This window comes from Streptomyces sp. AC555_RSS877, from assembly GCF_019049245.1.
Taxonomy (GTDB): Bacteria; Actinomycetota; Actinomycetes; order Streptomycetales; family Streptomycetaceae; genus Streptomyces.
The window spans coordinates 1-114,575 of the sequence record NZ_JAGMUK010000015.1 but is presented as its reverse complement, the minus strand read 5'-3'; the positions used below and the strand labels follow the sequence as shown (position 1 = coordinate 114,575).

The window sequence follows — 114,575 nt, the reverse complement described above, 5'->3', positions numbered from 1 at the left end:
TGGGGCGACGAGCGGTTCCTGCCCGAGGGCGACCCGGAGCGCAACGTCACGCAGGCCCGCGAGGCCCTGCTGGACTCCGTGCCCCTGGACCCGAAGCGCGTGCATGCCATGCCCGCGTCGGACGGTCCGCACGGTGCCGACGCGGACGCGGCCGCCGCCGCCTACGCGGAGGAGCTGGCCCGGGCGGCCGGCCCCGAGAACCACGGTGCCGCCCCGACCTTCGACGTCCTGATGCTGGGCGTCGGCCCGGACACCCATGTGGCGTCGCTGTTCCCGGAGCTGCCCGCGGTACGGGAGACCGAGCGCACGGTCGTCGGCGTCCACGGGGCCCCGAAGCCCCCGCCGACGCGCATCACCCTCACCCTGCCCGCGATCCGCGCCGCCCGCGAGGTCTGGCTCCTCGCTGCCGGTGAGGACAAGGCCCAGGCCGCGGCGATCGCCCTGTCGGGTGCGGGCGAGATCCAGGCCCCGGCGGCGGGCGCGTACGGCAGGCAGCGCACCCTGTGGCTGCTGGACTCGGCGGCGGCCTCGCAGCTGCCGAGGTCGCTGTATCCGCCGGCGTCGGCCTGACCTGTGCCGGTGGGAAAGCCCCGGGCGATCGGCCTGGGGCTTTCCGCTGTCCGGGATGGCTCACGGGCCCGGGCTCACTGCCTGTGGCGCAGCTCCCGGTACGTCGCCACCAGGGCCTTCGTGGACGCGTCCAGGTCCGGCACCTCGGCGCCCTCGGTGAGTGCCGGCTCGACGCGCTTGGCGAGGACCTTGCCGAGCTCGACGCCCCACTGGTCGAAGGAGTCGATGTTCCAGACGGCCCCCTGGACGAACACCTTGTGTTCGTAGAGCGCGATGAGCTGGCCGAGGACCGACGGGGTGAGTTCGCGGGCGAGGATCGTGGTGGTGGGGTGGTTGCCCTGGAAGGTCTTGTGCGGGACCAGTTCCTCGGGAACGCCCTCCGCACGGACCTCGTCGGGCGTCTTGCCGAACGCCAACGCCTGCGTCTGCGCGAAGAAGTTGGCCATCAGCAGGTCGTGCTGCGCCTCCAGCCCGGGCTGGAGGTCGGCGACCGGCCGGGCGAAGCCGATGAAGTCCGCCGGGATCAGCTTCGTGCCCTGGTGGATCAACTGGTAGTACGCGTGCTGCCCGTTGGTGCCCGGCGTGCCCCACACGACCGGCCCGGTCTGCCAGTCGACGGGCGTTCCGCCCCGGTCCACCGACTTGCCGTTGGACTCCATGTCCAACTGCTGCAAGTAGGCGGTGAACTTGGACAGGTAGTGGCTGTAGGGCAGCACCGCGTGCGACTGGGCGTCGTGGAAGTTGCCGTACCAGATGCCCAACAGGCCGAGCAGCAGCGGCACGTTGGACTCGGCGGGCGCGGTGCGGAAGTGCTCGTCGACGAGGTGGAAACCGTCGAGCATCTCCCGGAAGCGGTCCGGACCGACGGCGATCATCAGCGCGAGGCCGATCGCCGAGTCGAAGGAGTACCGGCCGCCCACCCAGTCCCAGAACTCGAACATGTTCGCCGTGTCGATGCCGAACTCCGACACCTTCCCGGCGTTCGTCGACAGCGCCACGAAGTGCCGGGCGACGGCCTCCTGGCCGGCCTTGAGCTCGGTGAGCAGCCAGTTGCGCGCGGAGGTCGCGTTCGTGATCGTCTCGATCGTGGTGAACGTCTTGGAGGCGATGACGAACAGCGTCTCGGCCGCGTCCAGGTCGCGGACGGCCTCGTGCAGGTCGGCCCCGTCCACGTTGGACACGAACCGGACCGTGAGGTCGCGGTCGGTGTACGCGCGCAGCGCCTCGTAGGCCATCGCGGGGCCCAGGTCGGAGCCGCCGATGCCGACGTTGACCACGTTCCTGATGCGCTTGCCGGTGTGGCCGCTCCAGGCGCCGGAGCGGACGCGCTCGGCGAAGGAGGCCATCCGGTCGAGGACGGCGTGCACGCCCGGCACGACGTTCTCCCCGTCGACCTCGGTCACCGCGTCACGCGGGGCCCGCAGCGCGGTGTGCAGGACCGCCCGGTCCTCGGTGGTGTTGATCCTCTCCCCGCGGAACATGGCGTCCCTGAGGCCGAAGACGTCGGTCGCGGCGGCCAGCTCGCGCAGCAGCCGCAGGGTCTCGTCGGTGACGAGGTGCTTGGAGTAGTCGACGTACAGGTCCCCGACCTGCACCGTGTACCCGCTGCCGCGCCCGGGGTCGGCGGCGAACAGCTCGCGCAACTGCACCTCGCCGAGCTCCTCGCGGTGCTCGGCCAGAGCGGTCCACTCGGGCGTCTGGTTGAGTCTGGTACGGCCGTCTGCGTTCATGTCGGACTTCAGCCCTCTTTCCTACGGTCCCTGCCGGTCCCAACCTAGTTGATCAGCGCGTGACCGGTCCTGTCCTGACGCCGTCGTCCGGCGCGACAACAGGTACGTCCCGCTTGCCCACGGGTATCAGCGAGCTCACGGCGAGGCCGAAGAGGACCGCACCCAGCAGGGCGGGCGCGTTCAGCCCGAAGGCCCCCGCCACCGCTCCGCCGAGCAGGGCGCCGAGCGGCGCTCCGGACGTCGAGGCCGTGCGGAAGGCGGCGGCGATACGGCCCACCATGGCTTCGGGACTGCGCTGCTGAATCAGCGTGACCTGGTTGACGTTCCACACCATGTTCATCGCGCCGAGCAGCAGCATGCCCGCCATCAGCGCGGCCAGGTGGCGGACGGTTCCCATCAGGAGCAAGGAGGCAGTCTGGACGCATCCGGCCAGGAGCAGGGCGCGCGCCCTGCCGGTCCGGCGCGCCACCCTCTGGGCGACGAAGCCGCCGGCGATGCTGCCGACCGAGAACGCCGTCAGCACGGCCGCGTACTCCGCTTCGCTCCCGTGCAGCCAGTGCGTCACGTGCAGGACCAGGGTGGCGATCAGGGCGCCCACGCCGATGTTGCAGAGCAAGGTGGCCACGCAGGTCGCCCGCAGCACGCGATCGTGCCACAGCGCGCGCAGGCCCTGGCCTGTCTCCGCCCGAAGGGTGCTGCCTGCCGGGCGCGGCTCCCGCTCCGGCGGCGCCACCCGCAGCGATGCCACCAGGGCGGCGGCCAGCAGATAGGTGCTCGCGTCGGCCGCGAACGGCATGGCCACCCCGGCCGTCAGCAGCAGCGGCACCAGCGGGGCCGCCAGCAGGCCGCCCGCGAGCTGTTGCCCGGTCATCAGCCGGGCGTTGGCGCCGCCGAGGAGCGTGCGGTCCACCAGGGAGGGCAGCAGCGCGGTGGCGGCGTTGTCGAAGAGGGTCTGCAGCGTGGTCAGCGAGAAGGCGAGCACGAGCAGCAGGGCGATCGAGGCGTGCCCGAGGCCGACAGCGAGCGCGAAGCAGGCGACGAGCAGCCCTCGTACGGTGTCGACCGCCCACATCGCCCGCCGCTGGTCCACCCGGTCGGCGACGGCCCCGCCGAGCAGCCCGAACAGCAGCCAGGGCACATAGCCGCAGGCGGTGACGGACGCGATGACGAGGGGATCGTGGGTGAGCTGCACGGCGAGCAGAGGCAGCGCCGCGTTGCGCAGAGCGTCGCCGAACCGCGACACCACAGCCGCGGTCCACAGCCGCCCGAATCCCCCGCGCCATGCGGGCGCCCCCACGCCCGTCGCGTCGACCGTCGCCACAGCCTCCCCCTCACGATTCGCCTGTGCGCAAACCGTAGAGGGCACCACTGACAACCGGCCTCGGCGCGGCAACCGGCCCAGGGCGTCGTCGAACAGGTCCGGCCGGACATCCGCGAATGTCCGGCCGACTCTCAATTCCTAGATTTCGCCCCGCAGTTTGGCGAGCGCCTCGGCGAGGATCGCCTCGCCGTCCGCGTCGCTGCGCCGCTCTCTCACATAGGCGAGGTGCGTCTTGTAGGGCTCGGTGCGTGGTGGGGCCGGTGGGTTGTCCCGGTCCTGACCTGCTGGAAAGCCGCAGCGCGGGCAGTCCCAGGTTTCGGGGACCTGCGCGTCGCTGGCGAAGCTGGGCTGCGTCTCGTGCCCGTTGGAGCACCAGAAGGAGATGCGCAGACGCGGCGCGGACTCGCCCCGCTCGGCCTCGCCCATCGGCCCCGCCCCGACCCGGCTTCCTCGGATCGCGTTGCCACTTGCCACGGTCGTAACTCCCTGCGTGATGGTGCCGCAAAGCGAGTCGGCGTTTCGCTTCACTGCGAGCGCCTTAGTCTACGTAAGGCCCAACGCGCGTCCAGTGGTTGGAGTTACAGCTCCCACACAAGACGCAAGCCCCATGATAGGCCGCGCTCAGGTGCGCGTACCGAACATGGGGCCTTACGTGCGGAACAGGCGTGCTGCGTGTGCGACGCTGATCAGTTGTTGGCCTTCATCAGCAGGCCCAGCACGACAATGCACGCGAACCAGAGCAGACCGACCACCACGGTGATGCGGTCGAGGTTGCGCTCGGCGACCGAGGAACCACCGACGGACGACTGCATGCCGCCACCGAACATGTCGGAGAGGCCGCCACCCTTGCCCTTGTGCATCAGCACCAGAAGCATCATCAGCAGGCTGAAGACGAGCAGGGCGATCGAGAACCCCATAACCACGGCTGGACCAACTTCCTCGGATTCTGATGGACGACGGGGTCCAGCAACGAGCGCTGGACCCCGCAAGGGTACGACGGAACGCCGCTACCGCATACTCACTGGTCGCGGAAGCGCGCGATCTTGACGAACTCGTCCGTGTCCAGCGAGGCACCGCCGACCAGGGCGCCGTCGATGTCGGCCTGGGCCATGATCTCGGCGACGTTGCCGGACTTCACGGAGCCGCCGTACTGGATGCGGACCTTGTCGGCCAGCTCCTGCGAGTACAGCTCGGCGATCTTGCCACGGATGGCCGCGCAGACCTCCTGGGCGTCCTCGGCGCCGCAGACCTTGCCGGTGCCGATGGCCCACACGGGCTCGTAGGCGACCACGACGGACTCGGCCTGCTCGGCCGGGATGTCCTTGAGGCCGCCCTCGACCTGGGTGAGGGTGTGGGTGACGTGGTTGCCCGCCTCGCGGATCTCCAGTTCCTCGCCGACGCACAGGATCGGGGTCAGGCCGTGCTTGTAGGCGGCCTTGACCTTGGCGTTCACCAGCTCGTCGGTCTCGTTGTGGTACTGGCGGCGCTCGGAGTGGCCGATGGCCACGTACGTGCACTTCAGCTTGGCCAGCATCGCACCGGAGATCTCGCCGGTGTAGGCGCCGGAGTCCTGCGCCGAGATGTCCTGGGCGCCGTACTTGATCTTGAGCTTGTCGCCGTCGACCAGGGTCTGGACGGAGCGCAGGTCGGTGAAGGGCGGCAGGACGGCGACCTCGACGGCGTCGTAGTCCTTGTCGGCCAGGGCGAAGGCGAGCTTCTGGACGTGGGCGATGGCCTCGAGGTGGTTGAGGTTCATCTTCCAGTTGCCCGCCATCAGCGGCGTGCGCCCCGAAGAAATAGATGCAGCCATTAAGGGTCAGTCCTCCAGTGCGGCGAGCCCGGGGAGCGTCTTGCCCTCGAGATATTCGAGGGAGGCGCCGCCACCGGTCGAGATGTGGCCGAATGCGTTCTCGTCGAAGCCCAGGATGCGGACGGCCGCGGCGGAGTCGCCACCGCCGACCACCGTGAAGCCCGGGGAGTCGAGGAGGGCCTGGGCGACCGCCTTGGTGCCCTCGGCGTAGTCGGGGTGCTCGAAGACGCCCATGGGGCCGTTCCAGAAGACGGTGGCGGCGTCGGCGAGCTTCGAGGCGTACAGCTTGCGGGTCTCCGGGCCGATGTCCAGGCCCAGCTGGTCGGCGGGGATGGCGTCCGCGGCGACGGTGTCGGGGTTCGCCGGCGCCTTGGTCTTCAGGTCCGGGAACGCGGTGGAGGTCAGCACGTCGACGGGGAGGACCAGCTCGACGCCGTTCTTCTCCGCGCGCTCGATGTACTCCTGGACGACCGGGATCTGGTCGTCCTGGAGGAGGGAGGCACCGACCTCGTAGCCCTTGGCCTTGAGGAAGGTGAACACCATGCCGCCGCCGATGAGGAGGCGGTCCGCCTTGCCGAGCAGCTGGTCGATGACGGCGAGCTTGTCGGAGACCTTGGAACCGCCGAGGGCCACGACGTAGGGCCGCTTGACGTCCTCGGTGAGCTTCTTCAGAACGCCGACCTCGGTGGCGATGAGGTAGCCGGCCGCGTGCGGCAGACGGGCCGGGAGGTCGAAGACCGAGGCGTGCTTGCGGTGCACGGCGCCGAAGCCGTCGCCCACGTACACGTCCGCGAGGGCGGCGAGCTGGTCGGCGAAGGCGCCGCGTTCGGCGTCGTCCTTGCTCGTCTCGCCGGCGTTGAAGCGCAGGTTCTCGATGACGGCGACCTGGCCGTCGGCGAGGCCGGCGACGGTCGACGTGGCGGACTCGCCGACCGTGTCGGTCGCGAAGGCCACCTCGGCGCCGAGGAGTTCGCCCAGACGCGCGGCGGCCGGCCCGAGCGAGAACGCCGGGTCCGGGGCGCCCTTGGGGCGGCCCAGGTGCGAGGCGACGACCACCCGGGCGCCCGCCTCGGCGAGGGCCTTGACGGTGGGCAGGACGGCGCGGATGCGGCCGTCGTCGGTGATCGTGGTGCCGTCGAGCGGCACGTTCAGGTCGGCGCGGACGAAGACCCGTCGGCCCGCGACGCCTTCGGCGAGAAGTTCGTCGATCGTCTTCATTGAGGGAACTCCTGAGGAGGGCTCGTGATGCTCATGATCGTAAGAGGGCTGGTCTGCACGTGAGTCAGGGCTCGGGCAGCGCGTCCCTGCGCTGCCCGAGCCCTGCTCTCACATCAAGGTGCCTGCTCTGTTGATCAGAGCTGGTTGCCGACGAAGACCGTCAGGTCGACGAGGCGGTTGGAGTAACCCCACTCGTTGTCGTACCAGCCGAGGATCTTCACCGAGTTGCCCTCCTGGACCATGGTCAGGGAGGAGTCGAAGGTGCAGGAGGCCGGGTCACCGACGATGTCCGAGGAGACGATCGGGTCCTCGGTGTAGGTCAGGAAGCCCTTGAGGTCGCCGTCGTCGGAGGCCTTCTTGAACGCGGCGTTGACCTCGTCCTTGGTGACCTCGCGCTGCAGCGTCACGACCAGGTCGGTGGCCGAGCCGGTCGGGACCGGGACGCGCATCGCGATGCCGTCCAGCTTGCCCTTGAGCTGCGGGAGCACCAGGGCGGTGGCCTTGGCGGCACCCGTCGTGGTCGGGATGATGTTCTCGGCGGCGGCGCGGGCGCGGCGCAGGTCCGAGTGCGGGAAGTCCAGGATGCGCTGGTCGTTCGTGTACGCGTGGACCGTCGTCATCAGGCCCTTGACGATGCCGAAGTTCTCGTCGAGGACCTTCGCCATCGGCGCCACACAGTTGGTGGTGCAGGAGGCGTTGGAGATGATGTGGTGGTTCGCCGCGTCGTACTTGTCCTGGTTGACGCCCATCACGATGGTGATGTCCTCGTCCTTGGCCGGAGCCGAGATGAGGACCTTCTTGGCGCCGCCGGTGATGTGCTTCTCGGCGTCGGCCTTCTTGGTGAAGATGCCGGTCGACTCGATGACGATGTCGACGCCGAGGTCGCCCCAGGGGATGTCGGCGGGGTTGCGCTCGGAGAGAACCTTGATCGTTTTGCCGTCGACGGTGATCGTGTCGGCGGTGTGCGACACCTCGGCCTTCAGGCGGCCCAGGATGGAGTCGTACTTGAGCAGGTGAGCGGTGGTCGCGGTGTCACCCAGGTCGTTGACAGCCACGATCTCGATGTCAGCACCCTGCTCCAGCAGCGCGCGGAAGTAGTTACGACCGATGCGGCCAAAGCCGTTGATGCCTACGCGGATCGTCACGAAACCGATCTCCTCGTTGGTACGCCGGGTTCGAATCCGGCGAGCTGTATGGGATGTCCCCGACCGCCTACGACCCTACCCCCCTGAGCCCTGCGGGGTGACATCGAGATGGCCCATACACGGCAGTGCGGTCCGTACCCGCCAGTAGGGGTACGGACCGCCCCGCCCGAAGTCCGGATCACCCGATCTGATCACGAAGGATCACATGCGGTTGACCGGGCGGGTTCACCCCTCGAGGGCCGCGAGTGCCTTCCTCAGAAGAGTCGTCCGCTCGGCCGCCGAGGTGACGTGCTCCAGGCCGAAGCCCAGCAGCACGGTGTCGTCCGTGGTGACTGCTCCGTATGTCTGGAAGAGCGCCCCGGTGCGCGCCCAGTCCTTGAGGACGGCCGGGCTGCCCGCGGGCGGTCCGGACACGCTCCAGACGCCCAGCGACGTCTCGAAGCCCTCGGTCTGGGTGGCGGTGCCGCCGACGACCAGCGAGGCCTCGTCGGCGAGGACGCCGCGGCCGCCGCTGCCCGGGTCGGTGACGTAGCTGATCGAGACCTCGACCGACTTGCCGGCGTAGGCGCTCAGGTCGAAGTTCACCAGCCGCCAGCCGCCGGAGGAGCCGGTGAGGGCGTTCCACGCGCCGGTGGTGCCGGTCGCGGTGCAGGCGTCGGACGCCACGGTCAGGTAGTGCTTGAGCTGGGGGTGCTCGGCCACGTAGTACCCGGCCTCGCACTCCGCCGGCACGGTGGTGCTGGTGGCACCGCCCGCCTCCGGGAGCGTGGTCCAGTCGTCGGCCCCGGTGGTGTGGGCCTCGACCAGCACGTTGTCGTAGCCGGGCTCGGTGTCCCACAGCAGCCGGGTGCGCAGGGTGGGCGCGTCGGCCGCGCTCACCCCGGTGAGGTCGACGGTCCGGGTGAGCCGCTTGTAGGCGTCGTCGGTGTGGACGGCGGCGGCCATGGAGGAGCCCGCGTACGGCCCGTACGGGTTGGCCGTCCCGGCGAACTGACCCGCGCCCGCACTCGCGAACTGCGGATAGGTGTCCGCAGGCAGCTCGTCGGACGTCACGCTGTACGTCCCGGCCCGGTCCAGCGGGTTGCCGGCCGCGGGGCCGAGCGCGCCGGTGAAGCCGCCGAGCCTGCCGGAGCCGGTGAAGCCGGTGGCCCCGGGGGTCGACGTACGCGTGTAGGCGCCCAGGTAGTACTGGCTGAAGTCGTTCGACAGGGTGCCACCGCCGAGGTCGACGCTGCCGCCGGCCAGCTCGCCCGCCTCGACCAGCTTGCCGCCCTCGTTCAGGAAGGCACGCAGCTGCAGCTGGGTGGCGACGCCCGGGGTGCTGGCGCCGGTGTAGTGGACGACGGTGTCGAAGTGGCTCAGCACGCCGAGTGCGTCGGGCGCGCCCTGGGTGGCGACGTCCCACACGAGCGCCTTGTGGCCGTTGGCCTTCAGCGCGTCGACGTAGGTCTGCGCCTGCGTGGCGGCCGCGCCCTCCTCGGCGACCACGAGCGTGTCCGCCCTGGAGCGTTCGGCGACGGTGTAGGTGAAGCGCTCGCTGGAGACGGCCTTCCCGCTCTTCGTCTCGCCGGTGAACCACACCTCGACCTTGTCGCCGGGCTCGCCGTCCTTGACCTTGGCCCGGTATTCGTCGAAGTAGATGTTGTCCTCACCGCCGTACGTCTCGCCGCCCTTCCAGGCCTTGAGCGCCATGTCCCACGTACGGCCGCCGTTGACGCGGTACTTGAGCTCCTTGTCGCGCACGGACTTCCGTACGACGACCGAGATCTCCTGGTCCGCTCCGCGCGAGTACGACGTCGGGAAGGTGGCCGGAGTGAAGTCGGCGGCGCTCAGGCCGGCCGCGGACTTCGGCTGGTCGGGCTTGGCGGCGGTCTCGGCCAGGGAGAGCGCGAACGGGATGTTCTTGGCGAACTCCTGCTGGATCAGCTTTTCGTCGTCGGGGAAGTTGAAGACCGACTGGCAGTCTTTCGCGTTCCAGGCGTCGTTCGGATCGAGGTCCGAGACGGTCTGACAGGTCGACATCTCGGGGGTGAACATCGCCATGCCGTTGACGTTGGCCGCGTGGCCGTCGGCCTCGCCGTTGGTGGTGTACAGCTCCGAGGAGACCTGCGGGTGGTAGCCGGGGATCGCGGGGTTCTCCGGGGTGCCGGCGAGCGCCTCGTAGAGCACGTCGTCCGGGGTGGAGGTGGCGACCTGCCAGCCGACTCCGTAGAGGAGGAGCTGTGCGGCGGAGTGGTAGTTGATGCCGTACGTGAAGCCGATCCGCTTCTGGAAGGCGTCCAGGGCCTGGGTCTCGGGCTCGGAGCCCGGGGCGGCGCCGCGGTAGGTCTGGCTGGTGGGGTTGGGGGACGAACCCTCGTCGTCGTAGCCCCACTTGTAGGCGAAGTTGCGATTCAGGTCGACGCCGTCGCCGGTGGTGATGGCCCCGTCGCCGTTGTTGTCGCGCAGGTTCTTGCGCCACAGACGGTTGTCGGAGTTCTGGAAGGTGTAGTCGTAGCCGTCGGGGTTGGCCGACAGGACGAACCACAGCTCGGTCGAGTCGACGAGCTTCTTGATCTTCTTGTCCGTCTTGTAGCCGTCCAGGTAGTGGTGCATCAGCCGGCGGGTCATCTCCGGCGTGATCCACTCGCGCGCGTGCTGGTTGGACAGGTACAGGACGGACGGCTTGGAGCCGTCCTTCGCCTTCTTGGCGCCCTTGGTCATCTTCAGGGCCAGGATGTCCTGGCCGTTGACCGTCCTGCCGATGGAGACGACCTTGGTGAGGTCGGGGTTCTCCTGGCCGGCCCTGACGATCTCCTCCTTCAGGCCGCCCTTTCCGCTGTACGGGCGGAACACGCCCTCGGCGGCGGCCTCGACATGGTTCTCCGCCTTGGCGGACAGCTTGTGCTCGGTGAGGCCGACACCCTGGTCCTCGAGCTTCTCGGCCTGCTGGTCGGTGAGGTAGACCTCGACCGTGGCCTCGCCCTTCTCGGGTACCACTTCACTCAGTTCGTGGCCGTCCTGGCCGGCCGCCAGCAGCAGGGGTACCTGCTTCTGCGTGACGTCGGCGCGGAAGACCTTGACCTCGTTCGGATCGGGAGAGCCTTCGCTCCCTGCGGCCTGGGCGATGGGTGCGATTCCCGCACCGCCCAGCAGGAGCGCGCCAACAGCGAGGATCGGTCTCGCTTTTCGTCTCATGAACCCCCCTAGCAGTGGTTCGCCACGTCGGCGAACAGATGCCAGGCTCATGTCAGTCCATGATCCAGTCAAGGGTGCCTCAACGACACGCAAACGCCGGTGCCGATCACCCAAGTGGGCGTCGGCACCGGCGTGTTGAACATACCGCGCACGTCACCCCACGAGGTTGTCCGCCATCTCCTCGGTGATGCTGGACTCCGTGCCGGGGATGCCGAGGTCCTGGGCCCGCTTGTCGGCCATCGCCAGCAGGCGGCGGATCCGGCCGGCCACTGCGTCCTTGGTCAGCGGCGGGTCGGCGAGCGCCCCCAGCTCCTCCAACGAGGCCTGCTTGTGGTCCATGCGCAGCCGGCCGGCGGCGGCGAGGTGCTCGGGCACGTCGTCGGCGAGGATTTCCAGGGCACGCTGGACACGGGCGCCGGCGGCGACGGCCGCGCGCGCGGAGCGGCGCAGGTTGGCGTCGTCGAAGTTGGCGAGACGGTTCGCCGTGGCACGCACCTCGCGGCGCATCCGGCGCTCCTCCCAGGCCAGCACCGACTCGTGGGCGCCGAGCCGGGTCAGCAGGGCGCCGATCGCGTCACCGTCACGGACGACGACCCGGTCCACTCCTCGCACCTCGCGGGCCTTCGCGGCGATCGACAGGCGGCGGGCGGCTCCGACCAGGGCGAGCGCGGCCTCCGGGCCGGGGCACGTCACCTCCAGCGAGGAGGAGCGGCCCGGCTCGGTGAGCGAGCCGTGCGCAAGGAAGGCTCCGCGCCAGGCCGCCTCCGCGTCACAGGTGGCGCCGGAGACGACCTGCGGGGGCAGGCCGCGGATCGGGCGGCCCCGGCCGTCGACCAGGCCGGTCTGCCGGGCCAGCTGATCACCGCCGGCGACCACCCGCACGACGTAGCGCGAGCCGCGCCGCAGTCCGCCGGGCGCCATCACGATCAGTTCGGAGCTGTGGCCGAAGATCTCCAGGATGTCCCGCTTGAGACGGCGGGCCGCCATGGCGGTGTCCAGCTCCGCCTCGATCACGATGCGCCCGCTCACCAGGTGGAGGCCGCCGGCGAACCGCAGCACGGCGGAGACCTCCGCCTTCCTGCAGCAGGTACGGGTGACGGGGAGCCGGGAAATCTCGTCCTTCACCGCTGCCGTCATCGCCATGGGCCGATCCTTCCATGCATCCGAAAAATACGGTCGTACGCGGCGGCCAACAGCTCCGGGTCGTGCCGAGGAGTTCCGTCACTCCGGGCGACCGGGGCCAGCTCGACCGCGGCACCGAGCCGCTTGGCGGCCTCGGTGAGCATTTCGCGGTCGGGCACGGCGGCCTCGTCGGCCAGCACCACGTCCAGGGCGAGTTTAGGGGCGTGTCGTCCCAAAACCTCCAAATGACGCTGCGGGGAGAAGCCATCGGTTTCTCCCGGCTGCGGGGCGAGGTTCAAGGAGAGCACCCGGCGGGCCTTCGTCTGGGTGACCGCGTCCAGGAGATCGGGCACGAGCAGGTGCGGGATCACCGAGGAGAACCAGGAGCCGGGGCCGAGGACCACCCAGTCCGCGTCGAGGACGGCCGCCACCGCCTCCGGCACCGCGGGCGGGTCGTGCGGCACCACGTGCACGGACTGCACCTCGCCGGGCGTGAGCGCGACGGTCGCCTGTCCCCGCACGGTGTCGATGTCGTCGGGCCGGTCCGGGTCGTGGCCCTTGACCAGGGCCTGGAGCTCCAGCGGTACGGCGGACATGGGCAGCACGCGCCCGTGCGCGCCCAGGAGTCTGCCGACCAGGTCGAGGGCCTGGACGTGGTCGCCGAGCTGCTCCCACAGGGCGACGATCAGCAGATTGCCGACCGCGTGTTCGTGCAGGTCGCCCTTGGACTGGAAGCGGTGCTGGATGACCCGGGCCCAGGTCTGGCCCCACTCGTCGTCGCCGCACAGCGCGGCCAGGGCCTTGCGCAGGTCGCCGGGCGGCAGCACGCCCAGTTCGTCGCGCAGGCGTCCGCTGGAGCCGCCGTCGTCGGCCACGGTGACGACGGCGGTGAGGTCACCGGTGATCCGGCGCAGGGCGGCCAGCGAGGCGGACAGGCCCATGCCGCCGCCGAGGGCGACCACCTTGGGCTGGGCGCCACGGCGGCGCGGTTTGGCGCCACGGGCCTCGACGGGCCGGCTCGCGCGGCCCTCGGGCACGGCCCGGCGCAGTTTGCTCAGCCGGGGAGTACGTCCCGTCATTCCCGTCCCATGTCCCGGTGCACGACCACCGTCTCCACGCCCTCGGCCGCGAGGCGCGCGGCCAGCTTCTCCGAGGTCGCGACCGATCGGTGCTTGCCACCGGTGCAGCCGATGGCGATGGTCACGTACCGCTTGCCCTCACGGCGGTAGCCGGCCGCGATGAGCCTGAGCAGTTCGGCGTACCGGTCGAGGAACTCCTTGGCACCGGGCTGGTTGAAGATGTACGCGGCGACCTCCTCGTTGAGGCCGGTGAAGGGGCGCAGCTCCGGGACCCAGTGCGGGTTGGGCAGGAAGCGCATGTCCGCGACCAGGTCGGCGTCGACCGGGAGGCCGTACTTGAAGCCGAAGGACATGACGGTGGCCCGCAGCTCGGGCTCCTCCTCGCCCGCGAACTGGGCGTCCATCTTGGCGCGCAGCTCGTGCACGTTCAGGCTGGAGGTGTCGATCACCAGGTCGGCGTCGCCGCGCAGCTCGCGCAGCAGCTCCCGCTCGGCGGCGATGCCGTCGACGATGCGGCCGTCGCCCTGGAGGGGGTGCGGGCGGCGCACCGACTCGAAACGGCGCACCAGGGCGTCGTCGGAGGACTCCAGGAAGACGATCCGCCGGGTGACCTGCCTGCTGTCGAGGTCGGCCAGGGACTCTCGGAGGTTGTCGAAGAAACGGCGGCCGCGTACGTCGACGACGACCGCGATCCGCGCCACGTTGCCCTGGGAGCGGGCGCCGAGCTCCACCATGGTGGGGATCAGCGCGGGCGGCAGGTTGTCGACGACGAACCAGCCGAGGTCCTCCAGACACTTGGCGGCCGTGGAGCGACCGGCCCCGGACATACCGGAGATGATCACCAGCTCGGGGATGGCCGCGTCCGGGACCGCGGCCGTCTCGTTGGGCGTGCCCGTACTCACTTGTGCTCCGTCTCCGGCTTGGCCTTGTTGCACGTCGTGCTCGTTCACATTCATGTCTCCTGCCCCCGTCGTTCGTCCGGGGCGCCCGTCGCCACGGGCTCCCCACCGGAACCCGTGGTGTCGGGTTCCTCTTCCATGATCTCTCCAGTCGCCGTGTTCACCGCCGGCGTGGCCGGAGCCGTCCGGGCGAGGGCCACGGCGATCGTCTCGGCCGTCTTGCGGCCTATGCCGGGAACCTCACAGATCTGGTCGATGGTGGCGGATCGCAGTTTCTTCAACGAACCGAAATGCTTCAGCACCGCCTGCTTGCGCGCATCCCCGAGCCCGGGGACCTCGTCCAGAGGGCTCGCACGGAAGCGCTTGGCGCGCTTGGCCCGCTGGTAGGTGATCGCGAAGCGGTGGGCCTCGTCGCGGACGCGCTGGAGGAGGTAGAGGCCCTCGCTGCTGCGGGGCAGGACCACCGGGTCGTCGTCGTCCGGCAGCCAGACCTCCTCCAGGCGCTTGGCCAGGCCGCAGACGGCGATGTCGTCGATGCCGAGCTCGTCGAGGGCCTTCTTGGCGGCGGCCACCTGGGGCTGCCCGCCGTCGACGACGACGAGCTGGGGCGGGTAGGCGAACCGCTTGGGCCGGCCGTCGTCGTCCTTGAGGCCGTTGCCGTCCTGGAGGACGGTGCCGTCCAGGCCGTCGTCGAGGCCGTCCTCGCCGTCCGTCCACTCCCCCGTCCGCTCCTTCTCGGCGAGGTAACGCCGGAAGCGGCGGGTGAGCACCTCGTGCATGGAGCGGACGTCGTCCTGCCCTTCGAAGCCCTTGATCTGGAAGCGGCGGTACTCGCTCTTGCGCTGGAGCCCGTCCTCGAAGACGACCATGGAGGCCACGACGTCGTCGCCCTGGAGGTGCGAGATGTCGTAGCACTCGATCCTGAGCGGGGCGCTGTCCAGGCCCAGGGCGTCGGCGATCTCCTCCAGCGCGCGCGAGCGCGTGGTCAGGTCGGAGGCGCGCTTGGTCTTGTGCAGGGCGAGCGTCTGGAGCGCGTTGCGCTGCACCGTCTCCATGAGGGCCTTCTTGTCGCCGCGTTGCGGGATGCGCAGCGACATGTTGGAACCCCGGCGCCCGGTCAGCCACTCCTGGACCGGCTCCACCGGGTCGGGCAGGGCCGGGACCAGGACCTCCTTGGGGACCGAGTCGCCGGTCTCCTCGCCGTAGAGCTGCTGGAGGGCGTGCTCGACCAGGGCTCCGGTGGTGATCTCCTCGACCTTGTCGGTGACCCAGCCGCGCTGGCCGCGCACGCGGCCGCCGCGGACGTGGAAGATCTGCACGGCTGCTTCCAGCTCGTCCTCGGCCACCGCGATGAGGTCGGCGTCGGTCGCGTCGGCGAGCACGACCGCGCTCTTCTCCATGGCTTTCTTCAGGGCCCCGATGTCGTCGCGCAGGCGGGCCGCCCGCTCGTACTCCATCTCCTCGGCCGCCGCCGTCATCTGCCTCTCCAGGCGGCGCAGATACGTGCCCGTGCGGCCGGCCATGAAGTCGCAGAACTCGTCGGCGAGTTCGCGGTGCTCCTCGGCCGAGACGCGGTCGACGCAGGGTGCGGAGCACTTGCCGATGTAGCCGAGCAGGCAGGGGCGGCCGGTGCGGGCGGCGTTCTTGAAGACGCCGGCCGAGCAGGTGCGGACCGGGAAGACGCGCAGCAGGAGGTCGACGGTGTCGCGGATCGCCCACGCGTGGCCGTACGGCCCGAAGTAGCGCACGCCCTTCTTCTTGTGACCGCGCATCACCTGGACGCGCGGGAACTCCTCGTTCATCGTCACCGCGAGGTACGGGTAGCTCTTGTCGTCGCGGTACTTGACGTTGAACCGGGGGTCGTACTCCTTGATCCAGGAGTACTCCAGCTGGAGGGCCTCGACCTCGGTGGACACCACCGTCCACTCCACGGACGCGGCCGTGGTGACCATGGTGCGGGTGCGGGGGTGCAGGCCCGCCAGATCCTGGAAGTAGTTCGCCAGGCGCTGGCGCAGGCTCTTCGCCTTTCCGACGTAGATCACCCTGCGGTGCTCGTCACGGAACCTGTACACCCCGGGAGAGTCCGGGATCTGTCCCGGCTTGGGGCGGTAGCTGGAGGGGTCGGCCATGTCTCACACCCTACTGGCGGGGGCTGACAGCGCGGCGAGCCTGTGGACGACGGACCGACGCCCTCATGGGGACTCCGGGAGGGGAGGACCGAGAAGCGCCAGTACGCGGCGGTCGCCGTCATAGGCCGCGGTGGCGGACGGTGCCTCCCGGCAGGCGGTGGCCTCCCGGCAGGCGCGCCCGGTGGGCCGGGACGGTGCGGGTGGGCTTCCTTCCGGGCTCCGGGCTCCGGGCTCCGGGCTCCCAGGAACTCGTCCACATGCGTGACCGGGCTCATGGAGACGGCCGGCCCCGGGAACCCAGCCGCATGAGCGGAATCCCGCCCAGGTCCGTCGCCGCGCGAAGTCGGCCAGGTGTGCACCGCGGTTGGGCATCAGGTGTTGTCGGGGCTTGGTCAACACGCTTCAATGCGGGGGAACTCGGGCCCTGAACGTCGGCGTACGGATGTGAAGACCCCTGCGCCGGATCGGCGGCCCCGACTCCCGCGAACGGTCTGACCAGCCGTTGTGAACATTCACAGAAAGGCCCCTGCATGCCGCACGCCACACAGCACGCGGACGTCGCCACCGTCGCCACCGCGGAACTGGACGCGGCCCTGCGTGTCGGCCCCTTCCATGTCGCGCTGCGCGCCGCGATCGCCGCCCGCGGGCTGCCGCTGCAGCGCGTGCAGCACCATCTGTCGCGCCACGGGGTGAAGGTCGGCGTGACGAGTCTGAGTTACTGGCAACAGGGCGCCCGGCGCCCGCAGCGCCCGGAGTCGCTGCGGGCCGTACGGGCGCTGGAGGAGATCCTCCAGCTGCCGGAGGAGTCGCTGATCCGGCTGCTCGCCCACACCGACGAGGACCCGGCCGCAGAGCGGCCCGCGGCACGCTCCTACCGTTCCCTCGTCGAGGCCTCCGGCGTCCTGGAACACCTGCTGGCCGAGCTGGGATCGCCGCTCGACGGCGGGCTGCACACCGTCGGGCACCACGAGCGGGTACGGATCGGCGGGCGCCGCGAGCTGGCGGGGCGCGAGTCGCACCACATCGTGCGCGCCCACCGGGACGGCGTCGACCGATTCGTGGCCGTCCACCACGGCGACCCGGGGTGCGCTCCAGAGCGCATGACCGTCCACGCCGTGGAGAACTGCCGGACGGGACGCGTGCGTTGCGATCACGACACCGGGGTGCTCGTGGCCGAACTGCTTTTCGACACCCGGCTGCGGGCCGGCGACACGTTCCTCTTCCGCTACGGCGTCGAGGACGGCACGGCCGGTGTGTCACGGGAGTGCGTCCGCGGGTTCGGGCCGGCGGGCGGTCAGTACGCGCTCCAGGTCCGCTTCGACGAGCACGCGCTGCCGGTGCGCTGCCACCGGTTCGCCCAGCACTCGGCGGCGGCGCCGCGCAGCGGGCGCCAGGAGCTGGCCCTGACCGGCCGGCATCACTCCGTGCACCTCGTCGAACCCCGGGTGCGGACGGGGATCGTGGGAATCGGGTGGGACTGGGAGTGACCCCCTGGGCCGGGGACGGTGACCGCACGTAAACGTTTGCGCAAGCGTTTACGTGCGGGCTGGTATGCGATACGTTCCCGATGCCGCCACCGCCGCCGTTTTCTCTGCTTCTGATTCTGCTTCTGCTTCTGCCTCTCCGGGAGGAGGACCCCATGCCGACCATGGCCGACGTCGCACGCAGCGCCGGCGTGTCCGTCGCGACCGTTTCGCACGTGCTGAACGACACCCGGCCGGTCCTGCCGCACACCCGCCAGGCCGTGCTGGACGCCGTCGAGGAGCTCGGCTACACGCCCAACACCCTCGCCCGCTCCCTGGTGACCTCCCGCACCCGGTCCGTCGGCCTCGCGGTGTCGGCGATCAGCAACCCGTACTTCACGGACATCCTCCAGGGAGTCGAGGCCGCCGCCCTGGAGCACGGTTACGGCCTGCTCATCGCCGACCCGCACGACGATCCGGAGCACGAGCTCAAGGTCGTCCAGCTCCTGCACGAACGGCGGGTGGACGGCATGATCGTCGCCCCCTCCGCCGACCCGCGGAAGCTCGTCGCCTACCTCACGCGTCACGACGTACCGGCCGTGTTCCTCGACCGGGTGATCGACTCCCCCGAGGACCGCGCACCGCGCTTCGACCAGGTCTGCGCCGACAGCGCCGAACCGACGGCCCAGCTGGTCACCCATCTCGCCGGGCTCGGCCATCGGCGGATCGCCCTGGTCGCGGGCCGGGCCGGGCTGAGCACCACCGGCGAACGGATCACCGGGTACCGGCACGGCCTGGCCGCCGCCGGGTTTCCCTACGACGAACGCCTCGTCGTGCACGGCGACTCCGAGTCGGACGGCGGCGAACGGGCCACCGCGGCCCTGCTGTCCCTTCCTGCACCGCCCACCGCGCTCGTCACCGCGAACAACGCGATGACCATCGGCGCCCTGCGCGCTCTGCGCGAGCGCGGCCTGTCCGTGCCGGACGACATCGCCCTGTGCTGCTTCGACGACTTCGCCTGGGCCGACCTGTTCACACCGCGGCTCACCGCGATCGCCCAGCCCAGCAGGGAGATCGGCGCCCGGGCGTTCCATGTGCTCCTGGAGCGTCTCGCCACGCCGGACCGGCCGGCCCGGACCGTGCGGCTCGCCTGCGCCTTCGTCCACCGCGCCTCGTGCGGCTGCGACGGCGAGCCGGGGCCGTCGGCGGCGCAGGGCTCGCAGCTCCGTCAGCCGTCGCAGTCCCCTCAGCAGCCCTTGCGGACCCCTCGGTCCGCGCACCCCCAGCAGCCCTCGCAGCCCTCGCCGTCCAAGAGAGGAACCGTCGCGTGATCGTCGTCGCCGGAGAGGCCTTGATCGACCTGGTGCCGCAGGGCACGGGCGCCCTGGCGGGCCTGAAGCCGGCGCTCGGCGGCGGCCCGTACAACACGGCCCTGGCCCTCGGCCGCCTCGGCTCCCCCACGGCCTTCTGCTCCCGCGTCTCGTACGACGCCTTCGGCGAGGCGCTGCTCGACGGGCTGCGGGCGGCGGGGGTGGACGTGACGGCCGTACAGCGTGGCACGGAGCCGACCACCCTCGCGGTCGCCACGATCGACACGCACGGCTCGGCCGCCTACTCCTTCTACGTCGACGGCACCGCGGACCGGCAGTTCACAGCGCCCGCAGAGCTTCCCGGGGGGACCCGGGCGGTCTCGTTCGGGACGTGCTCACTCGTCCTGGAACCGGGCGCGAGCGCCTACGAGGAGCTGATGCGGAGCGCGTCCGCGCGGGGCGTGTTCACCGCGCTCGACCCGAACATCCGGGCGGGGCTGATCCCCGACGCGGACGCCTACCGGGCGCGCTTCAAGAGCTGGCTGCCGTCGGTCTCCCTGCTCAAGCTCTCCGAGGAGGACGCGCTGTGGCTGGGCGGTACCCCGCGCGAGTGGCTGGCCGCGGGGCCCTCGGCCGTCGTGATCACCCAGGGCGGCGACGGGATGACGGCCTTCACCAGGGACGGCGCGGTGCACGCGGTGCCGGGCGAGAAGGTCGACGTCGTCGACACGATCGGCGCCGGCGACACCGTGAACGCCGCCCTGCTGCACGGCCTGGCCGCCCGTGACGCCCTGTCCCCGCAGGCGCTCGCCGGCCTGGGCGCGGACGGCTGGGCACGGTTGCTGAGGTTCGCCGCGCGGGCAGCGGCGATAACCTGCTCGCGCGCTGGGGCGGAGCCGCCGTACGCGGCGGAGCTGGCCTGAGACGCGGGCCGTTCTGTGGGACGGAGCACCCCGGGTGATGCCCCGGCGGTTTGCTACTCGTCGAGCAGCAGCTGGAAGGCTTCGGCGAAGGAGCACCCGCGCCGGCGCCGGACCGCTGGATCAGTTCGAGCGCCCGGACGAGTGAGGCCTTGCCGCCCTCCGCCCAGTTGTCGAGGTTGAGGACCCGGGCCGCCTCGGGGCTGTTCCGGTCCGCCGGGATGCTCCGCGGGACTCACCATCACGTACGGCTCGGTGGTCCCGTATGTCACAGGGCGTTCCCTTCGGCCGGTGTGGGGATGGCCGCGAGCAGTGGGGCAAGGACCTCGGGCGGGTCTCCCACGGCCATGAGGAACTCGAGTTGGCGGCGTATGGAGGCAAGTTCGGCGCCGTCGGCGGAATGGGCCGCGAAGGTGTAGTGGCGCAGCGCCTCGACGGGTGGTACTGGAGCCATGCCCTTGTCCAACAGGTGCTGATGCAGGGCGAGTTCGGCCAGCGTCGCGTGCTCCCAGGTGTCGTTCGGGCCGACCGGGCGGCGCTCGACGGCGAACCGGACCACCGGGAGCAGGGACTCCGCCAGCGCCACGTCGTCCTGGCCGCCGTCGAAGTGCTGCCCCCTCACCCGTACGAGGGCCAGAGCGTTGATCCCCGGGTAGTAGTCGCCGGGATCGGCCTCCATGCCCCTGCGATAGGCCTCGATGGCGCGGTTCAGGTGAGAAGAGGCGTTCTTCTCCTCAAGCCGGAAGGCGAGCTCGAAGGCTCGTTTGGCCGCGCTGCCGAGCAGTCCCCAGGTTTCGGAGGAGCCGGGATGGTGGCCGTCGAGCAGCAGTAACCTGCGTTCGGCGTCTTTCAGGTACTTCAGCCGCTCCTCGGGCGTTCCGTCACGGTGGATCAGGGTGAGGGCGTATCCCTGCTGCATGCGGATCCGGCCGAAGGAGACGTCGGCCGCGGTCAGCGGCTCGAGCAGCCTGCGCCCGTCGTCGAAGCTGCCCAGTTTCACGAGGGCCAGTCCGATCTGCTCCAGCTGGTCGCGGCAGTTGCTGTCGGGGAGTCCGTCGGCCCGTACCTGGTCGGCGAGGTCGAGCAGTCTCCCGGAGTCACGCAGGGCCGCCGCGAGGTTGATCTCCTCGCTGTAGCGCGTGAGCCGCGAGAAGAGCTCCACATCGGCGTCGGGAGGCAGTTGTACGGGCTCCAGCGCGGGGAACACGGCCCACACCGGGCTGTCGTCCCCCCGCTGCGTCGCGCTCAGCGCGGCCTTGAGCTTGCGAATGGCGGTGACCGCCTGCCGATCGCTGACCTTCTTCATTCCCCGCTCGTAGCGCTGGATGGTGGAATGTCCCAGGTCGAAGGGCGGTGTGACCCAGTTCGGCGCCATCAGGAGCGTGGCGTGGGGTCGCCAGGCGTGTCGCACGCCCAGTTCCCACAGGACGTTGGGGTTGAGCGTGGCGAGGTCGGCCACGAAGAGGTCGGCGGTGTTGATGCTGTGCAGCATGCGCGCGTCGATGCTTTTCAGGCCGGCTTCCAGGTCCGTGCGGATCGGTCGGTATCCGCTGTCGAGGAGAGCGGGTACGACCACCCGGTGCCAGGACTGGTCCGCCTCGAACCGCTTGAGGTCCCGTGTGGAGTCGGCCTTGACGCCGTACGGCATGGCGACGAACGCCGTCGGCGCCTCGGGCTGGACCTGGGAGGGGTCGAGGCGCAGCACCAGATGGCCGAGGGCTTCGGCGGACCGGGCGAGGGACTCTGTGTGGTCCTCTCCCGCGCGTGGTCCCTCGGTCACCGCGACCACCACGAGTTCCTCGGGTGCGACCGCTTTCTGGACCGGGTCGCGCATGCTGTCGCGGGCGTGGCTCAGGATCGCCCGGTTGACGACGCGGAATCCGTCGTCGTCGGCCCTCGCTCCCGGTACGGGGATCACGGCGGCCTTCGTCTGCGCGGTCAGCGTGCGAAAGCGCTCCTCCCATCGCGGCCCTTTGTCGGCGACGGAGGCGCTCACGAACTCCTCGGGGTCCTCGGTGACCAGGAGTTCGACCGGGATACCGGCGCGCAGTGCCGCCCCGGCGGCGAGCAGGTCGGTGCCCGCGGCGGCTGAACCCACGGCGAGCCGCGGCCGGAGTCCGGCGATGAGGAGCTTCAGCCGCTCCTCCAGCCAGTCCACGGCGGTATCGGGGAACACTCCGTCCCGCCCTGAGGGACGCCGACCGGTAAAGACGATGATCACGTGGCCTCCCGTTCCACCCAGTGGGTGGTTTCCTGTCCGATGATCCGCTCCACCATCTCGGCCAGCAGGGTGTCGACGTCGGCCGTTTCGCCGTAGTGCCCCGCCCGCGCCAGGTACAGGTAGTGCTCGCGGCGCAGCCCCTCGCACACGGACCGGTAGTTGATCCAGTTCTCCTGGAACTTGAACAGTTGCTGTGCGCCCTCGATGACCGCGACAAGGGCGCCCATCAACGCCGGGATCCAGTTGGGCGCGGAGGCGGCGACGGTCACCGGAAGACCGGCCGCCAGCATGAGTGTGGCCAACTTCAGCTGTTTGAAGCGGCGTTGGGCGAGACCGCTCTTCCGGTCGAACCAGTTCAGCTGGTCCTGGAGCCGGTGCCAGGTGACGTCGGCCGGCCGTGCCGCCCGCGGTTCCACCGGCCCGCCCCGGGCTGCCGGAATATCAGGTTCCACCACCGGCTCCCCCTCCGTGGTCGTCAGCGGGGCGTGCCCACGTCGTCACGGGCCGATCCGCCAAGGTCACGATGGCGTAAGCGCAGAGGCGGGGCAAGAACGCATGAGGGCGGTCCGCGCTGGAGGAGGGCAGGCGCGGACCGCTGCGGGTGCTTGTCCTCGCCCCGCAGCGGTCCCCTCCAGGTGGTCCCTCGTCCGACTCCCCTGTCGGTGTCAGACTCTCCCCGTCTGTTCGGCTCTCCTCGTCAGGCCTTGCGGGTCCGGGTCGTCTTCTTCGCCGGCGCGGCCTTCTTCGTGGCCGCGGTCGCCTTCGTGGCCGCCGTTGCCTTCGTGGCCGCGGTCGCCTTCGTGACCGCCGTCGCCTTCTTGGCCGCGGTCGCCTTCTTGGCCGCCGTGGTGTCGACGTCCTCGGCCGTCGTCGTGGTGGTCGTCCTGGCCGTCGCCGTCTTCCTCACCGCCGTCGTGGCCGCCACCGCCTTCTTGGCCGCCGTCTTCCTGACGGCCGTCTTGCGCGGGGCCTTCACCGGGTCCGCGTCGCTGATCCGGTCGGAGTCGAGGATCTCCCGGAGGAACTTGCCGGTGTGGCTGGCCGGGACGCCGGCGACCTGCTCGGGCGTGCCCTCGGCGACGACCAGGCCGCCGCCGGCGCCACCCTCGGGACCCATGTCGACGACCCAGTCGGCGGTCTTGATCACGTCGAGGTTGTGCTCGATGACGATGACCGTGTTGCCCTTGTCGACGAGACCGGCCAGGACGGTGAGCAGCTTGCTGATGTCCTCGAAGTGCAGACCGGTGGTCGGCTCGTCCAGGACGTAGACCGTGCGGCCGGTGGAGCGCTTCTGGAGCTCGCTGGCGAGCTTCACCCGCTGGGCCTCGCCACCGGAGAGCGTGGTCGCGGACTGGCCGAGACGGACGTAGCCGAGACCGACGTCGTTGAGCGTCTTCAGGTGGCGGGAGATCGCGGGCACGGCCTCGAAGAAGTGCATGGCCTCCTCGATCGGCATGTTCAGGATGTCGGCGATGGACTTGCCCTTGTAGTGGACGTCCAGGGTCTCCCGGTTGTACCGGGCACCGTGGCAGACCTCGCACGGGACGTACACGTCCGGGAGGAAGTTCATCTCGATCTTGATCGTGCCGTCGCCCGCGCAGTTCTCGCAGCGGCCGCCCTTGACGTTGAAGGAGAAGCGGCCGGGCAGGTAGCCGCGGATCTTCGCCTCGGTGGTCTCGGCGAACAGCTTGCGGACGTGGTCGAAGACGCCGGTGTACGTCGCCGGGTTCGACCGGGGCGTACGGCCGATGGGCGACTGGTCGACGTGGACGACCTTGTCGACGAGGTCGTCGCCGTCCACGCGCGTGTGCCGCCCCGGAACGCTCCGGGCGCCGTTGAGCTCGCGGGCCAGGTGCGTGTACAGGATGTCGTTGACCAGCGTCGACTTGCCGGAGCCGGACACGCCCGTGACCGCCGTGAACACGCCCAGCGGGAAGGACACGTCGATGTCCTGGAGGTTGTTCTCGCGGGCGCCGTGCACCGTGAGCCGGCGGGACGGGTCCTGCGGGCGCCGGACGTCGGGCAGCGGAATGGCCTTCTTGCCGGACAGGTACTGGCCGGTCATGGACTCCGGGTTGGCCAGCAGTTCCTTCAGGGATCCGCTGTGCACGACCTTGCCGCCGTGCTCGCCCGCGCCGGGGCCGATGTCGACGATCCAGTCGGCGACCTTGATGGTGTCCTCGTCGTGCTCGACGACGATCAGCGTGTTGCCCATGTCGCGCAGCCGGACCAGGGTCTCGATGAGCCGGTGGTTGTCGCGCTGGTGCAGGCCGATGGACGGCTCGTCGAGGACGTACAGGACGCCGACCAGGCCGGAGCCGATCTGGGTGGCGAGACGGATGCGCTGGGCCTCGCCGCCGGAGAGGGTGCCGGCCGCACGGTTCAGCGAGAGGTAGTCCAGGCCGACGTCGACCAGGAACCTCAGCCGCTCGTTGACCTCCTTCAGCACACGCTCGGCGATCTTCTTGTCGCGGGCGCTCAGCTTCAGCCGGCCCAGGAAGTCCGCGCAGTCACTGATGGACATGCCGGAGACCTCGGCGATCGACTTCTCCATGATCGTGACCGCGAGGACCACCGGCTTGAGGCGCGTGCCCTCACAGGTCGGGCAGGGGACCTCGCGCATGTAGCCCTCGAAGCGCTCCCGGCTGGCGTCGCTCTCGGACTCGCTGTGCCGGCGCTTGATGAACGGGACGGCGCCTTCGAAGGGCGTGGTGTACACACGCTCGCGTCCGTAGCGGTTGCGGTACCGGACCTCGATCTGCGTCTTGTGGCCGTGGAGCAGTGCCTTCTTGGCGCGCTGCGGCAGACCGGCGAAGGGGATGTCCGTACGGAATCCCAGGGCGTCCGCGAGGGCGCCGATCAGTCGGCCGAAGTAGTCCTTGGTGTGGCCGTGCGACCAGGGGTGGATGGCGCCCTCGTCGAGGGACTTGTCCTCGTCCGGGACGATCAGCTCCGGGTCGACCTCCATGCGCGTGCCGATACCCGTGCAGTCCGGGCAGGCACCGAAGGGCGAGTTGAAGGAGAAGGAACGGGGCTCCATCTCCTCGAAGGACAGGTCGTCGTACGCGCAGTACAGGTGCTCCGAGTACATGCGCTCGCGCTCCGGGTCGTCCTCGGCGAGGTCGACGAAGTCGAGCACGACCATGCCGCCGGACAGGCCGAGCGCGGTCTCCACGGAGTCGGTGAGGCGACGCTTGGCGGAGTCCTTCACCGTGAGGCGGTCGATGACCACCTCGATGGTGTGCTTCTCCTGCTTCTTCAGCATGGGCGGGTTGGAGAGCTGAATCGTCTCGCCGTCGACGCGCGCGCGGGAGTAGCCCTTGGTCTGGAGATCGGCGAAGAGGTCGACGAACTCGCCCTTGCGCTCACGGACGAGCGGCGACAGCACCTGGAAGCGGCTCCCCTCCGGCAGCTCCAGGACCCTGTCGACGATGGCCTGCGGCGACTGGCGCGAGATCGGACGGCCGCACTCGGGGCAGTGCGGCTTGCCGATGCGCGCGAAGAGCAGTCGCAGATAGTCGTAGACCTCGGTGATGGTGCCGACCGTCGAGCGCGGGTTGCGCGAGGTCGACTTCTGGTCGATGGAGACCGCGGGCGAGAGGCCCTCGATGAAGTCGACGTCGGGCTTGTCCATCTGACCGAGGAACTGGCGGGCGTACGAGGAGAGCGACTCCACGTAGCGCCGCTGGCCCTCGGCGAAGATGGTGTCGAAGGCCAGGGAGGACTTGCCCGACCCGGACAGGCCCGTGAAGACGATGAGCGAGTCGCGAGGCAGGTCGAGCGAGACGTTCTTCAGGTTGTGCTCGCGCGCGCCACGGACGATGAGACGGTCGGCCACGCCGGTCCGCACCTTTCTTGAGAGAAGTGACAGGGGCGAGGCCCCCGTGCTTTCTCAGACTAGGGGGAGCCACTGACAACGCCGGTCGGATTCCCGGATGCGTAAACAATCCCCGGCTCTCCAGCATGCCCGACGCCACGCCCGACCATATAGCACGTGCATTCGATTTACGGTTCCGCTACACGAGCTTCACCCGAAGGTGTGGCCGGAGCTAGGGTCAGCACCATGATTGATCACGCGCATGACCTGGCGTCTGTACGTGACGCTACCGAACGCTTGCTCATCGCAGTCACCAAACTGGACAACTCGGCTGTGACCGAGCCGTCACGGCTGCCCGGCTGGACCCGCGGCCACGTCCTCGCCCACCTGGCCCGCAACGCGGACGCCCTCGTGAACGTCCTCGAAGGCCGTCCCATGTACGCCTCCGCGGACGCCCGGGACACCGACATCGAGCGGGACGCGCCGCGCCCCCTCTCCGTCCAGCTCACCGACCTCCGCGACAGCGCGGCGCGCTTCCAGGAGGCGGGGGCCGGGCCGGCGGACTGGTCGCGCACGGTGGAGCTGCGCAACGGGGTCACCGACTCCGCGTCCCGGGTGCCGTTCCGGCGCTGGATCGAGGTGGAGCTGCACCATGTGGACCTCGGCATCGGGTACAACCTGGAAGACCTCCCCGGGGACTTCACCCAGCGGGAGATCGACTTCCTCGCCGACCGCTTCCGGGGCCATCCCGACGTACCCGCCGTGCTGATCGAGCAGGACGGCCGGCAAATCCCGACCGGCCGTGACGGGACGGCTCGGATCACCGTCACCGGCCACCGGGCCGACCTGCTGGGCTGGCTCGCGGGGCGCCGCGACGGATCCGCTCTGACCGTGGCCGGCGGCCCGCTGCCGGCCCTTCCCCCGCTGTAGTCCGCTCCGCCTCGGCCGGGCCCCTCCCCCGCTATAGGCTGAACGTCATGACGTACAGCGGAGTGGTGACGGTCGGCGGCCCGGCCGACGTGCACGAACTGCGAGACGTGATGATCACGAAGATCGCGGTCGGACCCATGAACAACAACGCCTATGTACTGCGCTGCCGGGCCACGGACGAGCAACTGCTGATCGACGCCGCCAACGACGCCGGCACCCTGCTCGGCAGCATCGGCGAGGACGGCATCGCGTCGGTCGTCACCACGCACCAGCACGGTGACCACTGGCAGGCGCTCGCCGAGGTCGTCGCGGCCACGGGCGCGCGCACGTACGCGGGTCGGGACGACGCGGACGGCATCCCCGTGCCGACCGACGTCCTGGTCGACGACGGCGACACCATCCGCGTGGGGCACGTGGAACTCACCGCGCGCCATCTGGTCGGCCACACGCCGGGCTCGATCGCCCTCGTCTACGACGACCCGCACGGGCATCCCCATGTCTTCACCGGCGACTGCCTGTTCCCGGGCGGGGTGGGCAACACCCGCAAGGACCCGAAGGCGTTCGCCAGCCTGATCCACGACGTCGAGACGAAGATCTTCGACGCCCTCCCCGACGAGGCATGGGTGTACCCCGGGCACGGCAACGACACGACGCTGGGCGCGGAGCGGCCGCATCTGCCGGAGTGGCACGCGCGGGGCTGGTGACCACCGCCCGTTGCGGGGACCGTGAGCATCCGGCGCGCAGGGCGAGGAGGGCTCGCCCCGTGTGAATCCCTCGCGCTCGCCGGCGTCCTGCGCGGGCTCCCCTCGCACGGGGCTGGTGAGCGACCGGTGCACGCGGCCGACGAGTGCCCCCCCCTCCCCCCCCCGGCCCGCGAGGGTGGGCGACCAGCACGGGCGCGCGGCGATGAGTGTGAGCCCCGCGCCCACTCCGCACACGCGCCCCGTGTGAACTCTTCGCTCACGCCGGTGCCGTACGCGCGCTCCCGGCGTACGTGGTTGCGCAGTCAACTGGTGGCAGCCCCGCCCAGGACGACGGCTCCTGCGCGGTACGGGCCGCCGGTCTTCCGATCCCCGCCCTCGACCGGCGGCCCCCGGCGAGCATCGCCTCACGGGACGCGTTCACAAGAATGAAACACCCGTTCCCACCATGCGGACGAATCTTGCCGTGACCTCGACAAACGGGGCGGCGGACTGCCACTCTCCCGCCATGCCTCCTGCCTCGCGCCCGCTGCGCCGCGCCCTCGCCGCCGCGACCACAGCCCTGCTCGCCACCGCTGTCGGCTGCGCTCCGCAGCCGGAGGAGAAGGCGGCCGACACGCCTTCGGGGTCGGCCGGGACCACCTGCGCCAAGGGCAAGCTGGCCACCGAGACCTCCGGCAAACTGACGATCGCCACCGACGAGCCCGCGTACGAGCCGTGGTTCAAGGACGGCAAGCCCGCGAACGGCGAGGGCTTCGAGTCCGCGGTCGCGTACGCCGTGGCGAAGGAGCTCGGCTACGACAAGAGCGCCGTCGTCTGGCAGAGCGTTCCCTTCAACAAGGCCTTCGCGCCCGGCGAAAAGACGTTCGACTTCGACATCAACCAGGTGTCGATCAGCGACGAGCGCAAGAAGGCCGTGGACTTCTCGTCCGGCTACTACGACGTGCGTCAGGCCGTCATCGCCCTCAAGGACAGCAAGGCCGCGAAGGCGACGAGCCTCGCCGACCTGAAGGACCTCAAGCTGGGCGCCCAGGTCGGCACCACCAGCCTCAACTACATCGACGACGTGGTGAAGCCGACTCGGGAGCCCGCCGCCTACGCCAAGAACGACCAGGCCAAGTCCGCCCTGCAGAACGGCCAGGTCGACGCCATCGTCGTCGACCTGCCGACCGCCTTCTACATCACCGCGGCCGAGGTCACGGACGCGACGATCGTGGGGCAGTTCGAGAACCAGGGCGGTACGCCGGAGCAGTTCGGGCTCGTGCTCGACAAGGGCAGCGCGCTCACCTCGTGCGTGACGGACGCCGTCGACGCCCTGCGCGAGAGGGGCACGCTGGCGAAGGTCGAGCAGCAGTGGCTGTCCGAGGCCGTCGACGCACCCGTACTCAAGTGACGCTCACCAAGGACGAGTCCGGCCAGGAGAGTGAGGGATACGTCCCCTCGCAGCGGCGCATCGACCGCGAGGCCTACAAGCGCGCCCGCTCCCGCCGCGCCACCGCGATCGGCGCACTCTCGACGCTGGTCACAGGCGTCGTGCTCTACCTGGTCGTCGTCAACGCCCCCGGCTGGGCGCGCACCAAAGAAACGTTCTTCAGCGCCGAGTACGCGCGCGAGGCGTTGCCCAAGGTCCTCGAAGGACTGTGGCTCAACGTCCGGCTGCTGCTGATCTGCGGCGCTGCCGTACTCGTCCTCGGGATGCTCATAGCCGTCGCACGCACCCTGCGCGGCCCGGTGTTCTTCCCGCTGCGCGTGCTCGCCGCCGCGTACACCGACTTCTTCCGGGGCCTGCCGCTCATCATCAACCTGATGATCGTGGTCCTCGGCGTGCCCGCACTGCGGCTGCAGGGTGTCACCGTCGACCCGGTGCTGCTGGGCGGTACGGCGCTGACGCTGACGTACTCGGCGTACGTCGCCGAGGTGTTCCGCGCCGGCATCGAGTCCGTGCACCCCTCGCAGCGCGCCGCGGCCCGCTCGCTCGGCCTCAACAACCGACAGGCGCTGCGGTACGTCGTCCTCCCGCAAGCGGTACGCCGCCAGGTGCCGCCGCTGCTCAACGACCTGGTGTCGCTCCAGAAGGACACCGGGCTCGTGTCGATCGGCGGCGCGGTGGACGCCGTGCGGGCCGCCGACATCATCGTCGGCCGCAGCCTCAACTACACGCCGTACATCGTCGCGGGCCTGGTCTTCGTGGCGCTGACCATCCCCATGACACGGTTCACTGACTGGGTGACGGCCCGGATGGACCGTAAGCGGGCCCAGGGAGGATCCCTATGAGTGACGCCCCCGTGCTGCGCATGGAGTCGGTCCGCAAGACGTTCGGTGGCACGGTCGTGCTGCGGGACGTCGACCTGGAGGTCGCCCCGCACACGGTGACCGCGCTGATCGGCGCGTCCGGGTCCGGCAAGTCGACGCTGCTGCGGTGCGCCAACCTTTTGGAGGACATCGACGACGGCGCGATCTGGCTGGACGACGAGGAGATCACCGATCCGCGCGTCGACCAGGACGCGGTGCGCCGCCGTATAGGCGTGGTCTTCCAGGCGTACAACCTGTTCCCGCACATGACCGTCCTCGAGAACATCACCCTGGCCCCGCGCCGTGTGCACGGCGTGTTCCGCGCCGAGGCCGAGGCACGCGCGCGTGAGCTGCTGGAGCGGCTCGGCCTCGCGGGCAGGGCGGGCGAGTACCCGGACCGGCTGAGCGGCGGACAGCAGCAGCGGGTCGCGATCGCACGCGCTCTGGCCGTACGTCCCCGGCTGCTGCTGCTCGACGAGGTCACCGCCGCGCTGGATCCCGAGCTGGTGGGCGAGGTCCTCGCCGTCGTGCGCGATCTGAAGGACGACGGCATGACCATGGTGCTGGCCACGCACGAGATGAGCTTCGCCCGCGAGGTGGCCGACCAGGTGTGTTTCCTGGACGGCGGTGTGGTCCTGGAGCACGGCAGCGCCGAGCGGATCTTCGGCGATCCGCAGCAGGAGCGCACGCAGCGCTTTCTGCGGCGGATCGTGGAGGCCGGCCGTCTCCCCTAGGCCGCCGGGGCCAAGGGCCACGCGGGGTGGCGTAAGCGTTTACGCGTCCGCCTGCCCCGCCCCCACCAGCGCCGCGACCCGCTCCACCCCGAAAACGTAGCCCTGCACTCCGCATCCGGCGATGACGCCGTTCGCGCGCAGCGAGACGTACGAGTGGTGCCGGAACGACTCGCGCTGATGGATGTTGGAGATGTGGACCTCCAACACCGGAAGTCCGTCACAGGTGTTGAGGGCATCCAGGATCGCGACCGAGGTGTGCGAGTAGGCACCCGGGTTGATCACGATCCCGCAGTGGTTCAGCCGCGCCTCATGGATCCAGTCGACCAGCTCACCCTCATGGTTGGACTGGCGGAAGTCCACCGTTCCGCCGTGCGCGGCCGCCGCCTTGGCACACAGGGCCTCGACGTCGGCGAGGGTGTCGGAGCCGTAGATCTCCGGCTGGCGCTGGCCGAGCAGATTCAGGTTGGGGCCGTTGAGGATCATGATCGGGGCGTTGGCCAGGGTGCGGGGCACGGTTCCTCCGGTCCGTTCAGGATGGGGCGGTCCGCTGAGGACCGCTGCTCGGCCCCGGTTTATCACGGTGCGGGGCCGGGTCGGCCGCCCGTACCCTCCCCGTATGACGACGCCCTCCTACCCGCCCAAGCCGTTACCCGGCGACCGCATCGCCGTGATCTCGCCCTCGTCCGGCCTGCCCGGGCTCTTCCCGCGCCCCCACGAGCTGGGGCTGGAGAGGCTGCGCAAGGAGTACGGGCTCGAACCGGTCGAGTACCCGGCGACCCGCAAGATGGGCTCCACGCCGCAGGAGCGGGCCGACGACATCCACGCCGCCTTCGCCGACCCGGACATCAAGGCGGTCGTCGCGTCGATCGGCGGCGACGACCAGATCACGGTACTGCCGCTGCTGGACCGGGAGTTGATCGCCGCGAACCCGAAGCCGTTCTTCGGGATGAGCGACAACACGAACCTGCTCGCGTTCCTGCGCAACGCCGGAATCGTCGGCTACCACGGGGTGTCCGTGATGTGCGAGCTGGGCCGCCCCGGCGCCATGCACCCCCAGACCGCCGAGTCGCTGCGCGCGGCGCTGTTCACCTCGGGCGAGTACGAGTTGAAGCCCGCCGAGCGCTGGAACGACGTCAACCGCGACTGGGCCGACCCCGCGACGTTCGACGCGGAACCGGAGACCCGGCCCGGTACCGGCTGGACCTGGGTGAACGCCGACCGGGTCGTCGAGGGCCGTAGTTGGGGCGGATGCCTGGAGATCCTCGGCTGGCTGCTGATGGCCGACCGTGAGGTCTCGCACGATCTGACCGAGTACGACGGCGGCGTACTCCTCCTGGAGACCTCGGAGGACATGCCGAGTGCCACGGAGGTCTTCACGACGATGCGCAGCATGGGCGAGCGCGGCCTGCTCCAGCGCTTCTCCGCGCTGCTGATGGGCCGAGCGAAGACCTGGTCCTTCGAGCGCCCCAACAGCCCGCAGGAGGCCGCCCGTTACGCCGCCGAGCAGCGCGAGGCCGTGCTGCGCGCCATGCGCGCGTACGCCCCCGACACCCTGATCGTCCTCGACGTCGACTTCGGGCACACCGACCCCCAACTCGTCATCCCGTACGGCGGTGTCGTCCGCGTCGACGGTCTCGCCCGGCGCATCACCGTCACCTACTGACGCGGACCGCGACCCCGCGCGCCCCCGTAACCCGTGATCACGGTGGGTAGTTGACGCGGCATGCACGACGTACGCACCGTAAGGGCACCCTCCATGCTGCGGCTCGCGGCCGCCTCGCTCGCCGGGACGGCCATCGAGTTCTACGACTTCTTCGTCTACGGGACCGCCGCGGCGCTGGTCCTGGGGCCACTGTTCTTCCCCACGTTCTCGCCGGTGGCGGGGACGCTGGCCGCCTTCGGGACGTTCGGCGTCGGGTTCGTCGCCCGGCCGCTGGGATCGGTGCTGTTCGGACACATCGGCGACCGGCACGGGCGCAGGCCGGTCCTGGTCGCCTCACTGTTGCTGACGGGTGCGTCCACGGTCGCGGTCGGCTGCGTACCGACCTACGACACCATCGGCGTCGCCGCTCCCGTGCTCCTGCTCGTGCTGCGCTTTCTGCAGGGGCTCGGGCTCGGCGGGGAGTGGGGCGGGGCCGTGCTGCTGACCGTGGAACACGCGCCCGCCGAACGGCGTGGCCTGTGGTCGAGCTTCCCGCAGATCGGGCCCGCGCTGGGCTTCCTGCTCGCGAACGGCGTGGTGCTGGCGCTGTCGGCGACGCTGTCCGAGCCGCAGTTCGCGCAGTGGGGCTGGCGGGTGCCGTTCTGGGCGGCCGGGGTGCTGGCCGTGGTGGGGCTGTGGCTGCGCTCCTCGCTCGTCGAGAGCCCCAGCTTCCTCGGGATCGACGACCACGCGCGCGTGCCGCTCGCCGAGGTGGCGCGTGACCACTGGCGGCTCGTCCTGCTGACCGCGGGGGCACTCGCGATCGGGTACGCGATCTTCTACGCCGTGACGACGTGGTCCCTCGCGTACGCCACCGAGCGGCTCGGCGTGAGCCGGACCGTCATGCTGACCTGCATCATGGCCGCGGTGCTGGTGAAGGGCTCACTGACGCCGGTGGCGGCGGTGCTCGGCGACCGGTACGGACGTCGGCCGTTGTGCCTGGCCGGGTGTGCGGGCGCCGCCGTGTGGATGTTCCCGATGGTCGCGCTCCTCGCCACGGGAGAACCGTTGCTGATGTTCCTCGGCTTCCTGGGCGCGATGCTCGCGTTCATCACCATGTTCGCCGTGATCGCCGCGTATCTGCCGGAGCTGTACGAACCCCGGGTGCGCTGCACGGGCGCCGCGGTCGGCTACAACCTCGGCGGGGTCGTCGGGGGCGCGCTCACGCCCCTCGTGGCGACCGCGCTCGTCGAGCAGGGCGGCCGGGTGCCGTGGGGTGTCGGGGCGTATCTGACAGGGATCGCCCTGCTCAGCCTGGGGTGCTTCGCGCTGCTTCCCGAGACGCGGCCGGTGCCGGTGGTGGCGGCGGAGCCGGCCACCGGATGAACGCCGGCGCTGCGTAAACGCTTGCGCGAGCGTCTAGGGATTGATCGCCAGTTCCAGATACGCCTGCGAACACGACCAGGTGGACCCCTCCCTGGAGTGGCGTGGCCCGGCCCGGCACCACCGTCAGGGAACTCACCACCACGGTCAGGCCGAGCAGCACCATGTGCGTGGAGCCGAGGCCGAGCACGAGCGGCCCGGAGAGCCAGATCGAGGCCAGGGCCACAGCGGGGATGGTCAGGCCGATGCTGGCCATGGCCGAGCCGAGCGCGAGGTTGAGGCTGGTCTGCACCCGGTCGCGGCGGGCGGAGCGCAGCGCGGCGATGGTCTCCGGCAGCAGCACCAGCAGGGCGATGATCACGCCGACGACGGCTGCGGCATGCCGGCTGCCTCCACCCCGGACTCGATGGTCGGCGACACGCCCTTGGCCAGGCCGACCACACCGATCAGGGCCAGGCTCAGCAGCCCGAGACTGATCCGGGTGGTCCGGGCGGACGGTACGCCGGCGTGTTCTTCGGCGGCGATGACCTCGCCCTGGCGGCTGATCGGGAGGAAGTAGTCGCGGTGCCGTACGGTCTGGGTCGCCACGAACAGGCCGTACAGGACCAGCGAGGAGAGTGCCGCGAAGGTCAGCTGGACGCCGGAGAACTCCGGGCCCGGCTTGCTGGTGGTGAACGTCGGCAGCACCAGGCTGAGCGTGGCCAGGGTGGCGACGGTCGCAAGGGCGGCGCCGGTGCCCTCGGGGTTGAAGACCGCCGTGCCGTGGCGCAGGGCGGCGACCAGGAGGCTGAGACCGACAATGCCGTTGCAGGTGATCATCACGGCTGCGAAGACCGTGTCCCTGGCCAGCGTCGAGCTCTTGTCACCACCGTCCACCATCAGGGTGACGATCAGGGCGACCTCGATGACCGTGACGGCAACGGCCAGAACCAGGGAGCCGAAGGGCTCGCCGACCCGGTGGGCGACCACTTCGGCGTGGTGCACGGCGGCCAGCACAGCTCCGGCGAGGACCACGGTCATCAGCGCGACGACCGTGCCGGGCAAGTCTCGGCCCCAGGTGAACAGCAGCATGACGACCGCGAGTACCGGCACGGCGGACGTCCACCCGTGTCGTGGACGACCTGAGCCGAGCGATCATGCAGTGATCGTCGCAGAGGCGAACTGGCCCCGCACTCCAGGAGTGCGGGGCCAGTCGGCGTCACGTGAACTCGGGCACTGCGTCCGATGGGGTCAGGCCTCGATGCTGTCCTTCGAAGCGCCTTCGCCCTGCGCCTGCGGCTGCGCAGCCTCGACCGCCGCCTGCTTCTTGGACGCCCGCAGGCTGGTGATCGTGGTGACGATCAGGACCAGGCAGATCACGCCGAGGGAGACCGGGATACTGATCTCCGGGACGTGGACCCCGGACTCGTGCAACGCGTGCAGGACCAGCTTGACGCCGATGAAGCCGAGGATGATCGACAGGCCGTAGCTGAGGTGGACCAGCCTCCTGAGCAGACCGCCGATCAGGAAGTACAGCTGCCTCAGGCCCATCAGCGCGAAGGCGTTGGCCGTGAAGACGATGTACGGGTCCTGGGTCAGGCCGAAGATCGCCGGGATCGAGTCGAGCGCGAACAGGACGTCCGTCGAACCGATCGCGAGCATCACGACCAGCATCGGGGTCATGACCCGCTTGCCGTTCTCCTGGATCCACAGCTTGGTGCCGTGGTACCGGTCGGCCACGCCGAAACGACGCTCGACGGCCTTGAGCAGCTTGTTCTCCTCGAACTCCTCTTCCTCCTCGTCGGCCCGGGCCTCCTGGATGAGCTTCCAGGCGGTCCAGATCAGGAAGGCACCGAAGAGGTAGAAGACCCACGCGAAGCTGGCGAGGATGGCGGCACCGGCGGCGATGAAGATCGCTCGCAGCACCAGGGCTATGAGGACACCGACCAGCAGCACCCGCTGCTGGTACTGCGACGGAACCGCGAACTTCGCCATGATCAGGACGAAGACGAAGAGGTTGTCGACGCTCAGGGACTTCTCGGTGATGAAGCCCGCGAAGAACTCGCCGGACGGCTGGCCGCCGGCGAAGACGAACAGACCGAGACCGAAGAGTGCGGCCAGAACGATCCAGACGATCGTCCAGATTCCGGCTTCCTTGATGGACACGTCGTGCGGCTTGCGGCCGATGAAGAAGTCGACCGCGATGAGGGCGGCGAGGCCCACGATCGTCAGGACCCACAGGGTTGGGGAAACATCCACTACTGCCTCCGGCATTACGTAACGGCAAGTAACCAGCGTCGTCGCGCTGCCGGAGGTCTCTTCCACCCAGGATGGGCCGGCGCCCCGGGATCAGGCCTGATCCGTATTGACGGGTACGCCGCAGTCGACAGGGAGTACTCCCCTCCGTGGGAACAACCGTACCGAATCACCAAGGAAAGGTAAAGCGATTGGCAAAAGAAGGGTCAAATCCGCTGGTCAGGAGACTTTACGTGTACTTGGTGCGCGCCATCGCGACACGGGTGAGCACCTGCTGGAGCACCTGACTGCCGGGCGGCACGAGCGAGGGTTCGTATGTCCAGGCGTGCCCGACCCACGGGTCGGCGAGGTGGTCGTCGGGCACCGGGGTCAGTCGCAGCAGCGAACGCCACAGCGGGTCGAGCAACGGACCGTAGCCGGCGGCCTCCTCACGGTCCGCGACCATCATCAGGTGAACGCCGACGGCCGGGCCCTCGTCCGCGAGGTAGCGGAGCCGGGTCACCGCTCGGTCGTCGAAGGCGTGCGGGAAGTCGTTCACGATCAGCAGCTGCTCGGCGGTGTCGAGGCCGGGCGGGAGCGAGTCGGCCGCGCCCGCGCGCACCGCCATCTGAACCAGGTCGACGCGCTCGGTGAGCCGGGCCAGAACGTCCGTCACCCCTGCCGCACCGACGGAGGGCGGGGCGGCGAGCACGCCTGTCCGCACCAGCGGCGCGAGCGCCTGCGCGGCCGAGCCGGCGGGGTCGATGACGTGCACGGTGAACTCGCCCGCCGGATACACGGCCAACAGCCGGGCCGCGTGCGCCACCGCCGTCTCCATCGCGAGGCGTCGCAGGTCGTGGGAGTCGGTGAAGGAGCCGTCGAGCGACCCGGCGCGTCCGCTGTCGATCCACAGGCCGCGCTCCAGCGGCAGGCGGACCAGCAGCGGTATCCGCAGCTCGGCGGCCTCGGGCAGGTGCACGTCACCCAGGCGCACCGCCATGGGTACCTCCATCGGCACGCGGTAGCCGTGCCACACGGGGTTGTCCCAGCGTGCGTACGCCGGCGGCAGCGCGGGCTCGACGACGTCGACCTCGGCGGTGAGCTGGGCGAGGTCCCGGTCGAGGACCGCTCTGGCCTGGTCGACGAGCTGGGCGTGCTTGGCCTGGGCCGCCTCGCGCGCGGCGTCACCCCGCCCGCCGAGCCGGCTGCGCGGGTCGGACAGCACCTGGTCGAGTTCCTTCTCCATCCGCGAGTCGGCGAAGTCGACGGCGCTGCGGTACGCGGCCATGGTGCGGGCCAGGTCCTCGAACATGCCCCACACCTGGTTGTAGAGCCGCTCGTCCATGGACCACCCGGTGGCGTCCCCCGCGACCGGCTGCGCGGGCTGCCCCGGCTGGGCCTGGGGCGGTGCCGGCGGAGGCGTCGGCGTCGCGTTCTTCCGCCGCGGGTGGCTGTAGTCGATCGGACCGCCGGGGGCCGCGCCGGGCGGCTGGGCGACGGCGGAGGAATCCGCGGGCGTGTTGCCCTGGGGGTTCGTGGGCTGCGGCGCGGCGGCCGCCGAAGTGCTCTGCGGCCCGTAGGGCGAGGTGGGTTGCTGCGGTGTACCGGCCACGGGAGTGCTTGGTGTGCCGTAGGGCGAGCCGGGCTGCTGGGGTGCACCGGGCGCCGGGCTGACCGGCGGGCGGTGCCCGGACGTGGGCTGCGGCGGGACGCCGGGGGCCTGCGCGCCGGACGGAGACGTGGGCTGTGATGCGCCGCCGGGGACCTGCGCGCCGGACTGAGACGTGGGCTGTTGTGCGACGCCGGAGGCCTGCGCGCCGGACTGAGACGTGGGCTGTTGTGCGACGCCGGAGGCCTGCGCGCCGGACTGAGACGTGGGCTGTTGTGCGACGCCGGAGGCCTGGGTTCCGTAGGGAGTCACCGGCAGTGGCGGTACGGCGCCGGAGGCGCCCTGGGCAGCGGGGTCGCCCTGGTCGCCGCTGAGGGCCGGTGCGGTCGCCTGGCGGGAGCGGTCGGCGTCGGCGGGGCGCGGCGGTGCGGGGAGTGAGCGGGCCAGGCCCTGGGCCACCGCTTCGTTGATACCGCTCGCCAGCCCGTGGGCCTCGGCCAGCCCCTGGTCGGTCAGGAGGTCGCCGAGTCCGCCCGCGTACCCCTGGCCGACGGCCCGTACCTTCCAGGCGCCCTGCCGGCGGTACAGCTCCAGGGCGACGACGGCCGACTCGGCGTCCAGACCGGTGATCGTGTAGCTGGCGATCTCGGTGCCGTCGAGGTCGGTGACCGCGACGAACGGGGCGGCGACGGCGCCGAAGCACACCGGCCCCGCTCCGCCCGCCGCGGGCAGGGCGAGCAGCACGTCGACCCGGTGCACGGCCTCCGGCACGGCGCCGAGGTCGACCGCGAGGCGGTGCTCGGCGGCCGCCTGACGTGAGACCTCGAGCCCCGGCAAGGTGGGGGCGCCCGGGTGGGCGACCCACTCGACGCCGTGCACCACACCCTGCTCGTCGCCGAGCGTGGCGCCCACCACGACCGGCGTGCCGGCCGCCACCCGGATCTCGAGACGGGCCTGGGAGAGCGGGTGGTTCTGTCCCCGCACCAGCTCGGCCGCCATCGCCTTCTCCCCCTGTGTCGTGTGTCGTGTGCCGCCGCCGCGCTGCCTTTTACAGGTGCGGCAGGATCGCCGGCATCAGGTCCTGGAAGGTGCGGCCGTTCGTCGGAGTGCCGAGGGCCGTCATCGTCCAGCCCGGCCCCGTGCGGTGCACCTTGGCCATGATCTGGGCCGTGTACGCGCCGCCGCCCGCGAGCGTGTAGCGGGCAAGCTCCTGGCCGTTCGTCTCGTCGACCAGACGGCAGAACGCGTTCTGCACCTCCTGGAAGGTCTGGCCCGTGAAGGAGTTCACGGTGAAGATGATCTGGTCGATGTGGACCGGCACCCGTGACAGGTCGACGAGGATCGCCTCGTCGTCGCCGCCCTGGCCCACGCCGCCGACCAGGTTGTCGCCGGTGTGGCGCACCGAGCCGTCGTCGCTCACCAGGTGGCGGAAGAAGACGACGTCGACCGGCTGCTTGTCCGCGAACAGGACGGCCGAGGCGTCCAGGTCGACCTCACGGGTACGCGAGCCGAACAGGCCGCGCCGGGGAGCCGCCTGCCAGCCGAGCCCCATGCGTACCGCCGTCAGGCTGCCGCCGTCGGACTTCTGCAGGCTGATGGCCTGACCCTTGGTCAGATTGACGCCGCCACCGGACGCGCCGCCCTTGGATACGTCCACCACGCGCTGATCCCCTCTCGTATGTCCCCTGTTGCCGCGGGATCCGCGGATGACCAGCACCTTACGCAGGGCCACTGACACTGCCGTACCCCGATCCACACTTTGTGTCGGTCTTGCAACACAGCGCGTACGCCCGGGGTGGTGGGCAGGTCCGGGAACGCCGGTTCCCTCCGAGGACCGGCGCCCCGTCAGGCCGTCAGGCCATCGGACGATCGGGCCGTCAGGCCAGGCCGGCTTCCTTCATCTGGCGGAGTTCCTTCTTCATCTCGGAGACCTCGTCGCGCAGTCGGGCCGCGATCTCGAACTGGAGGTCTGCCGCTGCGGCACGCATGCGTTCGGTCATCTCCTCGATCTGCTCGGCGAGCTCGGCCGCGGGGCGGTCGGTCGGCACCGTCTCCTTGGACTTGCCCTTGGCGGCCTTGGTGCCCTTGGCCGCCTTGCCACCGAGGGCGGGCACGGGTGCTTTGGCGCCCTTGCCCTCCTTCAGCTTGCGGTAGCCAGAGCCGAGCAGCTGCTCGGTGTCGATGTCCTCGCGGGCGATCTGCGCGACGATGTCGTTGATCTTCTTGCGGAGCGGCTGGGGGTCGATGCCCCGCTCCGCGTTGTACGCGACCTGCTTCTCCCGGCGGCGGTTGGTCTCCTCGATGGCCTTCTCCATCGCCGGGGTGATCTTGTCGGCGTACATGTGGACCTGGCCGGAGACGTTGCGTGCCGCGCGGCCGATGGTCTGGATGAGGGAGGTGCCGGAACGCAGGAAGCCTTCCTTGTCGGCGTCGAGGATCGCCACCAGGGAGACCTCGGGCAGGTCGAGGCCCTCGCGGAGGAGGTTGATGCCGACCAGCACGTCGAACTCGCCGGACCGCAGCTCGCGCAGCAATTCGACGCGGCGCAGCGTGTCGACGTCGCTGTGCAGATAGCGCACCTGGATGCCGAGCTCCAGGAAGTAGTCGGTGAGGTCCTCGGACATCTTCTTGGTGAGGGTCGTGACCAGGACGCGCTCGTCCTTCTCGACACGCTCCCGGATCTCGTGCACCAGGTCGTCGATCTGACCCTCGGTGGGCTTGACGACGACCTCCGGGTCGATCAGGCCGGTGGGACGGATGATCTGTTCGACGGCGCCGTCGCCGCGTGAGAGCTCGTACTTGCCGGGGGTCGCCGAAAGGTAGACGGTCTGCCCGGTGCGCTCCTGGAACTCCTCCCACTTCAGGGGACGGTTGTCCAGGGCGGAGGGCAGCCGGAAACCGTGGTCGACGAGGGTGCGCTTGCGCGAGGCGTCGCCCTCGTACATTGCGCCGATCTGCGGGACGGTGACGTGGGACTCGTCGATGACGAGCAGGAAGTCGTCCGGGAAGTAGTCCAGCAGCGTGTTGGGCGGGGAGCCGGGCTGGCGGCCGTCGAAGTGCATCGAGTAGTTCTCGACGCCGGAGCAGGAGCCGATCTGGCGGAGCATCTCGAGGTCGTACGTCGTGCGCATCCTCAGGCGCTGGGCCTCCAGGAGCTTGCCCTGCTTCTCCAACTCGGACAGGCGCTCCCCCAGCTCCTTCTCGATGTCGTTGGCGGCCCGCTCCAGGCGCTCGGGGCCCGCGACGTAGTGGGAGGCCGGGAAGACGTACAGCTGCTGGTCGTCGCTGATGATCTCGCCGGTGAGCGGGTGCAGGGTGGACAGGGCCTCGATCTCGTCGCCGAACATCTCGATGCGGACGGCGAGCTCCTCGTAGACCGGGAAGATCTCGATGGTGTCGCCGCGGACGCGGAAGGTGCCGCGGGAGAAAGCCACGTCGTTACGCGTGTACTGGATCTCCACGAAGCGGCGCAGCAGCTGGTCCCGGTCGACCTCGTCGCCGACTCGGAGGGGGACCATGCGGTCCACGTACTCCTGCGGCGTACCGAGGCCGTAGATGCAGGAGACCGAGGCGACCACGACGACGTCTCGGCGGGTGAGCAGCGAGTTCGTCGCGGAGTGGCGCAGCCGCTCGACCTCCTCGTTGATCGAGGAGTCCTTCTCGATGTAGGTGTCCGACTGGGGGACGTAGGCCTCGGGCTGGTAGTAGTCGTAGTACGAGACGAAGTACTCGACGGCGTTGTTCGGGAGGAGTTCCCGGAACTCGTTCGCCAGCTGGGCGGCCAGGGTCTTGTTCGGCGCCATCACGAGCGTGGGGCGCTGGAGCTTCTCGATCATCCACGCGGTGGTGGCGGACTTGCCGGTGCCGGTCGCGCCGAGCAGGACGACGTCCTTCTCACCGGCCTCGATGCGCCGGGCGAGCTCGGCGATGGCCGCGGGCTGGTCACCGCTGGGCTGGTACGGACTGACGACCTCGAAGGGCGCCACCGTGCGTTCGATGTGGGAAACGGGCCGCATGCCATCAACCGTACGACCCCCCACTGACAACGCGGCCGGATCAGCGGTTCTGCGGGGTGCGGGAGTCCTCGTGGTCCAGGTTCCGGCGGGTGCGCAGGGAGGGGCGGCGGGCCGGCGGGTGGGAGACGAGCTCGCGTGCTGGCACACCTGGCTTGTTCTCGACGGGGGGCTGGGCGGGCTTTCCCATGATGATCAGCGGATCGAACATCACGACGACGCCTGCCAGGAGCAGGAAGGCGAGCGGGCCGATCATCATGGGCGCGATCAGGGAGGCCGTGGAGTCGCCCCCGGTGGGGGCCGTGGAGCTGTGCAGATGGACCCTGAGGGCGGCCATGCCCGTGTAGTGCATGCCGGTCACGGCGAGCCCCATGACGAGGCTCGCGCCGACGCTCCACAGGAACCCCCGCACCTGTCCGGCGGCCCACAGGGCCGTGGTGGCGGCGACGACAGCGATGACGACCGAGGCGCCCACGGTGAAGGTGTTGTACTCCAGCTTGCCGTTGAGCCGCATGCCGGCCATGCCCAGGTAGTGCATCGACGCGACGCCCAGGCCGGTGATGGCACCCCCGGTCATCAGGGCCGTTCCGGACGCCCCGCGATAGCCGACGATGAAGATCCCCAGGCCGACCATGACGATGGCGACACCCAGACTCGCGTAGGTCATCGCCCTGTCGTAGTGGATCGGCGCCTGCTCGACCTTGAAGCCCATCATCGCGATGAAGTGCATGGTCCATATGCCTGAGCCGATCGCGACCGAGCCGAGGGCCAGCCAGCCGGGGCGCCAGGAGTTGCTGACCATGGCTCTGGTGGTGCAGCGCAGGCCGAGGGCACCGCCCAGGCACGCCATGAGGTAGGCCACCACCGGTGTGACGAGTCCGTAGCTGAATCCGTCGACCGTGCCTTGCATGCGCGGCTGTCCTTCCGCCCTCTTGCGTCCCGGAATTCCCTGATGTTCGCCCCTTCCCAGGACCGCCCGAGCGGTCAGGGTTGACGCAGAGAGTATGACTCCCACCGGAATGGTCGAACGATTTTCCGGCAAAGAAACACGCCCTTGCCTCAGTTGTGCGGTACCCGTGCGCGGACTTGGGACAACTCCATTCAAGTTGTGTCCATTCTGTGCCCCCCTCCCGTTGACTCTCTGCTGTCACAGTTGAGCTGTCTGTGATCGCTCGACGCGAGGAGTACGCATGCACGCGCGCGCAGTTGCCGCCACGACCACCGCGCTCCTGGGAGCCGCCGCCTTCCTGCCCCCCTCCGACGTCCGGGCCGACGGCAAGCGGCCGACGGTCGTCGCCCACAGAGGCGCCTCCGCCTATGCGCCCGAGAACACCCTGGCCGCCGTCGACAAGGCAGCCGCGCTGGGCATCGACTGGGTGGAGAACGACGTCCAGCGCACCAAGGACGGCCGGCTCGTCGTCCTCCACGACGACAATCTGCGGCGCACCACCGACGTCGAGGAGGTCTTCCCCGACCGGGCGCCCTGGAAGGTGCGGGACTTCACCGCCGCCGAGATCGCGCGCCTCGACGCGGGGAGCTGGTTCGGCCCCGCCTACGCGGGCGCGCGCGTGCCCACGCTCGAACGGTATGTGCGCCGCGTCGAGCTTCACCAGCAGAAGCTGCTCCTGGAGATCAAGAACCCCAACCTGTACCCGGGCATCGAGGGCCAGACCCTCAAGGTCCTCGGCAACGAGGGGTGGCTGGACCGGCAGCACGTCGCGAGCCGGCTGATCGTGCAGAGCTTCAGCCCGGCCAGCGTGCACGCCGTCCACAAGCTGAAGCCGGGCGTCAAGACCGGGCTCCTCGGTACGCCACCCGTGGCGAACCTGGACGCGTACGCGACCTTCGCCGACCAGATCAATCCCTCGCACGGCTCCCTCTCCAAGGGGTACGTCTCGGCCGTCCACGCCTTCACGGGTCCGCACGGCAGGCCGCTGGAGGTCTTCGCCTGGACCGTCGACTCCGCGGCCGCCGCCCGACGGGTCGCCGGGTACGGGGTCGACGGCGTCATCAGCAACAAGCCGGACCTGGTGGGCGCCGCGCTGCGCTGGGGCTGACCGCCGCTGCCCGAGCAGCGCCGCGGGGCCTCGCCGGAGGCTCCCCGCGCTTCCCCGGGCGTTGTCAGTGACGGGTCGTACGGTGGGTCGCATGAACAGCCATGGGCAGTACGAGCAGCAGGTCGTGTGGACGGTCGTCGCCACCGGCGTCGGTCCGCTGCTGCTGGCCGCGACCCGCGAGGGTCTGGTCAACGTGGTGTTCCACGCCACGGACACGGTCCGCGACAAGGCGTTGGACCGGCTCGCGTCCCGGATGGGCGGCGAGCCCGTCGAAGCGCCCGACTCCCCGCTGCTGGCCGAGGCGATACGCCAGGTGGAGGCGTACTTCGCCGGGGAGCGACACGACTTCGAGCTGCCGCTGGACTGGTCGCTGATCTCGGGCTTCAACCGGCAGGTGCTGCGCGAACTGGCATCCGGCGTCCCGTTCGGCACGGTGGTCGGGTACGGCGATCTGGCGGGGCGAGTGGGTCAGCCGGGCGCGGCCCAGGCGGTGGGCGTGGCGATGGGCTCCAATCCGCTGCCGGTCGTCGTGCCGTGTCACCGGGTCGTGGAGCGCGACGGCGGCATCGGCGGGTTCGGGGGCGGCCTGGAGACCAAGCGGAAGTTGCTCGCCCTGGAGGGCGTGCTGCCCGAGCCGCTGTTCTAGCCGAGGCCCGAGGAGCGGGAGCGCCGGAACGCCGGGACATCGAAGAGTCGGGCTCGGACTCGGGCTCGGACGCGTGCCCGGGTGGGCGAAGAGACATCGCTCAGGGGGCCACACCACACGGGCGTGACTCCCCTCGCACGCTAGTTGTAGTGCCGCGCCTCGAAGACGTTCCCGTCCGGGTCACGGAAGTAGAAGCTCCGCCGGGCCGACCCGCGGGCGCCGAAGGAGTCGTAGGAGAAGTCCGAGACCGGGACCGACCGTTCTTCCAGGCGGGCGCGCAGCGCCTCGAAGTCGTCGCCGGGCAGCGCCAGGCAGACGTGGTTGACCGGGTGGCCCGCGCTGTCGGCGGCGCCGGGGAGCATCTTCATACGCTCCGCCATGGAGTGCGGCATGAGGTCGAAGATGGTCTCGTCGTTGAGCCGTACGGAGGGAAAGGGTTCCGTCCCCGCGGTGAATTCGGTGAGCCTCAGGGGTTCAAGGCCGACCGCCTTCTCGTAGAAGTCGGCCGCCGCCACCGGGTCGTGGACCCAGAGGACGACATGGTCGAGACGTGTGGTGTTGTCCGTCATGGACCCCAGGCTGGTGTCGTCCCCCACAGACCGCAAGTGTTTGACCGGGTGCGCCGCCCGCCAGAGATGAGGGAAGACCGACCGACAGGAGGCAGGCACGTGGTGCTGGTGGTGTCCGAAGAAGTGCGTGACGCGATCGACGCGCGTCGACCCGTGGTGGCGCTCGAGTCCACGATCATCGCGCACGGGCTGCCGCGCCCACGCAACCTACAGGTGGCGCTGGAGCTGGAGGACGTCGTACGGCACGAGGGTGCCGTGCCCGCGACGATCGCCGTGCTGGACGGGCGGCCTCATGTCGGCCTGGACAAGCAGCAGTTGGAGCGGGTCGCGAACGAGGACGGCATCCGTAAGCTGGGCCACCGCGACCTGCCGCTCGCGGTGGCCTCCGGGGCGAGCGGGGCGACCACGGTGTCGGCGACCGCGCTGCTGGCGGCCCTGGCGGGCGTACGGGTGTTCGCCACGGGTGGGCTCGGCGGGGTGCACCGGGAGTGGACGGTGACCCAGGACGAGTCGGCCGACCTCGGCCTGCTGGCCCGGACGCGGATCACCGTCGTGTGCGCGGGCGTGAAGTCGATCCTGGACGTTCCGGCAACCCTGCAGCGGCTGGAGACGCTGGGCGTGGCGGTGGCCGGGTACGGCACGGACCGGTTCCCCGGCTTCTACCTGTCGGACTCGGGTCATCCCGTGGAGTGGACGCTGGACAGCCCCGGGCAGGTGGCGGACGTCATGCGGGCGCAGGACGCGGTCGCCGGACCCGAGTCGGCGCTGATCGTCGCCAACCCGGTACCCGAGGCGGAGCAGCTGGATCCCGAGCTGCACGCGCGCGTGCTCGCGGACGCGCTGCACGCGTGCGAGGAGGAGGGGGTCACGGGGCAGGGAGTCACGCCGTTCCTGCTGAACTACCTGGTGCGGCACACCGACGGTGCCTCGCTGACCGCGAATCTCGCGGCGGTGCGCGGCAACGTACGGCTGGCCGCGCGGATCGCGGCGGCCTGGGCCGGAGCGTGACGGCGCGGCGACCTGGGCGCGGTGGGGCCGCCGCGCCGGATCACCAGCTCGGCGGAGGATCCCCGGACGGCGCCCTCCTGGTCGTGGGGGACGTCATCACAGACGTCGTGGCCCGGCACCGAGGCCCCCTCGCGGCGGGCACCGACACGGCCGCGACGATCCGGACGGTGCCGGGCGGCGCGGGCGCCAACGTGGCCTGCTGGGCCGCTCACCGCGGCGGTGCCGAGGTGCGGCTGCTCGGGCGCGTGGGCGCGGACTCGGCCGCCTGGCACGAGCGGGAGCTGGTCGCGTGCGGTGTACGGCCCCGGCTGGTCGTCGACCCCGAGGCGGCGACCGGGACGGTGATCTGTCTCGTCGACGCGGAGAACGCCGCTGAGCGGACGTTCCTCACGGACAGCGGGGCGTCGCTGCGGCTCGCGCCCGAGGACTGGTCGGACGCGCTGCTCGACGGGGTCGCGCGGCTGCATCTGTCGGGCTACCTGCTGTTCTCCGAGCAGAGCCGCGCGCTGGTGGCGGTCGCGCTGGCGGCGGCACGCACGCGTGGGGTGCCGGTGAGCCTGGATCCGGCGTCGGCCGGTTTCCTCGTGGAGCTGGGGGTCGACCGCTTTGTGACGCTCGTCGAGGGCGTCGACGTTCTGCTGCCCAGCCGCGACGAGGCATGCCTGCTCACGGGACTGCCCGAGGCGGCGGACGCGGCGGCCAAGCTGAGCCGTCACGTCCCGCTGGTCGTCGCCAAGCAGGGCGCGGAGGGTGCGCTGGTGGCCCGCTCCGGCACGGTGGTCGCCCACGTCCCCGCGGTCCCGGCGACGGTCCGGGACACCACCGGAGCCGGCGACGCCTTCACGGGTGCCTTCCTCGCCGCCCTCCTCATGGGCGCCGGGCCGGAAGCCGCGGCGGCGGAGGGGTGCCGGGCGGGTGCCGTGGCCGTCGAGCGGGTGGGGGGCCGGCCGCCGGTGGACGCCTGACGGAAGCGGGCGGCTCGGACACGTACGGCCGCCACGCCGCTCCGGTTTGGGCCGCCGCCGTGGGCTGCCGGCGTCGATTCCGGCCGTGTCTCTACGCTTTGCGTCCCCACGCCGAGATCATCGGTGCCGTGGCGAGGTCCATGCTGCCGGAGGCCACGTTGGTGAGGTGCCGGTCGATGTCCTGGTCCGTGGCGATGTCCGCGGCGACGAGCTGGTCGCGGATCTGGCGGATCGTGGCGGATTCCAGCGCGGCGCAGGCGGGCGAGGTCACCGGGAAGTACGCGTCGGCCTCCACCCGGCGCAGGCCGGCATCGCGGAGCAGGCGCGGCAGCCTGCGGCCGTAGGCGAGGTCGGCGCCCCGGTCGGCGAGCAGTTGACGGAAGCCCTGCCGCAGCCGGTTCGCCAATTGCTGCTCGGGGCCCTGCTCGTCGAGGCAGAGCAGGGGCTGCAGGGCGGGGTCGGCGTCCTCGACCAGGATCCGTCCGCCGGACCGCAGGGCCTTGACCATGGACCGCAACGCCCTTTCGCGGTCCGGTACGTGGACGAGGACGAGGCGGGCGTGGACCAGGTCGAATCCCTCCCCCGGCGGCTCCTGCGCACCCACGTCGTGGACGCGTACTTCGACCGGCGGCCGGGCGGCCGCGGCGAGGCGGGAGGTCTCGATGTCGGTCGCGACGACCCGTCCGGTCGGGCCGACCTTCTTGGCCAGCCAGGACACCACGGAGGTGCCGCCGGCGCCGACCTCCCAGCACCGCCAGCCCGATCCGATGCCGAGCGCTTCGAGGTGCCGGAAGGTCGTGGGGTCGAAGAGAGTGGCGAAGGCGTCGAAACGCTCCGCCGCCTCGCTCTGCCGGTTGTCGAGGAGATACCCGTCGGTTCGCGTCATGCCGCGATCATCCCAGTTGTCCGGCTTGTTCGGAGTCGTCGACGCGGCTCCCACGGCGAGATGGCGGACGCCAGGCCGGCCGGGTCCGCCGTGACCACGGCCGGAGAAGTCGCCCACAGCCGGATCCGTCGTCCACAGCCGGGAACCAAGCGGAACCTCGTGTTCCCACAGGCTTACCCGGTCCACACCCCGAGCTGGCAAACTGGCACGCCAGGGCGCGGAAACACGGCGCGAGGGAGATCCACGCAAGGAGATCCAGATGTCCATGGCAGGGAATCTGCGGAAGGTCACGAGCCTCGGCAGGGTCGGCGGCCTCCGCAAGGTGGCACGGCTGGCTCGGCGGCGCCCGCGCGTCGACCTGAGCCACCCGGCCCGGTCCCCGCTGGGCTCCTCGGTGGTGAACTGCGTGACGTACCGGGACGGCGTCCGGATGCCGGACTGCGTCGACCTGGTGGACGCCGTGGAACGGGTGCGCAAGAACCGCGACGGCTTCGTCTGGCTCGGTCTGCACGAACCGACGGACGACGAGTTCGCGGGGATCGCGGAGCTCTTCGACCTGCATCCGCTGGCGGTCGAGGACGCGGTCGAGGCCCACCAGCGCCCGAAGCTGGAGCGCTACGACGAGACACTGTTCGCGGTGTTCAAGACGGTCTGCTACGTGGAACACGAGGAACTCACGGCGACCAGCGAGGTGGTCAACACCGGCGAGATCATGGTGTTCGTCGGCCGCGACTTCGTGATCACGGTACGACACGGACGGCACGGATCACTGGGCCCGCTGCGCGAGGAGCTGGAGGCCGCGCCCCAGCAACTCGCCAAGGGGCCGGCCGCGGTGCTGCACGCGCTCGCGGACCACGTGGTCGACGACTATCTGCACGTCACCGATGCCGTGCAGGCGGACATCGACCTGGTCGAGATGGCCGTCTTCGCGGAGAACGGCGCGCGTGTCGACGCGGGACGCATCTACCAGCTCAAGCGTGAACTCCTGGAGCTGAAGCGGGCCGTGGTCCCTCTCGGCCGCCCGCTCGAGGAGCTCGCCACCCGGCCGATCCGGTTGGTCGATCCGGAGATACAGGCCTACTTCCGCGACGTCTCCGACCATCTGCTGCGAGCCAAGGAGCAGATCGCCGCGTTCGACGAACTGCTCAACTCGATTCTGCAGGCGCACCTCGCGCAGGTGACGGTCGCGCAGAACGAGGACATGCGGAAGATCACGGCGTGGGCCGCGATCGTCGCCGTACCGACGATGGTCTGCGGGGTGTACGGCATGAACTTCGAGCACATGCCGGAGCTGCACTGGCGGTACGGCTACGGCATGGTGCTCGGCGTGATATCCGTCGCATGTCTGACGCTGTACCGCGGCTTCCGGCGCAACGGCTGGCTCTGACGACCGGGGCCGCCGCCCGGCACGGGGTCAGTGACGGCCGGAGGTCCTGGCGTACACGCTCTCGGCCCAGGTCGCGATCTGGTCCTCCGCCAGGTTCCGGGCCAGGTCGGCCTCGCTGATCATGCCGACCAGGCGCTTGTTCTCGATGACGGGGAGCCGGCGGATCTGGTGCTCCTGCATCTCGTGGAGCACCTCGCTGACATCGGCGTCCGCGTCGATCCAGCGTGGGGTTCCGTGGGCCATCTCGCCCGCGGTGACCCTGGCCGGGTCGTGGCCCAGGGCGACACAGCCAACGACGATGTCACGGTCCGTGAGGATGCCGCAGAGCCGTTCGTTCTCGTCGCTGATGGGCAGTGCTCCGACGTTCAGCTCGCGCATCAGCTGGGCGGCGCGGTCCAGGGTTTCGTGGGCGGGGATCCACTGGGCCCCACGGTGCATGATGTCTCCGGCGGTGGTCATGAAGTACCTCCCGGTGCCGGGCGGCCGGCGCGGCGCGAGGGAGAGCACCGCAAGTCCCGGCGCCCTACATTCTCGCGGCGTGGCCAGGCGCCCGCACCCCGGACCTCGTGCTCAGGCCGAGAAGCTGACGATCTTCCGCGGGACGACGCGGAGGATCACCCGGACCTCGTCGTCCTCCTCGGCGGGCGGGTCGATGCCGAGGTACTTGTGCGAGAGGTCGTACGGGAGCCGCTTGCCCTCGTCCGGGAGGATCTCGGCGGTGCCGCGGATCTCGACCGAGGTGTAGGGGTTGGCGAGGTCGAACACCGAGATGCTGATGCGGGGGTCGCGGCGGAGGTTGCGCACCTTCTGGCGTCCGTCGGTGGAGGAGAAGAGCACGGTGTCTCCCTCGCGTTTTATCCAGACCACCGAGTTCTGCGGGGCGCCGTCGGGGCCCAGGGTGGCGACGGCGGCGAAGTTCTTGCCGTCGAGGAGGGCGCGGACGGAGTCGTCGAAGTAGGCGGGACCGTTCGAGGAGGTCGTCATGGGGTCAGCGTAGTTGCATGCACGCGCATGTAAAAGCGGTGTGCCGGATCAGGTCGACATCACGTGGACGCCGGCTCGGATCAGCCCCTCCACGCCGGGTGCCGTGGGTCGTCGGCGCGCACCAGGACGTCGGCCGTGCCGGCCGGGTCGCTCTCCTCCTCGTAGCGCTCGAAGGCGGGGAGGGTCCAGTGCTCGGCCTCGGGAGTGCGGCGGCGCAGGGCGCCGGACGAGAGGAGGACGTGGACGGTCAGGTCGAAGGGGAACCAGTGGCGCAGCAGGAGGGGGCCGTGCAGCAAGAGGAAGCCGCCTGGCGGGAGTTGGACATAGGAGCTGCGGGTGGCGCGGTCGGTGGCGGGGTCCCACAGATCGGGCAGGACACGGCCGTCGCCGCCGGGTTCGACGGGGCCGAAGACCTCGCGCCAGAGGGCACCGGTGTCGAACCAGCCGTCGTAGTAGGCCTCCACGTCCTGGTGGCCGTACTCCAGGCGGAGCGAGGCGGGGCGCAGAAAACCGTGGGTGCCGACGACCAGCGAGGGGCGGCCGCGTACGCGCAGGGCCTCGCAGACGCGGTCGGCGAGGTCGCCCGGGCGGGCGCCCGGGGCGCCGTCGAACGCGACGCGCGGCCAGGGGCTGCCGTCGGCCGGCTTCAGGTCGAGCAGTCGCTCGGCCAGGAGGTCGCCGAGCCGGTCCCAGGTGATCGCTTCGAGTCGCACACGGCCCATGATGCGTCAGGCCCGCGGCGGCTGGTCGCCGTCGGGGTGATCGCGAACCTGCTCGGGCCGGACGGGCGGACGGGCGGTCATCGGACGCCGGTGTCGGTGGTTTGTCCTGAGGATGCGGGCGCGGGCGAGGCGGAGTCGGGCACGGAGGGCGTAGTTCCGGACGTCGGCGGCGGGCATGAAGACCGTATGGCAGCTCTCACAACTCCCCCGCCTGGGAACGGGCTCCTCGTCATCCAGCCGTTGCGGAGACGGCACTGCTCGGAGTGCCGCGGCGGGCCGTTGTCACTGCTCGTGCTGGAGGACGGTGCGCCGCGGTGCCTCGACTGTGCGGATCTCGGGCACCTGGTGTTCCTGCCGCGCGGCGACACGGCCCTCACCCGCCGGTCGCGGGAGGAGAGTGCGTTGTCGGCGGTGGTCGTACGGTTCAACCGGCGCAAGGGCCGTTACGAGCGGCAAGGCGTCCTCGTCGAGGAGGCGGGGCTCGCCCGGGCCGAGAGACGTTGTCTGGCGGACGCGGAGGCACGTCGGAGACGCCGGGTGCGGGACGCCGCGTGGCGGACGGCTCAGGACATGCGGTTCACCGACGCCTTCGCGGCGGAGATACGGCGGCTCTTCCCGGGGTGCCCGGCAGCCCGGGCGCGGGCGATCGCCGAGCATGCCTCGGCACGGGGCAGCGGACGGGTCGGGCGGAGCGCGGCGGGTCGCGCGTTGTCCGACAGCGCGGTGATCTCGGCCGTCGTGGCGTCCGTACGGCATGTGGACACGCCGTACGACCAGTTGCTGATGAGCGGGGTGGCACGGCACGAGGCGCGACGGCGGATCGCGGCGGGGGTGGAGACGGTGCTGCGGGGGTGGCGGGCGGAGGCGATGACGGGAACGGAGGCAGGAGCGGAGGCGGAGGCGGAGGTCGGCTGAGGGGCGGGCACCGCCGGTGGAGCGCTGGACGCTCGCGCATGCCCCCGCGCGGTTCGGGCATGGTTCGTGGGTCTGGGCGGGGATTCACTTGTGGTGACTGTTGGTGCCGGGCGGTGCCGAGCTGAAGCCCGGCCGGATGTGGGAGCGGGAGTGGGTGTCGGGATGATCGAGGGTCCGTATTTCGCACTGACCGTGCTGGGTGTCCTGGGGACCGGGCTGGTGGCCGGGGTCTTCTGCGGGTTCTCGACGTTCGTGATGCGGGGGCTCGCCGCGTTGCCGCCCGCACAGGGGGTCGCCGCGATGAACGCGATCAACGTGAGTGCGGTGCGGCCGGCCTTCATGGTCGTGTTCGCCGGGTCGGCGGTGCTGTGCGCGGTGATCGCGGTGGTGACCTTCGTGCTGTGGCCGGACGAGGGGACGGTGGACTTGCTGGTGGGCAGCGGGCTGTACCTGTTCGGCGTGTTCGGGCTGACCATGGTGGCGAACGTGCCGCGCAACGACGCGCTGGCCAAGATGGATCCGGACACACGGGAGGCGGCCGCGTACTGGCCGACGTACGTCCGTGAGTGGACGCTGTGGAACCACGTCCGCACGGTCGCCTCGGCCGCCGCGGCCCTCGCGTACGTACTGGCTCTCACCTGATGGCAGGCGCCCCATCGACGGGCGACAAGGCGCTGTACGACGCTCTGCGCGAGTGAGCGAGGGGACGTATCGTGGCCGAGAGAACCTCCGAAGGAGGATCGAGCGAGCCTCCGACGGCGTTTCGCACGAGGGTTCGAAGGCTTCCGCAGGAGATTCCGCAGGCGTTCCGAAAGAGTGCCGCTCGATGACGCACGGCCACGTCGGACGCGCAAGCGTCGCACGCGTACGCAAGGAAGACGCTCATGGCCGATCCCAAGGGATTCATGACCACGCCTCGCCAGGACTGGCCGCGCAGGCCGGTCGAGGAGCGGGTCCGGGACTGGGACGAGGTGTACGTCCCCGGGGCGCTGCTGCCCATCATCAGTAAGCAGGCCGACCGCTGCATGGACTGCGGCATCCCCTTCTGCCACGACGCCTGTCCGCTCGGCAACCTGATACCCGAGTGGAACGACCTGGTGTCGCGTGAGGACTGGCGTGCGGCCGCCGACCGGCTGCACGCGACCAACAACTTCCCCGAGTTCACCGGCCGGTTGTGCCCGGCGCCCTGCGAGACGGGGTGTGTGCTGGCCATCAACCAGCCGGCGGTCACCATCAAGAACGTCGAGGTCGCCGTCGCCGACCGGGCGTGGGAGTCCGGGTTCGCGCCGCCGCGCCCGCCGGAGCGGCTGTCCGGGCGGACGGTCGCGGTGATCGGGTCGGGGCCCACCGGGCTCGCCGCGGCGCAGCAGCTGACCCGGGCGGGGCACACGGTCGCCGTGTACGAGAAGGACGACCGGCTCGGCGGGCTGATGCGGTACGGCATCCCTGGGTTCAAGATGGAGAAGCACCATCTGGAGCGGCGGATCGAGCAGATGCGGGCCGAGGGCACGATTTTCCGTACGTCGACCGCGGTCGGACGGGACGTCGGCGCCGCCGAGCTGCGGGCACGCTACGACGCCGTGGTGATCGCCACCGGAGCGACGGCCTGGCGCGAACTGGACGTGCCTGGACGGGAGTTGGCCGGTATCCACCAGGCGATGGAGTATCTGCCGCTGGCCAACCGGGTGTGCGAGGGGGACCTTGAGGTCTCGCCGATGTCCGCCGCCGGGAAGCATGTCGTCATCGTCGGCGGTGGTGACACGGGGGCCGACTGTCTGGGCACAGCGGTACGCGACGAGGCCGCGTCCGTGACGCAGGTGGACATCTACGCGCAGCCGGGCGCCGAGCGGGACGAGGACAGCGATCCCTGGCCGACGTACCCGAAGGTCTACCGGCTGTCGGCCGCGCACGAGGAGGCCGGCGTGCTGCGGACGGCCCCGGCGGCGGACGCGGACGCGCGGCTGTTCGCGGCGTCCACGCTCCGCTTCACCGGGGACGCCGACGGACACGTACGGTCGCTGCATCTCGTCGAGGTCGACGCGCAGCGCCGGCCCGTGCCGGGCACCGGGCGGACCCTGCCCGCCGACCACGTGCTCCTCGCCCTCGGCTTCTCCGGGCCCGACCGGGCCGACGGTCTCGTCGACCAGTTGGGGCTGGGCCTGGAGCCGCGCGGGACGCTCACGCGGGACGCGGGCTTCGCGACCAACGTCCCCGGCGTGTTCGCCGCCGGTGACGCCGCGCGCGGTCAGTCGCTGATCGTGTGGGCCATCGCCGAGGGGCGGGCGGTGGCGGCGGCCGTCGACCGTCACCTGACAGGGAGTTCACGGCTGCCGGCACCCATCGGTCCATACGACCGGCCCATGGTCGTGTAGAGCCCGAACTGATCGTGTAGAGCTCGTACTGGTCGTGTAGAGCTCGTACTGGTCGTGTAGAGCCCGAACGCCTAGCGGCGCTCGTCCGTGCCCGCCACCTTGCCCGTGGACAGTGCCACCCGGTTCCAGGTGTTGATCGTGAGGATGAGGGCGAGGACGTGGGCCAGTTCGTCCTCGTCGAAGTGGGCTGCGGCCCGGGCGTAGACGTCGTCGGGGACTCCGCCGTCGGCGACCAGGGTCACCGCTTCCGTGAGGGCGAGGGCTGCCTGTTCCTTCTCGGTGTAGAAGTGACGGGCCTCGCGCCACACGGCGACCATGTGCAGCCGGTCCTCGCTCTCCCCGGCCTTGCGCGCGTCGTTCGTGTGCATGTGCAGGCAGTACGCGCAGTGGTTGAGGTGCGAGGCGCGGATCTGGATCAGCTCGACGAGGGCGGGGTCAAGGCCCTCGCGGGCGGCGGCGTCGAAGCCGACGAGGGCGCGGAAGGCCTTCGGGGCGGACTTCGCGAAGTCCAGGCGGGACCGCCGGGCCTTCGCCTGGGCCACCGCGGCGGCGGAGCCGACGGTCGTGGCGTCAGCTGTCGCGTTGCCGGTGTCCGTGACGTCAGCCGTCGTGCTGTCAGCGGTCGGGGTGTCGATCGTGTTCGTCGTCATGTGCATCAACCTACGAGCTGATAGACCCGCTGTAGGGTGCACTTCCATGGATGAATCGTGGGTCAATTCCGCCGAGCGTATCGGCGCCGACCTGCATCTGGAGCTGTCCGGCCCCGGCGGGCGGCGGGCGGCGCTGATCCGGGCGTTGCGGGAGGCCGTGCGCAGCGGACGGCTCGCTCCCGGGACTCGGCTGCCGCCGTACCGCTCACTCGCCGCCGACCTCAACGTCGCCCGGAACACGGTGGCGGACGCGTACGCGGAGCTCGTCGCGGAGGGATGGCTCACCGCGCGGCAGGGCTCGGGCACCCGGGTCGCCGAGCGTGCCGAACCGCTGCGACACGCCGCGCGGGTGCCCTGGAAGGCACCTCCACGCGCGCGTGGACCACGGCACGACCTGCGCCAGGGCACCCCGGACGCGTCGTCGTTCCCGCGCACGGCCTGGCTCGCCTCCTACCGGCGGGCCCTCCAGCAGGCGCCCAACGAGGTGTTCGGGCCGGGCGACCCCGCCGGCCGCGTCGAACTGCGAGAGGCGCTCACCGAATACCTGGCACGCGCGCGTGGCGTACGCACCGAGCCGGGCCGCATCGTGATCTGCTCCGGCTTCGCACACGCGCTGCGGCTGTTGTTCGGCCAGGACAGGGGCGGGGGCGGCGGGGTGCTGCGAGGACCGCTGGCGGTGGAGGCGTACGGGCTCGGATTCCACCGGGAGCTTCTCGACACCGCCGGGGTGCGGACCGTACCGCTGCCCCTGGACGAGCGCGGCGCGCAGGTCGAGCGGCTGGGACGGGAGCGGGCCGTGCTGCTCACGCCCGCGCACCAGTTCCCGACCGGCGGGCCACTGGATCCCGCGCGCCGGGCCGCCGTCGTCGACTGGGCACGCGCGCGTGGAGGCGTGATCGTCGAGGACGACTACGACGGGGAGTTCCGTTACGACCGCAAGCCGGTCGGCGCCGTCCAGGGGCTCGACCCAGAGCGCGTGATCTTCGTCGGCTCGGTCAGCAAGAGCCTGTCCCCGGCGCTGCGGCTCGGGTGGATGGTCCTTCCGGAGCGGTACGTCGACGGCGTCCTCGCGGCCAAGGGCGAGCGGGAGGCCTGGGTGAGCGTCCTGGACCAGCTGAGCCTTGCCGACTTCGTCTCCGGTGGATCGTACGACCGCCATGTGCGGCGGATGCGGCAGCGGTACCGGAGCCGCCGGGACCGGCTCGCCGCGGCGCTCGCCGTTCACGCGCCGCACGTCGAGGTCACCGGTGTCGCGGCCGGATTGCACGCCGTGCTGCGGCTGCCGCCCGGCACCGAGCGCTCCACCGTCAAGGCCGCCGCCTGGCAGGGCGTCGCCCTGGACGGCCTCGCCGGGTTCCGGCACCCGGACACCGCCATGGCGGCCCGCGACGGCCTGGTCGTGGGGTACGCGACGCCCTCGGAACACGCGTACGAGGCGGCGCTGGAGGCGCTGTGCGGCGTGCTGCCGCCGGGCGAGTAGGCCTGGGATTCCCGCCCTCGGACGAGCGGCACCGTGCGGTGTCCTGTCCGCGGAGGAGCCGTCCGCTGCTGCCCACGGAGGAGCCGCGCTGGGGCCGTCGTACCACTGCACCGATCTCCTCTCCACCTTCCTCTCCATTGCCCGAAGAGTGTGCTTACGGGCTGCACGGACCACAGCTGCGGTGGGATCATCGGGACAGGTGGCGTGCTGTCGAGGTATCCGGATTCCCGGTCGGCGGCGGCCCGTCCCATCCTTCGTTCCGCCGTCAGGCGCAGGGCCACCCAGCGCGTCCCTCCTGTTGGCGGTCGGTCCTGGAGGGTGCTCATGACGACACTCGACGAGGGGTCCGGGGGTAGGGGCGTGCCGACCTGTTCGAGGCCGACCTCCCGGCCGCCGTCGCGCTGGACCGGCCCGGCGCCGCACTCCCTTTGCTTGCGGGATCCAAGGCCGCGAACCTCGCCCGCGCGGCCCGCGCCGGACTGCCGGTGCTCCCCGGCTTCGTGATCCCGATCGGAGGGGGCGGTGACATGCGCGGCGGCCCAGCCCGGTCCGGTCGCGGAGACGCTGCCGGAGCAGCTTCAGCCGCTGGAGGAGGACCTGTGGGTGGCGCCGATGGCCCGAGGGCTCGCCACCGCGCTCGACATCGCGGGCAGCGCGCCGCGCAGGCTGCTGCGGACGGTGCCGGTGGTCACGACGGTCGGCGGACGGGCCGCCGCCGACCTGCGCCTGGTCGGCGCCGCCAGACCACCCCATCCTTGGCTCGCGCTGCTCAACCCGGCCCCGGGGATATCTCGTGCAGACCGGGAACAGTCGTCCGCGACGGCGGTCCGGCGCAACCTCGCGGTCGGACCGCCGTCGATCGAGCAGATCTACTACGGGCTGAACCTCAGTGCCAGCAAGGCGGATCAGCCGCCGCTTCCGGTGGTCATGGTGAGCCGTCTCGTGGACGCGCCCCGCCGGATCCGGGCCTCGCTGTAAGGGCTGGGGTCGCGAGAGACCCGCGGTCAGGGTTTGCGCCCCACCGCCCCGTACCCGGGAATGACCCCGTCGTCCTGCCCAGGGACCGGCTCCCCCAGCTCGGGATGCCACAGCTGTGGCACCTCGACGCCCGGCTCGACGAGTTCGAGGCCGTCGAAGAAGCGGCTGAACTCCGCACGGGAGCGCAGCGCCAGCGTGACGCCGGCGGTCTTGAGCTTTTCCGTGGCCGCCTTCGACTCCTCGGGCGTGAAGTCGGCGGTCGCGTGGCTGACCACCAGATAGCTGCCGGAGGGCAGTTCGGACAGCAGCCGGCCGACCAGCTCGTGCGCGCCGTCCTCGTCGGAGACGAAGTGCAGCAGCGCGATGAGCGAGAGGGCGACGGGCCGGCTGAAGTCCAGGATCTTCCCGGCGCCTTCGAGGATGGCGTCGGGATCCCGCACGTCGGCCTGGAGGTACCTGGTCACCCCCTCGTCCGTGCCGCGCAGCAGGGCCGCCGCTTGGGTGAGGACGATCGGGTCGTTGTCGCAGTAGACGACGCGTGCGTCGGGCACCACGCGCTGGGCGATCCGGTGGAGGTTCGGCTCGGTGGGAATGCCGGTGCCGATGTCCAGGAACTGGCGTACGCCGTGTTCGGCGAGCCAGCGCGTGGACCGGTGCATGAACGCCCGGTTGACTCGTGCCATCACCGGAACACGCGGGTCGAGGGTGAACATCTGCCGGCCCGTGGCCTCGTCGACGGGATAGTTGTCCTTGCCGCCGAGGTACCAGTCGTACATGCGCGCCGGGTGGGGCTTGGTGGTGTCGATCTCGACCATTGATTCAGCACCCGTCAACATTCATCAACATCATCGATATCCATCAATTGAGCATCAAGACAAGAAAGTTGAGCGGCAGTCGGCCCATCACGTCACGACAGCAGAAAGTCGGCCTCCCCCGCTTTCGCACCCTCGATGAACGCGGTCATCTCGTCCGTGGTGTAGATCAGCGCCGGACCGTCCGGGTCGGTGGACTGGCGCACGGCGATCCGGCCGTCGGCGAGCTTCATCGCCTCCAGGCAGTTCCCGCCGTTGCCTCCGCTCCACGGCTTGTGCCAGCCTTCGCTCCCCAAGTCCCGCGCGGGCATGCCGTTGTAGACGCGTAGGCGCGGCTTGATGCGATCCATTCACAACTCCTTGCGGAGATCCCGGAGAATCTCCTTCGTGCGATGTGCCGTAGCGGCCTGCGCCGCCATGCGGTCCATGACCTCGAGGTGGGTCGCCACCTCCGAGCGCGCGTCCAGGTAGACGGCGCCGGTCAGGTACTCGCTGTAAACCATGTCCGGGAGTTCCGGCACGGCGAATCGGAACAGCACGAAGGGCCCGTACGTGCCGGGGTGCGGCCCGTTGGCGAACGGGGCGACCTGCAGCGTGACGTTGGGCAGCTTCGTGGCGTCGAGCAGTTTGTCGATCTGGGCACGCATCACCTCCGGGCCCCCGACGGGGCGGCGCAGCACGGTCTCGTCCATCACGACCCACAGCCGGGGGGCATCCTGACGGGTGAGCAGATCCTGGCGTTGCATGCGCAGGGCGACATGGCGTTCGATGTCGTCGGGGCTGGTCTGTCCGATGGCCCCGGACCGCAGGACACCGCGCGCGTAGTCCTCGGTCTGCAGCAGGCCGGGAACGAAGTGCGGCTCATACTGGCGGATGAGGGCGGCCGCGCCTTCCAGGCTGACGTGCATGGAGAACCAGCCCGGCAGGACGTCGTGGAAACGCTGCCACCATCCGGGTCGGTTGGCCTCCTCGGCCAGTTGGACGAAGCCCTCGGCTTCCAGGTCGGTGACGCCGTAGGCCTTCAGGAGCAGCTGGAGATACGGGATCTTGAGCCCGACCTCGGCCATCTCCATACGGCGGACCGTGGCGGGGGCGACGCGGAGGATACGGGCGGCCTCCTCACGCTTGAGGCCCGCGCGCTCGCGCAGGTCCAGCAAGCGCCGACCGAGGACGACCTGGCCGACTGTCGGCGCGGACCGCGGTTCGCTCACCCTCCACCTCCACAAAGTCCCTGACCGGAAAGCCCCGACAGTACGGCCACTAAGGGGATCGGGCCGGTCACAAAAGCATGCTGACAGCCCTACGGCGCCATTCGAAGACCTATTCGAAGATCTGTACGGATCTTCGCTGATCCCAACTGGCGCCGCTCGACGTGCTGTTGCGAGCAGTGTGCCACGGCACTTCACCGCATCACCCAGCACTCTGCATTTTTCAGAGTGACACTTGCCAAGTGTTCACGGCGGGGCGATAGTGGCAAGCGTGATTCCGTCCCCGCCCTTAGGAACAGACGCCGCTGCGGACCGCCCCACCGGTCTGGGCGCCGCCGCGGGAGTGACCCCCGACAGGGCCGCTGCCGCGCGCCGGTTCCGTTTCGAGCTGGCCGCACACCCGGGTTCTCCCGCGCAGGCCAGACGGCTGACGAGGGCCCGGCTGACCCGCTGGTCGGTCTGCGAGGACACTTGCGACTCGGCGGCCCTGGTCGTCTCCGAGCTGGTCACCAACGCCATCGTGCACACCGCGAGCCGCAGCGTGGTCTGCGAGCTGCACGACGGTGACGACCTCGTGCGCATAGCCGTACGTGACGAGGGCTGCGCGCCGGGTGAGCCGCACTCGTCCCCGCAGCGGCCCGAGGAGGAGCAGGGGAGGGGGCTGCTCCTCGTCGACGCCCTCTGTCACAGCTGGGGGGCCCACGAGCACGGTCCCGGACCCGGACTGCTGGTCTGGGCGGAGCTGCCGCGCAAGGGCGACACCCCTCGCGACGACGCCGACGTCCCGCGCAACGACCTGGGCTGGGGAGCCCGCCCGAAGCCGGGGCCGTCCGGCGGTTCGGGCGAGGAGGACGCGGCGGAGGCGCACCACAGGACGACCGCCGAGGCGGCTCCCGCACCCTCGACACGTCCGGAGCCGGAAAAAGAAGAAACGACACACCACCGAGCGCTGCCCGACGCCGAGGCACGCCCGCACGGGTCGTGGGCCATGGGGACATCCCTGACGGAGCGGAGCCGGGATCGGGGGAGGCTGTGACGGCCGGGGCCCGCGGCGGCCAGGTGCTGAGCCTGGACACGCTGGTCCGCCTCCGTCGCGCGCTGCCCACGCCCGGAACCCCGCGCGGCCTGCCCCTGCCGAAGGGCATGACGGCCCCGCTGGGCTGTGACGCGGTGGCGGTGCCCGCCCGCCTCGGCCCGCTGCTGAGGTCCCGGCTGCCGCAGATGGGATGCGTCTATGCCGACGAGACGCACTGGTGGTGGATCGTTCCGGCGGACTCGGACTACGCCCTGGAGTGGCCCGCCCCCGCGCGGTACGCCACCGGAGCCACGGTCCCCGACGCGCCCGCCGTCCCCGAGCTGATCCACAAGCCGGACGGCACGCTTCCGTACACCCCGCCGATACCGCTCTTCCTGGCCCTGTGCCGACTCACCGGCACGACTCCCACCTGGTCCCGGCCGGTCAGCGCGTAACCCTCCGGGTGTGCGCCCGCGCGCTCCCGTCTCTTCGGCACACGCCCTGCCCCTCGGGTGTCCGCCCCCGCGATAGTGGCCGTTCGTCCACGATCGCGGGAGGCCTACGGTGGGAAACAGGCGCGGTGAGGGCGTCCCGGACAAGCTCGAGGTCTCCGAGTCGGAGCAGCTGCTCTTCGGCGGCCCGCTGCGCTACGACATGGGCTGGAACTCGCACGCGGACGCGTTCCTGGAGCTGAACTTCCGGGCCATGATCACCCGCCTGCCGTCCCTGCTGACGGCCAGCTTCCGGCTCGCCTGGCAGGCCGACCGGCGCGCCGCCCGGACCGTCCTGGCCGCCGAGGTCGGCCGGGGCCTGACCCAGGCGGTGAGCCTGCTCGCGGTGAACAGCGTGCTGGGCCGGCTGATCGGCGGCGGCGCTCTGGAGGACCGGCTGCGGGGTGCCGTACCCGCCCTGGTCGTGATGGCCTCGGTGATGCTGGTCGGGGCGCTGCTGCGGGCCGCGTCGACGTACGCCACCGGGCGCCTGGAGCCCAAGGTCGAGCGGGTGGCGACCGAACGGTATCTGGAGCGGGCGGCGACCGTGGAACTGTCCGCGATCGAGGACCACGCCTTCCACAAGCTGCTGGACACCGCGCAGTACGGTGCCACGTCCGCCCGGCGGATGATCTCGTACGCCACGCGCGTGGTGAACGCGATGATCTCGCTGATCGCGGCGGCGGGCGTACTGACCGTGCTGCATCCGGCGCTGCTGCCGCTGCTGGTGACGATGACCCTGCCGAGCGCCTGGAGCGCGCTGACGAACGCGCGCCGCCGCTACGAGTCGTTCCACACCTGGGTGCAGCACGCGCGCGCGGGACGGCTGCTCGGGGCCCTGCTGATCGAGCCGGAGGCGGCTCCCGAGATCCGCGTGCACGGGGTGGGCCCGTTCCTGCTCCGCCACTTCCGCGAGATGTCCGAGACGGCGGAGGCGGAGCAGGCCCGCCTGGCCCGGCTGGCGGCCCGTACGGGTCTGATCGCGGCGGCCTGGACGGGTCTGGCGACGGCGGCGACGTACGCGACGCTGGGCGGGCTCCTGCTGGCCGGCGCGATGGCCCTGTCGGTGGCGGGCACGGCCGTGATCGCCATCCGCACCGGCTCCCAGAGCCTCGCCACGCTGGTCGTGGAGATGAACTCCCTGCACGAGGAGGCGCTGTTCGTCGGCGACCTCCAGCGGCTCTACGTCGAGGCGGCCGAGCGGGCGATTCCGGTGGGCGGCGCCGCCCTGCCGGACGATCCGCGCGAGATCCGGTTCGAGAACGTCACCTTCACCTATCCGGGTGGCGCGGCCCGCCCCGCCCTCGACGACGTGACGCTCACCGTCCCGCTCGGCAAGATCGTCGCACTGGTCGGCGAGAACGGATCCGGCAAGACCACGCTGGTGAAGTTGCTGGCCGGGCTGTACGCCCCCGACCGGGGCCGGATCCTGTGGGACGACGTGGACGCGGCGGGCGCGGACCGGCATCTGCTCGCGGAGCGCGTCGCGATGGTGGCCCAGGACTTCAAGCGGTGGCCGTTCACGGCCCGCGTCAACGTGGCGGTCGGCCGTTCCTCGGTCCCGCTCACCGACGAACGCGTGGCGGGCGCGGTCGGGGAGGCCGGGGCCGAGGAGGTGCTGGCGGACCTGCCGCGCGGCCTGGACACCCTCCTTGCCCGCAACTTCAGCGGCGGGCACGAGCTGTCGGGCGGCCAGTGGCAGCGGCTGGGGATCGCCCGGGCCGCCTACCGGCGCGGCAGCATCCTGATCGTGGACGAACCGACCGCGGCCCTGGACGCCCGGGCCGAGCTGGAGGTCTTCGAGAAGATCCGCGCCCTGGCCGGGACCGGCCAGACGGTCATCCTCATCACCCACCGGCTGGCGTCCGTACGCCACGCTGACCTGGTGCACGTGCTGGACCAGGGGCGGCTCGTGGAGTCCGGGACGCCAGACGAACTGCTGGCGACCGGCGGGATCTACGCGGAGTTGTACTCGCTCCAGGCGGAGCAGTTCACGGCGAAGGTGCCCGCCCCGAAGGCGGGCTGACCTCACGCGACGGCGTCGGCCGCCGTCTCCCCACTTCGCACGATCACCAGGAAGGTGTCCGTCGCCAGGTCCATCACGACCTCGGCGGGCATGCCTTCAAGTCGTCGCGCTTGCGCGAACTCCTCCGCCGGCCACGAGCCTCGCGGCCCACCTGCGGGAAAGCGTTCGAGCACTGTTCGCCCGTTCACCACCCTGCACCTCCAGAAAGCGTCGTACTTGTGAGGAGTTAACGCTCTCCGGAGGCCGAAAGCCTCGGTCGGTTGCCGGACTGAGACGTAGTTGACACGGATTCAGCGCGCAGCGTGAGGACCTGGTTACCAAACGGTCACTTCCGCTACGGTTCGTGTCACTCATCGTACTCATCGTGATATCGGATGCGCTCACTGCCGACGGGCGTCCCGAGAGCCGACGCGCACTCCTGGGGCTCCTCCCACTCCTCCTGTCGTCCCAGCGCGGTGAGATCCAGCAGGCTCGTGGTGGAGCCCAGCCCGTCGAGGCCGCGTTCGTACGCCGAGTAGGCGTGGAAGACCCGGTCCCGGTCCCGCAGGAAGCAGCTGACGCCCGGCCGCTCGACGAGTTTCCCCTCGTACAGAAGGGTCACCTCGAAGTCGAGGTTGAAGTCGCTCGCGTCCGACGAGTACCAGGGCACGGTCCAGCCCATCCGCGCCTTGAACGGCAGGATCTTCGGGTACGGCGCTCTCGACACGGCGGCGAACGTCGTGCCGCGTGCCTTCAGGTGGGCGAGATGCCCTGTCTGGTCCAAAAAGCCCGAGCAGCTGAGGCAGCCGATGTCCCACTCGGGCGCGAACATGAGTGGTGGACGACGAGTTGGTCGCGCCCCTCGAAGAGGTCGAGCAGCGTGGCCTTGCCGTCGCCACCTTCGAAGACGTACTCCGTGTGCGTCTCGGCCATCGGCAGCCTGCGCCGCTCGGCATTGAGCGCGTCCCGCGCGCGCGTGACGGCCTTCTCCCTCTGCAGCAGCTCCGCACGCGCCGCGCGCCACTCGGCACGCGAGACGATCTCCGGAAGCGACATGGCTCCTCCTGTGCGACGGTCCGTTCCGAGCGGAGGCTCCGAGTGGTGACCGCGGGGCGGTACGGAACTCATCACCGCCTCGGATTTCTCTTCCGGGCCGCTCAGGTGTCGTAGTCCTGGATCCGCTTGCCGTGACTCCGGTCGACGAGTGCGGGCAGCCTTTCCCCCAACTCCGCCATCACCGCAAAGACGTCGATCGTCAGCAGCTCGCGGTCGCGCATGAGGATCCGCCCCTCGACGATCGTCGTCCGGACGTCGGAGGCGCGGGCGCTGTGCACGAGGGTCGCGGCGAGGTCGTGCACGGGCTGGGTGTGCGGGCCGGTGAGGTCGACCAGGACGATGTCGGCCCGTCGCCCGGGCGCGATGCTGCCGACGGCCTCGCCGAGACCCACCGCCCGGGCGCTCTGCAGCGTGGCGTGGTGCAGTGCCTGCCGGGAGGTCAGCCAGCGCGGGTCGCCCGTCGTGGACTTCTGGATCAGGGCCGTGAGGGCCATCGACTCCCACACGTCGAGGGAGTTGTTGGAGGCGGCGCCGTCGGTGGCGAGTCCGACCGGGATGCCGATCTCGCGCAGGGCGCGCACCGGTGTGGTGCCGAGCCAGGCGAACTTGAGGTATCCGCGGGGTGCGGTGGCCACGGCCGTACGGCCCGCGGCGCCTTCCAGGACGGGCAGGTCGCGCTCGACGATGCCGCTGCCGTGCGCGAGCAGGACGTCCGTGTCGAGGATCCCGGTGCGCTTGAGGACCTCGATCGGGGTGACGCCGTGCCGGGCCAGGCTGGCGTCGGTCTGGTCGCGGTTCTCGGCGGCGTGGATGTGGACGGGGAGGCCGTGCTCGCGGGCGAGGTCGGCGGTGGCGGCGAGGTCGGCGTCGTCCACGGTGTAGGGGGCGTGCGGGGCGAGGGCGGTGGTGATGCGGCCGCCGGCGCCCCCACGGTGCCGTAGGGCGAACTCCAGGGAGCCCTCGCGCCCTTGAGCACCCTGCGAGGAGAAGTACGCCTCGCCGAGCAGGGCCCGCATCCCGCAGTCGGCGACGACCGAGGCGACCGCGTCCATGCTGAAGTAGTGGTCCGCGAAGCAGGTGACGCCGCCGCGGATCATCTCGGCGCAGGCGAGCAGCGCCCCCAGCTCCACGTCCCGCCGGGTGAGGTTCGCCTCCACGGGCCACACGACGTCGTTGAACCACTCCTCCGTGGGCAGGTCCTCGGCGAGCCCGCGCAGCGCGACCATCGGGGCGTGGGTGTGACAGTTGACCAGACCGGGGAGGGCGACCTGACCACGTGCGTCGAGGCGTTCGGCGGCGAGCAGACCCTCGACGGCGGCGGCGCTCGTCACGGACTCCACGACTTTGTCCCGTACGACGATCGCGGCGTCCTCCTCGAACCCGATCCGCTCCTGCTCGTCGTGCACGAGGACGGTGCAGCCGGTGACGATGAGATCGGCGGGTTCGCCACGGGCGGTGTACTCGGCCGGAGAGTCACTCATCACGCCAACGTACGACGCCGTGGTCGCCCGGCGTGAGCCGAACCGCGCATCCCGTCGCCGCTCTGTCCGGGGTGGCGTGCGGGCACCCGGATCCCCCGGCGGCCTACACGGCGAGGGGGATGTCCGGCGGCCGCAGGCCCACCCGTTCCCGATGACCGGCGAGTTCGTCGAGCAGGGCGACCAGGCGTTCGGCGTGCTCCGGTGTGAGGCGCCCCGTGTCGTCGAGGTGCACGGCGCAGGCGGTGGTCGTGTCGACGAGCTGTTCGAGGGTGTCGGCGACCTCGTCCGCGCCCTCGGCGTGCCGGGCGAGCGCGGGAAGTTCGGCGCCGGCGAGGGAGACGGCCGCGCGGGCGGCGGCGAGCGTCCGGTAGGCCTCGCGGCGGAGGGTCCAGCGGAGGGCACGGGCGTCGGAGTCGGTGCGGGGGGTGCCGGCGCGGGCGGTGCCGGCGCGGGCGGTGCCGGCACGGGTGCGGGTGTCGCCCACCAGGTGTGTGTCCGACTCGCGCAGGACGTGCGCGAGGTACGCGTGCGCCGCGTTCACCGCCACGCCAAGCCGCGCACGCACTCCACCCGCCCGCTGCCCCGGCATCGGCAGGTGCCCCACGATCAGTACGATCGCGCAGGCCAGCAGGGTCTCGCCGATGCGCCCGGCGGACGCCTGCGGCTCGCCGCCCACCATCACGAGCGACAGGACGAGCACGGTGACGACGGCGGTCTGCGCGGCGAAGTGCCGCGTGGCGACGGGTATCAGGGCACCACTGACGGCTACCAGCGCGATGAGTCCTTCCGGCCGGAGCAGCACCGCGGCGAATCCGGCGAAGACGAGGGCCCCCAGGACGGTCCCGGCAGCACGGCACAGCACGCGGGAGACGAGCGGCCCGAGGTCGGGCTTGACGAGGAACACGGCGGTGGCGGGCAGCCAGTACCAGTGCGTGTGATCCCCGTACCAGCGGGCGTGGTGCAGCGCCTGTGCCACGCCCACGCCGGCCCCGAAGCAGAGGGCGACCCGCAGCCCGTACTCCCGTCCCCCGGCACCGAAGGCGGTGCGCAGCACGTCCCCGGCCCCGCGCCGACGCGTGTGCAGGTCGCTCCCCTTGCCCCGGTCGAAGGCCTCGGCGGCGTGCAGGAGGGCGTCGTCGAGGGCACGCAGCCCCGGCGCGGAACGGGAGGGCGCGGGCAGCGGCCCAGTGTGCGTGTTGTCCCGAATGGCGGCGGCGAGGCGCCGGGGTCCCTCGGAAGCCCGCCCGGACACCGCGTCCCCGGCCCAGGCCAGTGCGGTCGCGGCCTCGGCGAGAGGCAGCGCGGCGGCGTACTGCGCGTGCAGCCGCCGCTCGGCCGAGGAGCTTGCGTACCGCCGCAGCCGGGGCCCGGCGAGGGCGTCCTGTGCGTGATCGAGCGCGGCGGTCAGGGCGGCCCGCCGCGTATTGGCATCGGCGGTGCCCGCGGCGTCGAGCAGCTCCCCCACGGCGTCGTACACGGCGGCGACGGCCTCGCGCTCGCCGTCGAACCTGAAGTCACCGGCGATCGCACCGGGCGTGGGGAGAACGAGCCGCAGTCCGATCAGCCACCCGGCGCCCGCGAGGTAGGCGAGCGCCCGCAGCCAGCCCTCCTCGGGCACCGGCATCCCGGCCCCGATGGCGGAGGCGACGAGCAACTGTGTCCCGGCCCCGGAGGCGACGGGTCCTATGGCGCTGATACTCCCGGCGACAAGCCCGACCAGGGTGAGGAGCACAGTCAGCGTGACGGCCCCGACGTGCTCCCCGGCCTGCGTGCCGACGAGCAGTCCCGCGGCCCCCGCGAGCGCGGGCGCACCCAGCCGCTTCACCGAGGCCCGCCTGCTGCCGGGCCGGTCGTTGATCCCGGCCAGCATCGCGGCGATGGCCGCGACCACTCCGAGGGAGGCCCGTCCGGCGAGCACCGCCGCCAGCAGCAAGGGCCCGGAGGCCAGCGCCCCTCGCACGACCGCGCTCCAGGGCACGGGCCCCCGCTGAGCGCGAAGAGCGTGGGCGAGCCAGGGCGGAAGGGTCAGAGCGGCGGGGCGTGACACGGGGCTCCTGTCGTCTGTGCGAGGCAGGGGTGTGCCTTCGGGCGACGGTGGCCGGGCTGTGGACTGTGGTGTCCACGGTAGACCGCGTCCTTGGAGGGGAAGGAACGGTCGCATTTCGGGGATGTGACGGTTGTCCGGAGAGACGTGTTCTTTATGAACGCAATGCCTGTCGTCGCGTCGCGGTCGGCCCGTGACCGCGCGGCCGGGTTCCGGCTACGCCCGTGCGGTCAAGAGCCGCTCCGCGTCGGCAACAGCCCCGCCCAGCACGTCGGGCTCCGGACGCAACCGTACGAAGATCTCGTCGACGCCCCGCAACCCGGCCCGCTCCAGCAACCGCTTCTCGTTCGTCACCCACTCGCCTCGCCCCGCGAGAACGCCGTGTCCGGCCTGCACGGCGGCCGTGGCGATGGCGCCGGCCACCTCCGTGAGCCGGCCCGCCGGGACGTGGTTGGCCTCGGCGTACCCGAGGGTGGCGAGGGCGGTGCCGCGCCAGCGTTCGGCGGCGGAGGCCCGCAGCTTCGCCGAATAGGCGGCAGGGCGCGGGAGCTCGCCGCGCAGTACGCGGTTGATCGCCAGTTCCGCCACGACCAGATAGCTCGGAATCCCCGCCAGATGGAACAGCAGCGGCTCCACCCGGAAGCGCCCCTCCTCCGCCTCCGCCAACTCGTGCTCCACCACGTCGAGATCGCGATAGTGCACGTCCACGCGCCGCTCGTCGATCGACAGCCACGCACCCCCGTTGAACACGCCACCGCCCCAGCCTCCGACCTCGGAGACCTCGCCCTCCCAGCCGAGGGCGCGCAGGTCGGCGGGGTCGAACGGGCCCCGGTAGTAGACGGCCAAGTCCCAGTCGCTGTCGGGCTTGTGGGTGCCCTGGGCCCGGGAGCCGCCGAGGGCGACCGCCTGGACGGTGGGGAGAGCAGCGAGGAGGTCGGCGACGACGTCCAGGAAGGCGGGGTCAGGGTGGGAAGGCATGGCCGCAGCGTAGGGAGCTGTGCTCCGTATCTCCACGGGATTGATGGTGTGCGCGCCTCCCCCAGGCTCTCGCCGCCACCTCGGACGGCGATTGTCAGTGGGGTCCGCTTCAATGGAAGTTGTCATCACAGAGCGTCACGAGGAGCCACGGGCGAGGGGCTGTCGGGCGGCGGCACGGGGGGTAGCGATGGTGGATCGCTGGACGCACGAGGAGGACGGGCGGCGGTACGTCTCGTTGGCCGGGCTGCGCGTGCGGGGGTGGACCGGCGGGTTGGTGCACCGGCTGCTCGGGGCGCCGGACCGGCTCAGTGTCGACCCGCGGGTCAGGGGCGCGCCGCAGGTCCGGCTGTACCGCCTGGAACGGGTCGACGCGGCCGAGCGGATCGAGGAGCGTCAGCAGTCCGGTGGGCAGCCGTGGGACGTCGCGCGGCCGTGGGTGGGGAGTCGCCGGGGCCTGCCGCCGGGAAATTCGGATGCGGGCGCGTCCGGAGGCCCGGATGATCGGCAAGTTGCCGGCGACCGACCCAGGAGCGTCATGATCCAGCGCGTCACCTCTCCCGCCCTGTTCCCACCGCCCACCTACTCCCACGCCTCCGTCGTCGAGGCCGGGACGAAGCTCGCCTTTCTGGCCGGGTCGGTGCCCCTCGATGCCGAGGGGGAGTTGGTCGGCGCGGGAGATCCGGTGCGGCAGGCCGAGCAGGTGATCGTGAATCTCGGTGAACAACTCCGGGCTGTCGGGAGCGGCTTGCAACACGTACTGGCGACCGACGTGTATGTCGTGAGCAGCGAACCCGCGGTGCTCTCAGCCGTCTGGGAGGTCGTCGAGGCGTCCGGGCTGAGTGCCGGTCCGCATGCGTCGACCCTCCTCGGAGTGGCCTGCCTCGGATACACCGGGCAGCTGGTGGAGATCACAGCGACTGCTGCGGTTCCGGACACGATTGCGGTTTCGGACAAGAAGGAGGACGTACGCCTGTGAGGAGCTCAGAAGCCGCCGTCGGCCTGCGTCGTGCCGCCGCCCCGGACGCGGCCTCCGCGGCCGACGTCTGGCTGCGTTCCTTCGCCGCCGCTCTGCCGACGGTCGTCAGGCCTCACTCCGACGACGAGGTCCGCGCCTATTTCCGGGAGGTCGTGGTGCCGCTGCGCGAGACCTGGGTCGCCGAGGCGGCGGACAGGGTCGGGACCGTGGGGGTGTTGGTGCTCGACGGCAACGTGCTGTCCCAGCTCTACCTCGACCCCGACTGGCGTGGACGCGGCATCGGTGACCGTTTCCTGGCTCTCGCCAAGGAGCGCAGCCCGGCGGGGCTGAGCCTGTGGACCTTCCAGGTCAACAAACCCGCCCACCGGTTCTACGAGCGACACGGCTTCGTCGCCGTCGAGTTCACGGACGGCGCAGGGAACGAGGAGCGCGAGCCGGATGTGCGGTACGAGTGGCGTCCGTGAACGGCACCTTCTGTCGCGCTCGTCAGGGTCACCTTGTCGGCCGCCCCCACGTCCGCCTCTTCGGCACCGGTTTCGCGTAGCTTCCCGCCCGGCTCGTCGTCAGCCCCAGCGTGACCAGCGACTCCGCCAGTTTCACCGCCGCCGCGACCCCGTCGACCACCGGGAGCCCGAGCTTGTCCCGCACCGTGCGCTGCAATCCCGTCATTCCGGCACAGCCCAGCACCAGGACCTCCGCGCCGGCCCGGTGCACCTGCTCGGCGGCCACGAGGAAGGCCGCTTCGGTGCGCTCCGGATCCCCGTCCCCGAGGTCGAGGACGCTGAGCCCCGTACCGACGACGGCCGCGCAGTTGCGGCCCACGCCCGCGAGCTCCAGGCTGTCCTCGATCTGGCCGCACGACCGTTCCAGCGTGGTGAGGACCCCGTACCTGCGTCCCAGCAGGCAGGCCAGATGGGCGGCGGCCTCGGTGATGTCGACGACCGGCACGTCCACCAGCTCGCGCACGCCTTCCCGCCCGTGCTCCCCGAAGCCGGCCATCACCACGGCGTCGTACGGCGGACCGTCGTATGTGCGCAGCAGGTCGATGACCGCCGCGGCCGAGAGGTAGCTGTCGAGCCAGCCCTCCGCGGACTCGGGGCCCCAGGCGGGGGTCAGCCCGGTCACGGTGGTGCCCGGGCCTGCCGCGGCCCGGGCACCTCGTACGATCTCCTCGGTCATCTCCTGCGTGGTGTTGCAGTTGGTGACGACGACTCGCACGTTTCTCAGACCTCCAGGGGCTTGTGGGCCATGGCCCTGGCGTCGGCGGCGCGCTCGGTGCGGCACAGTGCCACGTACAGTCCGGCGGCCAGCGCCGTGCCGATGAACCAGGAGTACGGGGCGACGTCGCTGAACGTCTTCACCAGTGCGAGCACCGCCGCGACCGCCGCCGAGGGCAGGAACGCCCACAGTGCCTTGGGGTTGACGCCCTTGCGGTAGTGGTAGCGGGAGCCGGGCTGTGCGTTGAACAGCTCGTCGATGTCGACCCGGCCGCGCTTGACCCAGTAGTAGTCGACCATGATCACGCCGAACAGCGGGCCGAGGAAGGCGCCGAGACCGCCGAGGAAGTAGTTGACGACCGTGGGGTTGGAGAAGAGGTTCCAGGGGGTCACCAGCAGCGCCACCACCGTGCTGATCATGCCGCCGACCTTGAAGGTGATCTTCTGCGGCCAGACGTTGGCCAGGTCGTACGCCGGTGAGACGAAGTTGGCGACGATGTTGACGCCCATCGTGGCGATGGCGAACGTCAACGCGCCCAGCACCAGTACCCAGGTGTTCCCGATCTCGGCGACGAGGTAGGCGGGGTCGGTGATCTCCTTGCCGAACACCTCGTACGCGCCGGCCGTGACGATGACCGACACGATCACGAAGGCCGTCGAGTTGACCGGCAGGCCCCAGAAGTTGCCGCGCCGGACCGTCTTGTAGTCGGGTGCGAAGCGGGAGAAGTCGCAGAAGTTGAGCATCAGGGTGCCGTAGGTGGCGAGGACCAGGCCGACCGCGCCGAACCACTGGCGCCACTGCTCGCCGACGGAGACCGGGTGCGGGGTACTGGTGAGCGAGATGGTCCAGCCTGCCTTCGCCAGGATCCAGACCGCCAGCGCGATCATCACGACCCAGATGGCCGGGCCGCAGAAGTCCTGGAACTTCCGGATGGATTCCATGCCCTGGCTCATGATCGCCGCCTGGACCAGCCACAGCGCCACGAACGACACCCAGCCGAGCGCGTCGAGTCCGAGGAACGAGTTGTGCGTCCAGGACTCCAGGCCGGGCCACGCCGCCAGCAGCATCACGTTGACGGCGACGGAGGCGAGGTAGGTCTGGATGCCGTACCACATGATGGCGATGACCGCCCTGATCAGGGCGGGGATGTTGGCGCCCCAGACGCCGAAGGCGATCCGGCTGACGACCGGGAAGGGGACGCCGGTGCGCTGCCCGATGCGGCCCATCATGTTCATCCCGACGTAGATGATCACGAAGCCGACGAGCAGGGACGTGAAGACCTGCCAGACGTTCATGCCGAGGAAGAGCAGACCGGCGGCGAACGTGTAGTTGCCGAGGTTGTGGACGTCGGACATCCACAGGGCGAAGAGGTCGAAGACCTTCCAGTTGCGCTTGCCGGCGGGCGCGAGGTCTTCGTTGGTGAGCCGGGGGTCGGGGACGAACGCTGTGGTGCCGGTGACTTCGGCACGGTCGGCGAGGGACACGGGGCCTCCATGAGGAGCCGGGGGACGGAGGAGGACTGCTTTCCGGTCGCTTGTTCCGGTCGCTTGCGGGTTTGGTATACCAAACTGCGGTCATGGTCCTCCCGTCAACCGTTCCGACCGATGTCACCCTCGTTAACGCTCCGTAAAAGACCCCCGGAGTCGGCGAGGATGGACCCATGAGCTCCACGACGAAGATCGAACCCCTCGGCGCGGTGCGCGAGCGCGTCCTCGCCACGCTGCGGCAGGAGATCATCGCGGGCGGCCTCCGCCCGGGCGACCGGCTCGTGGAGCGCGAGCTGGCCGAGCGCTTCGGCGTCTCCCGGGTGCCGGTCCGCGAGGCGATCCGAGCCCTGGTCACCGAGGGGTTCGTCCACTTCGAGACCCCGCGCCGCGCGGTCGTACGCCGCCTCACCCCGAACGACGTCAAGGAGCTCTTCGAACTGCGCGAGGCGCTGGAGGTCTACGCCGCCGGGCTCGCCGCGGCCCGTGCGACTCCCGACGACCTCGCCGAGGTCCAGGCGCTCCTCGACCTCGCGGCCGCCGCGACCGAGGCGGGCGACGCCGAGGCCATCACCGACGTCAACAGCCGCCTCCACGACCGCCTCGTGGCGATGGCGGACAACAGTCTGCTGATCAACGCCCTGGAACCGGTCGCCGGCCGCCTGCGCTGGATGACCCGACGGAACGAGGAGTGGCCCCAACTCCTCGTGGAGCACCGCGAGTTGTACGAGGCCATCGCCTCCGGCGACCCGGAGCGGGCACGAGCGCACGCGCTCGCCCACGTGCGGACCAACTACCACTCGACGATGCGGCAGTTGTTCGAGGACACGTCGGAACTCCACTAGCGGGCCGTGTACTGGTCGTCAGGGCGGCACGGGGACCGGTTCCCGGCGGCCGGGTCCAACAGCCGCCGGCCGTATGCCGTGCGACAGAAACCGCCCCCGCCCCACGGCGTTCACGCGCCCCTGATCCTCCTAAGACCCTGCCCGCAGCCCCGCCGCCTCCGCCGCTGTGCGCAGCACGTCCCGCAGCATCACGGGCGTGAGCCGGCCGGTGAAGGTGTTGCGCTGGCTGACGTGGAAGCAGCCGAAGAGTTCGAGGCCGTCGAGTGACACGTGGGTGCCGTGGGCGAAGGGCGGGCGTGGCCGGGGCACCCGCCAGCCCGCCTCCGTGAACGCGGGCAGCGCGGCCTGCCAGCCGAAGGCGCCGAGTACGACCACGGCCCGCAGCGTCGGCCGCAGCAGGTTCAGCTCCTGGAGCAGCCAGGGCCGGCAGGTGTCCCGCTCCTCGGGGGTGGGTTTGTTGGCGGGCGGGGCGCAGTGCACCGGCGCGGTGACGCGCACGCCGTGCAGTTCCAGGCCGTCGTCGGCCGAGACCGAGGTGGGCTGCGAGGCGAGCCCCACGTCGTACAGCGCCTCGTACAGGACGTCCCCGGAGCGGTCGCCGGTGAACATCCGGCCCGTGCGGTTGCCGCCGTGCGCGGCCGGGGCGAGGCCGACGATCAGCAGACGGGCGTCCGGCGGACCGAAGCCGGGTACCGGCCGGCCCCAGTACGTCCAGTCGGCGAACGCGGCGCGCTTGGTGCGGGCCACCTCCTCGCGCCACTCGACCAGCCGCGGACAGGCCCGACAGCCCGCGATCCGCTCGTCAAGGCCGGCGAGGCCGTCAAGCCCGACGCGACCCGCGTGACCGGAGAGCCCGCTGATGTCCATCCCTCCACCGTACGGAACGGTACTGAACCGTGGGCAAGCCCCGCCCTCGGCAGCCGACCGGACCCCGAACCCCGGTGTCGGCCGGCCGGGAAAACCCATCCGACCCGCCCGGCGCAGGGCACTAAAGTCGGGGGCATGGCTGCTGAGCACAGGGACCACGACAGGACGGACCGGACGAACAAGGCCGACGGTTCCGCCGGGTCCGGCCGGTCCGGCGCGGGCGGGCCCCACACCGAAGACGTGGCGGGCCAGAAGCCCGGCCCGACGGACGCGGAACCCAAGGGCGCGGCCCCCGACGACACGGACCCCAAGATCGCCGCCGCGGTGGCCGCCGCCGAGGCGGCCGGTCCGCAGAGCGGCGAGACCGTGCGCCTCGACAGCTGGGTCTGGTCGGTCCGGCTGGTCAAGACGCGTTCGATGGCAGCCACCGCCTGCCGGGGCGGGCACATCCGGGTGAACGGCGAGCGCGTGAAGCCCGCGTACTCCGTGAAGGTCGGCGACGAAGTGCGCGTACGCCAGGAGGGCTGGGAGCGGGTCGTCTTCGTCAAGCGTCTGATCCGCAAGCGCGTCGGAGCCCCCGTGGCCGCCCAGTGCTACATCGACAACAGCCCTCCGCCCCCGCCCCGCGAGGCCATCGCCCCCGCCGGCATCCGCGACCGCGGCACGGGCCGCCCGACCAAGCGTGACCGCCGTGAGCTGGAACGCCTGCGCGGACTGCTGGGAGACCCCCCGGAGGACCACTGACCTTCAGGGGGACCACTGCCCCCACCGACAGGCCGGTGACGGCAGTGGCGCCCGGGGCGGAGAACCGACCCGGACACCACCACCGTCACCGGCGCGGCACACACCCTCACGCCTGTCGCCGCACCCGCACCAGCCGCAGCAGCTGCTCGTTGTGACCACGCCGGGCCCAGGCGATGAGGGCGAGCGGCACGATCAGGATGAGTGGTGTCGCCGCGTTCTCCCCGTCGAAGTACGTGAGCGTGACGACGAACGCCCCCGCCATCAGCCCGCTCAGCGCCACGGCCGCCACCGACTGCAGCACCGGGATCAACAGCGCGACCCCGCCGGCCAGTTCGAGGACGCCGATGGCGTACATCCCCGCGCTGCCCCACCCCATCTCGTCGAAGGCCTCGGCGGCCGAGGGGTGCGCGATCAGCTTGGGGAGCGCGCTCGCGATCACGTAGAAGAGGGCGAGGAACACCTGCAGGCCACGCAGAGCGATCCGGGCACGGCGGCCGCGAGGGGTCGCGGACTCGGCGAGGACGGGACGCGACGCACTGCCGGAAGCAGCGGCGGAGGCAGAAGTGGCGGCGGTGGCGGGGGCGGTGGTCTCGGACATCGGGGTCTCCTGTGTGAAGCGGTCCGTGGTGTTTTCACAGAGGTAGACCGGCCCTCGCCCCAAAACTCATCGCTCGCAGGCGACTTGTGCCTCCCTATGCCTGGGCCACCGGTACCGCCCGTACCCAGATCCCGTCGTCCGTCAGATAGCTGTCCACCTCCAGACCGGCCTGCGCCAGCGCCTCCTCGAACTGCTCCTTCGTCAGGGGCCGGGCCAGGAACGCCTGGGTCCATGTCGCGTCCGGGAACTCGTACTCCGCACGCACCGAGTTCACGCCGTCCCCGACCGGTTCCGAGGACGCGATGCGCAGCGTGAAGCCGCTGGGGTCGACCCGCTCGCGCGGCACGTTGGTGTGGTAGTCCTCGCCCTCACGCTGGAGCAGCACGCAGCCGTCCTTCGCGACGTGCCGCGCGCAGGTGCGCAGCAGCGCCTGCCGCACCTCGGGGTCGCCGGTGTGCACGAGGAACGACGCGAGCATCACCACGTCGAATCGCTCGTCCAGGTCGAGGTCCTCGATCGTGCTGCGTATCGTGCGGGCTCCGCGGACGCGCTCCAGCATCTCCGCGGACTCGTCGACCGCCGTGACCGTGAATCCCCGCTCCAGCAGCGGGTGGGTCATGCGCCCCACGCCGCAGCCCAGTTCCAGGATGCGCGCTCCCGCCGGCACGGCAGCACTGACGACGTCCGGCGCGTCCCCCACCGGCAGCCGCGAGTAGAGCTCGACCGCACAGCCGTCCGGGGTGATGGCCCCCGGTCCCGTCCCCTGATGTCCCGCTCGCATGTTCAGCTCCATGCCCGTCCAACGGGCCGCGTCCGTACGCCCGTTCCCATCCGACATGGGTTCACCCGTTCGAGCTACAGCGGGATCCAGCCGTGGCCGATGTACCAGTGGCGCCCGGCCCGCAGATGATCCCCCACCGCTCGTTCCACCGCGGTACGCCGCGGCAGCGCGTCCGCTGCTAGCTCCGGATCCCCGAACACGAACCGCACCGGCTCGGTGTCCGCAGGTTCCGTGTCCTCGCGGGCGACCCGGAAGCGTTCCTGGAACCGGACGATGTTGGAGTCGGCCGCCAGGTACCGCTTCAACTGCGGGTCCAGCAGCCAGGAGTGACAGAGCGCGGCCCGGTACTTCTCCTCGGGGAAGTACCGGGCGAAGAACTCACCGGCCAGCGCCAGCGAGCGATCACAGGCTGCCGGTGACAGCGGGCCGAGGAAGTCGGGGATGTGGAGGTTCAGACAGGGCGTTCCGGGGGCCACGTCCAGCCCGGCCGACGCGAGCGCCCGCCCGGTCCGCTCGCCGTGCCTGGCCCGCTCGAACTGCAGCCGGCCCAGCTGGTACAGCTCGCCGCGGAAGTGACGGGTGAGCCACCGCGGGTCCTGCACACCCGTGATGCCGTAGCGCCTGCGGTGCACGGTCATGCATCGCCCGAGGTCGGCGAGGGTGCGGCGGGAGACATCGGCCGGGATACCGCGCTCGCGGTGGTACGCACGGGTGTGCGGCAGCGCCGCCACGAACACGTACACGGGGAAACACCGCTGCAGGGGGCCCGACGCCCAGTCGAGGTCGAACAGGTCGACCGCCCCGCGGGCCTCCCCCGGCCCCCGGACCAGCTCCTCGACCGACGCCTCCAGCAGTCGCAGCAGCTCCGGGTCGTCCGTGACCCGTCGGCCCATGCGTACGAGTTCGTTGATGTCATGGTGCGGTACGGCGAGGTCCAGCAGCACCTCGGCCAGCTCATCGGCATCCGGAAGCACGTTGCCCCCTCGGTTCGGGCCCCTTTGTGGACGTCCGCCACGAAGGGTACGTTGCAAAGAGGAGTAGTGATCCGGATGCGTACTGGCAGTGAACCGAGGACAGCGCGCAGTGCGCTGCGGTTCCGTTTCTGGCTGACCGTGTGGGGACTGGTGTGGGCCGTCTTCGGCACCGTCGCCTTCGCGCTCGCCGGGCGAACCGGGTGGGCGATCGCCTGCGGTGTGCTGTGGCTGGTGATCACCGTCGACCTGGCGGTGATCCTCCGGCACATGCGACAGGGCCCGCACTACCAGCCGGGCCCCGACATCCCGCCCTACCGGCCGCCGGACGACCGCCCGTCCTAGAACGCCGGCACCGGGCCACGCCGCGGACCACCCTCGACCGACCGAACCGACCGCCGGCCTGGGCCGGTGGCCTTCACGACTCGAAGCGGGCCGCTTGCAGGTACTGCGGGTTCGGGTCCAGCGCGGCCGCGAGGCGGAAGTGGCGCCTGGCCTGGTCGGGCCGCGCCAGGCGCTCATAGGTCCGGGCGAGCGCGAAGTGCGCGAACGCGTTGTCCGGCTCACGCTCCAGGACGATGGTGAACTCCAGCTCGGCGGGACGCAGTTGGGCGGCCGCGAAGAAGGCACGGGCGCGCAGCAGCCGGGCGGCGGTGTTCTCCGGGTGTACGGCGATGACCGAGTCGAGCAGTTTCACCGCGCCCCGGGGGTCCCGTGCGGCGAGCAGTTGCTCGGCGGCACGGAAGTCGATGACGTGCGTCTCCGGAGTACGTCCGGTGGAACCGCTGGTCTCGGGCACGGCACAGTCCTTCCCTCACTCGAAGGGTTCAACGCCCGCACGGGGGCCGCTATTCCTGAGGCGGCTGGGGCTCGGCGCCGCGCGCGGCCGTTCTGCGCACGAGATCCGCCCATACGTCCCGCACGCGACGCTCCAGCTCCGGCAGCGGTACGTCGTTGTCGATGACGACGTCCGCGATCTCCAAGCGCTGCTCGCGCGTCGCCTGGGCGGCCATGCGCGCGCGTGCGTCCGCCTCGGTCATTCCACGCAGCCTGACGAGCCGGTCGAGCTGGGTCTCGGGGTCGACGTCGACGACGACCACGACGTCGTACAGCGGGGCGAGGCCGTTCTCCGTGAGGAGCGGGACGTCATGGACGACGACGGCGTCATCGGCGGCGGCGGCGGACTCGAGCTCGTGGGAGCGGGCGCCGACCAGGGGGTGCACGATCGCGTTGAGGACGGCGAGCTTCTCGGGGTCGGCGAAGACGATCGACCCCAGCTTGGGCCGGTCCAGGGCGCCGTCGGGAGTGAGCACCTCCTCGCCGAAGGCCTTGACGACCGCGGCGAGCCCGGAGGTCCCCGGCGCGACGACCTCGCGCGCGATCCGGTCGGCGTCGACCAGCACGGCACCGCACGCGACGAGGAGCCGCGACACCTCACTCTTACCGGCACCGATGCCGCCGGTCAGGCCCACCTTCAGCATGAGCCGAAGCTTAGGGCCTGCCACCGACAACGCTCCCGGCGGGAGCCACGACGGGCCTCAGCCCTCGCCCTCCCGCTCCGCCAGGAACCGTTCGAACTCGAGGCCGATCTCGTCCGCCGACGGGATGTCGACCGGCTCGGCGAGCATGTTGCCGCGGCTCTCGGCGCCCGCGGCGGCGTCGTACTGGTGCTCCAGGCCCTGGACGAGGGCGACGAGGTCCTCGTCCCCCTCCTGGATCTGGCGGTCGATCTCGGTCTGCGTGCGGTGGGCGTCCGTGCGCAGGGCGTGCGCGATGCCGGGCAGGACCAGCCCGGTCGCGGCCGTGATGGCCTCCAGGACGGTCAGCGCCGCGTCCGGATACGGGGAGCGGGCGATGTAGTGCGGCACGTGCGCCGCGACGCCCAGGACGTCGTGTCCGGCCTCCATGAGGCGGTACTCGACCAGGGCCTCGGCGCTGCCGGGCACCTGGGCCTCGTCGAAGGGGCTGCGGTGGCCCGGGACGAGGTCGTTGCGGTTGCCGTGCGGGGTGAGGCCCACGGGGCGGGTGTGCGGGACGCCCATGGGGATGCCGTGGAAGTTCACGGACAGGCGCACGCCGAGGCGCTCCACGATCTGCTGGACGGCCGCGGCGAAGCGTTCCCACTCCACGTCCGGCTCGGGGCCGGACAGCAGCAGGAAGGGCGCTCCGGTGGCGTCCTGGACGAGGCGCACCTCGATGGTGGGCTCCTCGTACTCGACCCAGCGGTCGCGCTTGAACGTCAGCAACGGGCGGCGGGCACGGTAGTCCACCAGCCGGTCGTGGTCGAAGCGGGCGACGACCTGGTGCGGCAGCGAGTCGAGGAGCCGGTCGGCGATCTGGTCGCCGGTCTCACCCGCGTCGATGTATCCGTCGAAGTGGTAGAGCATGACAAGACCGGCCGACTCCTGGGCGAGCGCCATGTCGACCACGGCGAGGCCCTTCGGCTCCCATGCGTACAAACCCTGCGGATCAAGCACTGTGACCGCTCCTCCTCGTGTTCGTACTGCACAACACGGTGCAGAGCGTGGGCATTCCCGCTCACGCCCCTGATCAGGCACCTCTGACGGCCTTTTCCTGCACCGCGGCACGGTGTCACCGGATGTGCGGTCAGCGGAGCCACGACGACAAGCACGCGCGCGTGGAGGGCGGTTGCGGCCTTGCGCGCGAAGGTGAACACGCCCGTCAGGCGTCGGTGGACACACCAAGGGCCCGTACCCCACGGGGGGTACGGGCCCTTGGTTTCAAGAGCTACTGCTCAGTGATGCGTGATCAGCTCTGGCCGCCGGCCAGCTTCTCGCGCAGAGCGGCAAGCGCCTCGTCCGAGGCCAGCGCGCCGGAGTTGTCCGGGCCCTCGGAGGAGTACGAACCGCCACCGCCACCGCCGCCGCCACCGGACGCGGCCGGAGCGGCAGCTTCGCCACCCTCGGCAGCAGCTGCAGCGTCGGCCTCGCGGGACTTGATGACCTGAGCCTGGTGCTGCTCGAAGCGCGTCTGCGCCTCGGCGTACTGGTGCTCCCAGGCCTCGCGCTGGGTCTCGTACCCCTCGAGCCAGTCGTTGGTCTCGGGGTCGAAGCCCTCGGGGTAGATGTAGTTGCCCTGGTCGTCGTACGACGCGGCCATGCCGTACAGCGTCGGGTCGAACTCGACCGAGGCCGGGTCGGAACCGAAGGACTCGTTGGCCTGCTTGAGGGACAGCGAGATCCGGCGACGCTCGAGGTCGATGTCGATGACCTTGACGAAGATCTCGTCGTTGACCTGGACGACCTGCTCCGGGATCTCCACGTGGCGCTCGGCCAGCTCGGAGATGTGGACCAGACCCTCGATGCCCTCGTCCACGCGGACGAACGCACCGAACGGAACCAGCTTCGTGACCTTGCCGGGCACGACCTGGCCGATCTGGTGGGTCCGGGCGAACTGCTGCCACGGGTCTTCCTGCGTCGCCTTCAGCGACAGGGAGACACGCTCGCGGTCCATGTCGACGTCGAGGACCTCGACGGTGACTTCCTGGCCGACCTCGACAACCTCGGAGGGGTGGTCGATGTGCTTCCAGGAGAGCTCCGAGACGTGCACCAGGCCGTCGACGCCACCCAGGTCCACGAAGGCACCGAAGTTGACGATCGAGGAGACGACGCCGGAACGGACCTGACCCTTCTGCAGGGTGGTGAGGAACGTCTGGCGGACCTCGGACTGGGTCTGCTCCAGCCAGGCACGGCGGGACAGGACCACGTTGTTGCGGTTCTTGTCCAGCTCGATGATCTTGGCCTCGAGCTCCTTGCCCACGTAGGGCTGGAGGTCGCGGACACGGCGCATCTCGACGAGGGAAGCCGGCAGGAAGCCACGGAGGCCGATGTCGAGGATGAGACCACCCTTGACGACCTCGATGACGGTACCGGTGACGATGCCGTCCTCTTCCTTGATCTTCTCGATGGTGCCCCAGGCGCGCTCGTACTGGGCGCGCTTCTTCGAGAGGATCAGGCGGCCTTCCTTGTCCTCCTTCTGGAGAACAAGGGCTTCGATCTCGTCACCGACGGCGACGACCTCGTTGGGGTCGACGTCGTGCTTGATCGAGAGCTCGCGGCTCGGGATGACACCTTCGGTCTTGTAACCGATGTCGAGCAGGACCTCGTCCCGGTCGACCTTCACGATGACGCCGTCGACGATGTCGCCGTCGTTGAAGTACTTGATCGTCTCGTCGATCGCGGCGAGGAAAGCTTCCTCGTTACCGATGTCGTTGACCGCTACCTGCGGAGTGGTAGAGGTGGTCTCGGTGCTGCTCGTCATGTGGGAAAGGGCTCCGGTACGGACAGTGAGTCGTAGGTACTGCTTACGCCGGGAGCCCGTTTCGCTCTGAAGAAGCCGGACAGCCAAGGAAGCGCCACACAAAACCACTGGTGGCGCCTCGACAACCGAGGGGACATACAACAGATGCGAGCGCGACCTGCTACGTCTGAGGTGCGCAGGCCCGCAGCGCAACTTGTAGCATACGGGGGCAGCCGGACAGGGTCAATGCGCGAAGCCGCACACCCGGGGCGGATCGCCGCATACCCGGCACAAAACCTGTCTCACGAGGCCACGCGGGCCCGATGAGGTCCCCTGCGTGCCGTCCGCCGCGACAGGTCGGACGGAAGAGGCCGCACACTAATACGAGGGAGCCGATCATCCAAGAGCCCGAAGCGTCCGAGCCCGAGGCCACCCGCCGCACCGCCGGTGTCACGGAGAGTTCCCGCGCCAACCGGGGCTGGTGGGACCGCAACGCGGACGAGTACCAGATCGAGCACGGCACCTTCCTCGGTGACGACCGCTTCGTGTGGAGTCCCGAGGGCCTGGACGAGGTGGAGGCCGAGCTGCTGGGCCCGCCCGAGGAGCTGAAGGGCAAGGACGTCCTGGAGATCGGCGCCGGCGCGGCCCAGTGCGCGCGGTGGCTGACCGCGCAGGGCGCCCGCCCGGTCGCCCTGGACCTCTCCCACCGCCAGCTCCAGCACGCGCTGCGCATCGGCGCGCCGTTCCCCCTGGTCTGCGCCGACGCGGGCGCGCTCCCCTTCGCGGACCGCTCCTTCGACCTGGCCTGCTCGGCGTACGGCGCGCTGCCCTTCGTCGCCGACCCGGTGCTGGTCCTGAAGGAGGTCCGCCGGGTGCTGCGGCCCGGCGGCCGCTTCGTGTTCTCGGTGACGCACCCGATCCGCTGGGCGTTCCCGGACGAGCCGGGCCCGGAGGGGTTGGCGGTCTCCGCCTCCTACTTCGACCGCACGCCGTACGTCGAGCAGGACGACGACGGCAGCGCGGTGTACGTCGAGCACCACCGGACGATCGGCGACCGGGTGCGCGACGTGGTGGCCGGGGGCTTTCGCCTGGTGGACCTGGTCGAGCCGGAGTGGCCGTCCTGGAACACCGCCGAGTGGGGCGGCTGGTCCCCGCTGCGCGGGAACCTGATCCCGGGTACGGCGATCTTCGTGTGCGAGCGGGACTGAACAACTGCGAACAGGTCTGGAAAGAGGAACGCACGCGCGCGGGGGGGGGCGTCTCGCGGGCGTACGACACTGGGGGCGTGATCCGTTACGACGCTCTGGACGCCCTCCCCGTACGCGGTGCCCTGCCCGGCCTGAACGACGCCCTGGCCGGCCACGGCACCGCCGTGCTCGTCGCGCCGCCCGGCACCGGCAAGACGACCCTGGTGCCGCTTGTCCTGGCCGGTCTGCTGGGTGAGGGGCCGGCGCGGCGGGTGGTCGTGGCCGAACCACGGCGGATCGCGGCGCGGGCGGCGGCCCGGCGGATGGCATGGCTGCTGGGCGAGAAGGTCGGCGAGAGCGTCGGCTTCACCGTGCGCGGCGAGCGGCTCGTGGGGCGGCGCGCACGCGTGGAGGTCGTCACGACCGGTGTGCTGTTGCAGCGGTTGCAGCGCGACCCGGAGCTGGCCGGGGTCGACGTGGTGGTGCTCGACGAGTGCCACGAGCGGCATCTGGACGCGGACACGGTGGCGGCGTTCCTGTGGGACGTACGCGAGACGCTGCGGCCTGAGCTGCGGCTGGTGGCCGCGTCCGCGACGACCGACGCGCAGGGCTGGGCGCGGCTGCTGGGCGGGGCGCCGGTCATCGAGGCGGCGGGGACGTCGTATCCGGTGGAGGTGGTGTGGGTGCCGCCGGTGCGTCCCGTACGGCCGTCGCACGGCATGCGTGTCGACCCCGCGCTGCTGACGCACGTGGCGTCGGTGGTGCGGCGGGCGCTGGCCGAGCGGGCAGGGGACGTGCTGTGTTTCCTGCCGGGCGTCGGCGAGATCGCCCGGGTCGCCGGGCAGCTGGGCGATCTCGGTGGGGTGGACGTGCTCCAGGTCCACGGGCGGGCGCCCGCGGCCGTGCAGGACGCGGTGCTGGTCCCCGCCGGGCGGCGCCGGGTGGTGCTCGCGACCTCCGTGGCCGAGTCCTCGCTGACGGTTCCCGGGGTGCGGGTCGTCGTCGACTCCGGGCTGGCGCGGGAGCCGCGGGTCGACCACGCGCGCGGGCTGAGCGCGCTGACGACGGCACGGGCCTCGCAGGCCGCCGGGCGGCAGCGGGCCGGGCGGGCCGGGCGTGAGGCGCCGGGTGCGGTGTACCGGTGCTGGGCGGAGGCCGAGGACGCCCGTCTGCCGCGTTTCCCCTCGCCGGAGATCAAGGTGGCCGACCTGACGGCGTTCGCCTTGCAGGCGGCCTGCTGGGGCGATCCGGAGGCCGCCGGGCTGGCGCTGCTGGACCCACCGCCGGGTGGGGCGATGGCGGCGGCGCGGTCGGTGTTGACGGCCGTGGGAGCGGTCGACACGGCCGGCCGGGCCACGGAGCGGGGGGTGCGGCTGGCTCGGCTGGGCCTGCATCCCCGGCTGGGGCGGGCGCTGCTGGACTCGGCCGCGGTGGTGGGGGCGGAGCGGGCCGCCGAGGTGGTCGCGCTGCTGAGCGAGGAGCCGCCCCGGGAGTACGGGGACGACCTGGCGGCCGCTCTGCGGGCCGCCCGGCGCGGCGGTGACCCCTATGCCGGGCGGTGGCGTGCGGAGGTCCGGCGACTGCGGGCCCTCGCCACGGAGACTTCCCGGCCGCCCACCCGTGACGCGGGTGCGTCGGCGTACGCCGGTGAGGACGGTCTCGTCGGCCTCGTCGCCGCGCTCGCCTTCCCCGAGCGGGTCGCCAAGGCCGACGGCGGTTCCTACCTCATGGTGTCCGGAACCCGTGCCGAGGTCGGCGACGGCACCGGCCTGCGCGGTGCCCCCTGGATCGCCGTCGCCGTCGCCGACCGGCCCGTCGGCAAGGGGCACGCACGCGTGCGGCTCGGGGCGGTGGTGGACGAGAACGTCGCCCGGCGGGCTGCGGGGACGCTGGCGCAGACGCGGGACGAGGTCCACTGGGCCGACGGTGACGTCGTCGCCCGCCGGGTGGAGCGGCTGGGGGCCGTCGAGGTGGCGGTGCGCCCCCTCAAGAACGCCGACGCCGCTCTCGTACGGGAGGCGCTCCTTGAAGGGCTGCGCCAAGAGGGGTTCGGGTTGCTGCGGTGGTCGGCCGAGGCCGTCGCACTGCGGCAGCGGCTCGCCTTCGTGCGCCTGCACCTCGGGGAGCCGTGGCCCGACGTCCGCGACGACGCGCTCCACGCGCGCGTGGACGAGTGGCTGGAGCCCGAGCTCGGGCGGGCCCGCCGACGTGCCGATCTCGCGCGGATCGATGCCGGGCAGGGGCTCAACCGGCTGCTTCCCTGGGCCACGGGTCAGGCCGGGCGGCTGGACGAGCTTGCGCCCGAGCGGATCGCCGTACCCAGCGGGTCCCGGATCAGGATCGACTACACCCATCCCGAACAGCCCGTACTGGCCGTGAAGTTGCAGGAGATGTTCGGCCTGCAGGAGTCGCCGTCGGTGGCGGGCGTCCCCCTCCTCGTCCATCTCCTGTCCCCCGCCGGGCGGCCCGCCGCCGTCACCGCCGACCTCGCGTCCTTCTGGAAGGACGGCTACAAGGGCGTACGGGCGGAGCTGCGCGGCCGGTATCCGAAGCATCCGTGGCCGGAGGATCCGGCCGGCGCGCAGCCGACGCGGTACACCAACGCGCGGCTCAGGCGGTGACCGGTTCCGGTTCCGTGGCGTCCGTCGCGGCCGGGTCGTCCGGGCGGCGGCCGCGGGCCTCCAGGTAGAGGGACAGGGACAGCAGCGCGATACCCAGCGCCAGGAAGCCCCAGGGCAGGTACGACGTCAGGAGCAGGATCAGCGTGCGGTTGGACTTGACCAGGTCGACGGTGTGCTCGATGTAGTCCTCGCGCATCTTCACGTGGCCGGCGAACGCCGTCACCTTCTCGCGGCCGCCGAGGAGGCTGCCGCCGCGCAGTTCCTCCCGGTGGATCTCCTCGCCGTAGACGGGGGCGCCGGTGAGGGGCTCGACCCAGAACTTGCGGACCGTGGTGTACCAGCGGGTGGTGCCGGTCTCGGCGACCGACTCGGGGGTGATGCCCTCGACGGGCAGGGTCTTGGGGAAGGGCACCTTGGTCCAGGGGATGGTCTGCTCGAAGTAGTAGACCTCGACGCCCCGGAAGTCCTGGGTGCCCTTGTAGTGGATGGGGGCCGTGATGCGCGCCTGCGCGTCGAAGTACTCGTAGTCCCGTTTCTCCGTCAGGAAGGGCCACTTGAACTCGAGGCCCTTGCGGGTGACCGGGTCGCCGTCGACCGACTCGCCCCTGGCGTGGACGGGCTCCTGGGTGTGGGCGTCGAAGATGTAGCGCTCGGGCATCTTGGAGACCATCTTGCCGTCGGGGCCCTGGACGTAGGACAGGCCGTCCCAGACCACGACGTCCCCGCCCGTCGTCTTCTCGATCTCCTCGGAGGCCTCCACGTTGCCCTTGAGGGTCTGGACGACGGTGACCTTGGGGACCTTCTTCGCCTTCATCGAGCCGTAGTCGAGGAGGGTGGCGTCCTTCGCCTCCAGCACCATGTCCTGGTACTGGTGGGCGGGGACCTTGGCCAGGCGCGGGAAGGCGTACCAGCGCAGCAGTGGGGACAGGGCCGTGAGGAACACGGCGAGGGCGAGCAGGACGAGACTGGATTTGCGGCGCATCTCGGTCTCCCTCGCGAGTCGTTACGGGTGTGCGGGCACCGTCGTCAACAGCGGCTTCGGGGACGTCTCGCCCGTCGGCGCGCCCATGGCCGTCACGGTGAGGACCAGGGCGAGTGCGACGGCGAGACCGGTCGCGGCGGCGATCAGGGCGCGCATGCCTGCCTCCGGAACTGGAACTGATACATCGTCAGGTCCGGCACCGTAGCAACGGGCGGCCGAGATGAGAACACGTTGCACACACAACGACGGCGCCCCTCCGCCGGGAGGGACGCCGTCGTGGTCGTACGAAGGTCTCCTACGCGGAGGGGCTCGCCGACGGGCTCGGCGAGGACGTCTGGGCCGCCGCGACGGTCAGCTGGACGTTGATCGCCGCACCACCGGCCGTGGTGATGCGGAGCATGTACGTGCCGGCGTTGTCGTCGGCGTACAGCTTCGGCAGCTTCAACACGCCGTTGGCGTCCGTCTCCAGGCCGGTCAGGGTGCGTACGGTCTTGCCGTCCGCGTCCTTGAAGTAGGGGCCCTTGTCGTTCTCGGTCGGGTCGAGCGCCGACGTGATCAGGGTGGCGGTGGCGGCCACCTTGTCCGCGACCTCGCCGTTGTACGTCGCCTTCACCTCGACCTGCTCGGCGAACTCGCCGCCCGGTACGCAGGTCAGCGCGGTGTCGCTGGTGCGGGTGAGGGCGTCGGCGGCGCGCTCGGCGACGGTGGCCTTGTAGTCGAGGCCGGTGATCGAGCGGCCCACCACGGTCGCCCGGACGGTGAAGTCGCCCGTCTTCTCGCCGGCCTGCAACGCGGGCGCGACGGCCACACCGGTGCTGTTCGTGACGACCGTGGCGACGCTCTCGCCGCCGGTGAAGGTCGCGTCGGTGGCACCGACGATCGTGAACCGTACGCGGACCTTGGCGACGGCCGCGCCGGCCTTCGTCTCGGCCCGGGTGCTGACCTTCTCGGTGAACGCGTCGCCCGCCTGCGCGGTGAGCTTGGCGGTGCCCGCGTCCTCCAGGTGGTCCACCGTGTCGGTGGGAGTGGGGGGCGTGGACGGAGGCGTGGTGTTCGGCGGGGTCGTCGGGGGCGGCGTCGGGTTCGGAGTGCCGGTGCCGGGCTTCTCCGGCCTGGGGCTGGGCTTGCCCGAGGCCGGCGGCGACGGCGGCGGCGTGGGACTCACCGTGTCGTTGTCGTCGCTGCGGTTGCCGGGCAGGCTGCCGGTGCCGTCCGGGATCTCGTGGGTGCCCTTGCGGTAGTACTCCAGCCACGACAGGACCGTGTTCAGGTACTCCTGCGAGTGGTTGTAGCTGAGGATCGCGCTGTTGAGGTCGGCCTGGGTGGACAGGTCCCAGCCGAAGCGGCACAGGTAGTGGCCGGCCGCGAGCGCGGCGTCGTAGATGTTGTTGGGGTCCTTCTTGCCGTCGCTGTTGCCGTCGCGGCCCGCCCACTCCCAGGTGGACGGGATGAACTGCATGGGGCCGACGGCCTGGTCGTACGCGCTGTTGCCGTCGTACGCGCCGTTGTCGGTGTCCTTGATGAGCGCGAAGCCGTTGCCGTCGAGCTGCGGGCCGAGGATCGCGGACGTCGTGGTGCCGTTCGCGTCGACCTTGCCGCCGCGGGCCTGGCCCGACTCGACCTTGCCGATGGCGGCGAGGAGCTCCCAGGGCAGGTTGCAGCCGGGCTTGGCCGACTGCAGTGCGGACGCGGCCTTCTTGTAGGCGTCGAGGACGGTCGCGGGGATGCCCGCCTCGGTCGGCCCCCGGGAGGCGGGCGTGCCGATGGTCGGCGAAGGGCTCGGGCTGTTGAGCGGGGGGAGGTCCGTGTAGTACGGCGAGTTGCCGGTCGCGCCGCCCTTGTCGGCGGTCACGTCGGGCGCGGTGTCGGCGCCGGTGGTGGCCGGTCTGCCGCTCTGGTCGTCGGCCGTCGCACCCGGTCCCTGCGATGCGGACAGGGCCGCGACCGCGAGCGCGGCCACGGCGGTGGTTGCCGCACTCTTGCGCAGCCTCCTGCCGAATTGCGCCGCCATAAAGTGAACCCCTCCCGCGGACGCCCGAGCGCCCGTCTGTGTCTGTCGTGCTCGACTGCGTTCGACCTGTTGTGACGATCGACTCGCCCCGAGGGTTGCCCCCTGCGGCGAGGTTCATGTCCCGTTCGGCTGTCCGACCACGCTCCCCAGCCCGGCGACCCAAGCGACCCTACGACAACTTCCTTTCCTCGGGCACCCGTTCGTGCCCGATTTTCACCGGTTGGCCATGTGGGATCGTGTCGTGATCGGTCAATCGCCTTGAAGGAGCCCCGTTGCCGTTCACCCTGAGCCATGCGGCAGCCGTGCTGCCCGCCGTGCGCACCGACGGAAGCGGCCGGGGCCGACTGGTGCCCGCCGCACTCGTGGCGGGCTCCTTCGCGCCCGACATGACCTACTACGCGGCGAGTGTCGTGCCAGGGGCCATGGAGTTCGGCGAGTTCACGCACTCCTTCGCCGGAGTCCTCACGCTCGACGTGCTGGTGGCCTGGGCGCTCGTCGGGCTGTGGCTGCTGGTGCGCGAACCGCTGGTGGCGCTGCTGCCGCCGGCCCGGCAGGGGCGGGTCGCGACGCTGTCGCGCTGCGGGACACCACGCGCGCGAGTACGGCCCGCTTCGGCGGCGTGGTGGTACGTGTCCGCCGCGCTCGGTGCGCTGACCCACGTCGTGTGGGACGCGTTCACCCACCTCGACCGGTGGGGGATGCGGATGTTCCCCGTCCTCGGCGAGAAGGTGGCGGGCTCCCCTTTGTACTGGTACCTGCAGTACGGCGGCTCCGCGGTGGCCGCGGTCGTGATCGCCGTGTTCGTCGGGTACGCGCTGCGGCGGGCGCCCGCGGCCGACCCGGTGGGCGTTCCGGCGCTGTCGGTGCGGGACCGGTGGTGGGCCGGCGCCGTGATCGGCGGGTGCGCGGCGGTCGGGGCGGTGCAGCGGGCGACGCGATGGTGGGACTACTGGGGGTCCACCGCGAAACCGTGGGAGCTGATTCCGACGCTCTGCTTCGGGGCGGGCGCGGGCCTGGTCCTGGGGGTTGTGCTGTACGCCGCCGGGGTCAGGGTGTGGCGTCCGACCCGCCGGTCCGACGCTGTGGGAGTGGGCGAGGGAGAGCGGAGCGGTCAGGCCGCTCGCTGACGGCGGTGAACACCGTGAACGTGGGCATCTGGCGGGACCGTGGCAGCAGGGTGAGGGCCAGCGCCAGGTAGCCGCGGCCCGGATCCGCCCACAGCCGCCAGACGGGCGCCTCGCGTTCCTGCCGTACGGCGTTCCGCTCGCGGCGGACCGGACGGCGCCGGGTGCCTGCGGCGGCGTGACGCACCGCTGTCGCGAGGCCGGCGGCGATGCGGGCACTGCCGGCGGCCATGGCCCGGCGAAGAGGTGCCGCCAGGCCGTCGGGGACGGCGGCGGTCACCCGGCCCAGGACGGTCGGCGGGGCGCCGGGGATCCGGGCGGTGCTTGCGGCGACCGCGAAGGCCGGGACCGGCCGCGGGGGCGGTGCAGGCGGGGCCGTCTCGGGGTGCGCCCGTGCGTGGGCCGTCCGGCGGCGAAGCGTGCGTATACCCATGGCCGCATCCTTACGGGCACGGGCACCGGGGAGCGTCTTCGCGGGGGCCACGCGAGTGACGGGGCCCTCCGGGGGTGGGGCGGGGTTGTGCGGGCCGAGCGGCTCCCTGAACCGGCCTGGCCCGGCGCTGAGCATCCCCGCCCGGCCTGACCCGCGCTGGGCACTCCCCGAACCGGCCGCCAATGGCGCCGAGCGCTCCGCGGCGGGCCTGGCCCTGACGGAGTCCTCCCAGACCCAGCGCACGCCGGAGCCGAGCCCCGTACGGCGGAGGGCCTGCCGTCCGGGGCGAGGCCCCGTACGGCACAAGACCCGTCGTCCGGAACCAGGCCCCGAACAGCACAAGACCCGTCGTCCGGAACCAGGCCCCGAACAGCAACAAGACCCGTCGTCCGGAACCAGGCCCCGAACAGCACAAGACCCGTCGTCCGGAACCAGGCCCCGAACAGCACAAGACCCGTCGTCCGGAACCAGGCCCCGAACAGCACAAGACCCGTTGCCCGGAACCAGGCCCCGAACAGCAACAAGACCCGTTGCCCGGAACCAGGCCCCGTACGGCGGAGGGCCCGTCGTCGCGTCTCGTGCGACGAGCGACCCCTCCGCCCGGCCACCGGGGGCTAGTGCGCTGCCGATTCCCAGTCCGGGCCGACGCCCACCGAGACGTCCAGGGGGGCCCGGAGATGGACGGCGTTGGCCATTTCGTGGCGGAGGAGTTCTTCGGTGGCCGCTCGCTCGCCGGGGGCGATCTCCAGGACGATTTCGTCGTGGACCTGGAGGAGCATGCGGGACTTGAGGTCCGCCTTCTCCAGCGCCTGGCCCACCTTGAGCATGGCGATCTTGACGATGTCCGCGGCGGTGCCCTGGATGGGGGCGTTGAGCGCCATGCGTTCGGCCGCCTCGCGGCGCTGGCGGTTGTCGCTGTTGAGGTCGGGGAGGTAGCGGCGGCGGCCGAAGAGGGTCGCCGTGTAGCCCGTCGCCCTCGCCTCGTCCACGGCCCGGCGCAGATAGTCCCGCACGCCGCCGAACCGCTCGAAGTACGCGTCCATGAGGGTGCGGGCCTCGGCCGCCTCGATGTTCAGCTGCTGGGAGAGGCCGAACGCCGACAGCCCGTACGCCAGGCCGTACGACATCGCCTTGATCTTGCGCCGCATCTCGGCGTCCACCGCGGTGGGCTCCACGGCGAACACCTGCGCGGCGGCCGTCGTGTGCAGGTCCTCGCCGGAGGTGAACGCCTCGATCAGGCCCGCGTCCTCCGAGAGGTGGGCCATCACCCGCAGTTCGATCTGGCTGTAGTCGGCCGTCATGAGCGATTCGAAGCCCTCGCCGACCACGAAGCCGCGGCGGATGGCCCTGCCCTCGTCGGTGCGGACCGGGATGTTCTGCAGGTTCGGGTCCGTCGAGGAGAGACGGCCGGTCGCCGCCACCGTCTGGTTGAACGTCGTGTGGATACGCCCGTCCGTCGCGATCGACTTGATGAGGCCCTCGACGGTGACGCGCAGCTTGGCCTGCTCGCGGTGCCGGAGCATGATCACCGGCAGCTCGTTGTCCGTCTGGGTCGCCAGCCACGCGAGGGCGTCGGCGTCGGTGGTGTAGCCGGTCTTCGTCTTCTTCGTCTTCGGCAGGGCGAGCTCGCCGAAGAGGACCTCCTGGAGCTGCTTGGGCGAGCCCAGGTTGAACTCGTGCCCCGCCGCCGCGTGCGCCTCCTTCACGGCCTGCTGCACGGCGCCCGCGAACATCTGCTCCATGGCCTCCAGATGGGCCCGGTCGGCCGCGATGCCGTGCCGCTCCATCCGGGCCAGCAGGGCCGAGGTGGGCAGTTCCACGTCACCCAGCAGCTCCACGGCGCCGACCTCCTGGAGGCGGCCCTCGAAGGCCTCGCCCAGGTCGAGGACGGCTCGGGCCTGGATCATCAGGGACTCCGCCTCGGCGCCGTCGTCCGCGCCGAAGGCCAGCTGGCCGTCGGCCGCCGCGGCGGGGGCCAGCTCCCGGTGCAGGTACTCCATGGACAGCGCGTCCAGATCGAAGGAGCGGCGGCCCGGCTTGACCAGGTAGGCGGCGAGCGCGGTGTCCATGCGCACGCCTTCGACCGTCCAGCCGTGCTCGGCGAAGACGCGCATGACGCCCTTGGCGTTGTGGAGGATCTTCGGCTGGTCCGCGGCGGCGAGCCAGGCCGCGAACGCCCTCTCGTCGGCCTCGTCCAGCTGGGACGGGTCGAACCAGGCGGCCGCCCCGCCGGCCGCGGCGAGCGCGATCTCGGCGACCGAGCCGGTGCCGAGCGCCCAGGTGTCGACCGTGGCCACGCCGAGGATGCCGGTGCCGTGCCCGGCGAGCCAGCCGGCCAGCTCGCCCGTGCCCAGCACCGTGCCGTCCAGCTCGACGCCGCCCGTGATCACCGGCGTCGTCTCGGCCTCCTCGGCGCCCGGGTCGACGGCCAGCAGCCGCTCACGCAGTGACGGGTTCCTGATCTCCAGGGTGTCGAGGATCATCGCGAGCGCCTTGCGGTCGTACGGCGCGCGCTCCAGGTCGGCGACCGTCTTCGGCAGTTCCACGGTCCGCACCATCTCGGTCAGCCGCCGGTTGAGCTTGACGGCCTCCAGGTGCTCGCGGAGATTCTGCCCGGCCTTGCCCTTGACCTCCTCGACGCGCTCGACGAGGTCCGCGAACGACCCGAACTGGTTGATCCACTTCGCGGCCGTCTTCTCACCGACGCCCGGGATGCCCGGCAGGTTGTCGGACGGGTCGCCGCGCAGGGCCGCGAAGTCGGGGTACTGCGCGGGCGTCAGGCCGTACTTCTCGACGACCTTCTCCGGGGTGAACCGGGTCAGCTCGGAGACGCCCTTCGTCGGGTACAGCACCGTGGTGTGCTCGCTGACCAGCTGGAAGGAGTCACGGTCGCCGGTGACGATCAGCACGTCGAAGCCCTCGGCCTCGGCCTGCGTGGCGAGGGTGGCGATGACGTCGTCCGCCTCGAAGCCGTCGACGGCGAAGCGCTGCGCGTGCATCGCGTCGAGCATCTCGCCGATCAGCTCGACCTGGCCCTTGAACTCGTCCGGGGTCTTGGAGCGGTTCGCCTTGTACTCGGTGAACTCCTCGGAGCGCCAGGTCTTGCGGGACACGTCGAAGGCCACCGCGAAGTGCGTGGGCGCCTCGTCGCGCAGGGTGTTGGCCAGCATCGACGCGAAGCCGTAGATCGCGTTCGTCGGCTGGCCCGTCGCGGTCGTGAAGTTCTCCGCGGGCAGCGCGAAGAACGCGCGGTAAGCCAGCGAGTGCCCGTCCATGAGCATCAGGCGGGGCCGGTCGCCGCCGGAGGTGTGTGCGGTCGTCTTCGATGCTGTTTCTGCCACGCCCCCGATCCTGCCACGAGCCACTGACACTCAGACCCGCCCGCCGCCGACGGCCCCTCCCGAGCGGCACCCGCCGCAACCGTCGCCCTGGCCCCGCACCCGCCTGGACCCGATCGTTGTCACCTGCGCGTGCGAGGATCGGAGAGGTACTTCACATGCGAAGGAGAGCGCGCCATGGCAACGAAGCCGCCCAAGGCAGATCCGGTTCAGGACGCGCCACAGGTCGCCGAGCCGAAGCACGCGGCCGCGGGGATCCCGGCCATCGGGCACTCCCTGCGCATGGCGCAGCAGCAGATGGGCGTGAAGCGCACCGCCCTGACCCTCCTGCGCGTCAACCAGAAGGACGGCTTCGACTGCCCGGGCTGCGCCTGGCCGGAGCCGGAGCACCGGCACGCGGCGGAGTTCTGCGAGAACGGCGCGAAAGCGGTCGCCGAGGAGGCCACCCTGCGCCGGGTCACCCCGGAGTTCTTCGCCGCGCACCCCGTCGCCGACCTCGCGACCAGGAGCGGCTACTGGCTCGGCCAGCAGGGCCGGCTGACCCACCCCATGTATCTGCCCGAAGGCGGCACCCACTACGAGCCGGTGACCTGGGAGCGCGCCTTCGACATCGTCGCCGAGGAGATCACCGCCCTCGCCTCCCCCGACGAGGCCCTCTTCTACACCTCCGGGCGCACCAGCAACGAGGCCGCCTTCCTCTACCAGCTCTTCGCCCGCGAGCTCGGCACGAACAACCTGCCGGACTGCTCCAACATGTGTCACGAATCGTCCGGTTCGGCCCTGACGGAGACCATCGGCGTCGGCAAGGGCAGCGTCCTGCTCGAAGACCTCTACAAAGCCGACCTGATCGTCGTCGCCGGCCAGAACCCCGGCACCAACCACCCGCGCATGCTCTCCGCCCTGGAGAAGGCCAAGGCCAACGGCGCGAAGATCATCAGCGTCAACCCGCTGCCCGAGGCCGGCCTGGAACGCTTCAAGAACCCGCAGACCCCCCAGGGCATGCTCAAGGGCGCAGCACTCACCGACCTGTTCCTGCAGATCCGCATCGGCGGCGACCAGGCCCTCTTCCGCCTCCTGAACAAGCTCATCCTCGAGACGGAGGGCGCGGTCGACGAGGAGTTCGTCCGCGAACACACCCACGGATACGAGGAGTTCGCAGCCGAGGCCCGGGCCGCCGACTGGGACGAGACGCTCACCGCCACCGGCCTGTCCCAGCAGGACATCGAACGCGCCCTCGGCATGGTCCTCGCCTCGAAGCGCACGATCGTGTGCTGGGCGATGGGCCTCACCCAGCACAAGCACTCCGTGCCGACCATCCGCGAGGTGGTCAACTTCCTCCTCCTGCGCGGAAACATCGGCCGCCCCGGCGCGGGCGTGTGCCCGGTGCGCGGCCACTCGAACGTGCAGGGCGACCGCACCATGGGCATCTTCGAACGCCCCTCGCCCGCCTTCCTGGACGCCCTGGAAAAGGAGTTCGGCTTCGCGCCGCCCCGGCACCACGGCTACGACGTCGTACGCGCCATCCGCGCGATGCGCGACGACAAGGCGAAGGTCTTCTTCGCCATGGGCGGCAACTTCGTCTCGGCCTCCCCCGACACCGACGTCACGGAGGCGGCCATGCGACGCGCACGCCTCACCGTGCACGTGTCGACGAAACTCAACCGCTCACACGCCGTCACGGGCGCGCGTGCCCTCGTCCTCCCCACCCTCGGCCGCACCGAACGCGACCTCCAGGGCAGCGGCGAGCAGTTCGTCACCGTCGAGGACTCCATGGGCATGGTGCACGCCTCCCGCGGCCGCCTGGAGCCCGCGAGCACCCACCTGCTGTCCGAGCCGGCGATCGTGTGCCGCCTCGCCCGCCGCGTGCTCGGCGAGGACAGCAAGGTGCCGTGGGAGGAGTTCGAGAAGGACTACGCCACCATCCGCGACCGCATCGCCCGCGTCATCCCCGGCTTCGAGAACTTCAACACGCGCGTGGCGGACCCCAGCGGCTTCGCCCTCCCCCACGCCCCGCGCGACGAACGCCGCTTCCCCACAGCCACCGGCAAGGCCAACTTCACCGCCGCGCCCGTCGAGTACCCGAAGCTGCCCGAGGGCCGTCTCCTCCTGCAGACCCTGCGCTCGCACGACCAGTACAACACCACGATCTACGGCCTCGACGACCGCTACCGAGGCATCAAGAACGGCCGCCGGGTCGTCCTGGTGAACCCCGAGGACGCTCGCACACTGGGCGTCTCCGACGGGGCGTACGTCGACCTCGTCAGCGAGTGGAAGGACGGGACCGAGCGGCGGGCACCCGGATTCCGGGTCGTGCACTACCCGACGGCACGGGGCTGTGCGGCCGCCTACTACCCCGAGACCAACGTCCTCGTCCCCCTCGACGCCACCGCCGACACCAGCAACACCCCGGCCAGCAAGTCCGTCGTCGTACGTCTGGAACAATCGGCAACCGACTGAGCGCTTGCTCAGCCGAGACAGCCGTACCGATCACCACGAACGGAGCCGGGCGCCATGGGCGAGCAGCAGCACGTGAAGTTCCCGCAAGAGGTCATCGACGAATACGCCGCGCTCGGGGTGGACCTCCTCTCCCTGTTCTCCGCGGGCCACCTCGGCACGCGGATGGGCGTACAGATCGTGGAGGCGTCGGCGGAGCAGGTCGTCGGAACGATGCCGGTCGAGGGGAACACCCAGCCGTACGGGCTGCTGCACGGGGGCGCGTCCGCCGTCCTCGCCGAGACGCTCGGCTCCGTGGGAGCGATGCTGCACGGCGGCAGCTCGAAGATCGCGGTCGGCGTCGACCTCAACTGCACGCACCACCGGGGAGCACGGTCGGGACTGGTCACCGGAGTCGCGACACCCGTACATCAAGGGCGGTCCACGGCGACGTACGAGATCGTCATCAGCGACGAGGCGGGGCGACGGGTGTGCACCGCCCGCCTGACCTGCCTCCTGCGGGACGCGTCACCCGCCGACGAGGCCAACATCCGCGCCGCGCGATGACCATGCCGCTCGCCTGACCCGCGCCCGGCGCCGACTCGGTCGGCCGAGAGGCGGGCCTCGCCCGGCCGCCACCGGCGTCACAAGGCGCGCGCTCCCGCACCCGCGTACGGCGGCAAGGGGCCGTGTCGGGGGGTGTCCACCCGCAGCGGTTGGCGCGTCAACACCGGCACCTCGACAGCCAACCGATTCCGCGCCGTTCCGAGGACGGGCACCCCCCGACACGGCCCCGACCACCCCCACAACGCAAGGCGCAAACCCTTTCCCGGCGTAACGCTGCGTAACATGCGCGCAATACAGCGCCACACTTCCCTGTTCGGCGCCACGCTCCCCCGCCACCTTCCCCAGCTCCACCACACCGCCCGCGGCCCCTCCCCCACGCCACCAGCACCCACGGCCAAGCGGAAGTGCACGTTCTCAGAATGCGGACCGAAGAGAAAACCGGCCAAACCGGCCGAGACCTCCCTTCCGCGAACTTCGTCCTCCATCACGTCATAACAAGAAAGTCACAAGCCAGCCCACGACGATGCCCCTGCCCACAGACCGGGCTTAGAGTCACGGCCAGTCACCGCTCCATCGGGAGTTCGGTACCAGCGCGGCACCCGCCGCCCCCACAGGGATGGCAGTGACTGCGGAAAGGACTGATTGTGCGACGTTCCATGGTGATACTTACCTCCGTCCTCGCGACTGGAGCTCTGACGCTCACCGCCTGCGGCTCCCGAGACGACAACGGCGGCGACACCGGCGACAACGGGGACTCGACCACCCTGACGATCGGCGTGGACGCCCCGCTCTCCGGTGAGAACTCCACCACCGGCCTCGGCATCCAGTACGGCTCCCAGATCGCCGTCGACGACGCCAACAAGAACAACCTCGTCCCCGGCGTCAAGTTCAAGATCAAGGCCCTGGACGACAAGGCCCAGCCCGCCACCGGCCAGTCCAACGCCACGGCCCTCGTCGGCGACAAGACCGTCGTCGGCGCCGTCGGCCCCCTGAACTCCGGCGTCGCCCAGACCATGCAGCAGGTGTTCGCCTCGGCCGACATGGTCCAGATCTCCCCCTCGAACACCAACCCCGAGCTGACCCAGGGCAAGAACTGGCAGACGGACAAGAAGCGGCCGTACAAGACGTACTTCCGCACCGCCACCACCGACGAGCTGCAGGGCGGCTTCGCCGCCGGCTACGCCTTCAACAAGCTCAAGAAGAAGAAGGCGTTTGTCGTCGACGACAAGCAGACCTACGGCGCCGGCCTGGCGAAGATCTTCAACGAGCAGTTCAAGAAGCTCGGCGGCACGGTCGTCCAGACCGACCACGTCAACACCGGCGACAAGGACTTCGGTTCCCTCGTCACCAAGATCAAGAACTCCGGCGCCGACCTGCTCTACTACGGCGGCCAGTACGACGAGTCCTCGCTGATCACCAAGCAGATGAAGGACGGCGGCGTCGACATCCCGCTGTTCGGCGGCGACGGCATGTTCGCCTCCACCTACATCGAGACCGCCGGAGCCTCCTCCGAGGGCGACCTCGTCACCTCCGTCGGCGTCCCCGCCGACACCCTCCCCGCCGCCAAGACGTTCATCGAGACGTACAAGGCCAAGGGCTACAAGGGTGACTACGGCGCCTACGGCGCCTACTCCTACGACGCCACCACCGCCATCATCAAGGCCGTGAAGGCCGCCGTGGACGCCAACAACGGCGAAGTCCCCTCCGACATCAACAAGCTGCGCTCCAGCGTCGTCGCCGAAGTCCAGAAGTCCGACTTCGAAGGCATCAGCGGCAAGGTCGCCTTCGACGAGTACGGCGACACCACGAACAAGCAGCTCACCGTCTACCAGGTCGAAAAGGGTGCCTGGAAGGCTGTCGAGACCGGCACCGCCGACCTCGGCTGATCAAGGCCCCAGCACACCTCACCACCGGGCCGCGCGGAAGGGGACCCCGACCGCGCGGCCCGTTTCCACACCCAGACCACCCCCCGGCACGCATCCAGTGCACACGACCACCAGCGACATGGAGGCCATGCGGTGAACACCCTGCCGCAGCAGCTGGCCAACGGGCTGCTCCTAGGCTCGATGTACGGGCTCATCGCCATCGGCTACACGATGGTGTACGGCATCGTCCAGCTCATCAACTTCGCGCACGGCGAGATCTTCATGACCGGCGCCTTCGGCGCACTCACGGTCTACTTCTACATCCTCCCCGACGGCACAGCGATGGCCCTCGCCATCCCCCTGATGCTCCTGGGCGGCGCCATCGTCGCCATCCTCATCGCCGTCGGAGCGGAACGATTCGCCTATCGGCCACTGCGCGGAGCACCACGGCTAGCACCGCTCATCACCGCCATCGGCCTCTCCCTGGCGCTCCAGGAGGTCGTCCGCAACTTCTACCCCGACGCCGACCGCGCCCGCGCCTTCCCCGGCCTCGACGCCACCCACGACATCGGCTCCATCACCATCAAGGACGCCGACATCTTCCTGATCGCCGCCGCGATCATCTGCATGTCCGGCCTCGCCTTCTTCGTCCGCAAGAGCCGCACCGGCCGCGCCATGCAGGCCACCGCGCAGGACCCGGACACCGCCCAGCTCATGGGCATCGACACCAACCGCATCATCGTCATCGCCTTCGCGATCGGCGGCTTCTTCGCCGCCGTGGCAGCCGTCGCCTACGGCCTCAAGTACGGCAACGTCGACTACCGCATGGGCTTCCTCATGGGCCTCAAGGCGTTCACCGCCGCCGTCCTCGGCGGCATCGGCAACATCTACGGCGCCATGCTCGGCGGCATCGTCCTCGGCATCGCCGAAACCCTCGCCTCCGCCTACATCGACGGCATCCCCGGCATGCAGCAACTCGGCGGCCAGGGCTGGGCCAACGTCTGGGCCTTCGCCCTCCTCATCATCGTCCTCCTCGTGAGGCCACAAGGCCTACTCGGCGAACGCGTCGCGGACAGGGCGTGATCACGATGACCGACATCACCAAAACCACCCCCGCCACCCGCGGCCTCATCCCCCTCCCGGAAGCAGCCGCCCGCGGCCTCCTCCTCGGCGGCGGCATAGCCACCGCCGCCTCCGCCTTCCTCGCCTGGACCTGGACCTCAGAATTCCCCGGCGACCTCACCATCAACGGCTACCCCGGCGGCCTGCAATGGCTCACCTTCACCGCCGGCCTCCTCACCACCCTCTTCGCCCTCGCCCTCTACGGCGTCCGCGGCCTCGGCTGGCTCCTGCCCGCCCGCAACAACGCCCCCCTCGCCCTCGCCGCCCTCGGCGGCCTCGGCACCACCTGGTTCACCGTCATCGCCATCGCCAACAACCTCGGCGGCGTCGTCAACCTCGAACCCGGCGGCTGGATCGCAGCCATCGCCTCCCTGCTGCCCGTCCTCGGCGCCTTCGCCCTCCCCCAACAAGGAGTCGGCGAAAACAGCACCAAGGAAAGCCTCAAGGCGTACATCACCAAGCCCGACGCGATCCCCGCACCCCAGCCCCTCACCCCCTGGCTGGAACGCGCCGTCATCACCCTCGCCACCATCCTCGGCCTCGCCGTCTTCACCTACGGCATCGACACCGAGTACGGCGAACTCTTCATCGGCTACCTCTTCGTCGTCGTCTTCTTCACCTGGGCCCTGCACACCGCAGGCGTCATGGACCGCTTCTCCCGCATCGTCGCCCACAACCGCAGCTTCACGCTCGCCATGGGCTTCCTCGCGGCCATCGCGTTCCCCTTCACCCAGACCGACGACCACTACGCCAACATCGGCGTCAACATCCTCATCTTCGGAACCGTCGCCCTCGGCCTCAACATCGTCGTCGGCCTCGCCGGACTCCTCGACCTCGGATACGTCGCCTTCCTCGGCGTCGGCGCCTACACCGCCGCCCTCGTCTCCGGCTCCGAGTTCTCCCGCTTCTCCGGCGTCCAGTTCCCCTTCTGGGCCGCCGCCCTCGCCGGCGCCGCCGCCAGCCTCATCTTCGGCGTCCTCATCGGCGCCCCCACCCTGCGACTGCGCGGCGACTACCTCGCCATCGTCACCCTCGGCTTCGGCGAGATCTTCCGCATCGCCGTCAACAACATGGACGGCGTCTCCGGCCCGGACATCACCAACGGCCCCAACGGCATCCCGTCCATCCCCGACCTCAGCTTCTTCGGGTTCAACTTCGGCGAAGCACACGACGTAGCCGGCTTCACCCTCGGCCGCTTCGCCAACTACTACCTGCTGATGGTCCTCATCATGGCGATCGTCGTCCTGGTGTACACCCGCGCCGCCGACTCCCGCATCGGCCGCTCCTGGATCGCCATCCGCGAAGACGAGACCGCCGCCACCGCCATGGGCATCAACGGCTTCCGCGTCAAACTCATCGCCTTCGCCCTCGGCGCCGCCCTCGCCGGCCTCGCCGGCACCGTCAGCGCCCACGTCACCTACAGCGTCGTCCCGACGCCGTACCAGTTCGCCGGCTCCACCCCGCCGAACTCGGCCTTCCTCCTCGCCGCAGTCGTCCTCGGCGGCATGGGCACCGTCGCCGGCCCCATCCTCGGCGCCGCCCTGCTCTACCTGCTCCCCGAGAAGCTCGTCTTCCTCCAGGACAAGTCACTGCTCGCCTTCGGCATCGCGCTCATCCTCCTGATGCGCTTCCGCCCCGAAGGCATCATCGCCAACCGTCGCAACCAGCTGGAATTCCACGAAACCGGCCAACTCGACGTACCACAACAAACGACGCTGACCGACGAACCGGCAACCGTCACCAAGGCGGGGGCGTGAACGACATGACGACACCAGTACTCGAAGCCCGCGACGTCACCATGCGCTTCGGCGGCCTCACCGCCGTACGCTCCGTCGACTTCACCGTCAACACCGGCGAAATCGTCGGCCTCATCGGCCCCAACGGCGCCGGCAAAACCACCTTCTTCAACTGCCTGACCGGCCTCTACATCCCCACCGAAGGCACGGTCTCCTACAAGGGCACCGTCCTCCCCCCCAAGCCCCACCTCGTCACCCAGGCCGGCATCGCCCGCACCTTCCAGAACATCCGCCTGTTCGCCAACATGACGGTCCTGGAAAACGTCCTCGTCGGCCGCCACACCCGCACCAAAGAAGGCCTCTGGTCCGCCCTCCTGCGCGGCCCCGGCTTCAAGAAGGCCGAAAAGGCCAGCGAAGAACGCGCCATGGAACTCCTGGAGTTCATCGGCCTCGCCCACAAGCGCGACCACCTGGCACGCAACCTCCCCTACGGCGAACAGCGCAAGCTCGAAATCGCCCGCGCACTGGCCTCCGAACCAGGCCTCCTCCTGCTCGACGAACCGACCGCCGGCATGAACCCCCAGGAAACGCGGACCACCGAAGAACTCGTCTTCGCCATCCGCGACATGGGCATCGCCGTCCTCGTCATCGAGCACGACATGCGCTTCATCTTCAACCTGTGCGACCGCGTCGCCGTCCTCGTCCAGGGCGAAAAACTCGTCGAAGGCACCTCCGCCGTCGTCCAGGCCGACGAACGCGTCATCGCCGCCTACCTCGGCGAACCGTTCGAAGGCGAACCCGGCGAAGCCGAAGCCGCGGAAATCGCCGCCGTGGAGGCCGCAACCGACGCACAGAGCACCACCAGCACCAAAGGAGACGCCCAGTGACCGCACTGCTTGAGGTCGAAGACCTCCGGGTCGCCTACGGCAAAATCGAAGCCGTCAAAGGCATCTCCTTCAGCGTCGACGCCGGCCAGGTCGTCACCCTCATCGGCACCAACGGCGCCGGCAAAACCACCACCCTGCGCACCCTCTCGGGCCTCCTCAAGCCGGCCTCCGGAAAGATCATCTTCGACGGCAAGCCCCTCACCGGCATCCCCGCCCACAAGATCGTCGCCCTCGGACTGGCCCACTCCCCCGAAGGCCGCCACATCTTCCCCCGCCTCACCATCGCCGAAAACCTCCAACTCGGCGCCTTCCTCAGGAAGGACAAGGAAGGCATCGAAAAGGACATCCAGCGCGCCTACGACCTCTTCCCCATCCTCGGAGAACGCCGCAGGCAAGCCGCAGGAACCCTCTCCGGCGGCGAGCAGCAGATGCTGGCCATGGGCCGCGCCCTGATGTCCCGGCCCAAGCTCCTCATGCTGGACGAACCCTCCATGGGCCTCTCCCCCATCATGATGCAGAAGATCATGGCCACCATCGCCGAGCTCAAGTCCACCGGCACGACCATCCTCCTCGTCGAACAGAACGCCCAAGCCGCACTCTCCCTGGCCGACCAGGGACACGTCATGGAGGTCGGCAGCATCGTCGTCTCCGGCACCGGCGAAAACCTGCTCCACGACGAATCGGTCCGCAAGGCATACCTCGGCGAGGACTAGGACACGCTTGCGACTTGCCCGCACGACGAGTTGCCTGCATGACGAGTTGCCTGCATGACGAGGCCCGCGCCCCCGAATCCGGGACGCGGGCCTCGTCGTACGTGGCGCGAAGGGGGTCTCAGCCCTTGCCGTTCTTCTTCTCGTCAGCGTCCTGAATGACCGCCTCGGCGACCTGCTGCATCGACATCCGACGATCCATCGACGTCTTCTGAATCCAACGGAACGCGGCCGGCTCGGTCAGCCCGTACTCCGTCTGAAGAATCGACTTCGCACGGTCCACCAGCTTCCGCGTCTCCAGACGCAGGGTGAGGTCCGCGACCTCGTTCTCCAGCTCCCGCAACTCCGTGAAGCGCGACACCGCCATCTCGATCGCCGGCACGACATCACTCTTGCTGAACGGCTTCACCAGATACGCCATCGCACCGGCATCCCGGGCACGCTCGACCAGGTCACGCTGCGAGAAGGCGGTCAGCATCAGCACGGGCGCGATGCGCTCCTCGGCGATCTTCTCCGCCGCGGAGATCCCGTCGAGCTTGGGCATCTTCACATCGAGGATCACGAGGTCCGGCTTGTGCTCGCGAGCAAGCTCGACGGCCTGCTCGCCGTCACCGGCCTCGCCCACGACGCTGTAGCCCTCTTCCTCCAGCATCTCTTTGAGGTCGAGACGAATCAGCGCCTCATCCTCGGCGATGACGACACGGGTCGTCAGCGGAGGCACGTGCGACTTGTCGTCGTCGGGCGCGTCTACGGGCTGGGGCGACTCGGGGGCGGTCACGGGGGCTCCTCGTTCAGGGGCGGGTGCTGCTGACAAGAGCCTACCTAGCTGCGGTAAGGTGGGGGCACGGCGGGTGACCGCCAACCTTTGTTTCACAGGAAGCCCCGGTAGTCCAGCGGAAGAGACACGGTGCTCAAACCACCGACAGCGTGGGTTCGAATCCCACCCGGGGCACTTTTCCTTCGATTTGAAGGCCACCATAAAAAGCGGATGTCCACGTTCTCGTGAACATCCGCTTTTTGCTGCGTGTCGCGGCGATCACTCTCACAGAGTGACCGTATGGAACAGCACAGTCCTTCGATTCGCGTTCAAGCTGTCGCCCTCATGCGCCAGGGAGTCTCTAATCGCATCGTCGCGGAGCGCCTCAACATTCCGCGAGGGACCGTTGGTTGGTGGCGCAGCGAGGACCGCAAAGCGCGCGGCGAGACTTACGAGCAGCCAACGGACTGCCCGCGATGCACAGGGCGCGCGTTCGACGTAGTCGCGTACGCCTACCTGCTCGGCCTCTACCTCGGCGATGGGCACATCGTCTCGAAGCCCAAGCAGCACCACCTGTCCGTCTTCTGCAATGCAACCCAGACCGGGCTGATCGCCGCCGCTGAGGAAGCCATGCGCAAGGTCATGGCGCTCCCTAGCGTCAGACAGCGCTACAAACCCGGCTGCGTCGAGGTGAAGTCGTACACGAAGCACTGGACCTGCATGTTCCCCCAGCACGGCCCCGGCAAGAAGCACGAGCGCACCATCGCTCTCGAACCCTGGCAGCAAGCCATCGTCGATGCGCACCCCTGGGAATTCATCCGCGGCCTCATCCACTCCGACGGCTGCCGCATCACCAACTGGACCACTCGCCTCGTCGCCGGTGAGAGCAAGCGCTACGAATACCCCCGGTACTTCTTCACCAACGTGTCCAACGACATCCGGCAGCTCTACACCGACACCCTCGACAAGCTCGGCATCGAATGGACGCACTGCACGCGGAACGGCAACCCGTACAACATCTCCGTCGCTCGCAAAGCCTCCGTCGCCCTCATGGACACCCACGTAGGCCCCAAGCACTGAACCGGGCCCCTCCTCAAGAGGGGCCCTGCGCCCGCCTACTTGCGACCGTCGTCCTCCCCGATGTGGTGCACCCGCACGAGGTTCGTCGAGCCCGGGACTCCCGGCGGGGAGCCCGCCGTGATGACCACGGTGTCGCCCTGCTCGCAGCGGCCGTACTTCAGCAGCATCTCGTCCACCTGGTCGACCATGGCGTCGGTGGAGTCGGCCTCGGGGCCGAGGAACGTCTCCACGCCCCACGTGAGGCTGAGCTGGGAGCGGGTCGCGGGTTCCGGCGTGAAAGCCAGGAGCGGGATCGGTGAGCGGTAGCGGGACAGGCGGCGGACGGTGTCGCCGGACTGGGTGAAGGCGACGAGGAACTTGGCGCCGAGGAAGTCGCCCATTTCGGCGGCCGCTCGGGCGACCGCGCCGCCCTGCGTTCGTGGCTTGTTGCGTTCGGTGAGGGGCGGGAGGCCCTTCGCCAGGATGTCTTCCTCGGCGGCTTCGACGATCTTCGCCATGGTGGTGACGGTTTCGATGGGGTGCTTGCCGACGCTGGTCTCGCCGGACAGCATCACGGCGTCGGTGCCGTCGATGACCGCGTTGGCCACGTCGCTGGCTTCGGCCCTTGTGGGGCGGGAGTTGTCGATCATCGAGTCGAGCATCTGCGTGGCGACGATGACCGGTTTGGCGTTGCGCTTGGCGAGTTTGATCGCGCGTTTCTGGACGAGTGGGACCTGTTCCAGTGGCATTTCGACGCCCAGGTCGCCTCGGGCCACCATGATGCCGTCGAAGGCGGCGACGATGTCGTCGATGGCGTCGACGGCCTGGGGTTTTTCGATCTTGGCGATGACGGGGAGGCGGCGGCCTTCTTCGTCCATGATGCGGTGAACGTCGTCGATGTCGCGGCCGGTGCGGACGAAGGAGAGGGCGATGACGTCGAAGCCGGCGTGCAGGGCCCAGCGGAGGTCTGCTTCGTCTTTGTCGGTGAGGGCGGGGACGGAGACGGCGGCGCCGGGGAGGTTGAGTCCTTTGTGGTCGGAGATCATGCCTCCTTCGACGACGGTGGTGTGGACGCGGGGGCCGTCGATGGTGGTGACTTCGAGGCAGACTTTGCCGTCGTCGACGAGGATGTGTTCGCCGGGGGTGACGTCGGTGGCGAGGCCGGGGTAGGTGGTTCCGCAGGTGAGGCGGTCGCCTTTGGCGCCTTCTTCCACGGTGATGGTGAAGGTGTCGCCGCGTTCGAGGAGTACGGGTCCTTCGGTGAAGTGGCCGAGGCGGATCTTCGGGCCTTGTAGGTCGGCGAGGGTGCCGACGCTGTGGCCGGTCTCGTCGGAGGCCTTGCGTACGCGGTGGTAGCGCTCCTCGTGTTCGGCGTGGGTGCCGTGGCTGAGGTTGAATCGGGCGAAGTCCATTCCGGCGTCGACCAGTCCTTTGATCTGGTCGTACGTGTCGGTGGCGGGGCCCAGGGTGCAGACGATTTTTGCTCGGCGCATGTTTCGAGCCTAGAGCTTACCGGTGGGTAGGGAATTGGTCGTGGGTGACTGCTCGACGAGCTTTGGGTGAAGCGCTATTCACAAGTGTTGAATTGTGCGTCGGGGTGCTCTGATGAGCATTTAGGAACACCCCGACGCATTCTTATGACCATTACTTCTACAGCTGTGGTGGGGCCATGGTGAAGCGTGCGTTGACCTGGGCCTGGACGCGTTGGCGTTGGGGTTCGAGGTCGAGGGGGGCGGCGGCGGTGTCCTCGGCCGCGTAGGCCGCTGAGCGCATACGGCCGCCGCTCGGCCGGGCGGGGGAGGCCGGCGTGGAGCTTTCGGCGCCTATGTCGGCGAGCTCGACCAGGGCGGCCAGTGACGTCCCGAGCGCTTCGGCGTACTCCCTGGCGCGCTGGACGGCTTCTCGTACGGCCTGCTGCCGGGCTTGCCTGTGGGCGGGCGAGTTGGGGCGCAGGGCCCACCAGGGGCCGTCGACGCGGGTGAGGTCCTGGTCGGCGAGGCGGGTGGTGAGTTCGCCGAGGGCGGTGAAGTCGGTGAGTTCGGCGGTGATGTGGACGCGGCCGTGGTAGGCGTGGATGCGTTCGCCGCGGCCTTCTTTGAGTTGTGGGGTGATGGAGAAGGAGCCGGTCTCCAGTTTTTCGACTGCTGCGCCGTAGGTCTTGATGAGGTCGAGGGCGGCGGTGTTGCGGCGGGTGAGGTCGTCGAGGGCGGCTCGGCGGTCTTTGCCGCGGGAGGCGACGGTGATGCCGATGCGGGCGATTTCGGGGTCGACTTCGAGGCGTGCTTCGCCGCGGACGGCGATGCGGGGTGCGTCGGGGGTGCCGTAGGGGACGGCGGGCTGGGGCTCCTCGGATGGTGGGGTGGTCATACGTCCCACTCTGTCAGTTCTCACCTGTTTGACGCCCCTGCTGGTCACCAGATCGAAACCTGTGGGGTCTATTGCCGTGCGGCATGTCCGGGTCAGAATCTACGCGCGTTGTTGACCGTTGCCCGAGGAGAACCAGACATGCCGTTGAACCGCCGGAAGTTCCTGAAGAAGTCCGCCGTGACCGGGGCGGGGGTGGCGCTGGCGAGTGCGGTGGCGGCTCCGGCGGCGGAGGCCGCGGAGGCGAGGAAGGGTGCCCGGCCGGCGAAGCGGTACTCGCTGACGGTGATGGGGACGACCGACCTGCACGGTCACATCTTCAACTGGGACTACTTCAAGGACGCGGAGTACTCGGACGCCAAGGGCAACGCGCAGGGTCTGGCGCGGGTGTCGACGCTGGTGAACCAGGTCCGCGAGGAGAAGGGCCGTGGCAACACGCTGTTGCTGGACGCGGGTGACACGATCCAGGGCACTCCGCTGACGTATTACTACGCGAAGGTGGATCCGATCACCGCTGAGGGTGGTCCGGTGCATCCGATGGCGGCGGCCATGAATGCGATCGGTTATGACGCGGTGGCGCTCGGGAATCACGAGTTCAATTACGGCATCGAGACGCTGCGCAAGTTCGAGGAGCAGTGTGATTTCCCGCTGCTTGGTGCGAACGCGTTGGACGCGAAGACGTTGAAGCCGGCTTTTCCGCCGTATTTCATGAAGAAGTTCCGGGTGAAGGGTGCTCCGCCGGTGACGGTGGCGGTGCTGGGGTTGACGAATCCGGGTATCGCGATCTGGGACAAGGCGTATGTGCAGGGCAGGTTGACGTTCCCGGGGCTTGAGGAGCAGGCGGCGAAGTGGGTGCCGAAGCTGCGGTCGATGGGTGCGGACGTGGTGGTCGTGTCGGCGCACTCGGGTTCGTCGGGGACGTCGTCGTACGGTGACCAGTTGCCGTACGTGGAGAACTCGGCGGCGTTGGTTGCGCAGCAGGTGCCGGGGATCGACGCGATTCTGGTCGGGCACGCGCATGTGGAGATTCCGGAGCTGCTGGTCACGAACGAGAAGACCGGGAGGACGGTGGTGCTGTCGGAGCCGTTGGCGTATGCGGAGCGGCTGTCGCTGTTCGACTTCGAGTTGGTTTTCTCGAAGGGGCGTTGGGCGGTCGAGTCGGTGTCAGCGTCGGTGCGGAACTCGAACGCGGTCGCGGACGACCCGGAGATCACGAAGTTGCTGAAGGACGACCACGACGTGGTGGTGGCGTACGTCAATCAGGTGGTCGGTACGGCGACGGAGGCGCTGACGACGGTGGATGCGCGGTACAGGGACGCGCCGATCATCGATCTGATCACGAAGGTGCAGGAGGACGTCGTCAGGGCGGCTCTGGTGGGGACGGAGTATGCGTCGGTGCCGGTGATCGCGCAGGCGTCGCCGTTCTCGCGTACGTCGGAGATCCCGGCCGGCGAGGTGACGATCCGGGATCTGTCGAGTCTGTATGTGTACGACAACACGCTGGTGGCGAAGTTGATGACGGGTGCGCAGGTCAGGGCGTACCTGGAGTACTCGGCGGAGTATTTCGTGCAGACGGCGGCGGGTGCGGTGGTCGACGTGGACAAGCTGACGAATGCGGGTGGCCGTCCGGACTACAACTACGACTATGTGTCGGGTCTGACGTATGAGATCGACGTGGCCGAGGCGGCGGGTTCGCGGATCAAGAAGCTGTCGTATGAGGGTGTGGCGTTGGACGATGCGCAGAAGTTCGTGCTGGCGGTGAACAACTACCGGGCCAATGGTGGTGGGGCGTTCCCGCATGTGGCGTCGGCGCCGGAGTTGTGGGCGGAGTCGACGGAGATCCGGACGCGGATTTCGGAGTGGGTGACGGCGAAGGGTGTGCTGGATCCGAAGGACTTCGCGTCGGTGGACTGGAAGCTGACGCGGGGTGGCACGCCGGTTTTCTAGGGGTTTTCCGGCATCACGGGTTCAGCGGGGTGACGTTCACGGCGTCGGCGATGTCTTTGGCGCCGGCGTCGTTGACGTGTCGGCCGTCGCCGCTGTTGTGGTCGTCGCGGATCCGGTCGGGTCGGTCGGGGTCCGCGACGGCGGCGGCGATGTCGATGACGGCGTCTTTCGTGCCGTCAGTCGACGAGGGGGGTGAGGGCTTTGGCGGCTTGCCGTGCCTGGGGGATGTGGGGTGGGCGGGGTTCGAGGCCGAAGGTGGTGAAGGCGGTACGTGTGGGCAGTGGGTAGGGGTTTTTGCCGGTCAGGGTGTTGAGGATGGTGGCGCTGCGCCAGGCGGCGAGGCCGAGGTCGGGGGTGCCGACTCCGTGGGTGTGGCGTTCGGCGTTTTGGATGTATGCGGTGCCGGTGACGGAGGGGTCGAGGATCAGGCGGAAGTGTTCGTCGACGCGGGGGCGTTCGCGGTGGTCGCGGCGCAGGTAGGGGTCGAGGCCGGCGAGGATGCGGTCGAGGGGGCGTTCGCGGTGGCCGGTGGCGAGGACGACGGCGTCGGTGGTGAGGCGGGAGCGGGTGTTCTGCTGGATGTGTTCGAGGTGGAGTTCGATTTTGGTGGTGGCGATGCGGCCGGCGGTGCGGACGCGGACGCCGGGGGTGAGGACGGCATCGGGCCAGCCGCCGTGCAGGGTGCGGCGGTAGAGCTCGTCGTGGATGGCGGCGATGGTGTCGGCGTCGATGCCTTTGTGGAGTTGCCACTGGGTGGTGACGAGGTGGTCGCGGACGGTGTCGGTGAGGGCGTGGAAGTAGCGGGTGTAGTCGGGGGTGAAGTGTTCCAGGCCGAGCTTGGAGTACTCCATGGGTGCGAAGGCCTCGCTGCGGCCGAGCCAGTGGAGTTTTTCGCGGCCGGCGGGGCGGTGGCGGAGCAGGTCGAGGAAGATTTCGGCGCCGGACTGTCCTGAGCCGACGACGGTGACGTGGCCGGCGGTGAGGAACGTGTCGCGGTGGTCGAGGTAGTCGGCGGCGTGGACGACGGGCACGGCGGGGGCTTCGACGAGGGGCTTCAGGGGCTCGGGCACGTAGGGCTCGGTGCCGATGCCGAGGGCGATGTTCCTGGTGTAGGTCCGGCCGAGGGCTTCGGCTTCTCCTTCCGTGTCGAGCTGGGTGAAGTCGACTTCGAAGACGTCGCGTTCGGGGTTCCAGCGGACGGCGTCGACCTGGTGGCGGAAGCGGAGTGCGGGGAGGTTCTCCGACACCCAGCGGCAGTAGGCGTCGTATTCGGCGCGTTGGATGTGGAAGCGCTCGGCGAAGTAGAAGGGGAAGAGTCGTTCGCGGGTTTTGAGGTAGTTGAGGAAGGTCCAGGGGCTGGCGGGGTCGGCGAGGGTGACGAGGTCTGCGAGGAAGGGGACTTGGATGGTGGCGCCGTCGATGAGCAGGCCGCGGTGCCAGTGGAAGGCGGGGCGTTGGTCGTAGAAGACGGTGTCGAGTGCGGTGAGGGGGTGGGCGAGGGCGGCGAGGGAGAGGTTGAAGGGGCCGATGCCGATGCCGACGAGGTCGCGGGGTGGGTTGGGCTCGTGGTGTGGGGGGTGTGTCATCGGGGGGTGGTTCCTTCCACGAGTTTCAGCAGTCCGGCGAGGTCGTCGGGCCGGGTGTGGGGGTTGAGGAGGGTGGCTTTGAGCCAGAGGCGGCCGTCGAGGTGGGTGCGGCCGAGGACGGCTCGGCCGTGGGTGAGGAGGTGTCGGCGTACGGCGGCGACGGTGTCGTCGGTGGCGCCGGCGGGCCGGAACAGGACCGTGCTGATGGTGGGCTGGGCGTAGAGGTCGAGGCCGGGGTGGTCGTGGATCAGGTCGGCGAGGGTCCGGGCGTGGTCGCAGACCTGGTCGACGAGCGTGCCGAGGCCGGTGCGGCCGAGGGTTTTGAGGGTGACGGCGATCTTGAGGACGTCGGGGCGGCGGCTGGTGCGCAGGGAGCGGCCGAGGAGGTCGGGCAGGCCGGCGTCGGTGTCGTCGTCGGCGTTGAGGTAGTCGGCGTGCTGGTCGAGGGCGGCGAGGTCGTGGGGGTCTTTGACGGTGAGGAGACCGGCGGCGACGGGTTGCCAGCCGAGTTTGTGCAGGTCGAGGGTGATGGTGTGGGCGGCGTCGAGGCCGGTGAGTCGGGTGCGGTGCCGGTCGCTGAAGAGGAGGCCTGCGCCGTAGGCGGCGTCGATGTGCAGGCGGGCGTGGTGGGCGCGGCACAGGGCGGCGATCTCGGGGAGGGGGTCGATGAGGCCGGCGTCGGTGGTGCCCGCGGTGGCGGCTACGACGAGGGAGCCGGGCGGGCCGGGGAGGGTGGTGAGGGCTCGGGCCAGGGCCGTGGGGTCGAGGGTGCCGGTGGGGGTGGGGACGACGACGGGGTCGGGCAGGCCGAGCAGCCAGGCGGCGCGGGGCAGGGAGTGGTGGGCGTTGGCGCCGTGGACGAGGCGGACACCGGGGCCGTGGGTTTCGCGGGCGAGGAGGAGGGCGAGCTGGTTGGATTCGGTGCCGCCGGTGGTGACGAGTGCGTCGGCGGCACCGGTTTCCTGGGCGAGGGCCCGGGTCACCAGTGCTTCGAGTTCCGATGCCGCCGGGGCCTGGTCCCAGGAGTCCAGGGACGGGTTGAGGGCGGAGGCGGCGAGGTCGGCGGCGGTGGCGACGGCGAGGGGCGGGCAGTGCAGGTGGGCGGCGCACAGGGGGTGTGCGGGGTCGGCGGCACCTTCGGCGAGTGCGTGGACGAGGAGTCGTAGGGCGTCGGGTTCGCCTTCGTCCGGCAGGACGTCGCCCACGGCGTCGCGTACGCGTGCGGCGACTGCTTCGGGGCCGCCGGCGGGCAGGGGGCCGCCGCGTGCCTGGGTGCCGTCGTGCAGTGCGTGGAGCACGGTGTCGAGCAGGGGCCGCAGGGCGTGGGGGCCTTGGGGGCCCGAGGCGAGGCTCGGTGTGCTCATGGGTGGGTCCTCCGGGCGCTGGGCAGAGGGAGTTCCAGCTTGTACGCGCATGCGTGGCCGCGCCCGAGAAGCCCAACGAACGGAACCCGAAAGGGGGTACGTCCGTGCGGGGAAAATGTGTCGGGGCGCGGCCGGCCGGGGAGTCGGCCGTGCCCCGGGGGTCGTCCGGTTTATGCCTCCCGTACTCGCAAGGCGCGTGCCAGGTCGTCGAGTTGGTCGGCGAGTTTGCGGCGCAGGGACGGGATGGCGTCGCCGTCGTTCAGGCAGGCTTCGCCCAGGCTCAGGGTCTGCGGGTCGATGGCGTGGACGGGGAAGGCCCAGCGGCCGGCGGCGTCGGCGATGGCGGGGCCGCGGCGGTCGGCGAGGGCGACGGCGTCCTGGAAGTAGCGGGGTACGTACTGCTGCAGGAGGTCGGCCTGTTCGGGTTGCCAGAAGCCTCGGGCGGTGGCGGTGAACAGGTAGTTGGAGAGGGTGTCGTCGGTGAACATCGCTTCCCAGGCGCGCTGTTTGGCGTCCTCGTCGGGCAGGGCTGCCCGGCAGTGGGCGGCGCCTTCCTGGCCGGTGGCGCTGGGGTCGCGTGCCAGTTCGGCCGTGATGGCGGCTTCGTCGGTGGCGCCGAGGACGGCGAGCCGGGACAGGACGCGCCAGCGCAGCTCGGGGTCGAGTTCGGGGCCGCCGGGGACGGTGCCGTCGGCGAGCCAGGCGGCGATGGTGTCGGGGTGGGCGGCGACGTCGATGAAGTGGCGTACGGCGATGAGGCGCAGGCCGGGGTGGTCGCCGTCTTCGGTGCGGCGGATGAGGTCGCGGCACAGGGCGGTGAGGGTGGCGAGCGCGGCGGGCCGTGCCTCGGGCTTCAGGTAGCGGTCGGTGACCTGGGCGGCGGCGAAGGCGAGGACGCCCTGGACGAGGGCGAGGTCGGTCTCGTGCGGGAGGTGGGCGCGGGCGGCTTCCAGGTAGGCGGCGGCGGGCAGTTCGCCGTCGCGGACGGCGTCCCTGAGGGCGTTCCAGACGACGGCGCGAGTGAGGGGTTCGGGCAGGCCGGAGAGGGCTGCGTGGACGGTTTCGAAGGAGCGGGGGTCGAAGCGGACCTTGGCGTAGGTGAGGTCGCCGTCGTTGAGGAGGAGCAGGGCGGGGCGTTTGCCGATGGGGTGGGCGGTGGTGTGCGGGATGTCGAGGTGGAGGCGTTGGCGCAGGACGAGGTGGCGGCCTTCGTCGGCGACGTCCCTGTCGTAGAGGCCGACGGCGATGCGGTGGGGGCGGCTGCCGGTGTGGTCGACGGTGAGGGTGCAGGTGCCGTCGTCGCCGGGGGTGACGCGTGGCGTGAGGGTGTCGACTCCGGTGGTGCGCAGCCAGGCGTCGGCCCAGGCGTGGACGTCGCGGTCGGTGCCCGCGGCGAGGGAGTCGATGAAGTCGGCGAGGGTGGCGTTGGCGAACTTGTGGCGGGCGAAGTGGGTGTTGATGCCGGCGAGGAAGTCCTTCTCGCCGAGCCAGGCCACCAGTTGACGGAGTGCGGAGGCGCCCTTGGCGTAGGAGATGCCGTCGAAGTTGAGCATGGCGGACGCGGTGTCGGGGACGGCGGCCGGGTCGGGGGCGACGGGGTGGGTGGAGGGTCGCTGGTCGGCGTCGTAGCCCCAGGCTTTGCGGGCGACGCCGAAGTCGGTCCAGGTGTCGGTGAAGCGGGTGGCTTCGGTGAGGGTCTGGTAGCCCATGTACTCGGCGAAGGACTCGTTGAGCCAGATGTCGTCCCACCACTGGAGGGTGACGAGGTCGCCGAACCACATGTGGGCCATCTCGTGGGCAATGACCATGGCGCGGGTCTGGCGTTCGGTGTCGGTGACGGCGGAGCGGTAGACGAACTCGTCGCGGAAGGTGACCAGTCCGGGGTTTTCCATGGCGCCGAAGTTGAACTCGGGGACGAATGCCTGGTCGTAGGAGTCGAAGGGGTAGGGCTCTTCGAACTTCTCGTGGTAGCGGTCGTAGCACTGCTGGGTGATCTCGAAGAGTTCGTCGGCGTCCGCGTCGAGGTGGGGGGCGAGTGAGCGGCGGCAGTGGATGCCGAAGGGCAGGCCGTGGTGTTCGGTGCGTACGGAGTGCCAGGGGCCGGCGGCGACGGCGACGAGGTAGGTGGAGATCAGGGGGGTGGGTGCGGCCTTCCAGTGGCCGTCGCCGAGGTGTTCGGTGGTGCTGTTGGCGAGGACGGTCCAGCCTTCGGGGGCCTTCACGGTCAGGTCGAAGACGGCCTTGAGGTCGGGCTGGTCGAAGGCGGGGAAGACGCGCTTGCAGTCCTCCATGGCGAGTTGGGTGTAGAGGTAGGTTTCGCCGTCGGTGGGGTCGGTGAAGCGGTGCATGCCCTCGCCGGTGCGGGAGTAGTGCATCGCCGCGTCGACGCGCAGTTCGTGCTCGCCGGGGGTGAGGTTTTTCAGGGGCAGCCTGTTCTCGTCCAGGGTTTCCGGGTCGAGGGGGTGTCCGTCGAGGGTGACGGCGCGCAGTTCGGCGGGCTTGATCTCGACGAAGGTGTCCGTGGTGTCCTGGTTCGCGCGGACGGTGAACCGGATGACGGTGCGGGAGTCGAAGGTCTCGTCGCCGGTGCTCAGATCGAGGTCGATCGTGTAGCTGTGAACGTCGAGGAGCTTGGCACGGGTCTGCGCTTCGTCGCGCGTCAGTACGGACATGCAGGACATGCTGCCTGATGCCGCTGACCTGGCACAGAGGCGGATCGGTACGCGGCCTATGTCCGGTCCTGTTCGAGCTCCCCGGTGTGCGCCCCCTGGCCGCGCTGGATGGGAACGCGGCCGTCCGGATGGGGCAGGGCGGGGTGTTCGTCGGCCTCGCCGTGGTCCTTGACGAGGGCGCGGAGTTCCCGGACCTCGTGTTCGAGGGCGCGGTGGCGCTGGTGCGCGTCGAACAGGTAGCGGACCTTGGTGCGCAGCGCCCAGGGGTCGACGGGTTTCATGACGAGGTCGGCGACGCCGAGCGCGAAGGCGGTGGTGGTCAGTTCGTGGTCGGCGCCGAAGCCGGTGAGCAGGATGACGGGTATGTGCTGGGTCTGTTCCACGCGGCGCATGTAGCGCACGACGTCCAGGCCGCTGACGCCGGGCATGCGGACGTCGAGCAGGAGGAGGCCGACCAGGCCGCGCAGCACCTGTTTGAGGGCTTCGTCGCCGCTGGTGGCGCGGCCCAGCCGGTAGCCCAGCGGGGCCAGGGTGCTCTCCAGGGCGTACAGCGTGTCCTCGTGGTCGTCGACGATGAGGATCCTGGCATCCGACGGCATGGCCCGACGTCCCTCCCTCGTGGACAGACCAGCTTATGTCCGGGGAGCTGACGGGCAGTGCTCGTCAGCTGACAAGGAGTGCACAGCGCAGCATGCCTCTCGGGAGCCCCCGTGTCACGTCCTCGGGGGCATCCGGGGAGGTCAATTCGCCAGGGGTGTCGAGTCGTTGACGGCGTCCTCGGCGATGCGCTCGTGGTGCCTGATCACTTCGGCGATGATGAAGTTCAGGAACTTCTCGGCGAAGGCCGGGTCGAGGCTCCCGCCTGTACGTAAGCCGCGTTCGCGCAGGTGAGGATGGTTCAGTAGCTT

Annotated in this window: 97 protein-coding genes, 1 tRNA gene and 2 pseudogenes (1 of these 100 running past the window's edge); 42 read left to right on the top strand and 58 right to left on the bottom strand. The window is 70.4% G+C overall.

The window, feature by feature from the left end; genetic code table 11:
* On the top strand, positions 1-570 hold the 3' portion of the coding sequence (gene pgl, locus KUM49_RS06270; RefSeq protein WP_217235689.1) for a 6-phosphogluconolactonase. The gene continues 213 nt to the left of window position 1, outside the view; the window shows 570 of its 783 coding nt (coding positions 214-783); its start codon lies off the left edge, out of view; it ends in the stop codon at positions 568-570.
* A 74-nt stretch (positions 571-644) separates the two neighbouring features.
* Here the strand turns inward: pgl and pgi are convergent, their stop codons facing one another.
* The 12 genes from pgi to uvrC form a co-directional block, all read right to left on the bottom strand.
* Positions 645-2,300 carry a glucose-6-phosphate isomerase gene (pgi, locus tag KUM49_RS06265; protein WP_217235688.1) on the bottom strand — a complete coding sequence of 552 codons (1,656 nt, stop codon included), beginning with the start codon at positions 2,298-2,300 and terminating at the stop codon, positions 645-647.
* Positions 2,301-2,352: 52 nt separating this feature from the next.
* The gene (locus KUM49_RS06260; protein WP_217235687.1) at positions 2,353-3,621 is read right to left on the bottom strand and encodes an MFS transporter; all 1,269 of its coding nucleotides are present in this window, start codon (positions 3,619-3,621) and stop codon (positions 2,353-2,355) included.
* A 138-nt stretch (positions 3,622-3,759) separates the two neighbouring features.
* Entirely contained in the window at positions 3,760-4,095 is a 336-nt protein-coding gene (locus KUM49_RS06255; RefSeq protein WP_078637775.1) for an RNA polymerase-binding protein RbpA, read from the bottom strand.
* A 212-nt stretch (positions 4,096-4,307) separates the two neighbouring features.
* On the bottom strand, positions 4,308-4,538 hold the full coding sequence (gene secG, locus KUM49_RS06250) for a preprotein translocase subunit SecG (protein ID WP_217235871.1): 231 nt from the start codon (positions 4,536-4,538) through the stop codon (positions 4,308-4,310).
* Positions 4,539-4,639: 101 nt separating this feature from the next.
* The gene (gene tpiA, locus KUM49_RS06245; protein WP_217235870.1) at positions 4,640-5,395 is read right to left on the bottom strand and encodes a triose-phosphate isomerase; all 756 of its coding nucleotides are present in this window, start codon (positions 5,393-5,395) and stop codon (positions 4,640-4,642) included.
* Positions 5,396-5,437: 42 nt separating this feature from the next.
* On the bottom strand, positions 5,438-6,649 hold the full coding sequence (gene pgk, locus KUM49_RS06240; protein WP_217235686.1) for a phosphoglycerate kinase: 1,212 nt from the start codon (positions 6,647-6,649) through the stop codon (positions 5,438-5,440).
* A 134-nt stretch (positions 6,650-6,783) separates the two neighbouring features.
* Positions 6,784-7,794, bottom strand: a complete 1,011-nt coding sequence (gene gap, locus KUM49_RS06235; protein ID WP_217235685.1) for a type I glyceraldehyde-3-phosphate dehydrogenase — start codon at positions 7,792-7,794, stop codon at positions 6,784-6,786.
* A 225-nt stretch (positions 7,795-8,019) separates the two neighbouring features.
* Entirely contained in the window at positions 8,020-10,971 is a 2,952-nt protein-coding gene (locus tag KUM49_RS06230) for a M14 family metallopeptidase (protein ID WP_217235684.1), read from the bottom strand.
* A 153-nt stretch (positions 10,972-11,124) separates the two neighbouring features.
* Entirely contained in the window at positions 11,125-12,114 is a 990-nt protein-coding gene (gene whiA / locus KUM49_RS06225; protein ID WP_217235683.1) for a DNA-binding protein WhiA, read from the bottom strand.
* Complete coding sequence (gene yvcK, locus KUM49_RS06220; protein ID WP_217235682.1) at positions 12,105-13,172, bottom strand: uridine diphosphate-N-acetylglucosamine-binding protein YvcK; 1,068 nt, start codon at positions 13,170-13,172, stop codon at positions 12,105-12,107. The genes whiA and yvcK overlap by 10 nt, the downstream gene beginning before the upstream one ends.
* Positions 13,169-14,128, bottom strand: coding sequence for an RNase adapter RapZ (gene rapZ, locus KUM49_RS06215; protein WP_217235681.1), 960 nt, complete (start codon positions 14,126-14,128; stop codon positions 13,169-13,171). The genes yvcK and rapZ overlap by 4 nt, the downstream gene beginning before the upstream one ends.
* Positions 14,125-16,200, bottom strand: a complete 2,076-nt coding sequence (gene uvrC / locus KUM49_RS06210; RefSeq protein ID WP_217235679.1) for an excinuclease ABC subunit UvrC — start codon at positions 16,198-16,200, stop codon at positions 14,125-14,127. Before uvrC ends, rapZ begins: the two co-directional genes overlap by 4 nt.
* Positions 16,201-16,730: 530 nt before the next feature.
* Here uvrC and KUM49_RS06205 point away from each other — a divergent pair.
* The 3 genes from KUM49_RS06205 to KUM49_RS06195 all read left to right on the top strand — a co-directional run bounded on the left by KUM49_RS06205 (position 16,731) and on the right by KUM49_RS06195 (position 19,896).
* On the top strand, positions 16,731-17,687 hold the full coding sequence (locus KUM49_RS06205) for a hypothetical protein (protein WP_217235678.1): 957 nt from the start codon (positions 16,731-16,733) through the stop codon (positions 17,685-17,687).
* A gap of 152 nt (positions 17,688-17,839) precedes the next feature.
* Positions 17,840-18,994, top strand: a complete 1,155-nt coding sequence (locus KUM49_RS06200; protein WP_217235677.1) for a LacI family DNA-binding transcriptional regulator — start codon at positions 17,840-17,842, stop codon at positions 18,992-18,994.
* Positions 18,991-19,896, top strand: coding sequence for a carbohydrate kinase (locus KUM49_RS06195; protein WP_217235676.1), 906 nt, complete (start codon positions 18,991-18,993; stop codon positions 19,894-19,896). The genes KUM49_RS06200 and KUM49_RS06195 overlap by 4 nt, the downstream gene beginning before the upstream one ends.
* A gap of 265 nt (positions 19,897-20,161) precedes the next feature.
* Here the strand turns inward: KUM49_RS06195 and KUM49_RS50160 are convergent, their stop codons facing one another.
* The 3 genes from KUM49_RS50160 to uvrA form a co-directional block, all read right to left on the bottom strand.
* Positions 20,162-22,114: a TRAFs-binding domain-containing protein gene (locus tag KUM49_RS50160; protein WP_217235675.1), complete on the bottom strand. Its 1,953-nt coding sequence runs from the start codon at positions 22,112-22,114 to the stop codon at positions 20,162-20,164.
* Complete coding sequence (locus KUM49_RS06185; RefSeq protein ID WP_217235674.1) at positions 22,111-22,566, bottom strand: DUF4231 domain-containing protein; 456 nt, start codon at positions 22,564-22,566, stop codon at positions 22,111-22,113. The genes KUM49_RS50160 and KUM49_RS06185 overlap by 4 nt, the downstream gene beginning before the upstream one ends.
* 245 nt (positions 22,567-22,811) lie before the next feature.
* Positions 22,812-25,952, bottom strand: coding sequence for an excinuclease ABC subunit UvrA (uvrA, locus tag KUM49_RS06180; protein WP_217235673.1), 3,141 nt, complete (start codon positions 25,950-25,952; stop codon positions 22,812-22,814).
* 225 nt (positions 25,953-26,177) lie between these two features.
* Here uvrA and KUM49_RS06175 point away from each other — a divergent pair, with 225 nt between their 5' ends.
* The 5 genes from KUM49_RS06175 (at position 26,178) to KUM49_RS06155 (ending at position 30,588) form a co-directional block, all read left to right on the top strand.
* A complete protein-coding gene (locus tag KUM49_RS06175) occupies positions 26,178-26,861 on the top strand; it encodes a maleylpyruvate isomerase family mycothiol-dependent enzyme (protein WP_217235672.1) in 684 nt (227 codons plus the stop codon).
* Between the two features lie 47 nt (positions 26,862-26,908).
* Entirely contained in the window at positions 26,909-27,565 is a 657-nt protein-coding gene (locus KUM49_RS06170; RefSeq protein WP_217235671.1) for an MBL fold metallo-hydrolase, read from the top strand.
* Positions 27,566-28,070: 505 nt separating this feature from the next.
* On the top strand, positions 28,071-28,955 hold the full coding sequence (locus KUM49_RS06165; protein WP_217235670.1) for an ABC transporter substrate-binding protein: 885 nt from the start codon (positions 28,071-28,073) through the stop codon (positions 28,953-28,955).
* A complete protein-coding gene (locus KUM49_RS06160) occupies positions 28,952-29,836 on the top strand; it encodes an amino acid ABC transporter permease (RefSeq protein ID WP_217235669.1) in 885 nt (294 codons plus the stop codon). Before KUM49_RS06165 ends, KUM49_RS06160 begins: the two co-directional genes overlap by 4 nt.
* Positions 29,833-30,588: an amino acid ABC transporter ATP-binding protein gene (locus tag KUM49_RS06155; RefSeq protein ID WP_254400802.1), complete on the top strand. Its 756-nt coding sequence runs from the start codon at positions 29,833-29,835 to the stop codon at positions 30,586-30,588. Before KUM49_RS06160 ends, KUM49_RS06155 begins: the two co-directional genes overlap by 4 nt.
* 39 nt (positions 30,589-30,627) lie before the next feature.
* Here the strand turns inward: KUM49_RS06155 and aroQ are convergent, their stop codons facing one another.
* A complete protein-coding gene (gene aroQ, locus KUM49_RS06150; RefSeq protein WP_217235668.1) occupies positions 30,628-31,101 on the bottom strand; it encodes a type II 3-dehydroquinate dehydratase in 474 nt (157 codons plus the stop codon).
* A gap of 103 nt (positions 31,102-31,204) precedes the next feature.
* Here aroQ and KUM49_RS06145 point away from each other — a divergent pair, with 103 nt between their 5' ends.
* Positions 31,205-32,251 carry a S66 peptidase family protein gene (locus KUM49_RS06145; RefSeq protein WP_217235667.1) on the top strand — a complete coding sequence of 349 codons (1,047 nt, stop codon included), beginning with the start codon at positions 31,205-31,207 and terminating at the stop codon, positions 32,249-32,251.
* Positions 32,252-32,311: 60 nt separating this feature from the next.
* Positions 32,312-33,616 carry an MFS transporter gene (locus tag KUM49_RS06140; protein ID WP_254400801.1) on the top strand — a complete coding sequence of 435 codons (1,305 nt, stop codon included), beginning with the start codon at positions 32,312-32,314 and terminating at the stop codon, positions 33,614-33,616.
* A gap of 33 nt (positions 33,617-33,649) precedes the next feature.
* Here KUM49_RS06140 and KUM49_RS06135 read toward each other — a convergent pair.
* The 6 genes and pseudogenes from KUM49_RS06135 to KUM49_RS06110 all read right to left on the bottom strand — a co-directional run bounded on the left by KUM49_RS06135 (position 33,650) and on the right by KUM49_RS06110 (position 42,359).
* Positions 33,650-34,751, bottom strand: a pseudogene (locus KUM49_RS06135) (calcium:proton antiporter).
* A gap of 92 nt (positions 34,752-34,843) precedes the next feature.
* Complete coding sequence (locus tag KUM49_RS06130; protein WP_217235666.1) at positions 34,844-35,851, bottom strand: TerC family protein; 1,008 nt, start codon at positions 35,849-35,851, stop codon at positions 34,844-34,846.
* A 226-nt stretch (positions 35,852-36,077) separates the two neighbouring features.
* Positions 36,078-38,435, bottom strand: coding sequence for a TerD family protein (locus KUM49_RS06125; protein ID WP_217235665.1), 2,358 nt, complete (start codon positions 38,433-38,435; stop codon positions 36,078-36,080).
* Positions 38,436-38,484: 49 nt separating this feature from the next.
* Entirely contained in the window at positions 38,485-39,051 is a 567-nt protein-coding gene (locus KUM49_RS06120) for a TerD family protein (RefSeq protein WP_217235867.1), read from the bottom strand.
* Positions 39,052-39,313: 262 nt separating this feature from the next.
* Positions 39,314-41,452 carry an excinuclease ABC subunit UvrB gene (gene uvrB / locus KUM49_RS06115; protein ID WP_217235664.1) on the bottom strand — a complete coding sequence of 713 codons (2,139 nt, stop codon included), beginning with the start codon at positions 41,450-41,452 and terminating at the stop codon, positions 39,314-39,316.
* Between the two features lie 40 nt (positions 41,453-41,492).
* Positions 41,493-42,359, bottom strand: coding sequence for an MHYT domain-containing protein (locus KUM49_RS06110; protein WP_217235663.1), 867 nt, complete (start codon positions 42,357-42,359; stop codon positions 41,493-41,495).
* A gap of 280 nt (positions 42,360-42,639) precedes the next feature.
* On the opposite strand from KUM49_RS06110, the gene KUM49_RS06105 reads away from it, so the two are divergent.
* Positions 42,640-43,506 (top strand): glycerophosphodiester phosphodiesterase family protein, encoded by an 867-nt coding sequence (locus tag KUM49_RS06105; RefSeq protein WP_217235662.1) that lies wholly within the window; start codon positions 42,640-42,642, stop codon positions 43,504-43,506.
* Positions 43,507-43,597: 91 nt separating this feature from the next.
* The gene (locus tag KUM49_RS06100; protein ID WP_217235661.1) at positions 43,598-44,152 is read left to right on the top strand and encodes a methylated-DNA--[protein]-cysteine S-methyltransferase; all 555 of its coding nucleotides are present in this window, start codon (positions 43,598-43,600) and stop codon (positions 44,150-44,152) included.
* A gap of 140 nt (positions 44,153-44,292) precedes the next feature.
* Here KUM49_RS06100 and KUM49_RS06095 read toward each other — a convergent pair whose 3' ends face one another.
* Positions 44,293-44,721: a VOC family protein gene (locus tag KUM49_RS06095; RefSeq protein ID WP_217235660.1), complete on the bottom strand. Its 429-nt coding sequence runs from the start codon at positions 44,719-44,721 to the stop codon at positions 44,293-44,295.
* Positions 44,722-44,820: 99 nt separating this feature from the next.
* Between KUM49_RS06095 and KUM49_RS06090 the strand changes: the two genes are divergently transcribed.
* Positions 44,821-45,729: a pseudouridine-5'-phosphate glycosidase gene (locus KUM49_RS06090; RefSeq protein WP_217235659.1), complete on the top strand. Its 909-nt coding sequence runs from the start codon at positions 44,821-44,823 to the stop codon at positions 45,727-45,729.
* A gap of 77 nt (positions 45,730-45,806) precedes the next feature.
* Positions 45,807-46,694, top strand: a complete 888-nt coding sequence (locus tag KUM49_RS06085) for a carbohydrate kinase family protein (protein ID WP_254400821.1) — start codon at positions 45,807-45,809, stop codon at positions 46,692-46,694.
* Between the two features lie 91 nt (positions 46,695-46,785).
* Here KUM49_RS06085 and KUM49_RS06080 read toward each other — a convergent pair whose 3' ends face one another.
* The gene (locus tag KUM49_RS06080; protein ID WP_217235657.1) at positions 46,786-47,580 is read right to left on the bottom strand and encodes a methyltransferase domain-containing protein; all 795 of its coding nucleotides are present in this window, start codon (positions 47,578-47,580) and stop codon (positions 46,786-46,788) included.
* 259 nt (positions 47,581-47,839) lie between these two features.
* Between KUM49_RS06080 and KUM49_RS06075 the strand changes: the two genes are divergently transcribed.
* Positions 47,840-48,967 carry a magnesium and cobalt transport protein CorA gene (locus tag KUM49_RS06075; protein WP_217235656.1) on the top strand — a complete coding sequence of 376 codons (1,128 nt, stop codon included), beginning with the start codon at positions 47,840-47,842 and terminating at the stop codon, positions 48,965-48,967.
* 27 nt (positions 48,968-48,994) lie between these two features.
* On the opposite strand, the gene KUM49_RS06070 is transcribed toward KUM49_RS06075, so the two are convergent.
* The 3 genes from KUM49_RS06070 to KUM49_RS06060 all read right to left on the bottom strand — a co-directional run bounded on the left by KUM49_RS06070 (position 48,995) and on the right by KUM49_RS06060 (position 50,673).
* Positions 48,995-49,426, bottom strand: a complete 432-nt coding sequence (locus KUM49_RS06070) for a CBS domain-containing protein (protein ID WP_217235655.1) — start codon at positions 49,424-49,426, stop codon at positions 48,995-48,997.
* A gap of 111 nt (positions 49,427-49,537) precedes the next feature.
* Positions 49,538-49,951 (bottom strand): PPOX class F420-dependent oxidoreductase, encoded by a 414-nt coding sequence (locus KUM49_RS06065; protein WP_217235653.1) that lies wholly within the window; start codon positions 49,949-49,951, stop codon positions 49,538-49,540.
* A gap of 80 nt (positions 49,952-50,031) precedes the next feature.
* Positions 50,032-50,673 carry a uridine kinase gene (locus KUM49_RS06060; RefSeq protein WP_217235652.1) on the bottom strand — a complete coding sequence of 214 codons (642 nt, stop codon included), beginning with the start codon at positions 50,671-50,673 and terminating at the stop codon, positions 50,032-50,034.
* Positions 50,674-50,859: 186 nt separating this feature from the next.
* Between KUM49_RS06060 and KUM49_RS06055 the strand changes: the two genes are divergently transcribed.
* From KUM49_RS06055 to KUM49_RS06045, 3 genes are all read left to right on the top strand, one after another.
* The gene (locus KUM49_RS06055) at positions 50,860-51,588 is read left to right on the top strand and encodes a DUF2293 domain-containing protein (RefSeq protein WP_217235651.1); all 729 of its coding nucleotides are present in this window, start codon (positions 50,860-50,862) and stop codon (positions 51,586-51,588) included.
* Positions 51,589-51,750: 162 nt separating this feature from the next.
* A complete protein-coding gene (locus KUM49_RS06050) occupies positions 51,751-52,230 on the top strand; it encodes a DUF1772 domain-containing protein (RefSeq protein WP_217235650.1) in 480 nt (159 codons plus the stop codon).
* 242 nt (positions 52,231-52,472) lie between these two features.
* Complete coding sequence (locus tag KUM49_RS06045; RefSeq protein ID WP_217235649.1) at positions 52,473-53,960, top strand: glutamate synthase subunit beta; 1,488 nt, start codon at positions 52,473-52,475, stop codon at positions 53,958-53,960.
* Between the two features lie 71 nt (positions 53,961-54,031).
* Here KUM49_RS06045 and KUM49_RS06040 read toward each other — a convergent pair whose 3' ends face one another.
* The gene (locus tag KUM49_RS06040; RefSeq protein WP_374200133.1) at positions 54,032-54,616 is read right to left on the bottom strand and encodes a carboxymuconolactone decarboxylase family protein; all 585 of its coding nucleotides are present in this window, start codon (positions 54,614-54,616) and stop codon (positions 54,032-54,034) included.
* Between the two features lie 40 nt (positions 54,617-54,656).
* Here KUM49_RS06040 and KUM49_RS06035 point away from each other — a divergent pair, with 40 nt between their 5' ends.
* Both KUM49_RS06035 and KUM49_RS48060 read left to right on the top strand, forming a co-directional pair.
* On the top strand, positions 54,657-56,090 hold the full coding sequence (locus KUM49_RS06035) for a PLP-dependent aminotransferase family protein (RefSeq protein ID WP_217235648.1): 1,434 nt from the start codon (positions 54,657-54,659) through the stop codon (positions 56,088-56,090).
* 522 nt (positions 56,091-56,612) lie between these two features.
* Positions 56,613-57,068: a hypothetical protein gene (locus KUM49_RS48060; RefSeq protein WP_254400798.1), complete on the top strand. Its 456-nt coding sequence runs from the start codon at positions 56,613-56,615 to the stop codon at positions 57,066-57,068.
* Positions 57,069-57,094: 26 nt separating this feature from the next.
* On the opposite strand, the gene KUM49_RS06025 is transcribed toward KUM49_RS48060, so the two are convergent.
* The 3 genes from KUM49_RS06025 to KUM49_RS06015 all read right to left on the bottom strand — a co-directional run bounded on the left by KUM49_RS06025 (position 57,095) and on the right by KUM49_RS06015 (position 59,091).
* Complete coding sequence (locus tag KUM49_RS06025) at positions 57,095-57,883, bottom strand: SAM-dependent methyltransferase (protein ID WP_254400797.1); 789 nt, start codon at positions 57,881-57,883, stop codon at positions 57,095-57,097.
* Between the two features lie 92 nt (positions 57,884-57,975).
* Positions 57,976-58,230, bottom strand: a complete 255-nt coding sequence (locus KUM49_RS06020) for a DUF397 domain-containing protein (RefSeq protein WP_210575902.1) — start codon at positions 58,228-58,230, stop codon at positions 57,976-57,978.
* The gene (locus KUM49_RS06015; protein ID WP_217235646.1) at positions 58,231-59,091 is read right to left on the bottom strand and encodes a helix-turn-helix transcriptional regulator; all 861 of its coding nucleotides are present in this window, start codon (positions 59,089-59,091) and stop codon (positions 58,231-58,233) included.
* Positions 59,092-59,350: 259 nt separating this feature from the next.
* Between KUM49_RS06015 and KUM49_RS06010 the strand changes: the two genes are divergently transcribed.
* The 3 genes from KUM49_RS06010 to KUM49_RS06000 all read left to right on the top strand — a co-directional run bounded on the left by KUM49_RS06010 (position 59,351) and on the right by KUM49_RS06000 (position 62,620).
* Positions 59,351-60,124: an ATP-binding protein gene (locus tag KUM49_RS06010; RefSeq protein ID WP_217235645.1), complete on the top strand. Its 774-nt coding sequence runs from the start codon at positions 59,351-59,353 to the stop codon at positions 60,122-60,124.
* A complete protein-coding gene (locus KUM49_RS06005; protein WP_217235644.1) occupies positions 60,121-60,558 on the top strand; it encodes a hypothetical protein in 438 nt (145 codons plus the stop codon). Before KUM49_RS06010 ends, KUM49_RS06005 begins: the two co-directional genes overlap by 4 nt.
* Before the next feature lie 199 nt (positions 60,559-60,757).
* Positions 60,758-62,620 carry an ABC transporter ATP-binding protein gene (locus KUM49_RS06000; RefSeq protein ID WP_254400819.1) on the top strand — a complete coding sequence of 621 codons (1,863 nt, stop codon included), beginning with the start codon at positions 60,758-60,760 and terminating at the stop codon, positions 62,618-62,620.
* A 2-nt stretch (positions 62,621-62,622) separates the two neighbouring features.
* Here the strand turns inward: KUM49_RS06000 and KUM49_RS05995 are convergent, their stop codons facing one another.
* The 5 genes and pseudogenes from KUM49_RS05995 to KUM49_RS05975 form a co-directional block, all read right to left on the bottom strand.
* Positions 62,623-62,808: a hypothetical protein gene (locus KUM49_RS05995; protein ID WP_217235642.1), complete on the bottom strand. Its 186-nt coding sequence runs from the start codon at positions 62,806-62,808 to the stop codon at positions 62,623-62,625.
* Positions 62,809-62,966: 158 nt separating this feature from the next.
* Positions 62,967-63,655 (bottom strand): annotated as a pseudogene (locus KUM49_RS05990) (DUF899 domain-containing protein).
* Positions 63,656-63,756: 101 nt separating this feature from the next.
* Positions 63,757-65,136, bottom strand: coding sequence for an amidohydrolase (locus KUM49_RS05985; RefSeq protein ID WP_217235641.1), 1,380 nt, complete (start codon positions 65,134-65,136; stop codon positions 63,757-63,759).
* Positions 65,137-65,239: 103 nt separating this feature from the next.
* Positions 65,240-67,183: an FUSC family protein gene (locus KUM49_RS05980; protein WP_217235640.1), complete on the bottom strand. Its 1,944-nt coding sequence runs from the start codon at positions 67,181-67,183 to the stop codon at positions 65,240-65,242.
* Between the two features lie 213 nt (positions 67,184-67,396).
* Positions 67,397-68,158 (bottom strand): nucleotidyltransferase domain-containing protein, encoded by a 762-nt coding sequence (locus KUM49_RS05975; protein WP_217235639.1) that lies wholly within the window; start codon positions 68,156-68,158, stop codon positions 67,397-67,399.
* Positions 68,159-68,693: 535 nt separating this feature from the next.
* Here KUM49_RS05975 and KUM49_RS05970 point away from each other — a divergent pair.
* A complete protein-coding gene (locus KUM49_RS05970; protein WP_217235864.1) occupies positions 68,694-69,134 on the top strand; it encodes a RidA family protein in 441 nt (146 codons plus the stop codon).
* Entirely contained in the window at positions 69,131-69,598 is a 468-nt protein-coding gene (locus KUM49_RS05965; RefSeq protein ID WP_308406555.1) for a GNAT family N-acetyltransferase, read from the top strand. The genes KUM49_RS05970 and KUM49_RS05965 overlap by 4 nt, the downstream gene beginning before the upstream one ends.
* Positions 69,599-69,626: 28 nt before the next feature.
* On the opposite strand, the gene KUM49_RS05960 is transcribed toward KUM49_RS05965, so the two are convergent.
* Together KUM49_RS05960 and KUM49_RS05955 are read right to left on the bottom strand one after the other, a co-directional pair.
* Positions 69,627-70,352, bottom strand: coding sequence for an aspartate/glutamate racemase family protein (locus KUM49_RS05960; RefSeq protein ID WP_217235638.1), 726 nt, complete (start codon positions 70,350-70,352; stop codon positions 69,627-69,629).
* Positions 70,353-70,357: 5 nt separating this feature from the next.
* A complete protein-coding gene (locus KUM49_RS05955; RefSeq protein ID WP_217235637.1) occupies positions 70,358-71,836 on the bottom strand; it encodes an NCS1 family nucleobase:cation symporter-1 in 1,479 nt (492 codons plus the stop codon).
* 176 nt (positions 71,837-72,012) lie between these two features.
* Here KUM49_RS05955 and KUM49_RS05950 point away from each other — a divergent pair, with 176 nt between their 5' ends.
* Positions 72,013-72,681, top strand: a complete 669-nt coding sequence (locus tag KUM49_RS05950) for a GntR family transcriptional regulator (protein WP_217235636.1) — start codon at positions 72,013-72,015, stop codon at positions 72,679-72,681.
* A 129-nt stretch (positions 72,682-72,810) separates the two neighbouring features.
* On the opposite strand, the gene KUM49_RS05945 is transcribed toward KUM49_RS05950, so the two are convergent.
* Complete coding sequence (locus tag KUM49_RS05945) at positions 72,811-73,548, bottom strand: uracil-DNA glycosylase (protein ID WP_217235635.1); 738 nt, start codon at positions 73,546-73,548, stop codon at positions 72,811-72,813.
* A gap of 135 nt (positions 73,549-73,683) precedes the next feature.
* Between KUM49_RS05945 and KUM49_RS05940 the strand changes: the two genes are divergently transcribed.
* A complete protein-coding gene (locus KUM49_RS05940; RefSeq protein WP_217235634.1) occupies positions 73,684-74,292 on the top strand; it encodes an RNA-binding S4 domain-containing protein in 609 nt (202 codons plus the stop codon).
* 106 nt (positions 74,293-74,398) lie between these two features.
* On the opposite strand, the gene KUM49_RS05935 is transcribed toward KUM49_RS05940, so the two are convergent.
* The 3 genes from KUM49_RS05935 to KUM49_RS05925 form a co-directional block, all read right to left on the bottom strand.
* Positions 74,399-74,890: a DoxX family protein gene (locus KUM49_RS05935; RefSeq protein ID WP_217235633.1), complete on the bottom strand. Its 492-nt coding sequence runs from the start codon at positions 74,888-74,890 to the stop codon at positions 74,399-74,401.
* 94 nt (positions 74,891-74,984) lie between these two features.
* Complete coding sequence (locus KUM49_RS05930) at positions 74,985-75,671, bottom strand: bifunctional 2-polyprenyl-6-hydroxyphenol methylase/3-demethylubiquinol 3-O-methyltransferase UbiG (RefSeq protein WP_217235863.1); 687 nt, start codon at positions 75,669-75,671, stop codon at positions 74,985-74,987.
* 74 nt (positions 75,672-75,745) lie between these two features.
* Positions 75,746-76,645, bottom strand: coding sequence for an acyltransferase domain-containing protein (locus KUM49_RS05925; protein ID WP_217235632.1), 900 nt, complete (start codon positions 76,643-76,645; stop codon positions 75,746-75,748).
* Positions 76,646-76,720: 75 nt separating this feature from the next.
* Between KUM49_RS05925 and KUM49_RS05920 the strand changes: the two genes are divergently transcribed.
* On the top strand, positions 76,721-76,987 hold the full coding sequence (locus tag KUM49_RS05920; RefSeq protein ID WP_217235631.1) for a DUF6343 family protein: 267 nt from the start codon (positions 76,721-76,723) through the stop codon (positions 76,985-76,987).
* 73 nt (positions 76,988-77,060) lie between these two features.
* Here the strand turns inward: KUM49_RS05920 and KUM49_RS05915 are convergent, their stop codons facing one another.
* From KUM49_RS05915 to rpsA, 4 genes are all read right to left on the bottom strand, one after another.
* Positions 77,061-77,441 (bottom strand): tetratricopeptide repeat protein, encoded by a 381-nt coding sequence (locus KUM49_RS05915; RefSeq protein ID WP_217235630.1) that lies wholly within the window; start codon positions 77,439-77,441, stop codon positions 77,061-77,063.
* A 49-nt stretch (positions 77,442-77,490) separates the two neighbouring features.
* Complete coding sequence (coaE, locus tag KUM49_RS05910) at positions 77,491-78,123, bottom strand: dephospho-CoA kinase (protein ID WP_217235629.1); 633 nt, start codon at positions 78,121-78,123, stop codon at positions 77,491-77,493.
* A gap of 57 nt (positions 78,124-78,180) precedes the next feature.
* A complete protein-coding gene (locus KUM49_RS05905; protein ID WP_217235628.1) occupies positions 78,181-79,119 on the bottom strand; it encodes a PAC2 family protein in 939 nt (312 codons plus the stop codon).
* A 292-nt stretch (positions 79,120-79,411) separates the two neighbouring features.
* Positions 79,412-80,923 carry a 30S ribosomal protein S1 gene (gene rpsA / locus KUM49_RS05900; RefSeq protein WP_217235627.1) on the bottom strand — a complete coding sequence of 504 codons (1,512 nt, stop codon included), beginning with the start codon at positions 80,921-80,923 and terminating at the stop codon, positions 79,412-79,414.
* A gap of 302 nt (positions 80,924-81,225) precedes the next feature.
* On the opposite strand from rpsA, the gene KUM49_RS05895 reads away from it, so the two are divergent.
* Positions 81,226-82,110, top strand: coding sequence for a class I SAM-dependent methyltransferase (locus KUM49_RS05895; protein WP_217235626.1), 885 nt, complete (start codon positions 81,226-81,228; stop codon positions 82,108-82,110).
* A 77-nt stretch (positions 82,111-82,187) separates the two neighbouring features.
* A complete protein-coding gene (gene hrpB, locus KUM49_RS05890) occupies positions 82,188-84,710 on the top strand; it encodes an ATP-dependent helicase HrpB (RefSeq protein ID WP_217235625.1) in 2,523 nt (840 codons plus the stop codon).
* Here the strand turns inward: hrpB and KUM49_RS05885 are convergent.
* From KUM49_RS05885 to KUM49_RS05875, 3 genes are all read right to left on the bottom strand, one after another.
* Positions 84,700-85,692, bottom strand: a complete 993-nt coding sequence (locus KUM49_RS05885) for a DUF3068 domain-containing protein (protein ID WP_217235624.1) — start codon at positions 85,690-85,692, stop codon at positions 84,700-84,702. The two genes, hrpB and KUM49_RS05885, sit on opposite strands and share 11 nt — an antisense overlap.
* A 21-nt stretch (positions 85,693-85,713) precedes the next feature.
* The gene (locus KUM49_RS05880; protein WP_217235623.1) at positions 85,714-85,848 is read right to left on the bottom strand and encodes an SPW_0924 family protein; all 135 of its coding nucleotides are present in this window, start codon (positions 85,846-85,848) and stop codon (positions 85,714-85,716) included.
* A gap of 139 nt (positions 85,849-85,987) precedes the next feature.
* On the bottom strand, positions 85,988-87,703 hold the full coding sequence (locus KUM49_RS05875) for a lytic transglycosylase domain-containing protein (RefSeq protein ID WP_217235622.1): 1,716 nt from the start codon (positions 87,701-87,703) through the stop codon (positions 85,988-85,990).
* Positions 87,704-87,975: 272 nt separating this feature from the next.
* Here KUM49_RS05875 and KUM49_RS05870 point away from each other — a divergent pair, with 272 nt between their 5' ends.
* Positions 87,976-88,830, top strand: coding sequence for a DUF4184 family protein (locus KUM49_RS05870; RefSeq protein ID WP_217235621.1), 855 nt, complete (start codon positions 87,976-87,978; stop codon positions 88,828-88,830).
* Here KUM49_RS05870 and KUM49_RS05865 read toward each other — a convergent pair.
* The gene (locus KUM49_RS05865) at positions 88,751-89,260 is read right to left on the bottom strand and encodes a hypothetical protein (protein WP_217235620.1); all 510 of its coding nucleotides are present in this window, start codon (positions 89,258-89,260) and stop codon (positions 88,751-88,753) included. The two genes, KUM49_RS05870 and KUM49_RS05865, sit on opposite strands and share 80 nt — an antisense overlap.
* Positions 89,261-89,874: 614 nt before the next feature.
* Positions 89,875-92,601: a DNA polymerase I gene (gene polA / locus KUM49_RS05860; RefSeq protein ID WP_217235619.1), complete on the bottom strand. Its 2,727-nt coding sequence runs from the start codon at positions 92,599-92,601 to the stop codon at positions 89,875-89,877.
* 174 nt (positions 92,602-92,775) lie between these two features.
* Here polA and KUM49_RS05855 point away from each other — a divergent pair, with 174 nt between their 5' ends.
* The 7 genes from KUM49_RS05855 to KUM49_RS05825 all read left to right on the top strand — a co-directional run bounded on the left by KUM49_RS05855 (position 92,776) and on the right by KUM49_RS05825 (position 101,921).
* Entirely contained in the window at positions 92,776-95,055 is a 2,280-nt protein-coding gene (locus KUM49_RS05855) for an FdhF/YdeP family oxidoreductase (protein ID WP_217235618.1), read from the top strand.
* Between the two features lie 54 nt (positions 95,056-95,109).
* A complete protein-coding gene (locus tag KUM49_RS05850) occupies positions 95,110-95,598 on the top strand; it encodes a hotdog fold thioesterase (protein WP_217235617.1) in 489 nt (162 codons plus the stop codon).
* A gap of 656 nt (positions 95,599-96,254) precedes the next feature.
* The gene (locus KUM49_RS05845) at positions 96,255-97,484 is read left to right on the top strand and encodes a branched-chain amino acid ABC transporter substrate-binding protein (protein ID WP_217235616.1); all 1,230 of its coding nucleotides are present in this window, start codon (positions 96,255-96,257) and stop codon (positions 97,482-97,484) included.
* Between the two features lie 132 nt (positions 97,485-97,616).
* Positions 97,617-98,546 carry a branched-chain amino acid ABC transporter permease gene (locus KUM49_RS05840; protein WP_217235615.1) on the top strand — a complete coding sequence of 310 codons (930 nt, stop codon included), beginning with the start codon at positions 97,617-97,619 and terminating at the stop codon, positions 98,544-98,546.
* 5 nt (positions 98,547-98,551) lie between these two features.
* A complete protein-coding gene (locus KUM49_RS05835; RefSeq protein WP_217235614.1) occupies positions 98,552-100,342 on the top strand; it encodes a branched-chain amino acid ABC transporter permease in 1,791 nt (596 codons plus the stop codon).
* Between the two features lie 5 nt (positions 100,343-100,347).
* On the top strand, positions 100,348-101,208 hold the full coding sequence (locus tag KUM49_RS49730; protein ID WP_217235613.1) for an ABC transporter ATP-binding protein: 861 nt from the start codon (positions 100,348-100,350) through the stop codon (positions 101,206-101,208).
* On the top strand, positions 101,205-101,921 hold the full coding sequence (locus KUM49_RS05825; RefSeq protein ID WP_217235612.1) for an ABC transporter ATP-binding protein: 717 nt from the start codon (positions 101,205-101,207) through the stop codon (positions 101,919-101,921). The genes KUM49_RS49730 and KUM49_RS05825 overlap by 4 nt, the downstream gene beginning before the upstream one ends.
* A 118-nt stretch (positions 101,922-102,039) precedes the next feature.
* On the opposite strand, the gene KUM49_RS05820 is transcribed toward KUM49_RS05825, so the two are convergent.
* The gene (locus KUM49_RS05820; protein WP_053748470.1) at positions 102,040-102,696 is read right to left on the bottom strand and encodes an ANTAR domain-containing response regulator; all 657 of its coding nucleotides are present in this window, start codon (positions 102,694-102,696) and stop codon (positions 102,040-102,042) included.
* A 101-nt stretch (positions 102,697-102,797) separates the two neighbouring features.
* Between KUM49_RS05820 and KUM49_RS05815 the strand changes: the two genes are divergently transcribed.
* Together KUM49_RS05815 and KUM49_RS05810 are read left to right on the top strand one after the other, a co-directional pair.
* Positions 102,798-102,870 (top strand) — tRNA-Leu (locus KUM49_RS05815).
* 105 nt (positions 102,871-102,975) lie between these two features.
* Entirely contained in the window at positions 102,976-103,755 is a 780-nt protein-coding gene (locus tag KUM49_RS05810) for a helix-turn-helix domain-containing protein (protein WP_217235611.1), read from the top strand.
* 35 nt (positions 103,756-103,790) lie between these two features.
* On the opposite strand, the gene pyk is transcribed toward KUM49_RS05810, so the two are convergent.
* Both pyk and KUM49_RS05800 read right to left on the bottom strand, forming a co-directional pair.
* Positions 103,791-105,227: a pyruvate kinase gene (gene pyk / locus KUM49_RS05805; protein ID WP_217235610.1), complete on the bottom strand. Its 1,437-nt coding sequence runs from the start codon at positions 105,225-105,227 to the stop codon at positions 103,791-103,793.
* Positions 105,228-105,384: 157 nt separating this feature from the next.
* Complete coding sequence (locus tag KUM49_RS05800) at positions 105,385-106,101, bottom strand: SIMPL domain-containing protein (protein WP_217235609.1); 717 nt, start codon at positions 106,099-106,101, stop codon at positions 105,385-105,387.
* 138 nt (positions 106,102-106,239) lie between these two features.
* On the opposite strand from KUM49_RS05800, the gene KUM49_RS05795 reads away from it, so the two are divergent.
* Positions 106,240-108,045, top strand: coding sequence for a bifunctional UDP-sugar hydrolase/5'-nucleotidase (locus tag KUM49_RS05795; RefSeq protein WP_217235608.1), 1,806 nt, complete (start codon positions 106,240-106,242; stop codon positions 108,043-108,045).
* Positions 108,046-108,221: 176 nt separating this feature from the next.
* Here the strand turns inward: KUM49_RS05795 and KUM49_RS05790 are convergent, their stop codons facing one another.
* The 4 genes from KUM49_RS05790 to KUM49_RS05775 form a co-directional block, all read right to left on the bottom strand.
* Complete coding sequence (locus tag KUM49_RS05790) at positions 108,222-109,631, bottom strand: lysine N(6)-hydroxylase/L-ornithine N(5)-oxygenase family protein (RefSeq protein WP_217235607.1); 1,410 nt, start codon at positions 109,629-109,631, stop codon at positions 108,222-108,224.
* Positions 109,628-110,995 (bottom strand): aminotransferase class V-fold PLP-dependent enzyme, encoded by a 1,368-nt coding sequence (locus tag KUM49_RS05785; RefSeq protein WP_217235606.1) that lies wholly within the window; start codon positions 110,993-110,995, stop codon positions 109,628-109,630. Before KUM49_RS05785 ends, KUM49_RS05790 begins: the two co-directional genes overlap by 4 nt.
* Positions 110,996-111,165: 170 nt before the next feature.
* Positions 111,166-113,667 (bottom strand): aminopeptidase N, encoded by a 2,502-nt coding sequence (pepN, locus tag KUM49_RS05780; RefSeq protein ID WP_217235605.1) that lies wholly within the window; start codon positions 113,665-113,667, stop codon positions 111,166-111,168.
* Between the two features lie 56 nt (positions 113,668-113,723).
* Complete coding sequence (locus KUM49_RS05775; RefSeq protein WP_217235604.1) at positions 113,724-114,266, bottom strand: two-component system response regulator; 543 nt, start codon at positions 114,264-114,266, stop codon at positions 113,724-113,726.
* Positions 114,267-114,575 lie beyond the last annotated feature (309 nt).

Excerpts from the sequence above, each read along its gene's own strand:
- KUM49_RS06060 (WP_217235652.1), bottom strand. The coding sequence starts at position 50,673 with ATGGGCCGTGTGCGACTCGAAGCGATCACCTGGGACCGGCTCGGCGAC.
- KUM49_RS06230 (WP_217235684.1), bottom strand. The coding sequence starts at position 10,971 with ATGAGACGAAAAGCGAGACCGATCCTCGCTGTTGGCGCGCTCCTGCTG.
- rapZ (WP_217235681.1), bottom strand. The coding sequence starts at position 14,128 with ATGAATGTGAACGAGCACGACGTGCAACAAGGCCAAGCCGGAGACGGA.
- KUM49_RS06110 (WP_217235663.1), bottom strand. The coding sequence starts at position 42,359 with ATGCAAGGCACGGTCGACGGATTCAGCTACGGACTCGTCACACCGGTG.
- uvrB (WP_217235664.1), bottom strand. The coding sequence starts at position 41,452 with ATGCGGCCCGTTTCCCACATCGAACGCACGGTGGCGCCCTTCGAGGTC.
- KUM49_RS06025 (WP_254400797.1), bottom strand. The coding sequence starts at position 57,883 with ATGGTCGAGATCGACACCACCAAGCCCCACCCGGCGCGCATGTACGAC.
- pyk (WP_217235610.1), bottom strand. The coding sequence starts at position 105,227 with ATGCGCCGAGCAAAAATCGTCTGCACCCTGGGCCCCGCCACCGACACG.
- KUM49_RS06045 (WP_217235649.1), top strand. The coding sequence starts at position 52,473 with ATGGCCGATCCCAAGGGATTCATGACCACGCCTCGCCAGGACTGGCCG.
- KUM49_RS06050 (WP_217235650.1), top strand. The coding sequence starts at position 51,751 with ATGATCGAGGGTCCGTATTTCGCACTGACCGTGCTGGGTGTCCTGGGG.
- KUM49_RS06065 (WP_217235653.1), bottom strand. The coding sequence starts at position 49,951 with ATGACGACCTCCTCGAACGGTCCCGCCTACTTCGACGACTCCGTCCGC.
- KUM49_RS05785 (WP_217235606.1), bottom strand. The coding sequence starts at position 110,995 with ATGAGCACACCGAGCCTCGCCTCGGGCCCCCAAGGCCCCCACGCCCTG.
- yvcK (WP_217235682.1), bottom strand. The coding sequence starts at position 13,172 with ATGACGGGACGTACTCCCCGGCTGAGCAAACTGCGCCGGGCCGTGCCC.
- KUM49_RS05970 (WP_217235864.1), top strand. The coding sequence starts at position 68,694 with ATGATCCAGCGCGTCACCTCTCCCGCCCTGTTCCCACCGCCCACCTAC.
- KUM49_RS06020 (WP_210575902.1), bottom strand. The coding sequence starts at position 58,230 with ATGGATCGCATCAAGCCGCGCCTACGCGTCTACAACGGCATGCCCGCG.
- KUM49_RS06100 (WP_217235661.1), top strand. The coding sequence starts at position 43,598 with ATGAACAGCCATGGGCAGTACGAGCAGCAGGTCGTGTGGACGGTCGTC.
- KUM49_RS05790 (WP_217235607.1), bottom strand. The coding sequence starts at position 109,631 with ATGACACACCCCCCACACCACGAGCCCAACCCACCCCGCGACCTCGTC.
- KUM49_RS06175 (WP_217235672.1), top strand. The coding sequence starts at position 26,178 with ATGATTGATCACGCGCATGACCTGGCGTCTGTACGTGACGCTACCGAA.
- pepN (WP_217235605.1), bottom strand. The coding sequence starts at position 113,667 with ATGTCCGTACTGACGCGCGACGAAGCGCAGACCCGTGCCAAGCTCCTC.
- KUM49_RS06095 (WP_217235660.1), bottom strand. The coding sequence starts at position 44,721 with ATGACGGACAACACCACACGTCTCGACCATGTCGTCCTCTGGGTCCAC.
- KUM49_RS05875 (WP_217235622.1), bottom strand. The coding sequence starts at position 87,703 with ATGGCGGCGCAATTCGGCAGGAGGCTGCGCAAGAGTGCGGCAACCACC.
- KUM49_RS05950 (WP_217235636.1), top strand. The coding sequence starts at position 72,013 with ATGAGCTCCACGACGAAGATCGAACCCCTCGGCGCGGTGCGCGAGCGC.
- KUM49_RS05885 (WP_217235624.1), bottom strand. The coding sequence starts at position 85,692 with ATGCGCCGCAAATCCAGTCTCGTCCTGCTCGCCCTCGCCGTGTTCCTC.
- KUM49_RS06055 (WP_217235651.1), top strand. The coding sequence starts at position 50,860 with ATGGCAGCTCTCACAACTCCCCCGCCTGGGAACGGGCTCCTCGTCATC.
- KUM49_RS06200 (WP_217235677.1), top strand. The coding sequence starts at position 17,840 with ATGCCGACCATGGCCGACGTCGCACGCAGCGCCGGCGTGTCCGTCGCG.
- KUM49_RS06080 (WP_217235657.1), bottom strand. The coding sequence starts at position 47,580 with ATGACGCGAACCGACGGGTATCTCCTCGACAACCGGCAGAGCGAGGCG.
- coaE (WP_217235629.1), bottom strand. The coding sequence starts at position 78,123 with ATGCTGAAGGTGGGCCTGACCGGCGGCATCGGTGCCGGTAAGAGTGAG.
- KUM49_RS05920 (WP_217235631.1), top strand. The coding sequence starts at position 76,721 with ATGCGTACTGGCAGTGAACCGAGGACAGCGCGCAGTGCGCTGCGGTTC.
- KUM49_RS05935 (WP_217235633.1), bottom strand. The coding sequence starts at position 74,890 with ATGTCCGAGACCACCGCCCCCGCCACCGCCGCCACTTCTGCCTCCGCC.
- KUM49_RS06170 (WP_217235671.1), top strand. The coding sequence starts at position 26,909 with ATGACGTACAGCGGAGTGGTGACGGTCGGCGGCCCGGCCGACGTGCAC.
- KUM49_RS06165 (WP_217235670.1), top strand. The coding sequence starts at position 28,071 with ATGCCTCCTGCCTCGCGCCCGCTGCGCCGCGCCCTCGCCGCCGCGACC.
- KUM49_RS06205 (WP_217235678.1), top strand. The coding sequence starts at position 16,731 with ATGCCGCACGCCACACAGCACGCGGACGTCGCCACCGTCGCCACCGCG.
- uvrC (WP_217235679.1), bottom strand. The coding sequence starts at position 16,200 with ATGGCCGACCCCTCCAGCTACCGCCCCAAGCCGGGACAGATCCCGGAC.
- KUM49_RS06070 (WP_217235655.1), bottom strand. The coding sequence starts at position 49,426 with ATGACCACCGCCGGAGACATCATGCACCGTGGGGCCCAGTGGATCCCC.
- rpsA (WP_217235627.1), bottom strand. The coding sequence starts at position 80,923 with ATGACGAGCAGCACCGAGACCACCTCTACCACTCCGCAGGTAGCGGTC.
- KUM49_RS06155 (WP_254400802.1), top strand. The coding sequence starts at position 29,833 with ATGAGTGACGCCCCCGTGCTGCGCATGGAGTCGGTCCGCAAGACGTTC.
- KUM49_RS05810 (WP_217235611.1), top strand. The coding sequence starts at position 102,976 with ATGGAACAGCACAGTCCTTCGATTCGCGTTCAAGCTGTCGCCCTCATG.
- KUM49_RS05835 (WP_217235614.1), top strand. The coding sequence starts at position 98,552 with ATGACCGACATCACCAAAACCACCCCCGCCACCCGCGGCCTCATCCCC.
- KUM49_RS06140 (WP_254400801.1), top strand. The coding sequence starts at position 32,312 with ATGCACGACGTACGCACCGTAAGGGCACCCTCCATGCTGCGGCTCGCG.
- KUM49_RS05985 (WP_217235641.1), bottom strand. The coding sequence starts at position 65,136 with ATGAGTGACTCTCCGGCCGAGTACACCGCCCGTGGCGAACCCGCCGAT.
- KUM49_RS06125 (WP_217235665.1), bottom strand. The coding sequence starts at position 38,435 with ATGGCGGCCGAGCTGGTGCGGGGACAGAACCACCCGCTCTCCCAGGCC.
- KUM49_RS05855 (WP_217235618.1), top strand. The coding sequence starts at position 92,776 with ATGGCAACGAAGCCGCCCAAGGCAGATCCGGTTCAGGACGCGCCACAG.
- tpiA (WP_217235870.1), bottom strand. The coding sequence starts at position 5,395 with ATGGCGGGCAACTGGAAGATGAACCTCAACCACCTCGAGGCCATCGCC.
- KUM49_RS06105 (WP_217235662.1), top strand. The coding sequence starts at position 42,640 with ATGCACGCGCGCGCAGTTGCCGCCACGACCACCGCGCTCCTGGGAGCC.
- KUM49_RS05895 (WP_217235626.1), top strand. The coding sequence starts at position 81,226 with ATGAGGTCCCCTGCGTGCCGTCCGCCGCGACAGGTCGGACGGAAGAGG.
- KUM49_RS06040 (WP_374200133.1), bottom strand. The coding sequence starts at position 54,616 with ATGCACATGACGACGAACACGATCGACACCCCGACCGCTGACAGCACG.
- pgk (WP_217235686.1), bottom strand. The coding sequence starts at position 6,649 with ATGAAGACGATCGACGAACTTCTCGCCGAAGGCGTCGCGGGCCGACGG.
- secG (WP_217235871.1), bottom strand. The coding sequence starts at position 4,538 with ATGGGGTTCTCGATCGCCCTGCTCGTCTTCAGCCTGCTGATGATGCTT.
- KUM49_RS06035 (WP_217235648.1), top strand. The coding sequence starts at position 54,657 with ATGGATGAATCGTGGGTCAATTCCGCCGAGCGTATCGGCGCCGACCTG.
- KUM49_RS05880 (WP_217235623.1), bottom strand. The coding sequence starts at position 85,848 with ATGCGCGCCCTGATCGCCGCCGCGACCGGTCTCGCCGTCGCACTCGCC.
- whiA (WP_217235683.1), bottom strand. The coding sequence starts at position 12,114 with ATGGCGATGACGGCAGCGGTGAAGGACGAGATTTCCCGGCTCCCCGTC.
- KUM49_RS05800 (WP_217235609.1), bottom strand. The coding sequence starts at position 106,101 with ATGACCACCCCACCATCCGAGGAGCCCCAGCCCGCCGTCCCCTACGGC.
- KUM49_RS05930 (WP_217235863.1), bottom strand. The coding sequence starts at position 75,671 with ATGCGAGCGGGACATCAGGGGACGGGACCGGGGGCCATCACCCCGGAC.
- KUM49_RS05940 (WP_217235634.1), top strand. The coding sequence starts at position 73,684 with ATGGCTGCTGAGCACAGGGACCACGACAGGACGGACCGGACGAACAAG.
- KUM49_RS05845 (WP_217235616.1), top strand. The coding sequence starts at position 96,255 with ATGGTGATACTTACCTCCGTCCTCGCGACTGGAGCTCTGACGCTCACC.
- KUM49_RS49730 (WP_217235613.1), top strand. The coding sequence starts at position 100,348 with ATGACGACACCAGTACTCGAAGCCCGCGACGTCACCATGCGCTTCGGC.
- KUM49_RS05795 (WP_217235608.1), top strand. The coding sequence starts at position 106,240 with ATGCCGTTGAACCGCCGGAAGTTCCTGAAGAAGTCCGCCGTGACCGGG.
- KUM49_RS05865 (WP_217235620.1), bottom strand. The coding sequence starts at position 89,260 with ATGGGTATACGCACGCTTCGCCGCCGGACGGCCCACGCACGGGCGCAC.
- KUM49_RS06145 (WP_217235667.1), top strand. The coding sequence starts at position 31,205 with ATGACGACGCCCTCCTACCCGCCCAAGCCGTTACCCGGCGACCGCATC.
- KUM49_RS06075 (WP_217235656.1), top strand. The coding sequence starts at position 47,840 with ATGTCCATGGCAGGGAATCTGCGGAAGGTCACGAGCCTCGGCAGGGTC.
- KUM49_RS05975 (WP_217235639.1), bottom strand. The coding sequence starts at position 68,158 with ATGCCTTCCCACCCTGACCCCGCCTTCCTGGACGTCGTCGCCGACCTC.
- KUM49_RS05775 (WP_217235604.1), bottom strand. The coding sequence starts at position 114,266 with ATGCCGTCGGATGCCAGGATCCTCATCGTCGACGACCACGAGGACACG.
- KUM49_RS05850 (WP_217235617.1), top strand. The coding sequence starts at position 95,110 with ATGGGCGAGCAGCAGCACGTGAAGTTCCCGCAAGAGGTCATCGACGAA.
- pgi (WP_217235688.1), bottom strand. The coding sequence starts at position 2,300 with ATGAACGCAGACGGCCGTACCAGACTCAACCAGACGCCCGAGTGGACC.
- KUM49_RS06000 (WP_254400819.1), top strand. The coding sequence starts at position 60,758 with ATGGGCTGGAACTCGCACGCGGACGCGTTCCTGGAGCTGAACTTCCGG.
- KUM49_RS05945 (WP_217235635.1), bottom strand. The coding sequence starts at position 73,548 with ATGGACATCAGCGGGCTCTCCGGTCACGCGGGTCGCGTCGGGCTTGAC.